Raw genomic sequence first — 110,584 nt, forward strand, 5'->3', positions numbered from 1 at the left:
GAGCGGCACGGGTACGGCCCCGTCGGCCGAGTCCGCCTGGGCCACCGAGGGCACCGGCACCGGCCGGGACGCGGTGTCACCCGCCGCCGAGGACGACGCGGACGTGCCCGCCCCCGGGGACCGCGCGGGAGCCGCCGACGCCCCCTCGGCCCCCCTCGCTCTGGACGCCGACCCCGACGGCGGCTCCGGCTGGCGGCTCACCGGCGAGAAGTGCTGGATCTCCAACGCGCCCGAGGCCGACTTCTACACCGTGTTCGCCCGCACCACACCCGGCGCCGGCGCCCGCGGAGTGACCGCCTTCCTCGTGCCCGCCGACCGGCCCGGCCTCTGTGGCAGCCCGCTCGACATGCTCTCGCCGCACCCCATCGGCGCCCTCGCCCTCGACGCCGTGCCCGTCACCGCGGACGACGTGCTCGGCGAGCCGGACCGTGGCTTCCGGGTCGCGATGGACACCCTCAACCTGTTCCGGCCCAGCGTCGGCGCCTTCGCCGTCGGCATGGCGCAGGCCGCCCTCGACGCCACCGTCGCGCACACCACCTCCCGCGACGCCTTCGGCGGCAAGCTGCGCGACCTCCAGACCGTCGCCCACCAGGTCGCCGAGATGTCCCTGCGCACCGAGGCCGCCCGCCTGATGGTCTACGCGGCGGCGACGGCGTACGACGAGGGCGCCCCGGACGTCCCGCGGCGCGCGGCGATGGCGAAACTCCTCGCCACCGAGACCGCCCAGTACGTCGTCGACCGGGCCGTCCAACTGCACGGCGCCCGCGCCCTGCGCCGCGGCCACCTCCTCGAACACCTCTACCGCGAGGTGCGCGCGCCCCGCGTCTACGAGGGCGCGAGCGAGGTGCAGCGCGGCATCATCGCCAAGGAGCTGTACCGCACGCACGACACGAAGACCGAGGAGGCCGGTGCATGACCGCCGAACGGGTGAACCCGCCCGAACTCTCCCCGCCCACCGGCTTCTCGCACGCCGTCGTCGCCACCGGCACCCGCGTCGTGTTCCTGGCCGGCCAGACCGCCCTGGACACCGACGGCAAGGTCACCGGCGACACCCTCCCCGCCCAGTTCGCACAGGCCCTCACCAACCTCCTGACCGCCCTGCGAGCCGCCGGCGGCACCCCCGCCGACCTCGCCCGCGTCACCGTCTACGCCACGGACGTCGCCGCCTACCGCACCCACGCCGCCGACCTCGGCCGCACCTGGCGCCGACTGGCCGGCCGCGACTACCCGGCGATGGCGGTCGTGGAGGTCGTACGCCTCTGGGACGAACGGGCGATGGTGGAACTCGACGGCTTCGCGGTACTGCCGTAGCGCCCACTGCCGCTAAGCGCCCGCCCGCCCTAGAGTTCCGGCATGCCGGACATCGAACTGAGCGCGGGGACCATCGAGTACGAGGACACCGGCGGGGACGGCCCGGTCGTCGTGCTCCTCCACGGTCTCGTCCACGACGCGACCGTCTGGCGCGGGGTCCTCGCCGACCTGCGCGCCGACCACCGGGTGATCGCGCCGACCCTGCCCTACGGCTCCCACCGCCGGCCGCTGACCCGGCCGCCCACGCCGGACCTCGTCAACGAACTGATCGCGGAGTTCATCGGCCGCCTCGACCTGACCGACGTGACCCTGGTCGAGAACGACTGCGGACGCGCCCAGACGGTGGCGGCCCGGCATCCGGAGCGGCTGGCACGGCTGGTGCTCGTCGCGTGCGAGGCGTTCGACAACTACCCGCCGGGACTGCCGGGAAAGCTGATCGGCGTCGCCTGCCGCCTGCCCGGCGGCGTGCCCCTGCTGGTCCGCACCCTGGGCCTGAAGCCGCTGCGCCGCCTCCCCGTCGGGATCGGCGCCCTCACCAAGCGGCCCGTGCCGGACGCGGTCGTCGACGGCTGGCTGCGCCCCCTGCGTACCGATCCGGCGATCCGCCGCGACTTCCGGCACTACAACACCCATGTCCGCGGTGACGAACTGCTGGAGGCCGCCCAGGGATTGCGGAGGTTCGATCGGCCCGCGCTCGTCGTCTGGGCGACCGAGGACCTGATGATGCCCCGCGCCCACGGCCGACGCCTGGCCGAACTGCTCCCGCAGGGCCGGTTGGTGGAGGTCGAGGACGCCCGGACGCTGATCCCCGAGGACCAGCCGGAGCTGCTCGCCTCCCTGCTGCGGGAGTTCATCGCCGAGAAGCGCTGAGCCGCGAGACCTGAGCCGACGAACGCCGAGCGGCGCCCGGCGGAGGACGCGCTCAGGCCGCCATCGCCAGGGGCCCGGCGGGCATCCGGCGCGGCGCGACCACCCGGCCGTCGGGCCGCAGCTCACCGGTGTCGTCGAAGACGATCGTGCCGTCGCACAGCAGGTTCCACCCCTGCTCCGGGTGGGCGGCGACGATGTGCGCGACCACGGAGCCGGCCGCGGGGGAGCCGGCCGCGGGGGAGTCGGCCGCGGGGCAGGAAGACCGGTGGGTACACATGGCGCACCTCCACGTCGGGAGACCGTCCCGTCGTCGGGACCGTCGCATGAACAGACCGTGCGCCCGCCGGGAACTCGTCGCCAAGCCCCGGGCGGCAAGCGTGACAACACCCGGACAACCCGGCGACGGTTCACGGACGGCGGCCGACGCGGACTCGCCACCGAAGGGGTGACGGTCACTGGCCCCGGCCCGTCCGCCCGGTACCAGTGGAACACCCCATTCCGACCGATCGGGAGGTCCCCCCCATGCCCGTACGATCCGCGGTTCTCGCCGCGGCAGCCGGCGCCGCCCTGTTCCTTCCTGCCGCCCCCGCCGCGACGGCGGCCCCCACCGACACCAAGACCGTCACGGAGTCCGTGACCGTCGACCGGACCGGCCGCGTCGCCGCCGACGGCACCGTCACCCTCACCGGCACCTACCGCTGCAGCCCCGCCGACGGTGCCGTCTTCGTCAGCTCCGTCGTGCGCCAGGGCGACGACTCGTCCGTCCGCCACGGCATCGGCGGCACCCGCGCGGTCTGCGACGGCAAGGAGCACCGCTGGACCAACAAGGGCACGCTCTCCACCGACGCGCTCAAGCCCGGCGCGGCCCACGTCGAGGCGACGCTGATGGAGCTGCGGATCACCAGCGGTCTGCCGCTGCCGAGCTTCCACGCGCGGAAGGACCAGGACGTGAAGCTGGTGGCGGGCTGAGCGGACGGCGCCCAATTCCTCCAGCACTTCCCGGAGAAGAGAATTACCCATTCGATCTCCGGGAAGTGGCGGGAAGGAATTGGGCGCCTTTCGCAAGTGCCCTTGGGTCCCCGTGATCAGTCACACAGAGTCATACTCGCTTCTTGGGTCCCGTGCCCGGCCGGGGTGCGCGCTGGACGCTCTGCCGCTGCTGCGGAAGGGACACCGGGTCCTGGCCGGCCGTGTCCGCCGCCTCGTCGCCCGACGCGGCCGCCGCACGCTGCCGGTGGCGCGGCACCGCCCGCCGGGGTGGCCGGGTGAGCGTGATCTGCCGGACGATCTGCTGGAAGCAGACCAGCGAGGCGAGACCCGGCAGGGCGGCGGCGGCCCCGTCGTTGACCGTGCGCGGCGCCTCCGCGATGCACAGCAGCATCGCGATGGCCGAGAACAGCAGGACGACGGCCCAGGAGTGGACCGCGCGGCGCTGGTGCAGGGCCGACCGCAGCACCGCCAGCGACGCCACCAGCCAGGGCCCGTAGACCAGCAGCGGCCACCAGGACACGACACTGCCGCGCGTACGCGTGACGGCGGCCAGCCGCAGCGGCTCGTAGGCCACCATGCCGCCGAACAGGCTGACGGAGGCCGCGATGACCGCGGCCAGCGCCGCCACGAACAGGCTCGCGGCGCGCAGCCGGCTCACCTTCGGACGGCGGACGCGGCGGTGACTGGTGGGCGCGTCTCTCAACGGGGGCAGTTCCGCGGTGATTTCCTGCAGATTGCTCAGCGGCGTGCCCGGCACCGGCGGGATCGCCGAGGTGTCCATGCCGTACGGGACGGCGGGCTGCTGCTCCACCGCGTCCTGGAGCAGAAACGCGAGTTCCTCGGCCGGGTCCCAGCCGGGTTCGGGCGGGACGAGGGCTTCCCCGAAGGCTTCCTGGGGCGCCCGGTGCCGCCCGGTGCCCCTGGTGCGGAACGAGCCTTCGCCGTAGGGCATGTGCGGGTAGATGTGTTCTTCGTGCACGACGCGCCGGTCACTCCGCCCGGGGGCACGTCAGGGAGGACTGCGCCCTGCCCCAGCGCTCGGCGAGGCCGGTCTCCAGTTCCGTCATGACGTCCAGGAAGCGTTGCAGGACCGGTTCGGTCACCCGGAGAGGAACGGGGTGCCCGCCTCTGGTCAGGGTTCCGTCACCAGGTGACGGAGAGTGATCATTGCCGGGCCTGTAGGTGTACGGGCCGAGCGCCGTCAATTCCCCTTGTTCCTCGGTCATATCCGAAGTAACGTCTGCCTACTCCGTCGGATGCGCGGCAGTCGAGTGAACGATTTCTGCGATACTTACCCAATCCCGAATTCACACCGGCTCGGTCCCGATCGGGTGTCAGCGGTCGCGGCGGGTGAGGCCGTCGAGGAGCAGGTCGAGCAGCCGCTCGGCCCGCACGCGCTGTCGGGCGTCGCCGGCCACGAGGGTGACGCCGGCCAGGGCCATGAGGATGTCGGTCGAGGTCATGTCCGCCCGGATCACCCCCTGCGCGACCCCGGCGAGACGGAACTCCTCCACCGCGCCCGTCAGTTGCTCGCGGGTCAGTGAACTCAGCCGCTCGTCGTCGCGCAGGAGGGTCCCCAGCGTGTCGGCCATGCCGTGCTTGGTGTCGAGGTAGTCCAGCACCTCGGACATCCACGCCCGCAGGGCCCGGTCGGCGGGCAGTTCGCCGAGGAGGTCCGCGGCGCGTGCGGAGAGCCGTGCCGTCTCGTAACGGTAGGTGGCGTCGACGAGCTGCTCGCGGGTCGGGAAGCGGCGGTACAGCGTGCCGATGCCGACGCCCGCGTCCATGGCGATCTGCTTCAGGGTCGCGGCGGCGCCGTCGCGGGCGAAGGCCAGGGCCGCCGCGGCGAGCAGCCGGTCCTCGTTGGCCCGCGCGTCGGCCCGGACCGGCCGGCCCGCCCGTCCGCGTGCGCCCTCTTCCTCTCGGCCCGCCACTTGTGACCTCCGCTTCCCGCTTGCCAACCGGAGTCGGCTCCGCTTACCTTCGCCGCAAGTAAGCGGAGTCGGCTCCGCTTGGTGGAAAGGTAGCAGGCTCCCGCCTGCCGCACCACGCCACGGCGACCACGAAGGGACGGCCGCGATCATGCGCTACCGCACGCTGGGCAGTACGGGGGTCCAGGTCAGCTCGCTGTGCCTGGGCGCCATGATGTTCGGGAAGTGGGGCAACCCCGACCACGACGACTCGGCCCGCGTCATCCGTCACGCGCTCGACGCGGGCGTCAACATCATCGACACCGCCGACGTGTACTCGGACGGCGAGTCCGAGCGGGTCGTCGGCAAGGCGATCGCCGGACGGCGCGACGACGTCGTCCTCGCCACCAAGGTGTCCAGCCCCATGGGGCCCGGCCGCAACGAGCGCGGTGCCTCGCGCCGCTGGATCGTCCGGGCCTGCGAGGCGAGCCTGCGCCGTCTGGGCACCGACCACATCGACCTCTACCAGGTGCACCGGCCCGACCCCGCCACCGACCTGGACGAGACCCTGGGCGCGCTCACCGACCTGGTCCGCGCCGGGAAGATCCGGTACGCGGGATCTTCCACCTTCACCCCGTCCGCGATCGTGCGGGCGCAGTGGACCGCCGAGCGTCGGCAGCGCGAGCGCTTCGTCTGCGAACAGCCGCCCTACTCCCTGCTGGTCCGGGGGATCGAGGCCGACGTGCTCCCCACCTGTGAGACGTACGGCATGGGAGTGCTCGCCTGGAGTCCGCTGGCCGAGGGCTGGCTGTCCGGCCGCTGGCACCGCGACGCCTCCGGCCCGTCCAGCCACCGCACCCGGACCATGCCCTTCCGTGCCACGCTCTCCCACTACGACCTGGACGTGCCCGGCAACCGGGCGAAGCTGGACGCGGCCACCGAACTCGCCGCCGTCGCCGAGGAGGCGGGCCTGACGCTGATCCAGCTCGCGCTGGCCTTCGTCACCACGCATCCGGCGGTCTCCGCGGCGATCATCGGTCCGCGCACCGCCGAGCACCTGCGCGACCAGCTCGGCGCGGCGGACATCGTCCTGGAGTCCGACCTCCTGGACCGCGTCGACCGCGTCGTGGCTCCGGGGACCGACCTCAACCCGGACGACGCCGGGTACGCCGCGGACGTCCTCGCCGACCCGGGCCGCCGCCGCGGCGCCGGCGCACGGTGAGCCGGGGTGCCGGTGGGGCACGCACTCGGCTCCTGCTGGGTCGGGGTCCGCATCGCCACGGCACTCCGGCGCGAAGCGTCCCCTGCGGCCGTGGCGGGACACGGCGCCGGAATGCCGGGCAGCGGTGACCACACCGGTCGAGGTCCGGGCCCTGAACGGCCCGTCCGCCGCCACTCCCCGGGGCCGGGACTGGGACCGGGGCCGGGACCCGGACCGGCTCTCGCTCTCGCCGAGTGCGGTGTCCGGGGCGAGGAGGAAACGATGCTGCACGACCTGCTCACAGACCTCGGTCCGCGGTCACGCTGAGCCGCGTCCCGAGGCGGGTGCGGAGTTCCACGAGTCTCGACCGACTCCCTCGTCCTGCACGTCCTCGTGCACCACCACGCCTGGTGCCGGGACACGGGCCGTCCCGCCGACCCCGGAGAGTGACTCTTCCGTTCCGTCGAGTGAGGCGCGCGCCTCCGCAGGGTGACGAGGGGGGTCCGCCGGGTGACCGGCTCTGTGAGGGCGCGCACAGGGCCCACGTCACACTGGGCCGGGGTTAGTAGACGCCCCGACGGCCGCTCGCCCGCGTGCTCGCAAGCCGTCCGGGCGGTCACGCGGCCCGTCTGCGAAGTGGCGTAGTAGGTCACACACTTGTCGCGGCGGCGGAACGTTCCGCAGTGTGTTCGGCGTACCGGGGAGCCGAGCGCCGGGACCGGACGGGAAGAGCCCGTCCGTGATCCAGACACCGGCCCTGATGACGCGAAGCCGCGTCCAACGCGGACACCGCGTCGCCGACCCCCCGTCGGCCTCCCCATCACGTTCCCGAATGGAGAGGTACACCCATGCACGCCATCCTGCGCCGTCCCAACATCCGCAAGTCCGCCGTGGCCTCCCTCGCCGCCGCGGGCGCCGCCGCCGTCACCCTCACCCTCGCCCCGAGCCCGGCGCACGCCGCCGAGCCGGCCAAGGTCTCCTCCGCGCAGACCCAGGCCCAGACCGACAAGATCAAGGCCATCGTCAAGGCCGGCGAGAAGAAGCACGGCGACGACCTGGACGGCTGGATCCGCACCGCCCTGGACGTCATGGACGCGAAGAACATCCCGGGCTCCTACGAGGGCCTGCACCGCAACATCATGCGCGAGTCGTCCGGCAACCCGCTCGCGCAGAACAACTGGGACGTCAACGCTCAGAACGGCATCCCCTCGAAGGGCCTGCTCCAGACGATCCAGCCCACCTTCGACGCCTACCACGTCAAGGGCACGAAGGACTCCATCACCGACCCGGTCGCCAACATCGTCGCCGCCTGCAACTACGCGGCCGACAAGTACGGCTCCATGGACAACGTCGACTCCGCCTACTGACCGGCGGACCCACAGACCGCCTGAGCCCCCGGGACAACCGGTCCCACGCGGAGGCCGGCGGGGCCCAGGCAGCACGGCGGGGCCGGAGGGACGACACGTCCCTCCGGCCCCGCCTGCGTCATGGGTGGTCCGGTGAGCCCACGAATCAGCCGCTGTCTCGAGACGCCCCCGCGGCATCCACAGCGGCAGCGACGAAGGAGGCGACCAGGCTGCGGCGGTCGTCCTGGGACCACGCGAGGACGATCTCACTGTTGGGGGCATCGATCACGGGCCGGTGGACAAGGCCGGGCCGCATGGGCTGGGCCGGCGAGCGCGGCAGGATCGCGACACGTCCTTCGACCATCAGGATTTCGTGGTCCAGGCCGGTCATGTCGCCGAACGGCACGTACAGCAGGGCGACATCGGCGCGGCCGTCGCGGACGTGGTCGGCGCGGTCGGTGGCTCCGCCGAAGAGGATGTCCACCTGCCGGGCGTCGGGCCGGCCGGCGTAAGCGGCCAGGATGCCGGACAGGAGGTTCGCGTCACCGCCGGGTTTAAGCACCAGGAGAAGACGGTCTTGCCAGCCATGGGCGCCGGGTTCTCGGTGGCGACGTCGAGGTCCTGGCTGGGGCGGTTGACGAGGTGGTGTGCTCGCACGGCGTACCCGCCGGTGAGGACCAGGGGATACGGCGAGCCGAGGGCGATCACATCCGCCAGGAGCCGAGCGTGCAGCTACGGCATGTCCGTCACGCGGCAGCCCGGGTGCGGGAGGCGAGTTGGGGGAAGGCGTCTTCCCATACGGTGCGCACGGTGCGACCGACGAGGGTGCGCAAGACCGGCCACAGCTGAAGGAGCAGGTCCCGGTCGAGATACCGGGGCAGGTCATCACGCAGGCCCTCGTGCAGGACGGTGCGGTACAGGCCCATGCGCTGACGAGGCTTGTTCATGTCGTACGACGTCATCCCCGACCAAGCCACGTGCAGCGGCACGATCCCCTGGGTCGGACCGTGCAACTCGTCCAGCGACTCCGGCAGACGCCGCCGGAACTTCTCCCGGTACAGCGCGAGGTCCTCGGCGGCCGCGTCCGAGAGGCCGCTCGGTGGGGGTGCGGGGTGATGCATGACTCCATTATGGCGGCTGGACAGGGGCTAAGGGCCAGGTGCAAGCAGTGGGAGCGGGGAGCCGGCCGCGGCAGTCCGTTCCGTCCGACGAGGGGACTGTTGCTTGTGACGCCCTTTGGTGCTCTGAGCACCCAGTGACGCGTCAGTTCAAGAGCGTGGCGACCGGAACCCTCGATACCGGTCGAATGTCCCAGAGAAGTCCCAGAGGCGCCGCCACCTCCTCTCCCGCTTCACCTTTACGCAGGTCAGCAGGGGTGTGGCGGCGCTTTTTCTGAAGCCGTTCAGATGTCCCGGAAGAGACCAGGCAACCCTGTGACCTGCTGCGTTAGTGGGCTGCGCCCCGCTGACCTGCGCGAATGACCTTTCGACTGTTGCACGCTCGTGCCGGTTGACGGAGCCGGAAGTCCCAGAGAAGTCCCAGAGGGCTCCCACCGCTCGTGGACGATCTTTCGGCTCTGTACGGCGGCATCGAGTCTTCGAAGCACCGGTCATCGATGAGGAGGCCGACACCTGGATGGTGAACGGTCGGCGCTCGGCCGGTGCCGAGCGGGACCGGGACGTCCACGATTCCGCGACGTCCGAGCCGGCTAGGGCTCCGTCCGAGTCGGCAGAAGCGTCCGGCATAATGCGGGCCGTACACATGAGCGACGGGAACCAGGAAGCCGGTGCGAATCCGGCGCGGTCCCGCCACTGTGACCGGGGAGCGAACCCCATGCGCCACGGCCGTATGGCCGGAAGGCGGGGAGAGCGGTGATCCGGCAGCCAGGAGACTGGCCCGTCGCTCCACCGACCGTCCGGGGCGTGGACTCCCCAGGAAGAGGTTCACGATGCGTGTCAGGGCCCGCCGCGCGGCCTGCGCAGTGCCTCCCTCCGGGACCCGTCCGGCGACCAGGGGAAGGCCCCGCACACCATGACACCCTCCTTCGCGCGCCGTCGCCTGCTCACCGGGGCGGGAGCCCTCGCCGCCGGAACCCTCCTGGCGGGGTGTTCCTCCGGTGGTGACGGCGGCTCGTCGGGCAGCCGCCGGCTGCGTGCCGCCTTCAGCGCGGGCGGCTCGCAGGAGACCCTCGACCCGCACATCGCGCCGCTCTTCGTCGACCAGGCCCGTTCCAAGGCGCTGTACGACAGCGTGCTGACGTACAAGGACGACATGTCCGTGCAGGCCCGGCTCGCCGAACGCTGGGAGAGCGACCGGTCCGGCAGCCGCTGGACGATACGGCTGCGCTCCGACGCCCGCTTCCACGATGGCAGCCCCGTCACCGCCGCCGACGTCCTGTGGAACTACCGGCGCATAGCCGACCCGGCCACCGGAGCCGCCGCCCAGCAGCTCTTCTCCGGCGTCGACTTCGAGGCGAGCACCGCCAAGGGCAGGGATCTCACTCTCGTTCTGGAGCGGCCGGACTTCGAGTTCCCGGCGGCCCTCGGCGCCCCCGGCACCGAGATCGTCCCGAAGGACACCAAGGACTTCGCGGAGCCCGTCGGCTCCGGTCCCTTCCGGTACGGCTCCTTCACACCCGGCGGCAAGGCCCTGTTCACCGCCTGGGCCGACCACTGGGACGGCGGACCGAGCATCGAGGAACTGGAGTTCGTGCCCGTCAACGACGAGCGGGCCCGCCTCAACGCCCTGCTGTCCGGCCAGGTCGACTACGCCCACGACCTGACGGCGGCCTCCGCGAGCCGCGTCGGCGACCGCGACGGGCTCGCGGTCCTGCGCAGCAGGCTCAGCACCATGCAGGCCGTCCTGCTGCGCCTGTCCCGCGCCCCCTTCGACGACGCCCGTCTCGTCCAGGCGTTCACCCTCGGACTCGACCGGGACCGGCTGGTCGAGGTCGCCCTGTCCGGCCACGGCACCGTGGGCAACGACCTCTTCGGTATGGGGCTGCGCGCCTACCCCGACGACCTGCCCCCGCGCGAACGCGACGTCGACCGCGCCCGTGCCCTCGTCAAGGCGGCCGGCGCCGAGGGCCTGACGGTCGCGCTGGAGACGAGCGACGCCGACCCCACCTGGCGCAACGCCTCCACCCTCATCGCCGACCAGCTCAAGGACATCGGCCTGAAGGTCACCCCGCACGTCCGTTCCGCCGCCACCTACTTCGGCGAGGTCAAGGACAAGGGCGTCGCCTTCCACAGCCGCACGGCCACCCTCCCCGTCGTCACCCACCTGCGGTCCCGGCTGCGCAGCGACGCCGCGAACAACCTCATGGGCTATGAGGACACCACCTTCGACCGTCTGCTCGCCCAGGCCACCGCCACCCGCGACGAGAAGACCCGCCTGGAACTCCTCGACCGCGCCCAGCGCCGTGCCCGGGACCGCGACGGCCAACTGGTGTGGGCCTTCAGCGACTGGAACATCGGCCACAGCGACGCCGTCACCGGACTGCGGGCCGCGCCGCCCAACTCCTGCGACTGGGCCCGGTTCGACCGCGTGAAGCTCGGCTGAGGGCGCGTCGTACGTGACGCGGTACCCGCCGCAGAAGTCGCCCGGAACTCCACCCGACGCCGGCCTGCGGTCCCCACGCGGACACCGCCGCCGGCTCTCGGGCACCGCCCGCTACACGCTGATCCGGACGGCGACGGCAATGCTCCAGGCAGCCTTCGTGCTGGTCGCCGTGTTCGTCCTCACCTCGCTGCTGCCGGGTGACAGCGTGGATGCCGTCCTGGGCGAACAGGGCACCCCCGAACAGCAGCGCCTGGCCCGCGCCGACCTCGGGCTGGACGAGCCCGCCTGGACCAGGTTCGTCCACTGGGTGTCCGACCTGGGTCACGCCGACCTGGGTCACTCCCTGGTCACCGGCCTGCCCGTCACGGACGAGATCGGCAGCAGGTTCGCGGCGACGGCGGTCCTCGCCGGCGCGGCGCTGGCGGTCCTCGTCCCGCTCGCCCTCGCGCTGGGCCTGCTGACCGGACTGCGCGAGGGCTCCCTGGCGGACCGGGCACTCAACGCCTCGACCCTCGCCCTGCACGCCGTACCTGAGTTCGTCCTCGGCCTGCTGCTGACCGCCTGGCTCAGCGTCGGCCTCGGGCTGCTGCCCGCCACCGCCGCCGGACTGCGCGGCACTGAGATCCTCACCGAACCGGCCGTCCTGATCCTGCCGGTCGGCGTCCTCGTCGCCCGGCAGCTGTGCGACCTCGCCCGGCAGATCCGCATCGGCGTGGCGGCGCAGACGGGCGGTCCCGTCGTCCGCCACCTGCGCCTGCTCGGCCTGCCCGAGCGCACGATCGTGCTCCGGCACGTCCTGCCCGGCTGCCTCGCCCCGTCCGTGCAGCAACTGGCACGCTGCGTCGACGGACTGCTCGGCGGCACCGTCGTCATCGAGTCGCTGTTTGCCGTCGGCGGCCTCGGCACCGGGTTCGTCGAGTCCGTGCAGGACCGCGACATCCCGGCCGTCCAGGGCTACGCCCTGCTGTTCGCGGCGACCGCGCTGACCGTCAACCTCCTCGCCGACCTGACCGTGGCCCGCCTGACCCCCCAACGGGAGGAACGCGCGTGACCGTCTCCCCGCCCGGCCCCCGTCCGCGCCGCCTCGGCGCCGCGTGCCTGGACGGACTCGCCCTCGTACTGCTGGGCGTACCGGTGCTGCTCGCCATCCTGGGACCCGGCCTCGCCGGTTCCACCGCACCCGACGCCGCACCGCTCCTGCCGCCCGGCGCGGGCCACGTCCTGGGCACGGACGTTCTCGGCCGGGACGTTCTCGCGCTCGTCCTCAGCGGCGGACGCTCCGTGCTGGCCATGACGCTGGCCGCGCTCCTGACCGCCGGCGCGGTGGGCCTGCCGCTCGGGCTCTTCGCGGCCGGGACCCGCCGCCGCTGGGCCGACGAGGCGGTCATGCGGGGCCTGGACGTGCTGCTGGCCTTCCCCGCCCTCCTGCTGGTGATGACGCTGGCGGCCTCGGGCCACCAGGACGCCATGACGCTGGTCGTCACCGCCGCGGCGGTACAGGTACCGGCCGTCACCCGCCTGGTGCGCGCCGCGGCCCTCGCCCCCGGGTGCCGTACGGCGGTGGAGGCGATGCGGATGCAGGGCGCGCCGTGGCACCACATCCAGGGGCGCTACGTCCTGCGGAGGGTGAGCGCACCGCTGATCACGGACGCGGGCAACCGCGGCACGATGATCCTCGCGCTGCTGGCCTCCGCCAACTTCCTCGGCCTCGGCCTGCCCACCGAAGCACCCGACTGGGCCGTCCTGGTCGAGCGCAACGCCGAGGCCCTGTTCCTCCAGCCGTACGCCGTCCTCGTCCCGGCCGTGCTGCTCACCGCCCTCGCCGTCGGCGGCAACCTCACCGCGGACCGTCTCCTGGGCCGGACCCGACGCGCCCAGATCCTCACCGGCACAGTTCCGAAGGCCGGCGGTGCCGACCCGGCCGCCACGGATCCCGCCTCGGCGACCACCCGTTCACAGACGGCCCGTGCGCTCCACCCCGGGGCCGCCCTCGGCAGCGGGTTCGCCCCCGGCGCCGTCCGTCCTGACCACGAGCTCGCGCAGGGGCCCGCAGCGGAGCCCCTGTTGGTCTGCCGAGGACTCACGGCCCGCACATCCGCCGGCGCCACGCTTCTCCATGACGTTTCTCTGGAACTGGGCCAAGGCCGCTGCCTCGCCCTCGTCGGCCCCTCGGGCAGTGGCAAGACCACCCTCGGCCTGGCTGTCCTCGCCCTCACCCACCCCGGCCTCGGCCTCACCGGCAGCGTCCGCCTGAACGGCACCGACCTCCTGGCCCTGTCACCGCGCGAGCTGCGAGCCGCCCGCGCCGGAACCGTCGCCCACCTGCCCCAGGACCCCGCCTCCGTCCTGGACCCGGCCCGACGCGTCGGAGCGGTCCTGCGGGAGCTCGCCGCGCTCCACCACAGCCGGGATGCGTCCCCCGCCGGTCCGGTGCGGCGCCGCCGCCGAGTTGCTGCCGCCGAAGACGTTCGGCGGGCCCTGCGCTCCGCCGGGCTCCCCGAGGACGGACCGCTCACCCGACGGCACCCGCACCGCCTCTCCGGTGGACAGCAGCAGCGCATGGCCCTGGCCACCGCCCTGGTCACGCGCCCCCGTCTGCTCGTCCTCGACGAACCCACCAGCGGCCTCGACGAGCACACGACCGCGCTCCTCACCCGTAGCCTGCGGGACCTCATGAGCGACGGCACGGCGCTGCTGCTCATCACCCACGACGCGCGCCTGGCCGGCGAACTGGCCGACGAGACGGTGGCGCTGCAAGACGGTCGAGTCTTCCGCCGCGAGACAACCGGACGGCCCCCGGTGCCGGCCGAGGGGGAGCGGGAACACTCCGGCCCCTGCGTTCCGCCACCGGCACCCGAACGGGCTTCGGACGGGGTACGCGCGCACCGGCTCACCGTCATCGGGGACGACCCGTCCCGCCCCCGACTCTCCCCGGTCGATCTGGTCTTTCCGCCCGGCAGTCACACCGTGGTCACCGGACTCTCCGGTGCGGGCAAGACCACCCTGGCCCGCGCCCTCGCAGGACTGACCCCGGCCACCGCGGGCCGAGTCGAGCACCGGGGGACGGTGCTTGCCGCCGTCGCGGAGCGCCGGGACCGCGCGGCGCTACGTGCGGTCCAGTACGTGCACCAGGACACGCGGGCCTCCTTCGACGAGTACCGCTCGGTCATCGACCAGCTCACCTGGACCGCACGGCTGCTGCGCGGCCTCACCTCCGCCGAGGCGCGCCAGGAGGCGGAATCACTCGCCCGACGGCTGGGCCTGGCCCCGGACAGCCTGGGCCGCCGCCCGACGGCTCTGTCCGGCGGTCAGCTCCAGCGCGCCGCCCTGATCCGCGCGCTGACGGCCCACCCCGCACTGCTGATCTGTGACGAGGTGACCTCCGCCCTCGATCCGCCCGTCGCCCGGGCAACGGTCGACCTCCTGGCCGCGGAGAGCGAACGGACCGGTGTCGCCGTCCTCTTCGTCACCCATGATCGTCCGCTCTTCGACTCCGTCGCCCACGCGTGGTTGCAGGTGACCGACGGACGGGTCGAGGTCCGCGGCGCGCGCCGCTGAGCCACCGGTGACGGGATGTCCCGTTCGTGCCGTGACTCCGGCCCACTCCTCAACGGGCTCGCCGTCGTCTTCGTTCCGGCCGATCATGCGGCGTCGGAGCTGCGCGCGGTGAGGGTGCGGACGGTGCGCTCGCCGGTGTGTCGGTCGCGGCCGTGCCAGCAGCGGTAGTTGTCGAGGACCAGGATGTCGCCCGCGTCGAGTCGGAAGCGGGGGAGGGATGGTTCGACTTCGTGCACCGCTTCGGTCAGGCGGGCGAGCTGCGTGCGGATGTGATCACTGTCGGGGTCGCGGTGGAGGGGCACGGCTCCGTCGGTGCGGCGTACGATCCGGCGTCCGGTACGGGTGAACTCGACATGGCGTCCGATCCCCTGGGTGGCCGGCAGCCCGCGCAGGTCTGCCCAGGCGCCGTACAGGTCGACGTCGGTGCTGGTGAGGAAGGTGTGCAGCACGGGGTCGCTGGTGGAGAGTTCGTCGACGAACGCGTACGCGTCCAGCGCGAAGGAGTCTCCTCCCTCGGGTGCAGGCCGAGCGCACTGGACGAGGACGTGGTCCTCGTCCGGGTGGCGCCTGCGGTGGGGGACTCCGCCGATGTCGACGAGGATGTCGAAGCTGTCGGCGTGCAGGTGGACGGGATCGCCCGGGTGCGAGGTGCGGACCCGCTGCGGGTACAGCTCGCGGAGTCGGTCGCCGACGATCTGGGCCGCGGCGACCACCAGGGCGTCGGGCGTGTTCTCGTGGCCGGTGAGGATCACGGCCCCGTCGCGGGCGAGCAGTTCCCGTGCCGTGCCGGGGTTCCCCTGCGCGACGCGGCCGGGGGCGATGCCCGGACCGGAGGTGGAGGGCGGGCGGTGGGTCTGTGCAGGTGTGTGCATGGCTCCAGGCTGCCCCGGCGGGGCGGTCCGTTGTGGACGTCAGAAGGTGTCGTCGCGCGTGCAACAGACAGCAACAACAGGACTGCCACCGGAAGTGCAGCAGCCACAGCACGGTGCGCGGCCACCCCCGTACCAGACGTTGGTCCCCTGCAGCAGGGTGTGCCACACGCTCAGCACGTACACGACGATCACGAACCGCCCCGACCTCGCGTTCCGGCGCCGGAGTTGCTGCCTCTACCACCGTGCGCCGAACGGCTCGAAGTGCGGGGACTGCGCTCTGGCCTCAGGTGTGCCCCCGCGAGGCCCCCGACGAGTCGCGTCAAGGGCCCGGAACGACCCCGCCGGGGTGCCCCGAGGTCAGGCCCGGAAGAGCAGAGCTGGGACGGAATCGAGAGTGCCCGGGAGCCGGTCGCTCGGGATCCCGCCGCCCTGGGCGAGTTCGGGGGAGCCGCCGCCTCTGCCGTCGAGCAGCCGCTTCACCAGCGCCGAGGCGTCCCGCCCTGCGCTCCGGGCCGCGCCGTTCACCGCGGCCACCAGCGTCGCCCGATCGCCGGCCGGTGAGCCGACGACCACCACACCCGGTCGGGTGGCGGGCAGGCGCTCCCGTACCGCGAGGGCGAGGGCCCGGGCGTCGCCGTCCGTGGTGGCGGTGACCACCAGGGTGCCGTCGACATCGGTGGCGTCGGCGGCGAGGTCGCCCGCACGGGCCCGGTCGGCCTGCTCGCGGAGGCGTTGGTTCTCCCGGTCGGCGGACTTGAGTCGGTCGAGCAACCCGGCGATGCGGTCCGGGAGTTCGGCGCGCGGTGCCTGGAGCTGCTCGGCGATGCGGCTTACCAGGTCGCGTTCGCGGGCCAGGTAGCCGAAGCCCTCGGCGCCGACCGCGGCCTCCAGCCGGCGCATGCCCGCCCCCACCGACGACTCGGAGGTGAGGGCGACGGTGCCGATCTGCGAGGCGTGTTCGACGTGGGTGCCGCCGCACAGCTCCCGCGACCAGGCGCCGCCGATCTCCACGACGCGGACCTTCTCGCCGTAGGTCTCGTCGAACAGGGCCAGCGCGCCCAGCTCCTTGGCCTCCGGCAGCGTCATCCAGCGCACGCCGACCGGCAGGTCACGGCGCAGCGCCTGGTTGGCCGCCGCCTCGATCTCGCTCCGAGCCGCGGCGGAGAGGGCGCCGCGCCAGGGGAAGTCCAGGCGGAGGTATCCGGGGCGGTTGTAGGAGCCGGACTGCAGGGCGTTCGGGCCGAGGATCTGGCGCAGGGCGGCGTGCAGGACGTGGGTGCCGGAGTGGGCCTGGCGGGCGCCGAGCCGCCACTCCGGGTCGACGGCCGCGTGCACCCGGTCCCCGGTGGCCAGTTCGCCGGACAGGACCCGCACCTGGTGCACGACGAGTCCGGGCAACGGGCGCTGTACGTCCAGTACCTCCGCCTCCACCGACGCACCCGAGAGGCGGCCGGCGTCGCTGTCCTGCCCGCCGGACTCGGCGTAGAACGGGGTGCGGTCGAGGACGACGGTGGCGATCTCGCCCTCACGGACCACCGGCGCCGGGCCCGTGACGCCCAGGACGGCCAGGACCCGCGCGTCGGTCGTCAGGGTGTCCCAGGCACGCCAGTCGGTCGGGCCGTGCTCGTCCAGTACGGGACGCAGGACGCCGAGGTCGGTGCCGCCGGCCTTGCGGGCGCGGGCGTCTGCCCTGGCCCGTTCCCGCTGCTCGCGCATGAGCGTGGTGAAGCCCTCGCGGTCGACCTCGACGCCCTGCTCGGCGGCCATCTCCAGGGTGAGGTCGATGGGGAAGCCGTAGGTGTCGTGCAGGAGGAACGCCTGGGCACCCGGCAGCGCACGGCCGCCCTCCGCCTTCACCTTGGCCACCGCCGTGTCCAGCACGGTCGTGCCCTGCCGCAGGGTGGAGCGGAAGGCTTCCTCCTCGCTCGCGGCCCGGTCGGCGATCCGCTCGTACGCCTCGGCCACCTCGGGGTAGCTGGGCGCCATGCAGTCCCGCGCGACCGCCAGCAGGTCCCCGAGGACCGGCTCGGTGTGGCCCAGTTGGCGCATGGAGCGGACCGCGCGGCGCAGGATGCGACGCAGGACGTAGCCGCGGCCCTCGTTGCCCGGGCTGGTGCCGTCGGCGAGCAGCATCAGGGCGGTGCGGACGTGGTCGGCGACCACGCGCAGCCGTACGTCGGCCTCCGCGTCCGCGCCGTAGCGCACCTCGGCCAGGGCGGCGGCCCGGTCCAGGACCGGGCGGGTCTCGTCGATCTCGTAGAGGTTGTCGACGCCCTGGAGGAGCGTGGCCATGCGTTCCAGGCCCATGCCGGTGTCGATGTTGCGGCGGGGGAGTTCGCCGAGGATCGGGTAGCCGGACTTGCCGGGGCCCTCGCCGCGCTCGTACTGCATGAAGACCAGGTTCCAGAACTCCATGTAGCGGTCCTCGTCGACCGCCGGGCCGCCCGCCCGGCCCAGAGCCGGGCCGCGGTCGTAGTACAGCTCGGAACACGGCCCGCAGGGGCCGGGTACGCCCATGGACCAGAAGTTGTCCTCGTCGCCGCGCGCCACGATCCGCTCGTCGGGCAGGCCGGCGATGCGCCGCCACAGCCCGCGGGACTCGTCGTCGCTGTGGTGGACGGTGACCCAGATGCGGTCCGGGTCCAGGCCGTAGCCGCCGCCTTCCACCGACGCGGTCGACAGCTCCCAGGCGAAGGCGATGGCCTCCTCCTTGAAGTAGTCGCCCAGGGAGAAGTTGCCGTTCATCTGGAAGAAGGAGCCGTGCCGGGTGGTGCGGCCCACCTCCTCGATGTCCAGGGTGCGCACGCACTTCTGCACGCTGGTCGCCCGCGGCCAGGGCGCCGGCACCTCGCCGGTCAGGTACGGCTTGAAGGGGACCATGCCGGCGTTGACGAACAGCAGGGTCGGATCGGGCGTCGGCAGCGGGGCGCTGGGGACGACGGTGTGGCCGCGCTCGGCGAAGAAGTCGAGGAAGCGGCGGCGGATCTCGGCGGTACGCAAGACGGGGCTCCGGGGCTTACAGGGGGAGAGGGGCGAGGGACCGGGCCGGGTGGCGCGGGCCGAGGAAGACCACGATGCCCTTGCCGTCGGGGGACGGGTGCGTGACCTGTGTCCAGCCCCGGCGGCGGTAGAAGGCCATGGCCCGCGCGTTCCGGACGGACGTCAGCAGCCACGCCCGCCCGTCGGGCGCGTGCGCGGTCACCGCGTCGAGGAGGTCACCGGCGAGGCCGGTGCCGCGGGCGGCACCGCGGACGGCGAGTTCGTCGATCTCCAGGGCACCGCACAGCCAGTCCGCGGTGTACGCGGCACCGAGCCCGGCGGCGGCCTGCGGGTGGCAGCGGTCGGTGGGGAAGGGCGCGGGGGTGATCCAGGCCGTGGCGAAGCCGATCACGTCCCCGTCGCGCACGGCGGTCGCGGCCGTGAAGCCCGGGCGGCCCGTGTTCGCCGGCAGCCGGTCCACGAACTCCGTCGCCCGCTCCTCGTCCTCGTTCCACGGCGGGGCGCAGAAGGCGTCGACGTACACCGAGCGCAGCGCGTCGGTGTGCGCGAGGAGTTCGGCGTCCGTGCGGACGCGGATGTCGGTGCTCATCAGGCGGCCACCGCCTGCCCGACGGCGACGGGGTGCAGGGCGGCGTACTCCAGCGGCGCCGATGGATCGATCGACACGTCCAACGGGGCCGGTTCGGCTCCGGCGCGCACGAGGAGGTCGCCGACGGCCGCGATCATCGCGCCGTTGTCGGTGCACAGCCGCAGCGGCGGCACCCGCAGCTCGACACCGGCCGCCCGGCAACGCTCCTCGGCCAGCGAGCGCACCCGCGAGTTCGCGGCGACCCCGCCGACCACGACCAGGGTGCCCACGCCGTGCTCCGTGCACGCGGCCACCGCCTTGCGGGTCAGTACGTCCGCGACGGCCTCCTGGAGCGAGGCCGCGCCGTCGGCCACCGGCAGCTCCCGGCCCGCGTGACCCTCGGCCCAGCGGGCCGCGGCGGTCTTCAGCCCGGAGAAGGAGAAGTCGTACGAGCCGGGCAACGGGCGCGGGAAGGGGACAGCGCGAGGATCCCCCGCTCGCGCTGTCCGGTCGATGGCCGGACCGCCGGGATACGGCAGTCCGAAGACCCGCGCCACCTTGTCGAAGCACTCCCCGGCGGCGTCGTCCAGCGTGTCCCCGAGGTGCGTGATCCGGTCCCGGGCGAGGTCGCGGACGAGGAGGAGTGACGTGTGACCGCCGGAGACGATGAGCACCATGCACGGGTCGGGCAGCGGGCCGTGCTCCAGCGTGTCGGCGGCGACGTGCCCGCCCAGGTGGTGCACCCCGTACAACGGGACGCCGAGGGAGTAGGCGATGCCCTTCGCGCCGGCCAGCCCCACCTGCAGGGCGCCCGACAGCCCGGGACCCGTGGTCACGGCGACGGCGCCGATGTCGGACAGCCGCAGCCCCGCCTCGTCCAGTGCCTGCCGGACGACCGGGCGCAGCGCGTGCAGGTGGGCGCGGGAGGCGATCTCGGGCACCACGCCGCCGAAGCGGGCGTGCTCGTCCATGCTCGACGCCACCGCGTGCCCCAGCAGCCGCCCGTCCCGGACCAGGCCCGCGCCCGTCTCGTCGCAGGACGACTCGATGCCCAGCACCACCGCAGATCCCATCGACCGACCTTTCCTGCACTGAATAAGTTGTTGCGAACAGTGTGCAATAAGATCGCTGCCGATGCGCACCCGAACGGTCCCGCGCAGGTGGCCGTCGCATGGAGCGCCCGATGGGCGTCCTCCCTGCCCCTTGGGTACCGAGCCCGTGACTGCCGACGGATCCGCACCGATCGCCTGGGGCGGGCCGTCGGAGGGCTGCCCCACGGGTGCTGCTCAGGGGCAGAGGGCGGTGTCTGTCGAGCAGGATGCGCACAGGCCGTAGAGAAGCAGCGACCCCGACGCCCCGGGCCGCAGCCCGGTCAGCTCCTCGACCCTGGCGACCGCGTCCGCCATGGGGGCGCTGGGCAGATCCGCGATGTGGCCGCACCGCTGACACGCGACATGGTGGTGCGGCTCGTCCGACATGCCGTACCGCGTCGGGCCCCGGCCCGGCACCGCGTGGAGTACGCCCACAGCCGTGAGAGCCTCGAGCGAGCGGTACACCGTCGTGTGGTGACGATCCGAGCCGCTCCGTGCGAGCCGGTCGCAGATCTCCGTCGCGGTGAGGTGCTGCTCCGAGGAGTGCAGCAGGGAGAGGATGCGCAGGCGTGCGGACGTGCACCGCAGGCCGTGGCGCCGCAGCAGTGTGTGTGGATCCCTTGGTGGCGCCGCCTCGTTGAGCGCTGCTCGGCTGTCTCCGTCCACCCCGCAGCCCTCTCGCCGCCCCAGACTTCTCGAAAGGTTATTGCCATCAGGCCGCAACAGCAAAAGATGTGCGACAGGGAGGTGGTTCGAGCGACACAGGTCCTAGGACCAATGCCTGACCACCGATCACCGTTGCTGCTGTTAGCGTGCAGTTGCACATCAGTGGCAATAACGTCGGAGGATGTTGGACATGGCGGTGTACTCGCTCCCGGAGCTTCCGTACGACTACTCGGAGCTCGAGCCGGTCATCAACCCGCAGATCATCGAGCTGCACCACGACAAGCACCACGCGGCGTACGTCAAGGGCGCCAACGACACGCTGGAGCAGCTCGCCGAGGCGCGGGACAAGGAGACGTGGGGCTCGATCAACGGCCTGGAGAAGAACCTGGCCTTCCACCTCTCCGGTCACATCCTGCACTCGATCTACTGGCACAACATGACCGGTGATGGCGGCGGCGAGCCCCTGGCCGCCGACGGCGTGGGCGAGCTGGCCGACGCGATCGCCGAGTCCTTCGGCTCCTTCGCCGGCTTCAAGGCGCAGCTCACCAAGGCCGCCGCGACCACCCAGGGCTCCGGCTGGGGTGTGCTGGCCTACGAGCCGCTGAGCGGGCGCCTGATCGTCGAGCAGGTCTACGACCACCAGGGCAACGTCGGCCAGGGCTCCACCCCGATCCTGGTCTTCGACGCCTGGGAGCACGCCTTCTACCTGCAGTACAAGAACCAGAAGGTCGACTTCATCGACGCCATGTGGGCGGTCGTCAACTGGCAGGACGTGGCCAAGCGCTACGAGGCCGCCAAGGCCCGCACCGACGTTCTCCTGCTGGCACCGTGACCGCGTAGGTCGTATCGGCGTCCTGCTCGTGATCGTCTTCTCAGCCTTCACCAGCAGGCCGTGCAAGGGGCCCTCCAGCCGGGACGACTCGGCCGGAGGGCCCTTCTGTATGCGGATCCGCTACGGACCAGACCGTGACGGCGGCGGCGCACGGGACTCCTTGCCCCCCAACTGACCCGAAAGGCTTTGTCGTCAGGTCAACGCACCCTAGACTGCGAGGACTTCGCATCCTGCACGACGGCAGATGTCAGTCGGGCGGATGCGGGACCGACAACTGCACAGGCGCGTTACTGGGGGAAGCCGGTGAGACTCCGGCACTGACCTGCAACCGTGTGCGGCCCTCTCGGCCGCGAGTCGGAATGCCCAGGGCGTGTGTCATTACCGCTTCCCACTGTCATGGTCTGCAGCGCGAAGCCGAGAGCCGTGCACGGCTGCTCCGGTGGCGGGCCGCGGACCCGTACCAGGAAGGTACAGCCTTGCAGCGCATATCCGCCCGACGCGGCATGGTCACCACCGTCGCCCTCGGACTCGCCCTCGCCACCGCCCCCGCCACCGTCCACGCGCAGGACGCCGCGAACACGAACGCCCCGGTCAAGGTGACCCTGACCGTTCAGGGGCCGGACGGCCAGCTGTTCAAGGGGAAGATCAAGACCAAGGGACACGACGTGACCACCGCCACCGGTGGCACCCACAGATGCGACGGCACCAACGGCGGCGCCCACCCCACCGCCGTTCCCACGCCGACGGCCGCTCTCGACGACGCCGCCCGTAAGCGGCACTTCACCTGGGACGGTACCTGGTACGCCTCGTTCGACGACTACTCGGTGGACACGATCAAGGATGTCAGCGGTGGCGGGGTGGCGTACTGGAACATCTCCGTCAACGGTACGTCCACCCCGGTCGGCGGCTGCCAGTTCAAGCTGAACGCGGGCGACAAGGTGACGTTCACCTGGACGGCGTTCTGACTGCCGCGGCTCACAGGCGGCGTGCCACGGCCGGCGTGACCGCTTCTCCGGCCCGTACCCCGTGCAGGACGTGAGCCAGCACCTCCGCTCCACGCACCACCCGGGGTCCTGGACGGTTGAAGTAGGCGGGGCCGTCCAGGACCCACACCCGATCGGCGCGCACGGCCGGCAGGTCCTGCCATCCGGGCAGGCCGGTGAGCAACTCCCGCTCCCGCAGAGTTCGTTCCGGTGGGAATCCGCATGGCAGGACCAACAGCGTGTCCGGGTGGGAGGCGCGTACCGCCTCCCACGTCATCGGCTTGGTGTGCTCCCCGGGTGCGGCGATGAGCGGCTCGCCGCCGGCCGCCGTGATCTGCTCGGGAACCCAGTGTCCTGCGGGCCACAGGGGGTCCAGCCATTCGATCGCCACCACCCGGGGGCGGTCACGGCCGGCGACCGCGGCGCGCACCCTGTCGAGGCGGGCGGAAAGCTCGGCCCGACGCTGCTCGGCGCGCTCTCGCACGCCGAGCAGCGTCCCGACCGTGACCAGGCAGTCCAGCACGTCGTCCAGCGTGCGGGGCTCCAGGCTCAGCACGCGGGTCTCAGCGTCCAGGAGGCGGACCGTCCGGCTGACGCTCTCGTAGGAGACGGCGCACACGTCGCACAGGTCCTGGGTGAGCACGACCTCGGGGCGCAGCGCCGCGAGTGCCTCGGTGTCCAGGGTATAGAGCGAGGATCCGGAGTGCGCCGATCCGCCGACGGCGTCGGAGATCTCCCGGCTGGTGAGCCGGTCCTGATCCAGGTCGGCTCCGGTGACCACGGGGACCGAGGCGACGTCCCTCGGTGGCCAGTCGCATTCGTGGGTGCGGCCGACGAGCTGTGCGGACAGGCCGAGCTCGGCGACGATGTCGGTCGCGGCAGGTAGCAGGGAGACGATGCGCATGCCGCGACCCTACGACTCGGGCAGCGGCGTCAGACGCCCCAGCGCACGGCGATCGTGTCGCCCACGCCCACGGTCGTGCCGCGGGTGGCGGTGGTGAAGGAGGAGCCGTCGAGGCTCACCTTCCAGGTGTTCGAGCCGCTGTTGGCCTTGCCGTTGAGGGAGGTGACGGTGCCCGTGCCGGAGGACGGGGTCACCGAGGTGACGCAGCCGGACGGTGTGGCCGAGGCGACGGCGGCGTCGAGGACGGCGCCGAGGGTGGTCGTCGAGGCGGTCGGGGTGAGGGAGACGGAGCACACCTTGAGGTTCCCCGCCCCGTCGTCCAAGGTCAGCGCGAGTTTCGCCGCCGTACCGGAGGTGAAGGTCCCCTGGCCCACCCACTGCGGGGCGCCGGGGGTGGTCGGCACGGGCGGTGCGGCGGTGAATCCGGCGCCGGCCACCGCGCGCAGCCCGTCGATGGAGGCGTAGGCGGACGGGCTGGTGTCACTGGGCAGGTACTTGAAGCCGCCGCCCGGGTTGAACTGCTGGGCGATCAGGAAGTCCAGCGGGGTCTTGCCCATGGAGGTGAGGAAGTCGCCGGTCTGGGGATTGATGCCGCAGGCGTTCAGGCCGGAGACCGCCCAGCCGTTGGAGTTGGTGTTGACGCCGAACATGGCGTTGAAGGCGCCGCTGTTCGCCACCAGCTTGCTCTTGAGGAATGCCTTCGCCTGGACGATGTCCGTGTCGGTGTTGGGCACGCCGGACACGCACAGGGCGGCCATCGCGGCGCCGGTCATGTCGATGTCGGAGGTCTTCGCGAGTTCGGTCGCGTTGCCCTCGGCCTTGCTGAAGTTCCAGCCGCCGTCGTTGTGCTGGTTGGCCCGTATCCGGGTGACCATCGTCTCGCGCAGCTTCTGCGGGACGCGTACCTGGCCGGACTGGGTCTTGGCGCCGTTCAGGGCGAGGGCGGCGAAGACGGTGCCGTTGAAGTTGGCGGACGGGCCGAAGTATCCGGGCTCGGCGGTCTGCCAGTAGCGGTAGATGTCGGCGATCAGGTTGCGGGAGGCGGAGACGCGGGCGGGGTCGATGCCGGCGGCGTACGCGTTGAGGGTGGCGCGCTCGTAGTCGGTGACGACCGGGGAGGCGGAGGGCCAGCCGCTGGTGGCCAGCAGGTTGCGGTAGACCGTTCTCGCGTTCTTGCTCGCGTCGCCGCCGGGTGTGACGTCCACGGCGGCGGTGCCGGCGGCGGCGAAGGCGCTGAACGCCCATTCGTTGGAGAGACCTGACCCGGCGTACGAGCCGTCGGTGGCCTGGAGCGTCTTGAGGTAGGCGACGCCGTTGGTCTTCGAGGTGGCGATCTGGGTGGGTGTCGCGGTCGCCGAGGCCGGCACGGCCGTCAGGGCGAAGGCGCCGGCCGCGGCCACCGCGGTCAGTGCGGAGCGGCGCAGGGACGGGGACACGGTACGGGGCATGGGCTGCTCCTGGGCTGGGGGACGCCGACCGGTCCCGTGCCGTCGCCGGGCCTCGTGATGCGCGGGCCGGAGCAGCGGGTGCGGCCGCCGTCCGGGACGCGTGGACCGGCTTCCGAGGTGCTGTGCCGCCTGGGCATTCGGGCTCGGGGCGGCCCCCTGCCGTCCCACACCGCTGCGCGTCAGCCCCGGACTCCCACCGGGTTCCCCCACTCGGCAGTCCGGGACGGTACCCGACGTGCGTACCGGCCGCCAGAGGTGCCCTCGGCATCTCAAGTGGCGGTTTAGTGCCCCGTCTTGACGCTTTCGGTGAACCGTGCTCAAATCCGCCTGATACGCCTTGAGTTCCAGGGGAAGCCGGTCGAAGTCCGGCGCTGACCCGCAACCGTGGGCCCGGCAGCTGCCGGGCGAGCCGGAATGCCTGGAGCGTTCATCAGCAACAGACGCCGTCGCGGACTACGGCGTGGTGCGACCGGCTTCCGTACGTGGGCTCCGTCCCCGCCGGAGGCCCTCACCCACGCCATCGTCTCGTGCCGGGCAGGCAACGAGGGGGCCGCGGTGGGGAGCGAGCAGCGAAGAGACGGACGGGTGGGAGCGAGCCCCGGTCCGTTGGCGGCACTGGTGACCGCCTTCCTGGTGCTGGCGGCCGTCTGCGTGACCTTCCTCACCACAACGTCCGCCGCCGCGGACCCGATCGGGGAGTGCACCGCCACGAAGGGCGCCGTCGTCGCGGTCGACTTCGGACCGTTCGGCGGTGACCTGGTGCGCGGCTGCGACCCGACGCCGACCACCGGTTACGAGCTGCTGCACGACGGCGGCTTCGGCACCACGGGCACCGGCCACGACGGTCCGGGCTTCATCTGCCGCATCGGCCACGGCTCCTTCGACGGCGGCACCCAGTACCCGACCCCGGACCGGGACGACTGCGTCCTCACCCCGCCGGCGACCGCGTACTGGTCCTACTGGGTCGCCTCGCCGGGCGAGGACGAGTGGTCCTACAGCCAGTACGGCGCCATGAGCCGGAATCTCAAGGACGGCGATGTCGACGCCTGGGTGTACGGCGGCACGGACATCGGCGGCGGCACGGGCGGGCCCGACTTCAGCCCCGACGACGTCCGCGCGGGCGAGACGGGTGGCACCCCGGACCCGGGAACACCGACGGGAGCGCCGGGGGAGGTCGACGCGACCGCCGCGGCAACCTGGCTGAAGGACCGTCTCACCGACGGTGAACGCGTCGTCGACGACGGCAGCGACGTACCCAACTACCTCCTGACCACGGAGACGGCCTACGCCCTCGCCGCCACCGAAGGCAAGAGCGCCGCTCTCGACAAGGTCACCGCCTTCCTCGCCGCCCACGCCGACGACTACGCCTACCCGAACGGCACCGGCGAGGCCCCCGACGCCACCGCCGCCGCCCGCTTGGCCCTGCTGGCCGAGAGCACCGAGGCGGATCCGCGGGCCGTCGGCGGACACGACCTTCTCGGCGACCTGGCGGCCCACGTGTGCGCGGCCGGCCCCGAATCCGGCGAACCCACTCCCGGCTGCACCGCCAAGGGCGACTTCCGCAACGCCGGTTACACCGAGGGGCAGGCCCTGTCCGTCCTCGCGCTCCTGCGCGCAGGTACGGCACCGGCGGCCGAGACGGTGGACCGGCTGACCCAGATGCAGTGCCGTGACGGCGGAGTCACCAGCGTCCTGATCCGCCCCGGCGAGAACTGCGACGGCGACCCGGCCACCACCGGTCTGGTGGCCCTGGTCCTCGACCAGGTCGGCGGCCATGACGAGGCCGTCACCAAGGCCCGCGGCTACCTGGCCAAGATCCAGCGCGATGACGGCGCCTTCCCCGGCTACACCGGCGCCACCGACGGCAGCGTCTATGCCACGGCCTATGCCGCGCAGGCCCTGCACGGACTGGGCGACACCGAACGCGCCGACGCTGCCGTCGGCTGGCTGTCCCGTCAGCAGCTCGACGGGGGAGGCTTCGGCTTCGAGGAGGGCGCCACCGACCCCGCCCCCTACCCGACCTCGGCCGCCGTCCTCGCGGGCACGCACACCAGCCTGGCCACCCTGACCACGAAGAAGGCCGAGCCGACCGACCCGCCGACCTCTGAGCCTCCCACCTCCGAGCCGCCCACTTCCCAGCCTCCGACCACGGAGCCCGGCACCCCGCCTCCGGGAGTGGGTCCCGACCTGAAGAAGGGCGTCGCCTATCTCACCGACGCCGCGCGGCTGAAGCAGGGCCACTACCACCTCTTCGACCCCAAGTCCCCCGAAGCCGACTTCGGCCTGACCATCGACACCGCCTACGCGCTCGCCGCCACCGGCCTGGACAACAACACGCTGCGCGGCATCGTCGACTTCATCGACGACGGCGGCAAGGACGGGGCGGGCAAGAGCATCCGCGACTACACCGGTGTCGGCACCGCCTACGCGCAGGGCGGCGCCATCGGCAAGACGGCGCTGCTCGCCCAGGCGGTCGGACGCGACGCCCGCGACTTCGCCGGCCTGGACCTCATCGCCGCTCTCGAAAAGGGCACCTGCGCCAAGAGCACCCTTCCGAAGAGAGGGTGTGCGGCCAAGGGCAACTACACCTACGCCGAGTCCGTCTTCAAGCAGTCGCTGGGCGTCATGGCGCAGCTGCGCGCGGGTGAGAAGGAGGCGGCCCAGGAACCGCTCGCCTACCTGGCGAGCCTCCAGCAGGACAACGGGGCCTGGCCCAGCCTGATCCCGTCCAGCGGTGATTCCGACGTCGACTCCACCGCCATCGCCGCCATGGCCCTGGACATGGCGGGCGGCGCGGAGGCCGAGCAGGCCGTCGACCGGGCGCTCGCCTGGCTGGCCTCGCGGCAGCTTCCCGGCGGTGGCTTCCCGGGCACGGTGGGTATCTCGGTCAACTCCACCGGCCTCGCGGTGCAGGGGCTGTCCCTCGACGCCTCCCGGTACGCCGACGAGATCGCCGGGGGGCGGAAGTTCCTGGCCGGCCAGCAGAATGCCGACGGCGGCTTCAACACCTCGGCGGACGGGCAGCGCGGCTCCGACCTGCGCGCGTCCGCCCAGGCGGTGAGCGGTGCCACCGGCATCTCCTTCGGTGAGCTGGAACGCAGTCTGGCCGGTACCTCACCGCAGCCCACCCCGGACCCGAGCGACGGCGTCCCGGACATCGTCACGCCGGGCGACACCTCGGGCGGATACGGCGCCTCCGGCGGGCAGGAGGCGTCCGGCGGCGGTGGCGCGCTCGCCTCCACCGGCGTCCAGGTCGGCCTCCTGGCCGCGATCGCCGCGCTCATGGTGCTGGCCGGGTGGCGCGTCGCGGTCACGGCACGGCGCAGGGCCACGGCGGAGGGCGGACGATGAGCCGCCCGCGCCTCGCCGGGGCGACGGCCCGGGCGACGGTGGCCCTGGGCGTGACCGCCGCCGCACTTGCCGTCACCGCACCCCCGGCCGCCGCCGACCCCCAGCCCATGGGCCGGTGCACGACCACGTCCGGCGTCGTCCTCGCGGTCGACTTCAGCGACTGGGGCGGCCCGCTGTTCCGGTCCTGCGGCACGACGCCCACCACCGGCTACGAACTGCTCAACCAGGGCGGCTGGCGCACCACGGGCACCGGACACGACGGTCCGGCGTTCATCTGCCGCATCGGCTACAGCGGGTATCAGAACGGCAAGCAGTTCCCGCCGCCCTCCCAGGACGACTGCGTGCTGACTCCTCCCGCGTCCGCGTACTGGTCGTACTGGCACGCGGACCGGGGCGAGAACACCTGGGAGTACAGCCAGCTCGGCGCCATGCTCTACAAGCCCAAGCCCGGCAGCGTCGACCTGTGGGTCTTCGGCGGCACCGACATCGGGGGCACCAAAGGCCGGCCCACCGTCACCCCGGACCAACTGCGCGCCCACAACACGAAGCCGAGCGGCGACGCGGGCAAGCCGGCCTCCAACGAGAAGGCTCCCGAGCTGCCCCCGGACGTCGACACCGGCCCGGCACCGGAACGGCGGAGCCCCGAACGTCCCGCACCCGCGCCCACCGCGTCCAAGAAGCCGGCACCCAGGAAGTCCGAGTCGAAGAAGCCCGAGCCGAGCGCAAGCGCCACACCCTCCCCTTCACCGTCCGCCACGCCCAGTTCCTCGGCCGTCGCGGCACCGCGCCCGAGCACCCGAGTGGTCGACGCGGCCCCTGCCGCCGACGCCCCGCACGACACCGGTTCCCTCGTGCCGGTGGTCACCGGTGTCTCGCTCGTCGTCCTGATCGGAGGCGCCGCGGCCTACGCGGCCCGCCGGCGCCGTCGTACCGAGTGAGCGGCGTGTCCCGTACGGCCGTGCAGGCCCTCGCCGCCCCGTCCGGCCCGCCGCCGGACCGGGGCGGCCGACGCCTGCCGCGCATCCTGCACCCGATGGCCTGGTGGGTGTGGGCGCTGGCGCTCGCCACCGCCGTCAGCCGCACCAACAACCCACTGCTGCTGTTCCTCGTCCTCGCCGTCCTCGGCTACGTCGTCACCGCCCGGCGCACCGAGGCACCGTGGGCCCGCGGCTTCAAGTACTACCTGTACCTGGCCCTGACCGTCGTGGCCATCCGGGTCGTCTTCCGCGCCGTCTTCGCCACCGGCATCACACCCCGCGACCACTTCCTGTTCTCTCTCCCGCACCTCCCCACCCCCGACTGGTACGCGGGCATCCAAATCGGTGGGCCGGTATCGCTGGAGGCGCTGCTGTCGGCGGCGACCGACGGGCTGCGCCTGGCGTGCATGCTGTGCTGCATCGGCGCCGCCAACACCCTCGCCAACCCCAAACGGGCCCTGCGCGTCCTGCCGGGCGCGCTGTACGAACTGGGCGTCGCCGTCACCGTCGCCATCAGCGTGGCCCCGCAGCTGGTACAGAGCGTGCAGCGCGTCGTACGGGCCCGGAAGCTGCGCGCCGGCGACACCAAGGGCATGCGGGCCCTGCGCGGCGTCGTCATCCCGGTGCTGGAGGACGCCCTGGAACGCTCCCTGCGCCTCGCCGCCGCGATGGACTCCCGAGGTTACGGCCGTGCGGGCCGGGCCACCCGCCGCTCCCGCCGGATCACCGGCGCTCTGATACTGCTCGGCATGTGCGGCCTGTGCGCAGGCGCCTACGGGCTGCTGGACGCCACCGCGCCCTCCTTCCTGGGCCTGCCCGCCATGGGGCTCGGCGCGCTGCTGTGCGTGGCCGGCCTGCGCCTGGGAGGCCGGCGGGTCACCCGCACCACCTACCGGCCCGACCCCTGGCGCCTGCCCGAGTGGGCGGTGGCCGGCAGCGGAGTCCTGTCGGCCGTCCTGCTCTTCGCCAACCTCGGCTACGACCCCGCCCAGCTCAACCCCACGTTCTACCCCCTCACCTGGCCCGACCTGCCCCTCGTACCGACGGCCGCGATCCTGCTCGCCGGCACGGCCGGTTTCCTCGCACCCCCGCCCAGCCCCGTCCGGAGAGCCGACGCCCCGTGATCACCTTCGAGCAGGTCACCATCCAGTACGACGACGCACCCGAACCGGCACTCCGGGACGTCGACCTGACGGTGGAAGAGGGCGAACTCTGCCTCGTCGTCGGGCACACGGGCGTCGGCAAGTCGACCCTCCTCGGCGCCGTCAACGGGCTCGTGCCGCACTTCACAGGTGGCACGCTCTACGGTCGCGTGACCGTCGACGGCCGGGACACGGCCCACCACCCGCCCCGCGAGCTGGCCGACATCGTCGGCGTGGTCGGCCAGGACCCCATCGACGGCTTCGTGACCGACACGGTCGAGGAGGAACTCGCCTACGCCATGGAGCAGTTGGCGATAGTGCCGGGCACCATGCGCAAACGCGTGGAGGAGACACTGGACCTGCTCGGCCTCGCCGACCTGCGCCACCGGGCCCTGTACGAACTCTCCGGCGGCCAGCAGCAACGTGTCGCCATCGGCTCGGTGCTCACCGCCCACCCCCGGGTCCTGGTCCTCGACGAACCGACCTCCGCGCTGGACCCGACGGCCGCCGAGGAGGTCCTCGCCGCGGTCACCCGCCTCGTCCACGACCTCGGGGTCACCGTCCTCATGGCCGAGCACCGGCTCGAACGCGTCGTCCAGTACGCCGACCGCGTCCTCCACCTGCCCGGTGACGGCCGCGCCCGCATCGGACCCGCCGCCGAGATCCTGCGCACGTCGACGATCGCCCCGCCGATCGTCGAACTGGGCCGGGCGGCCGACTGGTCACCCCTGCCGCTGTCGATCCGCGACGCCCGCCGTGCGGCCGCCCCCCTGCGCACCGAACTGGCCGACCGCCCCCCGGCCCCTGTCCGCCCGGCCACGGCCCAGGAGCGGCGCAAGCTTCTGACGGCGCGCGGCATCACCGTCGCCTACGGGGGCGTCCCCGCCGTACGGGAGGTCGACCTCGACCTGTACGCGGGTGAGGTGACCGCCCTCATGGGACGCAACGGCTGTGGCAAGTCCTCGCTCCTGTGGGCCTTGCAGGGGTCGGGCCCGCGCCGAGCCGGGACGGTGAAACCGGTCGACGGCCCCGATCCGCGCGACGTGCCCGCCGCGCGGTCCCGTCGACTCGTCGGACTGGTCCCGCAGACGCCCTCCGATCTGCTCTACCTGGAGAGCGTGAAGCAGGAGCTCGACCAGGCGGACACCGAGTCGGGCACCACCACCAAGGCTCGCACCGTACTCGACCGACTCGCTCCGGGCATCGACGACGCCACCCATCCCCGCGACCTGTCCGAGGGACAGAAGCTGGCCCTCGTCCTCGCCATCCAGCTCTCCGCCGCGCCCCGGGTCGTCCTGCTCGACGAGCCCACCCGCGGCCTGGACTACCGGGCCAAGACCGCACTGATCGGTGTCGTGAACGCCCTCGCGGCGGAAGGCAGGGCGGTCGTGATCTCCACCCACGACGTCGAGTTCGCCGCCCGCGCCGCCGACCGGGTCGTCGTCATGGCCGAGGGCGACGTCGTCGACGACGGGCCGACCGCCGACGTCATCGTCTCCTCGCCCGTCTTCGCGCCCCAGACGGCGAAGATCCTCGCGCCGCTGCCGTATCTGACCGTCGACCAGGTGAAGGCGGCCCGGTCATGACGACGACCGCCGCCATCCGGCTGACCCCACGCATCGCAGTCGTCATGGTGCTGTCGGCGTTCCTCGGGATGGTCGCCTTCTTCTGGCCGTTCGTTGTGGCACCCGGGAAGTTCGGCTCGAACTACGCGCCCCCGCTCATCTTCGGCGTGCTCCTGGTGCTCGTCCTGTGCGTGGTCCTCTCGGAGATCGCCGAGGGCGGCATCGACTCCAAGGCGCTGGCCATGCTGGGCGTCCTGTCCGCCGTGAACGCTGCCCTGCGACCCCTGGGCGCCGGAACCGCCGGCATCGAAACCGTCTTCTTCGTCCTGGTCCTGGCAGGCCGCGTCTACGGCCCCGGCTTCGGCTTCACCCTCGGCTGCACCTCCCTGTTCGCCTCCGCGCTCATCACCGGCGGGGTCGGGCCCTGGATGCCGTACCAGATGTTCGGCTGCGCCTTCGTCGGGATGCTCGCCGGATTCCTCCCCCGGGCCACTGGCCGCCGCGAGGTGCTGATGCTGGCCGTCTACGGTTCCCTGTCCGGGTATCTCTTCGGCTTCCTCCTCAACCTCTCCTTCTGGCCGTTCTCCCTGGACCCCAACAGCTCCATCGCCTACCTGCCCGGACTGCCCTTCACCGAGCAGTGGCAGCGCTACATCGCCTTCGACATCGCCACGTCCCTGGGCTGGGACACCGGCCGGGCGGTCACCAACTTCGTGTGCATCCTGCTGGCGGGGCCGGCGGTGCTGACGACCTTCCGGCGGGCCGCGCGCAAGGCCCGGTTCCGCGCTCCCGTGCGCTTCGCCGAACCCCGGACGGCCGATTCCGAACCCACCTGACCGGCCGGTTCCGGCGATACCGCCGAACGGTACTGGATTTACTAGGACGTCCAACTATATAGTCGCGAGTACAAGGCCCGCGGTGCAGGGAAGCCGGTGTGATTCCGGCACGGTCCCGCCACTGTGACCGGGGAGTACGCCGTCGAGCGGTACGCCACTGACGAGTTGGATGTCGGGAAGGCGGACGGCGCGCGCTGATCCGGGAGTCAGGATACCGGCCGCGGGATGTTCCGTGTTGTCCACGAGGATGGAGCTGACACGCATGGCACCGGTGTGTACCCACGACCCTGGTGAACCCCGCCTCTGACGGGACTCCGGCCATACGCGAGCCCGCGCCCCCCCCCCGCGTCCGTACGCGACCGCGTACGTGTGCGGGACCCGGCGCGCCATCCCCGGATCCCTCCTGACGAGAGCAGGCAGTCATGGTCCGAGAGCACGAACGCGCCTCCGTGCGCGAGTTGACGCACTTCGTCGGCGGCAAGCACACCCCGGGCACCTCGGGGTCCTTCGGCGAGGTGTACGACCCCAACACCGGCGACGTCCAGGCCCTGGTACCCCTCGCGAACCGCGCCGAGACCGAGGCGGCCATCGCCGACGCCGACCGCGCACAGCGCGAGTGGGGCGAATGGAACCCGCAACGCCGGGCCCGGGTCATGATGCGCTTTCTCCAGCTCGTCGAGCAGGAGAAGGACACGCTGGCCCGGCTGCTGTCCGCCGAGCACGGCAAGACCGTCGCCGACGCCCACGGCGACATCCAACGCGGCCTGGAGGTCGTCGAGTTCGCCGCCGGCATCCCGCACCTGCTCAAGGGCGAGTTCACCGACAACGCCGGCACCGGCATCGACGTCCACTCCCTGCGTTCCCCGCTCGGCGTGGTCGCCGGGATCACCCCCTTCAACTTCCCCGCGATGATCCCCCTGTGGAAGGCCGCCCCCGCGCTGGCCTGCGGCAACGCCTTCATCCTCAAGCCGTCGGAGCGGGACCCGTCCGTCCCGCTGCGGCTCGCCGAACTCTTCCTGGAGTCGGGCCTGCCGCCCGGCGTCCTCAACGTCGTCAACGGCGCCCGGGAAGCCGTCGACATCCTCCTGGAGGATCCCCGTGTGGCGGCCCTCGGCTTTGTCGGCTCCACCCCGGTCGCCGCGCACGTCTACGCGACCGCCGCCGCGCACGGAAAGCGCGCCCAGTGCTTCGGCGGTGCCAAGAACCACATGATCGTGATGCCGGACGCGGACCTCGAACAGGCCGTGGACGCCCTGGTCGGTGCCGGGTACGGCTCGGCGGGGGAGCGGTGCATGGCGATCTCGGTCGCCGTCCCGGTGGGCGAGGAGACCGCCGACGCGCTCGTGGCCCGGCTCAAGGAGCGCATCGCCGCGCTGCGGATCGGCCGCAGCGACGACCCCGAGGCCGACTTCGGCCCCCTGGTGGGCCGGGACGCCGTGGACCGGGTCCGCTCATACGTCGACCTCGGTGTCAAGGAGGGAGCCGAACTCGTCGTGGATGGACGGGGATTCACCCTCGACGGCCACGAGAACGGCTTCTTCGCCGGCGCCTCCCTCTTCGACCGGGTGACGCCCGCCATGCGCATCTACCAGGAGGAGATCTTCGGCCCCGTGCTGTCCGTCGTGCGCGCCGCCGACTACGAGGAGGCGCTGCGCCTGCCCAGCGAGCACACCTTCGGCAACGGCGTGGCGCTCTTCACCCGGGACGGCGACACCGCCCGCGACTTCACCCGCCGCGTGAACACCGGCATGGTCGGCGTCAACGTGCCCATCCCGGTACCGGTCGCCTACCACACCTTCGGCGGCTGGAAGCGCTCCGGCTTCGGCGACCTCAACCAGCACGGTCCGGACGCCGTCCGCTTCTACACCCGTACGAAGACGGTCACCTCGCGCTGGCCCGCCGGCCTGCGAGAAGGAGCGAGCTTCACGATCCCCACGATGAGCTGAGCGGCTATGACCATCACCGCGCTCACCGAGGACCAGCAGGCCCTCGTCGAGACCACGCTCGACTTCGCCCAGGACCACCTCGCCCCGCACGCCCTGGACTGGGACCGCGACAAGCACTTCCCCGTCGACGTGCTGCGCAAGGCGGCCGGACTCGGCCTCGGCGGTGTCTACGTCCGCGAGGAGTCCGGCGGCAGCGGCCTCACCCGCTCCGACGGCGTCCTCGTCTTCGAGACCCTCGCCTCCGGCTGCCCGGCCATCGCCGGGTACCTCTCCATCCACAACATGGTCGCCTGGATGATCGACCGCTATGGTGACGACGCCCAGCGCGAACGGTGGCTGCCGCGCCTGTGCGCCATGGAGGATCTCGCCAGCTACTGCCTGACCGAGCCGGGCGCGGGCTCGGACGCGGCCGCCCTGACGACCCGTGCCGTCCGGGACGGCGACGGCTGGGTGCTCACCGGCGTGAAGCAGTTCATCTCCGGTGCGGGCGCGTCCCAGTCGTACGTCGTCATGGCCCGTACCGGCGGCGGGGGCCCCGACGGGGTGTCCGCGTTCGTCGTCGACAAGGATGACGCGGGTGTCAGCTTCGGGCCGAACGAGCGGAAGATGGGCTGGAACGCCCAGCCCACCCGCCAGGTCGTCCTGGACGGCGTCCGCCTGCCCGCGGACCGGCTCCTCGGCCGCGAGGGCGAGGGCTTCCGCATCGCCATGAGCGGCCTCAACGGCGGCCGGCTCGGCATCGCCGCCTGTTCCCTGGGAGGCGCCCGCAGCGCGCTCGACCGGAGCCTGGCCCACCTCGCCGACCGCGAGGCGTTCGGGCAGCGGCTCCTGGACGCCCAGGCTCTGCGCTTCCGGCTCGCCGACATGGCGACCGAGCTGGCCGCAGCGCGCGCCCTGGTGGCGCAGGCCGCGCATGCGCTCGACCGCGGCGACCCGCAGGCGCCGTACCTGTGCGCGATGGCGAAGCGGTTCGCCACCGACACCGGCTACTCCGTCGCCGACCGCGCACTCCAGCTCCACGGCGGCTACGGCTACCTCAGCGAGTACGGCATCGAGAAGATCGTCCGCGACCTGCGCGTCCACCAGATCCTGGAAGGAACCAACGAGATCATGCGCGTCATCGTGGCACGCGGCCTGACGGAGGCGTTCGCATGAGCGACGTCCTGTTCCGCACGAGCGGCCGCGCCGCCCGCATCAGCCTCAACCGCCCGCGGGCTCTGAACTCCCTCACCCACGACATGGTGCTCCGCATCGACGCGAAGCTCAGCGAGTGGGAGCGTGATCCGGCCGTCGAGACCGTCGTCATCACCGGCGAGGGGGAGCGCGGCCTGTGCGCCGGCGGAGACATCCGCGCCATCCACGACGACGCCCGCGACGCCGACGGCCGGGCCTCCGCCGCCTTCTGGCGCGACGAGTACCGCCTCAACGCCCGCATCGCCCGCTACCCCAAGCCGTACGTCGCCGTCATGGACGGCATCGTCATGGGCGGCGGGGTCGGCGTCTCCGCGCACGGCAGCGTCCGTGTCGTCACCGAGCGGTCCAGGATCGCCATGCCGGAGACCGGCATCGGCTTCGTCCCCGACGTCGGCGGAACCTATCTGCTCGCCCTGGCACCGGGAGAGCTGGGCACCCACCTCGCCCTGACGGGCGCGCCGGTCGGTGCCGCGGACGCCTTGCTGTGCGGGCTCGCCGACCAGTACATGCCCTCGGCCTCGCTCCAGTCCTTCGTGGACGACCTGGCGGAACTGCCGGTACGTGTGGCCCTCGGGCGTCATGTCCAGGAGCCGCCGCCGGGAGAACTCGCCGGCCGCCGGGACTGGATCGACGCCTGCTTCCGCGCCGACACTGTCGAGGAGATCGTCCAGCGGCTCCTCGCGCAGGGCGACCCGGCTGCCAAGGAGACCGCCGAGACCCTCCTCCTTAAGTCCCCGACCGCGCTCAAGGTCACCCTGGCGGCGCTGCGCCGCGCCCGTAGGCTCGGGCCGCTCGAGAGGGTCCTCGACCAGGAGTACCGCGTCTCCTGCGCCTGCCTGCGCAGCCCCGACCTGGTGGAGGGCATCCGCGCCCAGGTCATCGACAAGGACCGCAGTCCCGCCTGGTCGCCGGCGACGCTCGTCGAGGTTACCGAGGCGGATGTCGAGCGCTTCTTCACGCACCTCGGCGAGCACGAACTCGGCCTCGCCGCCACATCCGACACCACCGAGGAGGTGGCCTGGTGAACCGGACCGTCGCGTTCGTCGGACTCGGACACATGGGCGGCCCGATGGCCGCAAACCTGACGAAGGCCGGTCACCGGGTGCTCGGCCACGACCTGGTCCCCGCTGCCGTCGAGACGGCCGCCGAGGCCGGTGTGGAGCCCGCCGGTTCCCTGACCGAGGCCGTATCCGTCGCCGATGTGGTCATCAGCATGCTGCCCGCCGGACGCCACGTCCTGGGCCTCTACGACGACATCCTCAACACCGCCCGCCCCGGCACCCTCTTCGTCGACTGCTCCACCATCGACGTCACCGACGCGCGCACGGCTCACGAACGCGCCCTCGCCGCAGGCATGCGCGCCCTGGACGCGCCCGTGTCCGGCGGCGTGGTCGGGGCCGAGGCCGCCACCCTGACCTTCATGGCCGGCGGAGGAGAGGACGAGTTCGCCGAAGCACGCCCCCTGCTGGAGGCCATGGGGAAGAAGGCCGTGCACTGCGGCGGGCCGGGAGCAGGGCAGGCCGCCAAGATCTGCAACAACATGATCCTCGGCGTGTCCATGATCGCCGTCAGTGAGGCGTTCGTCCTCGGCGAGAGCCTGGGCCTGTCCCACCAGGCACTTTACGACGTGGCCTCCACGGCATCCGGGCAGTGCTGGGCCCTCAGCGTCAACTGCCCCGTCCCCGGACCGGTGCCGACCAGTCCCGCCAACCGCGACTACCGGCCGGGCTTCGCCGCCTCCCTCATGGCCAAGGACCTGGGCCTGGCCGCCAACGCCGTCCGTCAGGGCGGCGTCCACGCCGAACTCGGGCTGCGCGCAGCCGAGCTGTACGCGGCCTTCGCCGAACGGGCCGGTGACTCCGAGGACTTCTCTGGCATCGTACGAACCATCAGGGACGGGAGCCGGGAGACCGCATGACGACCGACTACGAAACCATCCTGGTCGAGCGCAAGGGCCGCACCGCCCTCCTCACGCTCAACCGGCCGAAGGCCCTCAACGCCCTGAACCTCCAGGTGATGAACGAGGTCGTGGCAGCCACCGAGGCCCTCGACCGGGACCCGGACTGCGGCTGCATCGTCATCACCGGCTCGGCGAAGGCGTTCGCGGCCGGCGCCGACATCAAGGAGATGCAGCCCCAGGGGTACATGGACATGTACCTCACCGACTGGTTCGCCGCCTGGGACCGGCTCGGACAGCTGCGGACGCCGACGGTCGCGGCCGTGTCGGGCTACGCGCTCGGCGGCGGCTGCGAGCTGGCCATGCTGTGCGACATCCTGCTCGCAGCCGACGCCGCCGTCTTCGGCCAGCCCGAGATCAAACTCGGTGTGATCCCGGGCATCGGCGGCTCCCAGCGGCTGACCCGCGCCGTGGGCAAGGCCAAGGCCATGGAACTGTGCCTGACCGGACGCACCATGGACGCCGCCGAGGCAGAGAGGGCCGGGCTGGTCTCACGCGTCGTGCCGGCCGACGATCTGCTCGGGGAGGCGCTGGCGGTCGCCGAGACGGTGGCCGCCATGTCGCTGCCGGTGGCGATGATGGCGAAGGAGGCCGTCGGCCGTGCCTTCGAGACCACGCTCACCGAGGGCGTTCGCTTCGAACGGCGCCTCTTCCACGCGGTGTTCGCCACCGCCGACCAGAAGGAGGGCATGGCCGCCTTCGCCGACAAGCGCTCACCCGTCTTCCGGCACCGCTGACCGAGGCGGGACGCGAGGGGCCCCGGAACTGATCCGGGGTCCCTCGCGTTCGACGGTGTGACCACCAACGGGGAACGGAGGGCGTGATGCCCCGACGTCCACAGCCGTCACGCATCACCCTGGGAGGAGCGGAAGCGGTCGCCCTTCCCGTGGCGGAGTACGAGCAGCTCCTCGCCAGCCGAAGGCAGATGGGCGGTCAGAGCGCCCGTATCCGGGCTTTGAGCGAGCAGCTGCGCAGGACCGAGCAGCTGTTGAACGACCTGGAGGAACTGGTCACGGACCCGGCCTCCGTCCCCGGCACGGCGGCTGCGGAGGACGAGGCCGCCCGCCTGCGCCGAGCCGTCGCCGAGCTGGTGCGCCGTCACCGCGGGACGTCGCCCTGAGGTCCCGGCGTCCTCACGGCAGCGTGCTCTCCACCGGATACGGCACATAGGTCCGCCGGCCCGGATCGACGGCCAGCCGCCCGCCCGCCGGTGGCCGTGCACGCTGGGCGCAGTCACGGCGTTCGCAGATCCGGCAGCCGAGACCGATCGGGGTGGCGGCGCGCGGGTCGTCGAGCGCGATGCCCTCGGCGTAGACGAGGCGGTGGGCGTGGCGCAGTTCGCAGCCGAGCGCGACCGCGAACTCGGCGCGCGGCGCGTGGTGGCCGAAGCCTCCTCGGACGATGGTGCGGGCGACCCAGAAGTACCGCTTGCCGTCGGGCATCTCGGCCACCTGGGTGAGGATCCTGCCGGGCGAGGAGAACGCCCCGTACACGGTCCACAGCGGGCAGGTGCCGCCGAGCCGGGAGAAGTGGAAGTCCGTCGCGGACTGCCGCTTGGAGATGTTGCCTGCCCGGTCGACGCGCAGGAAGGCGAAGGGCACGCCGCGACGCCCCGTGCGCTGGAGGGTGCTCAGGCGGTGGCAGACCGTCTCGAAGCCAACTCCGAACCGGGCGGACAGCAGCTCGATGTCGTAGCGCACCTCCTCGGCCACGGTATGGAAGGCGCCGTACGGCATGAGCAGCGCTCCGGCGAAGTAGTTGGCCAGCCCGATCCGGGCCAGCGCCGCCGACTCCAGCGAGGTCAGCCCGGTGGCCCCCGCGACCAGCTGATCGAGGAGCGGCCCGTGCTCCAGCAGGGCGAGCTGCGTGGCGAGCTGGAAGGCTCGCTGGCCGTCGCTGAGCCAGGGGGACAGGAACAGCAGCCCGGTCTCGGGAGCGAAGCGCCGCGCGTCACCGGCCCGCCCCGGTGCGGCCTGGACGACGCGGACCCGGTGGCGCTCGGCCAGCAGCGCCGTGAGCGGGTCGGCCGCCTTGCCCGGACGCAGGCCGAGTGCCTCGGCAGTCCGCTCGGCCTCGGTGTCTAGGGGCTCGAAGTGGTTGTGGTGGGCGTAGAAGAAGTCCCGCACCTCGTCGTGCGGCTCGGCGGCAGGCAGCAGCACGTCCGTGCTTCCTGGAGCTCCGAGGGCGGCGGCCTGCTCGACCGTGTCGCGGTAGCGTCGATGCAGGGCGACCAGGGCCCGTGCCACGTCGGGATGGTCGCGCACGGCCTCGGCGATCTCTTCGGGCGCGAGCGGCGGCACCCCGCACGCCTCGTCGGCCACCGCGGCCCGCAGGTCGGTGGCGAGCCGGTCCTCGTCGGCGTCGGAGAAGAACTCCGCGTCGACCCCGAAGACCTCCGCGATCCGCAGCAGGACGGAGGCGGTGAGCGGGCGCTGGCTCTGCTCGATCTGGTTGGCGTAGCTGGTGGAGATGGACAGGGCACGGGCCATGTCGACCTGGTTCATGCCGTGCTCACGGCGCAGCCGGCGCAGCTTCGCGTGGGCGTAGACCTTGCGGTCGGCCGCTTCTCGAGGCATGGCGCACCTCCTTGTCGCAGGCCGGGAAGGGGGACATTCCAGCAGGGGCTTCTTGCGAACATAGCATTCGCCGTCTTCGCAGAATTCGCAGATTCGCAGCCCCGGTATGGAGGGATTCCGCAGATTGGAGAGGTGGCCGGGTCCCCTCGGAGCGGGCACTGTCGATCACGTCAGCACCGACCAGGACCGTCCGCACACCTTGAGGAGTCCCGTGATCGAGCACCACGTCCGAGTCCACCCCAGCGCCGACCGGCTTCCGCGCGAGGAGCAGCTCGCCTGGAAGCTGGCTGCCGTGGCCACCGGCACCGAGGACCTGGACACCGACAGCGCCGCCATGGCGGTCAACCGGGTGATCGACAACGCCTCGGTGGCCGTCGCGTCCCTGCTGCGCCGCCCGGTCGCCGTCGCCCGCGCCCAGGCTACCGCCCACCGCGCCACCATCCCCGGCGCCTCCGTCTTCGGTAGCCGCGCCAAGGTCTCCCCGGAGTGGGCCGCCTGGGCGAACGGCACCGCGGTGCGCGAGCTGGACTTCCACGACACCTACCTGGCCGCCGACTACTCCCACCCCGGTGACAACATCCCGCCCCTGCTCGCGGTGGCCCAGCACACCGGCCGCCCCGGCGCCGACCTGCTGCGCGGAGTGATCGCCGCGTACGAGCTCCACGTCGCCCTGGTCAAGGGCATCTGCCTGCACGAGCACCGCGTCGACCACGTGGCCCACCTCAGCGCCGCCACCGCGGGCGGCCTGGGAGCGATGCTGCGGCTGCCCACCGAGACCGTGTACCAGGCGATCCAGCAGGCCGTGCACACCACCACCGCCACCCGGCAGTCCCGCAAGGGCGAGATCTCCAGCTGGAAGGCGTACGCCCCCGCCTTCGCAGGCAAGGCCGCCATCGAGGCCGTCGACCGGGCGATGCGGGGCGAGACGTCCCCGTCGCCGATCTACGAGGGCGAGGACGGGTTCCTGGCCTGGATGCTGAACGGTCCGGAGTCGGACTACACAGTCCTGCTGCCCGAGCCCGGGGAGGCGCGTCGCGCCATCCTCGACACCTACACCAAGGAGCACTCCGCCGAGTACCAGGCGCAGGCGATCATCGATCTCGCCCGGCGGCTGCGGGAGAAGGCCGGCCCGCTGCGGAACGTGCGCTCGATCGTCCTGCACACCAGCCACCACACCCACCACGTGATCGGCTCGGGTGCGAACGATCCGCAGAAGTACGACCCCTTGGCCAGCCGGGAGACGCTCGACCACTCGGTGCCGTACATCTTCGCTGTCGCGCTGGAGGACGGTATCTGGCACCACGAGCGCTCCTACGCCCCCGAGCGCGCGCGGCGCCCGGAGACCGTCGAGCTGTGGCGGAAGATCACGACGGTCGAGGACCCGGAGTGGACCAGCCGCTATCACGACCCCGACCCGGACCGCCGTGCCTTCGGCGGGCGCGCGGTGATCACCCTCGACGACGGTTCGGTGATCGAGGACGAACTCGCTGTCGCCGACGCCCACCCGGCCGGCGCCCGGCCCTTCGACCGCACCGGCTACGTCGGCAAGTTCCGCACCCTCGCCGAGGGCGTCGTCACCGAGTCCGCGCAGAAGGCGTTCCTGGACACCGCCGCCCGCCTCGCGGAGCTGTCGGCGGCCGATCTGGACGGCCTCTTCCCGGCCGTCGACGCCGACGCCGTCGCCGCGTACGACGCGAGCCTGCCGAAGGGACTGTTCTGATGGCGCTGCACACCCGGACCACACCCGCCGAGCGCCGCCGGACCTTCCGCGAGCAACTGGCCTCGGGCCGGCTGCTGCGTATGCCGGGCGCCATCAATCCGCTGTCCGCCCGCCTGATCCAGGACACCGGCTTCGACGCCGTCTACCTGTCCGGCGCGGTGCTGGCCGCCGACCTAGGTCTGCCCGACATCGGCCTGACCACCTCCACCGAGATCGCGGCCCGTGCCCAGCAGACGACCCGCGTCACCGACCTGCCCGTCCTCATCGACGCCGACACCGGCTTCGGCGAACCCATGAACGCCGCCCGCACCGTCCAGCTCCTGGAGGACGCCGGCCTGGCCGGGCTGCACCTGGAGGACCAGGTCAACCCCAAGCGCTGCGGCCACCTGGACGGCAAGACGATCACGCCCCGGGAGGAGATGGTCCGCCGGATCCGGGGCGCCGTCGACGCCCGCCGGGACCCGGACTTCCTGCTGATGGCCCGCACCGACGCCCGCTCGGTCGAGGGTCTGGACGCCGCGATCGACCGGGCCAGGGCGTACGTCGACGCCGGCGCGGACGCGATCTTCCCCGAAGCCTTGGCGGACGTCGCCGAGTACGAGGCGTTCCGCAAGGCGGTCGACGTGCCGCTGCTCGCCAACCTCACCGAGTTCGGCAAGACGCCTCTCCTCGACACGTCCACCCTGGAGAGCCTCGGCTACAACATCGCCCTGTATCCCGTCACCCTGCTGCGCCTCGCGATGGGCGCGGTCGAGGACGGGCTGCGCACCATCGCCGCAGAGGGCACCCAGGAGTCCCTGCTGCCGCGCATGCAGACCCGCTCCCGTCTGTACGAACTCCTTGGCTACGAGGAGTACTCGGCCTTCGACTCGGCCGTCTTCGACTTCACCCTCCCGCCGGGCAACTGACCCGGCACCTGACCCACGAAGGCAGGCACCCATGACCACCACCGCGCCCGGGATCCACCGCGGTCTCGCCGGTGTCGTCGTCGACACCACCGAGATCTCCACGGTCATCCAGGACACCAACTCCCTCACCTACCGCGGCTATCCCGTCCAGGACCTCGCGGCCCGCCGCTCCTTCGAGGAAGTCGCCCACCTGCTCTGGTACGGCGAACTCCCCGACCAGGGGCAGCTCCGCGATTTCCAGGCCCGTGAACGCGCCCTGCGTCCCCTCGACCGCACCACACTGGAACTGCTCGCCCGGCTGCCCGAGACGTGCCACCCCATGGACGTCCTGCGCACCGCCGTCAGCTTCTTCGGCGCGGAGGACCCCACCGAGGACGACGGCAGCCTCGCCGCCAACCGCGCCAAGTCCCTCACCCTGCTCGCGAAGCTGCCCACGGTCGTGGCCGCCGACCAGCGGCGCCGCCGGGGCTTCGCCCCGATCCCGCCCGACCCGTCCCTCGGGTACGCCGAGAACTTCTTCCACATGTGCTTCGGCAGCGTGCCCGACCCGGACGTGGTCCGCTGCTTCGAGATCTCCCTGACCTTGTACGCCGAACACAGCTTCAACGCCTCGACGTTCACCGCCCGCGTCGTCACCTCCACCCTCTCGGATCTCTACAGCGCGGTCACCGCCGCGATCGGCGCCCTCAAGGGACCGCTGCACGGCGGTGCCAACGAGGCCGTGATGCACATGCTGCTGGAGATCGGCGATCCGCAGCGGGCCGAGACGTGGCTGGACGAGGCGCTGGCGACCAAGCGGAAGATCATGGGGTTTGGCCACCGTGTCTACAAGCACGGCGACTCCCGCGTCCCGGTCATGCAGGACGCCCTGGACCGGCTGGTCGCCCGCGCCGCCGACCCCGAGGTGACCCGGCTCGCCACCCTCCACGCCGCCCTGCGGCACGCCATGGTCGACCGCAAGGGCATCCACCCGAACCTGGACTACCCGGCCGGCCTCGCCTACCACCTCATGGGCTTCGACATCCCGGTCTTCACGCCGATCTTCGTGATGAGCCGCATCACCGGCTGGACGGCGCACATCACCGAGCAGCTCGCCCACAACGCGCTGATCCGCCCGCTGGCCTCGTACGACGGCCCGGGCCAGCGGGCGGTGCCGGGCGCGGCGTGAACACCGTCAGACGGAGGCCGCGCAGCCGCCGTCCGCGGCGGCTGGCACCTCCTCGGCGTCCGTCCCCGGACGCAGCACCTGAGCGGCGTCCAGAAGCGTCTCGACCACCTCGTCCAGGTCGAGACGCTTCTCGACGGAGTACAGCTGCGGCAGCCCGGCGCGGGTGCTGACCCGCGGAGGTGCGAGCAGGCTGCAGCAGTCCTCGTCGGGCAGGACCGAGATCCCGGCGGTGCCGATGGACACGGCCTCGTCGATGATCTCCTGCTTGTCCCAGCCGATCAGAGGCCGCAGCACGGGCAGAGCCGCCGCCTCGTCCACCGCGGCCAGGTTGGCCAGCGTCTGACTGGCCACCTGGCCCAGGCTGTCGCCCGTCACCAGGGCCTCGGCGCTGGTACGTGCGGCCAGTGCCGACGCGGTGCGCACCATCAGCCGGCGCTGCGCCACCACCTGGAGCCGCCCCGCCCCGGCCACGGCGAGCTGCTTCTGGGCCTTGCCGAGGGCGATGACGTGCAGCCGGCCGGGTGGCTGGTAGCGGTTCAGCTCTCGGGCCAGGGCGTACGCCTTGTACACCGACGACGGATTGGTGTACGGGGCGCCGTTGAAGTGCACGAAGTCGCAGGCCAGTCCGCGCCTCATGGCACGGTGTGCGGCCACCGGTGAGTCGTAGCCGCCGGACAGCAGGACCAGGGCACGGCCGCTGGAGCCGACGGGCAGCCCGGTCAGGCCCGGGAGGCGTTCGCGGGACAGGTACGTCTCCTTGCGGTCGATCTCCACCGTCAGTACGACATCGGGCCGGGCCAGGTTCACGCGCAGGCCGGGAACCCGGGCCAGGACCCTGGCCCCGACGTGGGCGTCCACCTGGGACGAGGTCAGCGGGAACTGCTTGTCCCGCCGTCTGGTCCGCACGGCGAATGTGGCGCCGTGCGGGGTGTCGGCCAGCGCGTCCACGGCCGCCGCGGTGATGGTGTCCAGCTCGCTGGGCACCCGCACGGCCGGCTCCACCGAGTTGAAGCCGATCACCCTGCGCGCCCGCTCCAGCAGAGCCTCCTGGGGCACCTGCCCGCCCAGTACGGTCACGTTCTGGGCGGTCTTGATCCACGTCGAACCGCCGATTCCGCGCAGTGCGAGCCGCAGGTTGTCGTGCAGCCGCTCGGTGAAGAGGTGGCGGTTGCGGCCCTTGAGGAAGATCTCGCCGTGCTTGAGCAGCACGCACGAGCCGTGACGGTCGGGCGCGCCACGGGGAGCGGGCACACGGGGTGTGTCGGACACGGCAACCTCTCAGAAGTCCCAGTCGTCGTCGGCGGTGTCCTCCGCCTTGCCCATGACATACGAGGAGCCCGACCCGGAGAAGAAGTCGTGGTTCTCGTCCGCGCCGGGCGAGAGCGCCGCGAGGATCTCCGGGTTCACCTCGGTCTCCTCCGCGTCGAACCGGGCCGGGTAACCGAGGTTCATCAGCGCCTTGTTGGCGTTGTACCGGACGAAGACCGCCACGTCGTCCATGAGTCCGAGCGGCTCGTACAGCTCGCCCGAGTACTGGAGCTCCAGCTGGTACAGCTCCTCCAGCAGGTCGTACGTGAACGTCCGCATCTCCTCCTGCCCGGCGGCGTCGAGCTTCTCCAGGCCGCGCTGGTACTTGTAGCCGGAGTAGTAGCCGTGCACGGCCTTGTCGCGCAGGATCAGCCGGATCATGTCGGCGGTGTTGGTGAGCAGGGCGTGGGTGGAGAAGTGCAGCGGGAGGTAGAAGCCCGCGTACAGCAGCAGCGAGGACAGGAGGGTGGAGGCGACCTTCCGCTTCAGCGGGTCGTCGCCGTAGTAGTACTCCAGGACCGTCTTGCAGCGCTGCTGCAGGACGTCGTTGTCCACGGCCCAGCGGTAGGCATCGTCGATCTCCGGGGTGGTGGAGAGCGTCGAGAACACCGAGGAGTAGCTGCGGGCGTGCACGGCCTGCATGAAGGCGATGTTGGTGTACACGGCCTCCTCGTGCTCGGTGCGGGCGTCCTGGATCTGGACGATTTCGCCGACCGTGGCCTGCACGGTGTCGAGCATGGTCAGGCCGGTGAACACGCGCATGGTGAGCGTGCGCTCCTCGGCGGTGAGCTTCTGCTGCCAGTCCTTGAGGTCGTTGGACAGTGGGACCTTCTCGGGCAGCCAGAAGTTGGCGGTGAGCCGGTTCCAGACCTCCAGGTCCTTCTCGTCGGTGACGCGGTTCCAGTTGACCGGCCGGAGCCGGGCGGCCGGGTCGTGGCGGTAGGAGGGCGGCGTGACCGACAGCTCGGTCGGTGCAGGGGGAGTCGTGGTCATGGTGCGTGCTTCCAGAAGATGGGGGAGGGCGGGGTCACAGGGTGCAGGACAGGCAGTTCTCGATCTCGGTGCCTTCGAGGGCCTCTTGGCGCAGCCGGATGTAATAGAGGGTCTTGATGCCCTTGCGCCAGGCGTGGATCTGCGCCTTGTTCAGATCGCGGGTGGTGGCGGTGTCCCGGAAGAAGAGGGTGCAGCTCAGGCCCTGGTCGACGTGCTGGGTGGCCGCCGCGTAGGTGTCGATGATCTTCTCGTAGCCGATCTCGTACGCGTCCTGGAAGTACTCCAGGTTGTCGTTGTCCATGTGCGGCGCCGGGTAGTAGACGCGGCCGAGCTTGCCCTCCTTGCGGATCTCCACCTTGGAGGCGATCGGGTGGATGGAGGCGGTCGAGTCGTTGATGTAGCTGATGGAGCCGGTGGGCGGTACGGCCTGGAGGTACTGGTTGTAGATGCCGTGCTCCATGACGGACCGCTTCAGCTCGCGCCAGTCGCCCTGCGTGGGCAGGGCGATCCCCGCGTCGGCGAACAGCTTCCGCACCCGCTCGGTGGCCGGCTCCCAGACCCGCTCGGTGTACTTGTCGAAGTACGAGCCGTCCGCGTACGCCGTGTTCTCGAAGCCGTCGAAGGCGGTGCCGCGCTCGATCGCGATCCGGTTCGACGCGCGCAGGGCGTGGAAGGCGACCGCGTAGAAGTACATGCCGGTGAAGTCGACGCCCTCCTCGCTGCCGTAGTGGATGCGCTGCGAGGCGAGGTAGCCGTGCAGGTTCATCTGGCCGAGGCCGATGGAGTGGGACAGGTCGTTGCCGTGCGCCACGGACGGCACCGCGTCGATGTTCGACTGGTCGGAGACGGAGGTGAGTCCGCGCACCGCCGTCTCGACCGTCGCGCCGAGGTCGGGGGAGGCCATCGCGGCGGCGATGTTCAGTGAGCCGAGGTTGCAGGAGATGTCCCGGCCGACCGTCTCGTAGCCGAGCGAGGCGTCGTAGGTGCTGGGGGTGTTGACCTGGAGGATCTCCGAGCACAGGTTGGACATGTTGATCCAGCCCGGGATCGGGTTGGCCCGGTTCACCGTGTCCTCGAACAGCAGGTACGGGTAGCCGGACTCGAACTGCAGCTCCGCGACGGTCTTGAAGAACTCGCGGGCACTGAGCGTGGACTTGCGGATGCGCGGGTTGGCGACCATCTCGTCGTAGTGCTCGCTCACCGACAGGTCGGCCAGCGGCCTGCCGTACTCGCGCTCCACGTCGTAGGGCGAGAACAGGTGCATGTCCTCGTTGCGCTTGGCGAGCTCGAAGGTGATGTCCGGGACGACCACGCCCAGCGACAGGGTCTTGATGCGGATCTTCTCGTCCGCGTTCTCCCGCTTGGTGTCCAGGAACCGCATGATGTCCGGGTGGTGGGCGTGCAGGTACACCGCGCCCGCACCCTGCCGCGCACCGAGCTGGTTGGCGTAGGAGAAGGAGTCCTCCAGGAGCTTCATCACCGGGACGACACCGGAGGACTGGTTCTCGATCTTCTTGATCGGCGCCCCCTGCTCGCGCAGGTTCGTCAGCAGAAGCGCCACGCCGCCGCCGCGCTTGGAGAGCTGGAGCGCCGAGTTGATGCCGCGCCCGATGGACTCCAGGTTGTCCTCGACACGCAGCAGGAAGCAGGAGACCAGTTCGCCGCGCTGGGCCTTGCCCGCGTTGAGGAAGGTCGGGGTGGCCGGCTGGAAACGGCCGGTCATCATCTCGTCGACCAGCCGGGAGGCCAGCGTCTCGTCGCCGGCGCCCAGGAACAGGGCGGTGGCGACGACTCGGTCCTCGTAGCGTTCCAGGTATCGGGAACCGTCGAAGGTCTTGAGCGTGTACGACGTGTAGTACTTGAACGCCCCGAGGAAGGTGCGGAAGCGGTGCTCGTGCGCGTACGCCTGCCGGTAGAGATCCTCCAGGAACTCCCAGCGGTAGCGCCGGATCGGGGCTTCCTCGTAGTAGTCGTTCGCGATCAGGTAGTCGATCTTCTCCTTGAGCGACCCGAACTCCACGGTGTGCGGGTTCACATGCTGGAGGAAGTACTGCCGTACGGCTTCCCGGTCCTGGCCGAACTGGATGTTGCCGTCGCAGTCGTACATGTTCAGCATGGCGTTCAGCGCGTGGTAGTCCTTGCGGGTGCCGACCGACTCGCGCTGCGCCGCGGGAACCGTGACCGCCGTGGTGAGGGTGCTCATGCCGCCTGCCGCTCCGCCGTCCGCCTGGTTGACGAGTGTCGTGTCCAAAATTCCTGCAGCCCTTCCCTCACGGCGCGGACGTCGCGGTCCGTGCCCAGCAGTTCGAATCGGTACAGCTCCGGCACCCGGCACTTCGCCGAGATCACCCGGCCGGCCAGGCAGTAGTCGACGCCGAAGTTGGTGTTGCCGGAGGCGATGACTCCGCGCAGCAGCAGCCGGTTGGTCTCGACGTTCAGAAAGCGGATCACCTGTTTCGGCACCGCGCCCGCGCGTTCACCGCCGCCGTAGGTCGGCGTGATCAGCACATACGGCTCGGTCACCTGTGGCATGCCCTCGCGACGCGGGTGCAGGGGGATGCGCGTGGCCGGCAGGGCCAGCTTCTCCACGAAGCGTCTGGTGTTCTCCGAGACGCTGGAGAAATACACGAGACCGCTCATCGGCCGCCGTCTCCTCTCGCTCGTTCCCGTCCGTGCCCGAGGACCGGGAGGGGAGGAGCGGCGCGGGACGTGCGGCGGGACACCGGGTGGCGGAGTAAACCTGTGCGCCTCGCCCGGAGCCGTGCGTCTGCCACCTGGCCCTCCCTCGGGGCCTCGGAGCGCGCACACCGCTGTCCGGCGTGCGCACCGGTGGCAGGTCTTCGGACTCGCGGGCGTGTCTCGTGTCGTACGAGACTCCTACTGGCCGTCGCTTCCCGGGCCCGGCATCCGGACCCAGTGCCTGTGACGGCGGTCGTTCCCACTCACCGCTGCGGGGCAGTCCCGGTCTTTCACCGGGTTCCCTCTTGCGACGCCGAACACAGCGGTGCCCGGCGAACCACCAGTATCGCCAACACTACATCTAGAAGCGGGTGGGTGTGCACACCCCAGATGTTGTGTCGTGATGAGACATTAGGTATACCTAAGTTCGGGTATGGTCGGACGAGTGCCGACCTTTCGGAGCCCGCCCCGACCCGGTGACGCCGCGTGCGTGCCGGGCCCGTCGGCGCATCTCCGCGATCAGGGGTGACGAGGTCTCGCGTGACCCGTCCGTGTCGGCGGTGCCGAGTGCCTCGGCCACGGTGTCCAGGAACTCGCTCAGGTCGGTCAGGGTGTCGCGCAGCATGCGCAGCTTGGCGGTCTGGCTGCCGAGCTGTCTGCGCATGGCCATTAGGTTTTCGAACTGCTTCTCGGGCATGGCGATCATGGGTTTGCCGTCCACGACGACTTGCCGCGGTTTGCCGGGCACTGAGGGTCCGCCTTCCTGTCCTCGGTTGTGGCGGTGCTCTCGGACGGGCCGGGACGCTCGTGGCGTCCCGGCCCCATTGCCGTCGTCGGTCAGGAGGTTGGCAGCTCACCGCGGACGGTGCGGGCGGCAGCGACCAGGTTCTCCAGCGAGGCCCGGGTCTCGGGCCAGGCGCGGGTCTTCAGTCCGCAGTCGGGGTTGACCCAGAGCCGTTCGGCGGGGATGGCCTTCAATCCCGTGCGCAGCAGGTCCGCGGCCTCCTCGACGCTCGGGACGCGCGGGGAGTGGATGTCGTAGACACCGGGGCCGGCCTCGCGGGGGTAGCCGTGGGCGGCCAGTTCCCGGGCGACCTGCATGTGGGAGCGGGCGGCCTCCAGGCTGATGACGTCGGCGTCGAGGTCGTCGATGGCCTGCACGATGTCGCCGAACTCGGCGTAGCACATGTGGGTGTGGATCTGGGTGTCCGGCCGCACCCCGCTCGTGCTGAGCCGGAACGCCTCGGTGGCCCATGCCAGGTAGGCGTCCCGGTCGGCGGCCCGCAGCGGCAGCGTCTCGCGCAGCGCGGGCTCGTCGACCTGGATGACCGAGGTGCCGGCCGCCTCCAGGTCGGTCACCTCGTCGCGCAGGGCGAGGGCCACTTGGCGGGCGGTGTCGCCGAGGGGCTGGTCGTCGCGGACGAAGGACCAGGCCAGCATGGTGACCGGCCCGGTCAGCATGCCCTTGACGGGCCGGTCGCTCAGCGACTGGGCGTACGAGGTCCAGCGCACGGTCATCGGCTCGGGGCGGGAGATGTCGCCGGCCAGGATCGGCGGGCGGACGTAGCGGGTGCCGTAGGACTGGACCCAGCCGTGCTGGGTGGCGAGGTAGCCGGTGAGCTGTTCGGCGAAGTACTGGACCATGTCGTTGCGTTCGGGCTCGCCGTGCACGAGGACGTCGATGCCGGTCTTCTCCTGGAAGGAGACGACTTCCTGGATCTCCGCCTTGATGCGCTCCTCGTACCCGGCGGTGTCGATGCGGCCGGCACGCAGGTCGGCGCGGGCGGTGCGCAGTTCGCCGGTCTGCGGGAAGGAGCCGATGGTGGTCGTGGGCAGCAGGGGCAGCCTGAGGTGGGCCCGCTGGGCGGCGGTCCGTTCGGCGTACGGCTGGGAGCGGCGGGCGTCGGCATCCGTCACGGCCGCGGCGCGGGCCCGCACCGCGGGGTCGCGGGTGATCGGCGAACTCGCGCGGGAGGCGAGGTCGGTGCGGTTGGCGGCGAGTTCCCCGGTGATGGTGTCGGTGCCCTGGGCGAGGCCCTTGGCGAGCGTGACGACCTCGGCGGTCTTCTGCTGAGCGAAGGCCAGCCAGCGCAGGATCTGCGGATCGACGTCCTTCTCCGCGGACGCGTCCAGGGGGACGTGCAGGAGCGAGCAGGAGGCGGCGACGTCGACGCGGTCGGCGAGACCGAGGAGGGTGCCGAGGGTGGACAGCGACTGCTGCAGGTCGTTGATCCAGATGTTGCGGCCGTTGACCACGCCGGCGATCAGCCGCTTGCCGGGCAGTCCGCCGACGGCGGCCAGCGCGTCCAGGTTGGCGGCGGCGGCCTCGGTGAAGTCCAGGGCGAGGCCCTCGACGGGTGCCTTGGCCAGCACCGGCAGTGCGTCGCCGAGCCGATCGAAGTAGGAGGCCACGAGCAGCTTCGACCGGTCGGTGAGGGCGCCGAGGTCGCGGTAGGCGCGCTCGGCGGCGTTCAGCTCGGCAGGGGCACGGTCCTGCACCAGGGCGGGCTCGTCGAGCTGCACCCACTCGGCGCCGGCCGCGCGCAGGTCGGCGAGCACTTCCGCGTACACGGGCAGCAGCCGGTCCAGGAGACTCAGCGGCTCGAAGTCGGCGGGCACCCCGGGGGCGGGCTTGGCGAGCAGGAGATACGTGACGGGGCCGACCAGGACGGGCCGGGCGGTCAGGCTCTGGGCGAGGGCTTCCTTCAGCTCGCCGACCTGCTTGGTGGAGTCGGCCGTGAAGACGGTGTCGGGGCCCAGCTCGGGGACCAGGTAGTGGTAGTTGGTGTCGAACCACTTGGTCATCTCCAGCGGAGCGACCTCCTGGGTACCGCGCGCCATGGCGAAGTAGCCGTCCGTCGCGTCGGCCTCGACGGCGGTGCGGTGCCGCTCGGGGATCGCGCCGACCATGACGGTGGTGTCCAGGACGTGGTCGTAGTACGAGAAGTCACCGGTGGGCACCTCGTGGACGCCGGCGTCGGCGAGCTGCTGCCGGTTTTCCCGGCGGAGTCCGGCGGCGGTGGCATGGAGGGCGTCGGCGGTGACACGGCCCTTCCAGTAACCCTCGATCGCCTTCTTCAGTTCCCGGTTCGGGCCCTGGCGGGGGTAGCCGTACACGGTGGCCCGTGCTGCCGCGGCTGCGGACTTGGCTGTCACGGAGATCTCCTTCGCGAGACGAATCCCTGAGATCCCGGAGACGGGACGAGAGCGCGAAGGGTGTGACGAACCGGACGGACCCGACCTCACCCGGCACAAGCGCGGTCATTCCGTCTGGTGTGTTCGCCGACCCGCCCTCGAGGTCACCGGGATGTCCGCGCACGGATCGGTCCGCACGTGGGCAGTTGGCAGGTCTTCGGACTCGCGGGCACGTCCTTCGTCGTAAAGGACACCTACTGGCCGTCGCTTCCCGGGTCCGGTACGTCGGACCCAGTGCGTATGACGGCGGTCGTTCCCGCTCACCGCTGCGGGGCAGTCCCGGATTCCCACCGGGTTCCCTCTTGCGACACCCCGCCTGGCGGACGGGGCGAACCAGCTGCTGCGGTCACCCTACGGGGTGGCGCCGCGAAAGGAAGAGTGCCGTCCATCATGCGGAAGGCGGGTCGGGCGTCCCGGCGGGTGGCAGCGGTGAGGGGCGGCGAACGCCGCACTCGCGCTCACCGCCCCTTCCCGCCGTGCCGCAGGGACCCTCACCCCTGTGGCGCCGCGGGCCCCTCGGCCCGCGTCGTACCAGGCCCTCAGCCCTGGCCGTAGCTGTGGAACCCCCGGCCGGACTTCCGGCCCAGCAGTCCCGCCTCCACCATCCGCTGGAGCAGCGGAGGAGGAGCGTAAAGAGACTCGCGGAACTCGTCGTAGAGGGACTCCGCGATGGACACCACGGTGTCCAGGCCGATGAGGTCGGCCAGTTTCAGCGGTCCCATCGGGTGGGCGCAGCCCAGTTCCATGCCCGCGTCGATGTCGGCGGCGGTGGCGAACCCGGACTCCGCCATCCGCACGGCCGAGAGCAGGTAGGGGATGAGCAACGCGTTGACGACGAAGCCGGCCCGGTCCTTGGAGCGGACAACCGTCTTGCCGAGCGTCCGGGACGCGAAGTCCTCCACCAGGACGGTCGTCCCGGCCGACGTGTGCAGCGAGGTGACCACCTCGACCAGCGGCAGGACGGGAACGGGGTTGAAGAAGTGCAGGCCGACGACCCGGTCCGCCCGGGAGGTGGCCATGCCGAGCCGCATCACGGGCAGGGAGGAGGTGTTGGTGGCGAGGACGGCTGCGGGGTCTTCGACGATCTTGTCCAGGGCGGCGAAGACCTCGGTCTTGGCGTTCGGATTCTCGATGACGGCCTCGATGATGAGCTGCCGGTCGGCGAGATCGTCCAGGCTGCCGGTGAAGACGAGCCGGGTACGGGCGTCGGCGGCGGCCTCGCGGCTCAGCTTGCCGCGTCGTACGGCTCGGTCCAGGGAGCCGGCGATCCGGTCCCGCGCGGCGCGTGCGGCGACCGCGTCCACCTCGCAGACCACGGTGTCCAGTCCGGCCCGCGCACAGACCTCGGCGATCCCCGCGCCCATCTGCCCGCCGCCGACCACGCCGACGCGGGTGACGCCGGCGCTCACACCTGCACCTGCGATCGGCGCACGAGGTGGCGGGTGTAGGCGTCGGGGGTGAAGAACAGCGGCAACTCACCCGCCAGCGCGGTCTGCTCGAAGAGGGGGCGGATGTTTTCGGCCGAGGCCCACGGGTATTCGGCGCCGAGCGCCGCGATCTCGTCGGCGAGCAGTTCGAGCACCGTCTCGCGGTCGATCACCCGATGCCGCAGCCACTGCCAGATCTGCACGCGGGCGATCTCGGCGGTGGCCGCGTCCTCCATCAGCCCGTCGAGGGCGACCGCGCCCTGGCCGCGCAGCCAGGCGGCGTAGTACCGCAGTGTGACGGAGATATTGGTGCGCACCCCGTCAGCGGTGGGCGGCCCGCTGATCCGGCGCACGGACAGCAGGTCGGCCGGGGCGACCTCGACGTCGTCGCGGGTGCGGTCGAGCTGGTGGGGCCGCTCACCGAGAACGCCGTCGAACACGTCGCGGCAGACGCGGACGAGTGCCGGATGGGCGACCCAGGAGCCGTCGAAGCCGTCTTCGGCCTCCCGCTCCTTGTCGAGGCGGACCTTGGTGAAAGCGGCCTCGTTCGCGGCCGGGTCCTTGCCCGGCACCTGGGCGGCCATGCCGCCGATGGCGTGCGCGCCGCGCCGGTGGCAGGTGCGCACGAGGAGTTCGGTGTACGCCCGCATGAAGGGGGCGGTCATCGTGACCTTCGCCCGGTCCGGGAGGAGGAAGTCGGTGCGGTGGCCGAAGGTCTTGATGATGCTGAAGAGGTAGTCCCATCGGCCGGCGTTCAGTCCCGCGCTGTGTTCGCGCAGTTCGTGGAGGATCTCCTCCATCTCGAACGCGGCGGTGATCGTCTCGATGAGGACGGTGGCGCGGATCGTGCCGCGCGGGATGCCCAGCAGCTCCTGGGCGAGCAGGAAGACGTCGTTCCACAGCCGGGCCTCGTACCTGTTCTCCAGCTTGGGGAGGTAGAAGTAGGGGCCGTACCCGGCGTCGATCTGCCGCTGGGCGCAGTGGAAGAAGTACAGGCCGAAGTCGACGAACGCGGCGGGCACCGGACGGCCGTCGTACTCCAGGTGCTCCTCGTCGAGGTGCCAGCCGCGCGGCCGGACCATGATGGTGGCGAGCCGGTCCCCCAGCCGGTACTCCTTGCCCTCGGGCGTGGTGAAGTCGATCCGGCGCTCGATGGCGTCCAGGAGGGTGAGTTGCCCGCCGACGACGTTGTCCCACAGCGGGGCGGTGGCGTCCTCGAAGTCCGCCATCCACACCTTGGCACCGCTGTTGAGGGCGTTGACGGCCATGCGGCGCTCCGGCGGCCCGGTGATCTCCACCCGGCGGTCGGTCAGACCGGGCGCGGGCGGCGCCACGCGCCAGTCGGCGTCGGCCCGGACGCGGGCGGTGACCATGGGGAAGTCGAGAGGCGAGCCGGACGCCAGTCGCAGTACCTGCCGGCGGCGTTCCTTCATCAAGTCCCGCCGACGCGACGCGAACGCCTCGACGAGCTTGCCGACGAAGGCGAGAGCGGCCGGGGTGAGGATCTCGTCGTGCCGGTGACCGGGCGCGGCGAGGACACGGAGCTGCTGGTGGGTGGGTGCGGTGGTGGTCATCGGGCTCTCCTGGGAGGTGGGAGCGGAGGGGGACGGAGACGGTTCGTCCCCCTCCGTCGGCGGGGCCGGCCGTACGCGGGGCGTCCGGCTCGGCGGCCTAGTGGAACTGCTCTTCCTCCGTGGACCCGGCCAGCGCGGTCGTGGAGGAGGCCGGGTTGACGGCCGTGGAGACGAGATCGAAGTAGCCGGTGCCGACCTCGCGCTGGTGCTTGACGGCGGTGAAGCCCTGCGCCTGCGCGGCGAACTCCTTCTCCTGGAGATCCACGTAGGCGGTCATGCCGTGCTCGGCGTAGCCACGGGCCAGGTCGAACATGCCGTGGTTGAGGGAGTGGAACCCGGCCAGGGTGATGAACTGGAACTTGTAGCCCATGGCGCCCAGCTCGCGCTGGAACTTGGCGATCTGGTCGTCGTCCAGCGCGGCCTTCCAGTTGAAGGACGGGGAGCAGTTGTAGGCCAGCATCTGGTCCGGGTACCGCGCGTGGATCGCCTCGGCGAACTCGCGGGCCTGCGCCAGGTCCGGGGTGCCGGTCTCCACCCAGATCAGGTCGGCGTACGGGGCGTAGGCCAGACCGCGGGCGATGACCGGGGCCATCCCGTTCCGTACTCGGTAGAAGCCCTCCGCCGTGCGCTCGCCGGTGACGAACTCGGCGTCGCGCTCGTCGACGTCGCTGGTGAGCAGGTTGGCGGCGAGGGCGTCGGTGCGGGCGATGACGACGGTCGGGGTGTCGGCGATGTCGGCGGCCAGGCGGGCCGCGTTCAGGGTGCGGATGTGCTGCGAGGTGGGGACAAGGACCTTGCCACCGAGGTGCCCGCACTTCTTCTCCGAGGCGAGCTGGTCCTCGTAGTGGATGCCGGCCGCACCCGCCGCGATCATCGCCTTGGTCAGCTCGAAGGCGTTCAGCGGGCCGCCGAACCCGGCCTCGGCGTCGGCCACGATGGGCGCGAGCCAGTCGGTGGTGTCGCCGGCGTTCTCGGCGGTGGCGATCTGGTCGGCGCGCAGCAGCGCGTTGTTGATCCGACGCACCACCTGCGGCACCGAGTTGGCGGGGTAGAGACTCTGGTCGGGGTAGGTGTGGCCGGCCTGGTTGGCGTCGGCGGCGACCTGCCAGCCGGACAGGTAGATCGCCTGGAGCCCGGCCTTCACCTGCTGCACCGCCTGGCCGCCGGTCAGGGCGCCGAGCGCGTGGACGTAGTCGAGCTCGTGCAGCTGCCGCCACAGCCGTTCGGCGCCGCGCCGGGCCAGGGTGGCCTCCTCGCGGACGCTGCCGGACAGCCGGACCACGTCCTCGGCGCTGTAGGTGCGCTCGATGCCCCGCCAGCGCGGGTCGGTGGCCCAGCGCCGGGCCAGTTCCTCGGCCGCCTGCGTGCTCGTCCTCGCGTCCGCCATGACTGTCTCCGTCTCCTCGGTCTGTACTGGCTGCCAATCCCACCGTCCGGATGAACGGAGGTGGCACTACGTGTCGTCGTACGGGGATGCGGCCCGCCGTCACCTGGGAGGTGGAGCTGAGCAGTGTTGCCGGCGCAGATACCCGCCGCTGCCGGGATCTCCGACGTCAGGGCAGAAATCGTGCCCCGGTTCCGGGCTGTACCTGCCGGGTCCGGCGGGCCGCACTACGACTCTGGCACTGGCACTGAGTGCCATCAAGCGGGGACGTCTGTCAATCCTTGCGAATCTTCTCGCCGCTTTTTGCCAATGTTGCGAAGGCTCGGAGGGGGGATGTCTCCCTTACGCTGAACCGCGACGGAGGCCCAGCTGCCGAGGGAGCGGTTCGGTGAGCAAGACGTACGCGGGTGCGCGGCTGCGACGACTGCGCGAGGAGCGCCGGATGAGCCAGGCGGACCTCGCCCGCGTGCTCGCCATCTCCCCGAGCTACCTCAACCAGATGGAGCACGACTCCCGCCCCCTCACCGTGCCCGTCCTGCTGCGGTTGACCGAGGCGTTCGGCGTGGACCCGGGCTTCTTCTCCGAGCGGGACACCACGCGCCTGCTGGCCGACCTCCGTGAAGCCCTCGCCGGCGAGATCGCCGAGTCCAAGGTGTCCGCGGCCGATCTCGGTGACCTGGCCGCCCGGCTGCCCGGCGTCGCCAAGGCCCTGCTCGACCTCGGCCGCCGCAACCAGGAGCTGTCCGAACGCCTGGCCGGGGCGGCGGACGGCCGGGACCGGGACCGGGGAACCACCTCCACGCCGCACGAGCAGGTCCGCGACTTCTTCTACCGCCGCCAGAACTACCTTCACGACACCGACCTGGCGGCCGAACGCCTCGCCGCGGAGATCGGAGTACGGCCGGGAGAGGTGATCGGTCCTCACCGCGAGACTCACCGAGGAACACGGCGTCCACCTGGCCGCCGCGCCCGGCGCGCGGCTGCACCGCTACGACGACAGAAGCCGCACCCTCCACCTGTCCACGCGGCTCCGGCCGGGTCAACGCGCCTTCCGCATGGCGACCCAGCTGGCACTGCTCGAACAGGGTGAGGACCTCGACCGGCTGGCCACCGAGGACTTCCCGCCCGGATCAACCACCCACGCGCTCGCCCGCATCGGCATCGCCAACTACTTCGCGGCCGCACTGATCCTGCCCTACGCCGCCTTTCACGCGGTGGCAGAGGAAGCCCGCTACGACATCGAGCGTCTGACCGACCACTTCGGTCTCGGCTACGAGACCATCTGCCATCGGCTCAGCACCCTCCAGCGTCCCAGGCTCCGCGGGGTGCCGTTCTCCTTCGTCCGCGTCGACCGGGCGGGAAACCTCTCCAAACGACAGTCGGCGACCGGCTTCCACTTCTCCCGAGCCGGCGGCACCTGCCCCCTGTGGAACGTCTACGAGGCGTTCGCCGCCCCGGGACGCGTCCACATCCAGATGGCCGAAATGCCCGACGGGCAGCGCTATCTGTGGACCGCACGGGCAGTCACCCGCCACCGCGGGGGCTGGGGCGAACCCGGCAGGACCTACGCCGTCGGCCTCGGATGCGAGATCCGCCACGCCCACCGCCTCGTCTACTCCGACGGCCTCGACCTCACCAGCGCCTCCGCCGCCACCCCCATCGGCATGGGCTGCCGCGTCTGCGAACGCCTCGACTGCTCCCAGCGGGCCGCACCACCACTCGGCCGCCCACTCCTGATCGACCAGAACAGCAGCACCTTCGTGCCCTACCCGGTCGAGGACATCCAGACTGTCGACTGACGACAGCAGTGGCCCTTCGGCCGAGCGCACGAGTGAGCCGATCGAGAAATCGGGCGACTCCGGGCCTGGCCCGGAAGTCCCAGAAGAGTCCCAGGGCTACTCGGCGACCCCTTCCTGTCTTACGTTTACGCAGGTCAGGAGGGGGTTCGCGTTACTTCTTCTTAGTGGGCGGTTCGTAAGGTGATGTCCGTTTCTGATTGAGGTTGGGGCAAGGTCGCTGGTGGAGGGTCGGTCGGCTATTGCTTCCTGGCGAAGTTGCCGGTGTCGGCCTCGGTGAGGATCCCGAGTTTGACCAGGCGTTTCAGCTTGGCGCGGGTGCCTTCGACGTTCTTCGGCAGCGGTTCGTGGCCGAGGGCTTCGCAGACGTCCTTGGCCCGTAGCGGTCCGGTCGCGTGGTTGAAGGCGGCGAGGATGCGGGGGTAGTCCGGGTGCTCGGGCAGGTTCGGTGCGACGGCCGGGAGCCGGTCGGTGAGGCCGGTGACGGTCGTGCGGGTGATCGCGAGGTGTTCCAGGTGGGTCTCGGCCTCCCGCAGCCGGGTCTGCAGGTCGTCGATCTGTGCGCGGAGGTCTTCGGCCAGGGCCCGGGCGGCATCTTCCTGGAGGTCCAGGGCGTCGAGCAGGGGCTGGATGTTCACGCCGCCGCCTGCTCCGCGCGCCAGGTGGGGGCGTTCGCGCCGGTGAGGCGTCGGGTCATGACGTGGGTCATCGCCCAGTAGACGCGGGAGACGGAGGAGGAGGGGCGGTGCTCGTAGTCGCGGACCAGGCGCCGGTGCAGTATCAGGATCCCGTAGGTCTGCTCGACCCTCCACCGCTTCGGCTGCGGCACGAACCCCTTGGCCTGCGGGTTGCGTGCGACGATCTCGACGTCGATGCCCAGGCCGGCGCCGTGCATGACGACCTGGTTCTTGAAGCCCTGGTCGACCAGGGCTTTGCGGACGGTGCCGCCGGCGTGCTCGGCGACCTGGTCCAGCAGGACGATGCCCGCGGCGTTGTCGTGGGTGTTCGCGGCAAGGACGACGGCCGCGATGACCAGGCCGAGGACGTCCACAGCCAGTCCGCGCTTGCGGCCGGGCACCCGCTTGGCCGGATCGTGGCCGCTCGTGGAGGCGGGGACCCCGGCGGCCACGTGGACACTCTGGGTGTCCAGCACCACCAGGGTCGGGTCCTCTAATCGGCGGGCGCGCTCGCGGACCTGGCAGCGCAGGAGTTCATGAATGACCTGGTCGGTCCCGTCGTCCCGCCAGGCCGCGAAGTAGTAGTACGTCGCACTCTTCTGCGGCAGATCGTGCGGGAGATAGGCCCACTGACAGCCGGTCCGCCCCTGGTAGAGGATCGAGTTGACGATCTCCCGCATGTCGTAGGCGCCCTGGTGGCCGCTGACCGAGCGGTGCCGGTCTTTCCACGCGGTGATCACCGGCTCGATCAACGACCACTGCTCGTCCGATAAGTCACTCGGGTACGGCTTGCGTTCAGTCACCCGGTCACATCACCAGATCAACAGCCGCGGACCGGCAGATTCCGCCCCGCCGCCACACCATCAGGCGACAGCAAAACCACTCAAAGACTCACGAACCGCCCACTTAGAGCTTTCAAATGTCCCGGAAGATATCGATCTGCGCCCCGATCGAGTTCAGCCGCTCCGCCAGGTCCTCGTAACCGCGGTTGATGACGTACACGTTGCGCAGCACCGAGGTGCCCTCCGCCGCCATCATCGCCAGCAGGACGACCACCGCCGGGCGCAGGGCCGGCGGGCACATCATCTCGGCGGCGCGCCAGCGGGTGGGGCCCTCGACCAGGACGCGGTGGGGGTCCAGGAGCTGGAGGCGGCCGCCGAGGCGGTTGAGGTCGGTGAGGTAGATGGCGCGGTTGTCGTAGACCCAGTCGTGGATGAGGGTCTGGCCCTGCGCGGAGGCCGCGATGGCCGCGAAGAACGGGACGTTGTCGATGTTCAGGCCGGGGAAGGGCATGGGGTGGATCTTGTCGATCGGCGCCTCCAGTTTGGAGGGCCGGACGGTGAGGTCCACCAGCCGTGTGCGGCCGTTGTCCGCGAAGTACTCCGGCGTGCGGTCGTGGTCGAGGCCCATCTCCTCCAGGACCGCCAGCTCGATCTCCAGGAACTCGATGGGGACGCGGCGGACCGTCAGCTCCGACTCCGTCACCACGGCCGCGGCCAGCAGGCTCATCGCCTCGACCGGGTCCTCGGAGGGGCAGTAGTCCACGTCGGCGTCGATGACGGGCATGCCGTGCACCGTGAGGGTGGTGGTGCCGATGCCCTCGACCCGGACGCCCAGGGCCTCCAGGAAGAAGCAGAGGTCCTGGACCATGTAGTTCGAGGAGGCGTTGCGGATGACCGTGACGCCGTCGTGGCGGGCGGCCGCGAGCAGCGCGTTCTCGGTGACCGTGTCGCCCCGCTCGGTCAGCACGATCGGGCGGTCCGGGCGCACCTGACGGTCCACCACCGCGTGGTAGTGGCCCTCGGTCGCCGCGACCTCCAGGCCGAACCGGCGCAGCGCGATCATGTGCGGTTCGATGGTCCGGGTGCCCAGGTCGCAGCCGCCGGCGTAGGGCAGCCGGAAGCGGTCCATGCGGTGCAGCAGCGGGCCGAGGAACATGATGATCGAGCGGGTGCGCACCGCCGCCTCGGCGTCGATGGCCTCCATGTCCAGCTCGCCCGGCGGCACGATCTCCAGGTCGGTGCCGTCGTTGATCCAGCGGGTGCGTACGCCGATGGAGTTGAGCACCTCCAGGAGGCGGTAGACCTCCTCGATGCGGGCGACCCGGCGCAGCACCGTGCGGCCCTTGTTGAGCAGCGAGGCGCACAGCAGGGCCACGCACGCGTTCTTGCTCGTCTTGACGTCGATGGCGCCCGAGAGGCGACGGCCGCCGACCACGCGCAGGTGCATCGGACCCGCGTAGCCCAGGGAGACGATCTCGCTGTCCAGCGCTTCGCCGATACGGGCGATCATCTCAAGGCTGATGTTCTGGTTGCCGCGCTCGATGCGGTTGACGGCGCTCTGACTGGTGTTGAGCGCCTCCGCAAGCTGTGACTGGGTCCAGCCGCGGTGCTGCCGGGCGTCACGGATGAGCTTGCCGATGCGTACGAGGTAGTCGTCTGCCATGAGGTTGAGGCTATCTCAGATATGAGATGGCGCCTCTCGGGGGGTCCGTTCGGGTGACGCGACGTCAAGCGCGCCTCAGCGGCGCTTGCTCGTCGTGGTGCGGCGCCATCCGAAGGGCCCGGGCAAATCCATCGATGTCGTACGACGTCCGGTGCTGCTGCGGGTGTGGCGCGGGCCGTTCTTGCCGCCGGTGGTGATGGACCACGAACGCTTGTTGATGTTCAGGCGCACTCCGGGAAGGATTCGGAAACTCTTGCGGAATGTGAGCGGCATCGTGCCTCCGTCCGAGTAGTGCCGGGGCTGTCCGGCACGCATCGGATACCCCCGTTCGGCGTAGTGATGGCCGCACGGGTCACCCGGGAGGCAGGGCGGTGGGGCGCACGCCACACAGTGCCCGGGCATGACCAGACCGCCCCCATGTACTAGAGTTATCTCGACATCGAGATATCTGCTGAGGCGCACCGCAGCCGCAGCCGCCGTCGGGTCCAGCGGTAAGGCTTACCTAACTTAGCCATACCTTAGCGGAATGGCCAGGGCGGCGTGGCGGCAGGATGCGGTGGTACGCGCACATGAATGAAGGAGACTGTCGTGTCGGCGAACAGCTTCGACGCCCGCAGCACGCTGCAGGTGGGCGACGAGTCGTACGAGATCTTCCGGCTGGACAAGGTCGAGGGCTCCGCGCGCCTTCCCTACAGCCTGAAGGTGCTGCTGGAGAACCTCCTCCGCACCGAGGACGGCGCGAACATCACCGCCGACCACATCCGCGCCCTCGGCGGCTGGGACTCGCAGGCCCAGCCGTCGCAGGAGATCCAGTTCACGCCGGCTCGCGTGATCATGCAGGACTTCACCGGCGTGCCCTGTGTCGTGGACCTCGCCACCATGCGCGAGGCCGTCAAGGAGCTGGGCGGTGACGCGGCGAAGATCAACCCGCTGGCCCCGGCCGAGCTGGTCATCGACCACTCCGTGATCGCCGACAAGTTCGGCACCAACGACGCCTTCAAGCAGAACGTCGACCTGGAGTACGGCCGCAACAAGGAGCGCTACCAGTTCCTGCGCTGGGGCCAGACCGCCTTCGACGAGTTCAAGGTCGTCCCGCCCGGCACCGGCATCGTCCACCAGGTGAACATCGAGCACCTGGCCCGCGTCGTCATGACCCGCGACGGCAAGGCCTACCCCGACACCCTGGTCGGCACCGACTCGCACACCACCATGGTCAACGGCCTCGGTGTCCTCGGCTGGGGCGTCGGCGGCATCGAGGCCGAGGCCGCGATGCTCGGCCAGCCCGTCTCGATGCTGATCCCGCGCGTCGTCGGCTTCAAGCTCACCGGTGAGCTGCAGCCGGGCACCACCGCCACGGACCTCGTGCTGACCATCACCGAGATGCTCCGCAAGCACGGCGTCGTCGGCAAGTTCGTCGAGTTCTACGGCGAGGGTGTCGCGGCCACGAGCCTCGCCAACCGCGCCACCATCGGCAACATGTCGCCGGAGTTCGGCTCCACCGCCGCGATCTTCCCGATCGACGACGAGACCCTGAACTACATGCGCCTGACCGGCCGCAGCGACCAGCAGGTCGCCCTGGTCGAGGCCTACGCCAAGGAGCAGGGCCTCTGGCTGGACCCGAAGGCCGAGCCGGACTTCTCCGAGAAGCTCGAGCTGGACCTCGCCACGGTCGTCCCCTCCATCGCCGGCCCGAAGCGCCCGCAGGACCGCATCGTCCTCGCGAACGCCGCCGAGCAGTTCAAGCAGGACGTTCGCAACTACGTGGACAGCGTGGACGAGGCCGGCCAGGAGTCCTTCCCGGCCTCCGACGCCCCGGCCGTCGCCAACGGCGTCCCGTCCAACCCGGTCCCGGTCACCGCCCCCGACGGCACGACCTACGAGCTGGACCACGGTGCCGTGACGGTGGCCGCCATCACCTCCTGCACCAACACCTCCAACCCGTACGTCATGGTCGCCGCCGCCCTGGTGGCCAAGAAGGCGGTCGAGAAGGGCCTGACCCGCAAGCCGTGGGTCAAGACCACCCTCGCCCCGGGCTCCAAGGTCGTCACCGACTACTTCGAGAAGTCGGGCCTCACCCCGTACCTCGACAAGGTCGGCTTCAACCTGGTCGGCTACGGCTGCACCACCTGCATCGGCAACTCCGGCCCGCTGCCGGACGAGGTCTCCAAGGCCGTCAACGACCACGACCTGGCCGTCACCTCGGTGCTCTCCGGCAACCGCAACTTCGAGGGCCGGATCAACCCCGACGTCAAGATGAACTACCTGGCGTCCCCGCCGCTGGTCGTCGCCTACGCCCTCGCCGGCTCCATGAAGGTCGACATCACCAAGGACGCCCTGGGCGCCGACCAGGACGGCAATCCGGTCTTCCTGAAGGACATCTGGCCGACCGAGGCCGAGGTCAACGACGTCGTCGCCAACGCCATCGGCGAGGACATGTTCTCCAAGTCCTACAGCGACGTCTTCGCGGGCGACGCCCAGTGGCAGGCGCTGCCGATCCCGACCGGCGACACCTTCGAGTGGGACACCGAGTCCACCTACGTGCGCAAGCCCCCGTACTTCGAGGGCATGGGCATGGAGCCGGCCCCGGTCGAGGACATCTCCGGTGCCCGCGTGCTGGCCAAGCTGGGCGACTCGGTCACCACCGACCACATCTCCCCGGCCGGTGCCATCAAGGCCGACACCCCGGCCGGCAAGTACCTGACGGAGCACGGCGTCGAGCGCCGCGACTTCAACAGCTACGGCTCGCGCCGCGGCAACCACGAGATCATGATCCGCGGCACCTTCGCCAACATCCGCCTGCGCAACCAGATCGCGCCGGGCACCGAGGGCGGCTACACCCGCGACTTCACCCAGGCTGACGGGCCGGTGTCGTTCATCTACGACGCCTCCCGCAACTACATCGAGCAGAACATCCCGCTCGTCGTCCTGGCCGGCAAGGAGTACGGCTCCGGCTCGTCCCGCGACTGGGCCGCCAAGGGCACCGCGCTCCTCGGCGTCAAGGCCGTGATCGCCGAGTCGTACGAGCGCATCCACCGCTCGAACCTCATCGGCATGGGCGTCCTGCCGCTCCAGTTCCCGGAGGGCCAGACCGCGTCCTCCCTCGGCCTGACCGGCGAGGAGTCCTTCTCCGTCACCGGTGTCACCGAGCTGAACGACGGCACCACCCCGCGCACGGTGAAGGTCACCACCGACACCGGCGTCGAGTTCGACGCGGTCGTCCGCATCGACACCCCGGGTGAGGCGGACTACTACCGCAACGGCGGCATCCTGCAGTACGTGCTGCGGAGCCTGATCCGCAAGTAGGCGGCTGCGCCACGGGTCGTGCCCGGTCCTTCCGGGCACGACCCGTGGCGTGCAGCCCGGCTGATTCCCGTATGTTCATCGCCGATCGACGTCACCTAAGCTGGTCATTCGATGACTTTCAGTGATGGAATCGGTGACGGCGGAATGCCGCGGGGGTTTCCCGGGAGGGGATTCGGGGACTCGCCTGCGACAGTGCACACCCGTCCACTAACATGATGGGGCGCTATCCAGGCATGTGGGGGAAGCAGGGGGCTGGGGCAGTGCATGAGGGGCAACCCTTGTGGCGCAAAAGCAGCATGTGTGGCAACGAGAGCGAGTGCGTGGAGGTTGCCGTGCGCGAAGGCCAGGTGCTGGCGCGCGACTCCAAGGCGCTCGGACGAACGCCACTGGGCTTCACCGCCTCCGTCTGGACCGAGTTCCTGCATGCCGTGGCACAAGGAGAGTTGAACGGTCTGTGACGTTCTTATCCAGCCATCGGCAGGCGGTAGGGGGCCATATGAATGCCGAGGCATCCCCAGTGGGGCGGTCGGCCGGCAAGCGGAGCGCCGTCGTGGTGGGTGGCGTCCTCACCTTCACCATGAGTGTGGGAGCGGTCGCGACGCTGGCGGCCGCAGTGGCGTCCATGTTCGTCGACGGCGTCCTGGCCAAGAGAATCCTGTGGGTGACCGTGGCAGTCGTCGTGGCCGTCGGAGCGGGCGTGTGGCGCGCCGGCAATGGTGCTATCCCGTCCCTACTTGGTTCTGATCACCCTCGTTACGACTCTCGGGCGGGTTCTGCGGAGTAGCTGCGCCGCGTGCCGCCAGCTTGCGCCTGACCCACCAGCCCAGTCCGGTCAGGACCGTGCCCATCAGGAACGTGCCCAGCACGGAACCGACGTCGGACCAGGGGAGTTCGAGGCCACGGGCCTTCTTCATGATGAAAGGCGCCGCCTTCGCCATGATGATGATCAGCGCCGCCAGACCGAGCACCCCGAGCAGTGCCGTGTACTTCCGTTTGTCGCGTGCCCGCGATGTCTCGATGGCTATGAGACGCTCTGTCTGCTCAGGGTCCTGGATGGCCTGAGCCTTCAGCTCCTCGTCGTTCATGCCGGAGCCGAAGGCTATTCGCAGCACGTCCAGTAGAGCATCGATCGTCGACCTGGAGACCACGCCGGTCCTCCCCCTGCCTCTGTCAGCCCTGTTCCGCGGGTCCAGCGGGCCTAGAGGCTCTGCTTGACGCGATTGATCAAGTCGAGGGACGCGTTCTCGTCCAACGCCCGCTCCATGAGCGTCTGGAAGCACTCCTGGTAGTGGGCCAGCAGTTCCAAGTCCTCGCCGCCGGTCATGCTGCCGGCGGCGTGTTCCAGATACAGAAGGTCGTCGTCGTCCGAGAATCGCAGCAGGACAAAGCTGCCCAGTGTGCTGTAGTGCGCTCCCGCGTCGAACGGCAGTACGCGGACGGTGACCTCGTCCCGTCCGGCGAAGTCGAGGACCTGTTCCAACTGTGCGCGGAACGCGCCGCGACCGCCGATCTGCCGCCGTACCGCCGCCTCGTCCAGGACGAACGTGGCCGTCGGACGGCCCGGTCCCCCGAACATGCGCTGCTGGCGTTCCATCCTCAGGTCGACGACCCGGCGCACCCGTTCGGCGGCCAGTCCGCGTTCGGCGAGCAGGGCCTCCGCGTAGGCGCGGGTCTGCAGATGCCCAGGGACGACGATGGGGTGGTAGGTGTCCACGGCCCGCGCGGCGCCCTCGTACCCGAGGTACTGGGCGAACTGCGGGGAGACGACGTCGTGGTAGCTCGACCACCAGCTGGCCCCCTTGCTGCCCCGGGCCGCCTCCTCCAACTCGTGCACGGTGTCGGGCTCGGCGACGCCGTACAGCGCCAGGAGGGCGCGCAGATCACTGACGGACACACTCACCGTCCCGGTCTCCACACGGATGAGCTTCGACTGCGACCACTCCACCCGCTCGGCGGCCTCACGCTGGCTGAGCCCGGAACGCTCCCGCGCCTTGCGCAGGGCGATCCGGAGCTTGCGCCGGTTGAGGCTGGGGTCCACAGGGGGTGTCATCGCCGCTCCTTCGACCGTGCACGTACCCTGAACCAGAATGGCCATGCACAGACAGTTCCTAGCTTTTCGCTCCAACCATTATGCCTCTGGCTTTCTGCATAGAGCCAAAACCTCTCCGCGACATGCACAGGGCCCGCCCAGAAACTGGACGGGCCCTGGTCAGCGAGGTGTTGCTAGGCGAGCAGCTCGACCTCGGACAACACCGAGGTGCCGGTGAAGACCAGCCGGTACTTCGCATACGTCCCCGGTGACTTCACCGAGAACGCCCGGGTCTGCCTGTCCCAGGCGAAGGACTCCCCGGAGCGCTGGTCCAGCGTCCGCCAGGTCGTGCCGTCGGCCGAGCCCTGGAGCTTCCAGCCTGCCGGTGCCTTCGTGTGGTCCGCCGGCGAAGTCAGCGTGTACTGAGCCGCCTTCACACCCTTGCCGGAGACCGGCAGGTCCACCGACGTCACGCTCGCGTCCGTCGCCGAGGTGTCGTCGAACAGGGCGCCCGCACCGGTGACGGCGTCCGCGCGCGGGGTCGGCACCTCGTCGTCCTGGGTGACCGACGGCGGGGCCGCGTCCTTGCCGGTGCCCCACGAGGAGGGCTTCGCGCCCATGTCGAACTCCAGGACGCCGCCCCTGGCGATCAGCGAGTGGGGGAGCGAAGTGGAGTTCCAGCGCTTGCCGTTGACCTTCAGCCCCTGCACGTAGATGTTCTTGGTGCTGTTCTTCGGGGCCTTGACGACCAGCTTGCGGCCGTTCTCCAGGTGGACCGTCGCCTTGGTGAACTGCGGGGAGCCGATGGCGTATTCGCCGCTGCCCATGACCAGTGGGTAGAAGCCGAGGGAGGAGAAGAGGAACCAGGCCGACTGCTCGCCGTTGTCCTCGTCACCGTGGTAGCCCTGGCCGATCTCGCTGCCCGTGTACAGGCGCTGGAGCACCTCGCGGACGTTCTTCTGCGTCTTGTACGGCTGCCCGGCCGCGTCGTACATGTACAGCGCGTGGTGGGCGACCTGGTTGGAGTGCCCGTACATGCCCATCCGGACGTCCCGCGCCTCGGTCATCTCGTGGATGACACCGCCGTAGGAGCCCTTGAACTCCGGGGAGGCCGTCTCGGGGGTGGCGAGGTACTCGTCGAGCTTGTCGCCGAGACCCTTGCGGCCGCCGTAGAGGTTGGCGAGGCCGCGGCTGTCCTGCGGGGCGGTGAAGGCGTAGCCCCAGCCGTTGGTCTCCGTGTAGTCGTAGCCCCACACGCGCGGGTCGTACTTCTCGGAGTCCACCCGCCAGCCGCCCTTGGCGTCCTTGCCCTGGAAGAAGCCGGCCTTGCTGTCGAAGAGGTTCACGTAGTCCTGCGCGCGGTTGAGGAAGTACGCCGACTCCTCCTTGTACCGCTTCTCGCCGGTCTCCTTGTAGAGCTTCTCGCCCATCTTCGCGATGCCGTAGTCGTTGAGGTAGCCCTCCAGCGCCCACGACAGGCCCTCGTGCGTCTCGGAGCTGGTGTAGCCGAGGAACGGCGAGGTCTCCATGCCCTTGCGGCCCACGCCCGAGGACGGGGGCACCACGGTGGCGTTCTTGACGGCCGCGTCGTAGGCCGCCTTCGCGTCGAAGTCGACGCCCTTGACGTAGGCGTCCGCGAAGGCCACGTCGGAGGAGGTGCCGGTCATCAGGTCCGCGTAGCCGGGCGAGGACCAGCGGGAGGTCCAGCCGCCGTCCTTGTAGTGCTGCACGAAGCCGTCGACCAGCTCACCGGCCTTGGACGGGGTGAGGAAGGAGTACGCGGGCCAGGTGGTCCGGTACGTGTCCCAGAAGCCGTTGTTGACGTAGACCTTGCCGTCGACGATCTTGGCGCCGGTCTCCGTCGGGGTGTCCTCCTTGACCGCCTTGGAGAAGGGGGAGGCGTACTTGTACGTGCCGTCGACCTTCTCGTGGCCGGCGTTCGGGTACAGGTACAGCCGGTAGAGGCTGGAGTACAGCGTGGTCAGCTGGTCCTGCGTGGCGCCCTCGACCTCGACCTTGCCGAGGACCTCGTCCCACTGCTTCTGGGCGTCGCGCTTGACCTTGTCGAAGGAGGCGCGCGCGGGGATCTCCTGGCGCAGGTTGTCCTTCGCCTGCTCGACGCTGATCAGCGAGGTGGCGATGCGCAGCGTCACGGCGCGGTCCTTGCCCGCGTCGAAGCGCAGGTGGCCCTTGACGCCGCTGGAGTCGCCGCCGGTGACCTTGCTGTCGAACTCGCCGTACACGAAGAGGCGGGTGGCACCGGTGGACAGCCCGGACTTGACGTCCGAGTAGCCGGAGAAGGTGCCGTTCTCCTTGTCCAGGGTGAGGCCGGCCTGGTCGGTGACGTTGTCGAAGATCACGCTCGCGTCGTCACCGGGGTAGGTGAAGCGCATCATCGCCGCGTGGTCGGTCGGCGTCATCTCGGCCCTGAGGCCGTTCTCGAACCGCACGCCGTAGTAGTACGGCCGGGCGGTCTCGTTCTCGTGCCGGAAGGCCAGCTCGCGGGCGTCGCGGCCGGTGTCCGGGGTGCCGGACGCGGCCGAGGGCATCACCTGGAAGGTCTGCCGGTCGCCCATCCAGGGGCTCGGCTCGTGGCTCGCGCTGAACGCCTGGAGGGTGGGCAGGTTGTCCGCGTTGTTGCCGCGCGCGTACTCGTACAGCCAGCTGAGCGATCCGGCGTTGGTCACCGGCGTCCAGAAGTTGAAGCCGTGCGGTACCGCGGTCGCCGGGAAGTTGTTGCCGCGCGAGAAGCTGCCGCTGGAGTTGGTGCCGCGGGTGGTGAGCGCGTGGTCGGAGAGGTGGGCCTTCGGGCGCTCGTACGCGGCCCGCTCGATCTTCACGTCGTCCAGCCAGCCGCGGAACTTCGCCGGGCCCTTGGGGGAGTCGTACGCCACCAGGATCCGGTCGACGGTCTTGCCGGCCGCGACCGAGCCGATGCCCGACTCGACGCTGTTCCACTGGTTGACGTAGAGGATCTTCGCGTCGCCCTGACCGCGCGGCGTCAGCGGGAACCCGTGCTGGTCGGTGGCCTTGAGGTCGCTCAGGTAGGTGCCGTCGGTGAAGGCGAGGTCGACGGAGACGTTCGTGGCGTCGTAGTCGAGGTCGCCGTCGGCCATGGAGGGGAAGATCTTGTACGACAGCTCGCTGCGGCGGTCGACCTTCACGTCGACGTCGAAGACCTTGTTGTACGAGTAGCCCCGGCCGTCCGCGGTGTGGCGGCCCGCGTAGCGCAGGGCGTGCGTGCCGGTGAAGCCCGCGCCCGACTTCGCGGTCGGCGAGCCGGTCGGGCCGCGGTCGACCAGGGAGAGCATGTCCTCGGGGGCCGGGGTGTCGCCGCCGCCGGTGGACAGCTGGAAGTCGGCGAGCTGGAGGGCGTCGCCCGCCCCGTTGTTCTTGGTGACCTCCAGCCGGAAGTGCTGGTACTCGGCGGCCTCGGCGAGGTCGTACGTCTTGGTCTGGAAGCGCTCCCCGAAGGATTCCCCGGAGCGGGTGTCCAGCGTCTGCCAGGTCTCGCCGTCCGCCGAGCCCTTCAGCGTCCAGTCCACCGGGTCGCGTTCGTCGTGGTCGTTGGCCGAGGTGAGGGCGTATTTGGCGATCTTGGTCGACTCGTCCAGGTCGAACTCGACCCAGCCCGTCTTCTCGAAGGTCAGCCACTTGGTGCCCGGCTCGCCGTCGACGAGGTTCTCCTTGACCTCGCCGCCGTTCGTGTTCTCGGCGCTGGCCCGCACGCCGGTCACGTGGTCGGTGACGTTGCCCGGTATGCCGGTGGTGTACCCGCCGTCCACACCCGAGGACCGCTTGCCGCCGTCCGCGCCCGTGTCCACGGTGTTGAGCCAGTCCGGAGCCGGGTCGTCCGCCTCGAACGAGGACGCGAACTCCCGGTCGGCCCCGGCCGGAGCCTGCGGCAACGCGACCGCCGCCCCCTGCGAACCCACCGCCAAAGCGAAGGCGGTCGTCAGTACGACCGCCGGACCCCATCTGTGCCGAACTCTGTATTCCATGTCCTGGCCACCCTCCCTGCGCGTGGGACAACGTTGTCAAATCTGCTGCGCAAGGACCAGTAGGGGTCAAGTGGCATGTGATGTCAAGGGTGTTGGATGTGGCGTTCGGGGCTTATGCCAGGGATTCTTACGGCATGGCGTGCACAGGCCACTCATATTTCCGGGAGGTCTCAACTCGGAAAAGACGTACCGCCAACCTTGCTTTCGATCTTGATCCGCTGGCGGGAAGTGGACTATACCTGTCGCCCACCGGGGGATACGGGGGGAACCGCGAAGGGGAACCGCCCAAGCGCCCGAGCAGCACTTTTCAGAAGAGCAGTACCAGCGTTTCCCGCACGAACCAGCGTGACCCGATCGCGGTGCCGGGGAGGATCCGGTTCACCGCCTGAGTCCTGTAGAAGGCGAGGACTTGAGCATGGGATCCACTTCCGCCGAGAACAACGGTACGGGCGTCGGCCGCCGCGATCTGATCAAGCGGTCCGCCGCGCTCGGCCTGATCTCCGTACCGACCATGGGCTTCCTCTCCGCCTGCGCGAGCGGCGGCGGGGACGACCAGGAGAAGGCCAAGGCGGGCGAGAAGTCCGCGAAGAACCCTCTCGCGGTCAACGACAGCGCCCAGATGGAATTCGTCCTCTTCGACGGCGGTTTCGGCAAGGAGTACGCCGAGGACGCCGTGAAGCTGTACGAGAAGGCCTTCCCGAAGGCCAAGGTGAAGTTCTCCGCCACCCAGAAGATCCAGTCGACCCTCCAGCCGCGCTTCAACGGCGGCAACCCGCCGGACCTCGTCGACAACTCCGGCGCCGAGCAGATGGACATGGGCGTTCTGGTCGGCAAGAAGCAGCTCGCCGACCTCACCCCGCTCCTCGACGCCCCGTCCTACGACGACCCGAACAAGAAGGTCCGCGACACGCTGCGCCCCGGCATCGTGGAGATGGGCCAGTTCGACGGCGACCCGGTCTGGATCCTGTACTACGCGTACACGGTCTACGGGAACTGGTACTCGCAGAAGGCGCTCGACTCGCTGGACGCGGAGTACCCGAAGACCTGGGACGAGATGCTCGCGGTCTGCGAGAAGGCCAAGAAGAAGGGCATGGCCGGCTGGACGTACGCGGGCAAGTACCCGTACTACATCCCCTTCTCGATGTCCCCGATGATCGCCAAGGTCGGCGGTGTCGAGGTGCTGGACGCCATCGACAACCTGGAGCCGAACGCCTGGAAGCACCCGGCGGTCAAGACGGTCTTCGAGGCCTGGTACGAGCTGTACAAGAAGGGCTACATCCTCAAGGGCACCCCCGGCCTGGACCACATCCAGTCGCAGACCGCCTGGGCCAAGGGCAAGGCCCTGTTCATCCCCAACGGCTCCTGGGTGGAGAACGAGTCGGCCAAGGTCATCCCCGCCGACTTCGACCTCGCGGTGTCCGCCCCGCCCGGCATCGACGACAGCGACAAGATGCCCTTCGGCACGATGTGGGCCTCCGGCGGCGAGCCCTTCATCGTCCCGGCCAAGGCGGCCAACGGCGCCGGCGGCATGGAGCAACTGCGCGTCATGCTCAGCGAGGCGTCCTCGAAGAACTTCACCAGCAAGGTGAAGTCGCTCAGCGCCTACAACGGCGGCACCGACGGCATCGAGCTGACCCCGGGCCTCAAGTCCGGCGTGGCGGCGCTGGAGCTGGCCGGCAGCAACGTGGTGAACCCGCGGATGCAGGACTGGTACGTGCAGCTCCAGAAGGAGAAGATCGGTGTCGGCTGCCTGGGCGAGATGATGGCGGGCCGGATGACTCCGGCCGAGACCATCAAGAAGATCCAGGGCTTCGCCGACGACGCCGCCAAGGACTCGTCGATCAAGCACTACAAGCACCAGTGAGGAAGCGTCACCAGGGCCTGTCCGGTGCCGGCGCGCCGGACGGGCCCTGGCGGCGCCACCCGCGCTCAGATCGGGGTCGGTAGCAATGCAGCACGGCAAGTACCGGTTCATCGTGGGGTTCCTCGCGGTACCCCTGGGGCTGTACACGCTCTTCGTGGTCTGGCCGTTCATCCAGTCCATCTACTACTCGTTCACGGACTGGACCGGGCTGAGTCCCGAGTTCAAGATGGTCGGCTTCGACAACTACTCGCGGATGCTCGACGACGACATCTTCTGGAAGTCGTTGTGGCACAGCGTGTTGTTCGCCCTGCTGGTGCCGCTGGTGACGCTCGGCCTGGCGCTCTTCTTCTCCTTCATGATCAACGTGGGCGGGCGGAAGCGGAAGGGCGGCCCGGTGATCACCGGGGTCCGCGGTTCCGGCTTCTACAAGATCGTCTACTTCTTCCCGCAGGTGCTGTCCATCGCGATCGTCGCCCTGCTGTTCCAGTTCGCCTACAACCCGGACAGCGGCGCGGTCAACTCCCTGCTGCGCGGGATCGGCCTGGACTCCGTCCAGCCGCTGTGGCTCGGCGACCCGAACCTCGCGCTGTGGTGCGTGATGGCGGTGCTCGTCTGGTCCACCGTCGGCTTCTTCGTGGTCCTCTTCTCGGCGGGCATGGCCTCCATCCCGGCGGAGCTGTACGAGGCCGCGCTGCTGGACGGGGCGAACCGCTTCACGACCTTCTTCAAGGTCACCCTGCCGCTGCTGTGGGACACCGTGCAGTCCGGCTGGGTCTACATGGGCATCCTCGCCCTCGGCGCCGAGTCCTTCGCGGTCGTGCAGATCATGACGACCGGGCCCGGCGGACCCGACTACTCGACCACCGTGACGGTCCTGTACGTGTACCAGAAGGCGTTCCGGGACGGTCAGGCCGCCTACGCCACCACCATCGGCGTCGCCCTGCTCCTCGTCACGCTGGCCTTCGCGGCCCTCGTGATGAAGCTGGGCCGGCGCGAGCGGCTGGAGTACTGAGCAATGAAGACGACCGAGACCCCCGCCCCCGTGCCGGCCGAGTCCGGCGCGCCCGTCCTGAAGACCGAGGCCGCGCCCGGCGGACTCCGCAAGGGGAAGAAGGAGGGCACCGCCCTCAACGTCTTCTCCCACGGCGTCCTGGTCATCTGGGCGATCATGGTCGGCATGCCGCTGGTGTGGGCGGTGATGACGTCCTTCAAGGACGACGCCTCCATCTTCGGCTCGCCCTGGTCGCTGCCCACCAAGCTGAACTTCGACAACTGGTCGCGGGCCTGGTCCCAGGCGCACATGAGCGACTACTTCCTCAACACCATCCTGGTGGTGGGCGGTTCGCTCGTCGGCACCCTGGTGCTGGGTTCCATGGCGGCCTACGTGCTGGCCCGGTTCGACTTCCCGGGCAATCGGTTCATCTATTACTTGTTCATCGGCGGCATGAGCTTCCCGATCATGCTCGCGCTGGTCCCGCTGTTCTACGTCGTGGACAACATGGGGCTGCTGAACACCATCCACGGGCTGATCCTGGTCTACATCGCCTACTCACTGCCCTTCACCGTGTTCTTCCTGACCGCGTTCTTCCGGACCCTGCCCAGCTCGGTGGCGGAGGCCGCGTTCGTGGACGGGGCCTCGCACACCCGGACGTTCTTCCAGGTCATGCTGCCGATGGCCAAACCCGGCCTGATCAGTGTGGGGATCTTCAACTTCCTGGGGCAGTGGAACCAGTACATGCTGCCGACCGTGCTCAACACGGACCCGGACAAGCACGTCCTCACCCAGGGCCTGGTGCAGCTGGCGGTCAGCCAGGGGTACAAGGGCGACTGGTCGGGCCTGTTCGCGGGCCTGGTGATGGCCATGCTGCCGGTGCTGGCGGCCTACATCATCTTCCAGCGCCAAGTGGTCCAGGGACTCACCGCGGGCGCCCTGAAGTAGCGCCCCGGCGCTCGCCGGCGTGCTCGCGCGTGCCGCTCCCGGTCTCCGGGGGCGGCACGCGCGTGTGTGCGGCCACGCACCCGTGGGGGGCCCTGATGCGGTTCAACCTCTTGACGGGAGGCGACCCGAACGGCTCAGCTTAGAGTTCACTAGTTGGACATGGACGGGGCCTCATCGAAGCGGCCCCGCGCGCAGGAGGTCGTCGTGGAGACTCCGGGGTCGCAGTCGTCGCTGCACCGAGCCAACCTGGAACGGGTCGTACGAGCGGTACGGCTCGCCGGTTCGCTCACGCAGGCGGAGATCGCGAGGACGACGGGCCTGTCCGCGGCGACCGTCTCGAACATCGTCCGGGAGCTGAAGGAGGGCGGGACCGTCGAGGTCACGCCCACGTCGGCGGGCGGCAGGCGGGCCCGCAGCGTCTCGCTGAGCGGGGACGCCGGCATCGTCATCGGCGTGGACTTCGGCCACACCCACCTGCGCGTCGCGATCGGGAACCTGGCCCATCAGGTCCTCGCCGAGGAGTCCGAGCCGCTGGACGTGGACGCCTCCTCGGACCAGGGCTTCGACCGGGCGGAACAGCTGGTCAGCCGATTGGTCGCGGCCACCGGCGTCGACCGCTCCAAGATCGCCGGAGTGGGCCTCGGCGTGCCCGGCCCGATCGACGTGGAGTCCGGGACGCTGGGCTCGACCGCCATCCTGCCCGGCTGGGGCGGCACCCGGCCCGCAGAGGAGCTGCGGGGGCGGCTCGGCGTGCCGGTGCACGTGGACAACGACGCCAACCTCGGCGCCCTGGGGGAGCTGGTCTGGGGGAGCGGCCGGGGGGTGCGGGACCTGGCGTACATCAAGGTCGCCAGCGGTGTCGGCGCGGGCCTGGTGATCAACGGGAAGATCTATCGGGGACCGGGCGGCACAGCGGGAGAAATCGGTCATATCACCCTCGATGAGGCGGGCCCCGTCTGCCGTTGCGGAAACCGGGGTTGCCTGGAGACCTTCGCGGCAGCACGCTATGTGCTTCCGCTCCTCCAGCCCAGCCACGGCACCGATCTGACGATGGAGGGCGTCGTACGGCTGGCACGGGACGGTGACCCGGGCTGCCGTCGGGTGATCGCCGACGTCGGCCGCCACATCGGCAGTGGAGTCGCCAACCTCTGCAACCTGCTCAACCCGAGCCGGGTCGTCCTCGGCGGCGATCTCGCCGAGGCCGGTGAGCTGGTGCTCGGCCCGATAAGGGAATCCGTCGGGCGGTACGCCATCCCCAGCGCGGCGCGTCAACTCTCCGTGCTTCCCGGGGCACTTGGCGGCCGTGCGGAGGTGCTCGGGGCGCTCGCGCTCGCCCTCAGCGAAATGGGTGATTCGACCCTTTTGGATGGAAGTATGACCGGCGCCCTGCCGGCGGCCACGCCTGCCTTCACTTAGAGCACGGATGGCACCGTTGTCATCTCGTTAAGGATTTACTTCTTGACGCCGTACGCGCGGCCGAGTTGACTTCCAGCCACCTCGGCCGCAACGACGCGGCCTCGTCAGGGAGGTTTGTGAAGTGAACACGCGTATGCGTCGTGCCGCCTTTGCCGTCGCCGCCGGTGCCATGGTCGTCTCGCTTGCTGCCTGTGGCAGCGCCAAGGAGTCCGGCGACAACGACTCGTCCGACTCGGCGGCCAAGAAGGGCGACGACATCAAGGTCGGTCTCCTGCTTCCGGAGAACCAGACCGCTCGCTACGAGAAGTTCGACAAGCCCATGATCGAGAAGAAGGTCAAGGAGCTGACGAACAACAAGGGCGAGGTCGTCTACGCCAACGCCAAGCAGGACGCCAGCCTGCAGAACCAGCAGGTCGACACGATGGTGACCAACAAGGTCGACGTGCTGATCCTGGACGCGGTGGACTACAAGGCCATCGCCGGCTCGGTGAAGAAGGCCAAGGACGCCGGCATCAAGGTCGTCGCCTTCGACCGCCTGGCCGAGGGCCCGATCGACGCCTACACCTCGTTCGACAACGTCACCGTCGGCAAGACGCAGGGCGAGGCGCTGCTCAAGGCGCTGGGCGACAAGGCCAAGGACAGCCAGGTCGTCATGATGAACGGCTCGTCCACCGACCCGAACGCCGCCCAGTTCAAGGAAGGCGCCCACGCCGCCCTCGACGGCAAGGTGAAGGTCGGCCGCGAGTACGACACCAAGGAGTGGAAGCCGGAGAACGCCAACGCCAACATGGAGGGCGCCATCTCCGCCCTCGGCAAGGACAAGATCGCCGGCGTCTACTCCGCCAACGACGGCATGGCGGGCGGCATCATCACCGCCCTCAAGGCCGCCGGCATCGCCGACATCCCGGTCACCGGCCAGGACGCCGAACTCGCGGGTGTGCAGCGCATCGTCACCGGTGAGCAGTACATGAGCGTCTTCAAGTCCTACCCGAAGGAGGCCGAGGTCGCGGCCGAGATGGCCGTGAAGCTGGCCAAGGGCGAGTCGCTCGACTCCATCGCCAACGACAAGGTCGACAGCGAGTCCGCCAAGGGCGTCCCCGCGGTCATCGTCCCGGTCGTCTCGCTGACCAAGGACAACATCAAGGACACCGTCATCAAGGACGGCTTCTACACGATCGACGAGATCTGCGCGGGCAAGTACAAGGCCGCCTGCGACAAGATCGGTCTGAAGTAAGCGGAACCCGCGTCCCGAGCTGACTGAGCCGCCCGGGACCGGCCGCCCCAGCTCCTCCGGCGCCCCGCACTCATCAGCCCCGCAAGCTACGCGGGGCGCCGGACGGACCCTCCCCCCAACCTTTCTGCACAACCTCCCGCCGGGTCAGGCGGCGAAGGAGATGGTTCACGTGTCCGCTACGCCCGTGCTGGCGTTGCGCGGGGTCTCCAAGCGATTCGGTGCCGTCCAGGCGCTCACCGACGTAGAGCTTGAGGTCCACGCCGGTGAGGTGGTCGCCCTGGTGGGCGACAACGGCGCCGGAAAGTCCACGCTGGTCAAGACGATCGCCGGCGTGCACCCCATCGATGAGGGCGCCATCGAGTGGGACGGCAGGTCCGTCTCGATCAACAGGCCGCACGACGCCCAGAACCTCGGCATCGCGACCGTCTACCAGGACCTCGCGCTGTGCGACAACATCGACGTCGTCGGCAACCTCTACCTGGGCCGGGAGCTGCGCAAGCGCGGCGTCCTGGACGAGGTGGAGATGGAGCGCCGCTCGCGCGAGCTCCTCGACACGCTGTCCATCCGCATCCCGAGCGTGCGCATCCCGATCGCCTCGCTCTCCGGCGGCCAGCGCCAGGTCGTGGCGATCGCCCGCTCCATGCTCGGCGAGCCGAAGCTGGTCATCCTGGACGAGCCCACCGCCGCCCTCGGCGTCGAGCAGACCGCCCAGGTCCTCGACCTCGTCGAGCGGCTGCGCGAGCGCGGCCACGCGGTCATCCTCATCAGCCACAACATGGCCGACGTCAAGGCGGTGGCCGACAAGGTCGCCGTCCTGCGCCTCGGGCGCAACAACGGCATCTTCGAGGTCAAGTCGACCTCCCAGGAAGAGATCATCTCCGCCATCACGGGCGCCACGGAGAACGCCGTGACCCGTCGTGCGGCGCGCACCAATGGGGAGATCAAGAAGTGAGCATCGACAAGACCTCCACGGCAGCCGAGGAGAGCTCGGTGGAGAACACCGCCGCGGCCCCCGCCGCGGTCGCCGCGGTCGACCCCCGGCTGCTGGTGCGCGAGCAGGGCTTCGCCGGCTACCTCGGCGAGTTCAAGCGGAAGATGAAGGCCGGTGACCTCGGGTCCATCCCGGTCGTCGTGGGCCTGCTGGTCATCTGGGCCATCTTCACCAGCCTGAACTCCAACTTCCTCACCGCCGGCAACTTCTCCGACATGTCGGTCGCCATGGTCGGCACCGGCATGATCGCCGTCGGCATCGTCTTCGTCCTGCTGCTCGGCGAGATCGACCTGTCGGTCGGCTCGGTCAGCGGTGTCGCGGGCGCCACCTTCGCGGTGCTCAGCGTCACGCACGGGATGAACGAGATACTCGCCCTGGTGCTGGCGATCCTCACCGGAACCGCGGCCGGCGCCATCCACGGCTTCGTCTTCGCCCGCATCGGCGTCCCGGCCTTCGCCGTCACCCTGGCAGGCCTGCTGTTCTGGCAGGGCTTCATGCTGCAGATCCTGGGCGACAACGGCACGATCAACCTCGACTCCGACGGCGTGGTCGTCAAGCTGACCAGCTACTACTTCAGCGACGTGGCCGCCGCCTACGGCCTGGCGATCGTCGTCACCGCCGGGTACTTCCTCAGCGCGTTCTTCGACAACCGCCGCCGTGAGTCCGTCGGAGTGCCGTCCCGGCCGCTGAACGAGATCATCGTGCGCACGGTGCTGCTCGCCGTGCTGGCCTTCGCCGTGGCGATCGTCTTCAACCAGTACAAGGGCCTGCCGCTGGCCGTCGTGATCTTCCTGGCCTTCCTGCTGCTCACGGACTTCGTCCTGCGCCGCACCGCCTACGGCCGGAAGATCTTCGCGCTCGGCGGCAGCGTCGAGGCGTCCCGCCGGGCCGGCATCAACGTCGAGCTGGTGCGGATCTCGGTGTTCGCGATCGCGGGCACCTTCGCCGCGATCGGCGGCCTCTTCGTCGCCTCGAAGATCGCCTCCGCCAACCAGGGCGCGGGCACCGGTGAGTTCCTGATGAACGTCATCGCCGCGGCCGTCATCGGCGGCACGTCCCTCTTCGGCGGCCGCGGCCGCACCTGGGACGCGCTGCTCGGTGTGATGGTCATCATCTCGATCCAGTACGGCCTCGCCCTGGAGGGCATCGCCTCGCCGGTCCAGTACATGATCACCGGTGGCGTGCTGCTGGCGACCGTCGTCATCGACGCGGTCACCCGCAAGACCCAGAAGACGGCGGGCCGCGCGTAGCGGCTCCACCGAAGCCCCTGGCGCGGCCAGTACGGCCGACGTCCGCCCGCCCGCCCGGCTGAGCCCCGGGAGGGCGGGCGGACCGTTGTGCCGTGGCGTTCGGGGGACGGTGCGCGTCGGCCGTCGTCGGCGGGGCAGTCGTAGAACGGTCCGCCGCTGGGTAAGGCCGAACGCGTGACGTACGACGCACCGCCCGGACACGTTCCGCCACGGCGGAACATTAGACTCGGGCAGGCCCGGCAACAGCTCTACTGCAAGGAGGCACGGGTGCCGCTGCTGACCCGCATCACGGGACCGCGCGATCTGGACCGGCTCAGCCTGGAAGAGCTGGGCGGCCTGGCAGAGGAGATCCGCACCTTCCTGGTCGACGCCGTGTCCAAGACCGGCGGCCACCTCGGCCCCAACCTCGGCGTGGTGGAGCTCACCCTCGCCCTGCACCGCGTCTTCGACTCCCCGAAGGACAAGGTGCTCTGGGACACGGGCCACCAGTCCTACGTGCACAAGCTGCTCACCGGCCGCCAGGACTTCTCCAGGCTGAAGATGAAGGGCGGCCTGTCCGGCTACCCCGCGCAGGCCGAGTCCGAGCACGACGTCATCGAGAACAGCCACGCCTCCACGGTCCTCGGCTGGGCCGACGGCATCGCCAAGGCCAACCAGGTCCTCGACCGCGACGACCACGTGGTCGCCGTCATCGGCGACGGCGCGCTCACCGGCGGCATGGCCTGGGAGGCGCTGAACAACATCGCCGCCGCCAAGGACCGCCCGCTCGTCATCGTCGTCAACGACAACGAGCGCTCCTACGCGCCCACCATCGGCGGCCTCGCCAACCACCTGGCGACCCTGCGCACCACCGACGGCTACGAGCGCTTCCTGGCCCGCACCAAGGAGGTCCTGGAGCGCACCCCGGTCGTCGGCCGCCCGCTCTACGACACCCTGCACGGCGCCAAGAAGGGCCTGAAGGACTTCATCGCCCCGCAGGGCATGTTCGAGGACCTCGGCCTGAAGTACGTCGGCCCGATCGACGGCCACGACCTGGAGGCCCTGGAGTCCGCGCTCACCCGCGCCAAGCGCTTCGGCGGTCCGGTCATCGTGCACTGCCTCACCGAGAAGGGCCGCGGCTACCAGCCCGCCCTCCAGGACGAGGCCGACCGCTTCCACGCCGTCGGCAAGATCCACCCCGACACCGGCCTGCCCATCTCCACCTCCGGCGCCGACTGGACCAGCGTCTTCGGTGAGGAGATGGTGAAGATCGGCGAGGAGCGGGAGGACGTGGTCGCCATCACGGCCGCCATGCTCCAGCCGGTCGGCCTCGACAAGTTCGCCAAGGCCTTCCCCGACCGCGTCTACGACGTCGGCATCGCCGAGCAGCACGGCGCGGTCTCCGCGGCCGGCCTCGCCCACGGCGGGGTGCACCCGGTCTTCGCGGTGTACGCCACCTTCCTCAACCGCGCCTTCGACCAGGTGCTGATGGACGTGGCCCTGCACAAGTGCGGCGTCACCTTCGTGCTGGACCGCGCCGGTGTCACCGGCACCGACGGCGCCTCCCACAACGGCATGTGGGACATGTCGATCCTCCAGGTCGTCCCCGGCCTGCGCCTGGCCGCCCCGCGCGACGCCGACCAGGTCCGCGCCCAGCTGCGCGAGGCCGTCGAGGTCGACGACGCACCGACCGTGGTCCGCTTCTCCAAGGGCGCCGTCGGACCCGCGGTACCCGCCGTCGGCCGCGTCGGCGGCATGGACGTGCTGCGCGCCCCCGGCACCGACACCCCGGACGTCCTGCTGGTCTCCGTCGGCGCGCTCGCGCCGATGTGCCTGGAGGTGGCGGACCTGCTGGACAAGCAGGGCATCTCCACCACCGTGGTCGACCCGCGCTGGGTCAAGCCCGTCGACGAGGCCATGGCCCCGCTCGCCGAGCGCCACCGCGTGGTCGTCACCGTCGAGGACAACTCGCGCGTCGGCGGTGTCGGCTCCGCCGTCGCCCAGGCGCTGCGCGACGCGGGGGTGGACGTGCCGCTGCGCGACTTCGGCATCCCGCCGCGCTTCCTCGACCACGCCTCCCGCGCCGAGGTCCTGGCCGAGATCGGGCTCACCGCGCCCGACATCGCCCGCCAGGTCACCGGCCTGGTGGCCAAGCTCGACGGCCGCTACGACCGCACGGGCGCCGACGCCGACGCCGTGCAGGCGGCCCGCGACTGACGGGACGCCTGCGCTGTTGCGCCGATGGGCCGGTATCTCCACCCGTTGCGGTGGTGAAACCGGCCCATCCGCGTGAATCGGCTCACGCCAGGGCATACGCAGTAGGCCCCCCTCTCGATCATGTCGGGGACGACAAGCGTCGGAGGTACGCGTGAGCAACAGCAGTCTTTTCAGGACCAAGAAGATCGAGCAGTCGATCCGGGACACGGAGGAACCGGAGCACGCGCTCAAGAAATCCCTGTCCGCGCTGGACCTGACCGTCTTCGGCGTCGGTGTCATCATCGGCACCGGCATCTTCGTACTCACCGGCACGGTCGCCAAGAACAACGCCGGGCCCTCCGTGGCCCTGGCCTTCGTGGTCGCCGGTGTGGTGTGCGGGCTCGCCGCACTCTGCTACGCCGAGTTCGCCTCCACCGTCCCGGTGGCGGGTTCCGCCTACACCTTCTCCTACGCCTCGCTCGGCGAACTGCCCGCCTGGATCATCGGCTGGGACCTGGTCCTGGAGTTCGCGCTGGGCACGGCGGTGGTGGCCGTCGGCTGGTCGGGGTACATCCGTTCGTTCTTCGACAACGCCGGCGTGACGTTCCCCGAGACCCTGGGCGGCCGGGACGGGGCCGACGGCTTCGGCTTCGACATCCTCGCCGCCGCCCTGGTGCTGGTACTCACCGGGATCCTCGTCCTCGGCATGAAGCTCTCGGCACGGATCACCTCGCTCGTCGTCGCCATCAAGGTGACCGTCGTCCTCATCGTGATCATCGCGGGTGCCTTCTTCGTCAAGGGCTCCAACTACGACCCCTTCGTCCCCAAGTCGCAGCCGGTGGATGCCGGGGCGGGGCTCGACTCGCCACTGATCCAGCTGATGTTCGGCTGGGCACCGGCGAACTTCGGCGTCATGGGCATCTTCACCGCGGCCTCGGTCGTCTTCTTCGCCTTCATCGGCTTCGACATCGTCGCCACGGCCGCCGAGGAGACCCGCAACCCGCAGCGCGACATGCCCCGCGGCATCCTCGGCTCGCTGTTCATCTGCACCGCCCTCTACGTCGCCGTCTCGATCGTCGTCACCGGCATGCAGCACTACAGCGAACTGTCCGTCGACGCCCCGCTCGCCGACGCCTTCAAGTCCACCGGGCACCCGTTCTTCGCCGGCGTGATCAGCTTCGGCGCCGCCGTCGGCCTGACCACGGTGTGCATGATCCTGCTGCTCGGCCAGACCCGGGTGTTCTTCGCGATGAGCCGCGACGGACTGCTGCCCCGCTTCTTCTCCCGCGTCCACCCGAAGTTCCGGACGCCGTACCGGCCGACCATCCTGCTCGGCGTGATCATCGCGATCGTGGCCGGCTTCACCAGCCTGAGCGAGCTGGCCGAGCTGGTGAACATCGGCACGCTGTTCGCGTTCGTCATCGTGGCGATCAGCGTGATCATCCTGCGCCGCACCCGCCCGGACCTGCCGCGCGCCTTCCGCACCCCGCTGGTTCCGGTGCTGCCGATCGTGTCGGTGGCCGCGTCGCTCTGGCTCATGCTGAACCTGCCCGCCGAGACCTGGGTCCGGTTCGGCATCTGGATGGTCATCGGCGTCGTCGTGTACTTCCTCTACAGCCGCACCCACAGCCGCCTGGCCCGCGGCGAGGACACCACCCCGCCGCCCCCGGCCGGCCAGTAGCCGGACGAAGGCGGCGCCCGGTCCCGGAGGTGTTGCTCCGGGACCGGGCGCCCGCCGTCACCGGGGTCGTACGGTCCGAGGCCCCGTCACCTCCGCGCCCAGTTCCGCCACCCGGCGGCGCAGCTCGCGGTCGGCCGTCACCACCAGGACGGGGCGCCGGCCGGCGGCCCGTTCGACCAGGGCGACCATGTGGTCGTCCCCGCTGCCGGGTGCCGACTCGACCCGTACGCCGTCGACGGACTCCACCCCGCGGGCCGCGCCCTCCACCACCAGCACGACCTCCACCGGCCCGGTGTGCCCCGGCACTCCGTCCGCCGCCAGGCGGTCCCGCAGACGCTCCGCGGCCCCGCGCCGGTCGCGCCACCAGCCGTCGGGCACCGAGCCGACGACGTTCGCGGCGTCGACGATCACGAGCAGGGATGCGTTGTCGTCCATGCGGTCAGGGTCGCACGCCCCCGCCATGCACACTTCCGTGCGCGGCAGCGTAAAATGATCAGGTGAACGGTGAGTGGCTCATACGCGGCCGGGACGGCCGCCTCAGCGTCTACCTGATGACCCAGGACGCTGTCCTGTGCCGCGCGGAGCAGGTGCCGGGCGGTGCCTGGGACACACCCCGCAGGCTGGGCGGAGACCAGCGGCTGCACTCCGCACCGGCACTCGGCCAGGGCGCCGACGGCTACGCGCACTTGGTGGCGTGGTCGCCCACCGCGTCCGGCGCCGTGGAGCTGGTCCACTCCACCCACTTCAGGCCCCTGCTCGCCGCTCTCGACTGGGACCCGGTCGGCCGCCCCGACGACAAGGGCCGCTCCGCCCCCGGCCCCGGCGTCGCGGTCGACCACCAGGGCCGCGCGCACATCTTCGTACGGAATGACGCCGGCCGACTCGGCATGCGTGCCCAGAAGCAGAAGGGCGGCTGGGGCCCGTGGCGCGACCTCAAGGGCGCCGGTCTGCGGGACGCGCCGGTCGCGGTGGCCGGCAAGGCCGGACGCATCGAGGTGTACGCGGCCAGTGAGGGCGCGATCCTGTACTGGCGTCAGGAGGCCCCTGCCACCGGGTTCGAACTGGTGGAGACCATGGAGGCCGAGGCTCGCCCCGGCACCCTGCGAGCCCTGGCGACCTCGGACGAGAACACCACCCTGTTCTTCGCCGACACCTCCGGCAGCCTGACCGCCTGGCGCCCGGGCGGCAGGCCGACACCCCTGGTGTCCGCCGCCGGGCCCGGCCCGGTCTCCGCCGTCCGCTGCGTGATAGACGGTCACGACTGCACGGTGGTCGCCCAGCGCTCGGCGGGCAGCGGCCGGGTCGCCTTCGCCGCCTACCCCTCGGAACTGGAGGAGATGGGCGCGGCCTGGACCGAGTCGGGCCCCGCGCTGCCGGCCGACGCGGAGGTCTCCCTGGCGCTGGACGCCGACGGCCGTCTGGTGGCCGCCACGCTCTCCCCGTCCACCGGGCAGCTCCACCTCACCCGGCGGAAGGACGAGGCGGGGCTGGCGCTGGGGGCGTGGCAGGCCGTCTGACGCCGCCCGGTGGTCCGGTGACGGACACATGGGGAACTGGTGAACGAACGGCATATGATGTTCCGCGTTCGGCGGTCCCTGTCCGTGACACGGCGGGCTTCAGGAAGGTGCAGCAGGCCATGCGGAGAAAGTCGGCGGCCCCGGTCGGCGCCGCCAGCCGGGTCGGTCCCGGCGCCGCGGAGCGCGGGCACGGGGGCGCGGCCGGACCGCCGCACGGCGACTGGCTCACCCTCGGCAGGGACGGCCGCCTCAGCCTCTACCTGTCCGCGGAGGGCGGCCTGGTGCGCTGGACGGAGACCGCCGTGGGCGGCCCCGAATGGAGCGGGCCCCACTTCGTGCCCGTCGCGGGGCTGACCGACCTGACGGTGGTGCAGGGGGCGGACAGCTACGTCCACTTCCTGGGCCGCCGGGAGCGCGAGCGGTCCGACGGCGCGCCGGGCGTGGACGTCGTGCACGCCATCCAGTACCAGACCGGACTGGCCTTCACCGAATGGCGCTCGCTGGGCAATCCGCACCGCGACCGCGCCGAGGGCCGGGGACTCGGGGTCCCGGTGGGGGCGGTCGCGTCCGACGGCACGGTGCACGTCTTCGTACCCAACGCGAACGGCGGCCTGTCGCTGCGCCGCGAGGCGCCGAACGGCACGTGGCGCGCCTGGGAGGACCTGCACGGCAACGGAATCGACGGACCGCCCGCGCCGGTCGCGCTGTCCGGCGGCCGGCTGGAGGTCTGCGCCGTCTCCGCGTCGGGTGTCCTGCTGTGGCGCCAGGCCGAACCGGGCGGCGACTTCGCCGGCCCCCAGGGCCTCGCCCTGCGCCCGGTGCCGGGCACGGTCACCGCGGTGGAGACCGGGCCGGACCGGCCCACGTACTTCTGGACCGACGCCGAGAGCGGCGGCGCGGCCGCGTGGCGGGAGGGCGACTGGCCCGCCGCGCTGGGCGGATCGCCGGCCGAACGGCCTTACGCCTCCCTGCGCACGGCCGTGGACGGCTACGACTGCGTCGTCCTCGCCCACCGGACCCGGGACGGCTCCGCGCTGTTCGGCATGGGCGCCACGGAGAACGAGACCGGCGGATTCTGGTGGTACGCCCCGGCCGAGTCGTGCCAGGGCTCACCGGCCCTGGCACGCGACGGACACGGGCGCGTGGTGATGGCGCTGATCGGGGCCGACGGCGCCCCGAAGGTGGCCCGCCAGGACGACGGCACCGGCCTCGCCCTCACCCGCTGGCGTAGCCTCGGGGCCTGAGCGACCGCCTGAGCGGCCGGCGCCCCGCAGCGTCCCGCAGGGGTCCCGTGCGGACATCCTGGCGGGGGATCAGCCGCCCGTCGCGGGCGACTTCTTGGCGGACTCGGGGATCTCGGAGTCCGACCGGACGGCCTTCCACAACTCGGTGGCCTGGGGTTCGGCGGCCACGACCCGGTTCGGGTCGGTCTTGTCGTACGCCACCGGAAGCATGATCGTTTCCATGGTGGCCGGGTCGACGCCGTTCATGCTGCGCGCGAAGTCCGCCAGGCTGGTCAGCGAGGCGAGTTCCGAGTCGGTGGTGAGCGCGGTGGTGAGGCTGTCGGCGATCTTGTAGGTCTTGGTGGGACTCCCCAGCAGGTCCTGCTTCTTGACCTCGCTGAGCAGGGCGATCAGGAACTGCTGCTGGAGCCCGATGCGGCCCAGGTCGCTGCCGTCGCCCACGCCGTGCCGGGTGCGGACGAAGGCGAGGGACTCGGTGCCGTCGAGGGTGTGGGTGCCGGCGCTGAGGTCCAGGCCGCTCTCGGCGTCCTTGATGGGCTCCTCGACGGTGACGGGCACCCCGCCTATGGCGTCGACCAGGCCCTTGAACCCGGCGAAGTCGATCTCCATGTAGTGGTCCATGCGGACGCCGGACATCTTCTCCACGGTCTTGACCACACAGGCCGGTCCGGCCTGCGAGTACACGGAGTTGAACATGACGCGCTCCGCCTCCGGCAGGGCGGAGCCGTCGGACTTCTCGCACTCGGGGCGGGTGACCAGGGTGTCGCGCGGGATGCTCACGGCTACGGCCTGCTTGCGGCCCTCGGGTATGTGCACCACCAGGGCGGTGTCCGAACGGGCCCCGGCGACCTTGCCGGTGCCGAGCGAGGCGTTGTCGCCGGCGCGCGAGTCCGAGCCGAGGACCAGCAGGTTCTGTCCCGACGTCGGCAGCTTCTCCGGACGGTCGGTGCCGAGGGCCTTGTCCAGGTCGACCCCGTCGATGTTCCCGTTCAGGCCGCTGTAGAGCCAGTAGCCGGTACCGCCGAGGGCGAGCAGGAGCACGACGAGCGACAGCAGGACGATCCGCCCCCAGCGTCTGCGGCGACGTGGCGCGCGGCGACCGCCGTCCGGCGCGGCCCGGCGGGCACGCCGAGGCTCCGTGGTGGCGCTGTGCGTCATGGTGGTGGGTTCCTCTCCTCACGGGCTCCGCGGTGGCGGAGTCGCAGGGCCCGGGTGGGGGGAGGCCGGCCCGCTGGGCGGTCGTGTCAGTGCGAGCACTATATGTGCTCACGCCCAGTCATTTTACGAGCGGGGAACTATAGCGGGTAACAGCGATGTACGCCACATTAACTCCCCTTGACCAGCCTTAAGGGTGACATAAGATGTGGCGAACCTGTGACGGCTGTGAAGGGGGGCTTTCCGGCTGTCAGGGGTTTCCGGTGTGGCCGATCACGGTGGGGGCCGTGGCCGCGTCGGACAGGGGAGGGGCGTCCAGTGCGGACTGTTCGGCAGCCCGCTGGGCGAAATGTCTTGGTAGGAGTACGAGTTGGTGGATCACCCGCGTCTGAGCATCGTCGTGCCCTTTCAGGACGTCGAGACCTATCTCGCCGAATGCCTGGAGTCGATCGCGCGGCAGTCGTTCCGCGACTTCGAGGTGATCCTCGTCGACGACGGCTCCACCGACGGCTCCTCGCGGATCGCGGCCGACTTCTGCGCCGCCGACCCGCGCTTCCGGATGATCCGCCAGGAGGCGCAGGGGCCCGGGCACGCCCGCAACACCGGCCTGCGCGCCATGCACCCGAAGGGCGAGTTCCTCGCCTTCGTCGACGGGGACGACGTCATCCCCGAGTACGCCTACGGCCTGCTGGTCCGCACCCTGGAGGGGTCCGAGTCGGACTTCGTCTCGGGCAACGTGCAGATGATGAACTCCACCAAGAAGTGGCAGTCACCGCTGCACAAGGGTCCGATGCAGAAGAACCGGCGGGGCACGCACATCACCCGGTTCGAGGCGCTGATCTACGACCGAACCGTCTGGAACAAGATGTTCCGGCGGTCCTTCTGGGACTACCACTACATCGCGTTCCCCGAGGGCGTCATGTACGAGGACTCCTGGGTCAACATGTACGCCCACTTCCGCGCCGCCAAGGTCGACGTCGTCACCGACATCGTGTACTTCTGGCGCCGACGCGAGGGCGGGGCCGCGCCCTCGATCACCCAGCGCCACACCGAGCTGTCGAACCTGCGCGACCGGGTCGCGGCGGTCCAGTCGGTCAGCCGCTTCCTGGCCGACCGCCGTTCGCGCCAGTACGAGGAGAGCAAGCGCAAGTACGACCTCGCCTGCCTGAAGTCCGACCTGATGCTGCACCTCAAGGTGCTGCCGGACGCGGACGAGGAGTACCGGCAGTCGTTCATGCGGTGGGCCAACGAGTTCCTCGACGAGACCGACCTCACCATCATCGACGAGCTGCCCGCGGACGCCCGGGTCAAGTGGCTGCTGGTGCGCGAGTGGCGGCTGGCCGAGTTGCTGGAGGTCATCGAGTTCGAGCGCCGCGGCGGCCCGATGCCGGTCCAGCGCCGCTTCCGGCGCTACCTGAAGTACCCCTACCTCGGGGACCGCGGGGTCGGCCTGGACAAGAAGGCGTTCCGGCTCGACAAGGAACTCTCCCTGCACGGCTCGCTCGGCGGGGCCCGCTGGAGCACCAACGGCCATCTACTGACCCTCACCGGGAGCGCTTACGTGCGCTTCATCAACGTGCACAAGCGGCACATGTCGGTGAAGGCGATCGCCCTGCGGAACAAGAAGCAGGGGCGGATGGTGATCACCCCGGCGAGGACCACCTACGCGCCCCAGGCCACCGAGCACTCCAACCAGAACCGCTACTGCTACGACTGGGCCGGCTTCGAGGCCCGGATCGACACGACCCGGCTGAAGCGCAAGGGCCAGTGGGTCGAGGGGACCTGGGACGTGGCCGCCGGTGTCCTCAGCCGCGGGCTGTTCCGCTATCGGGGCATCGACCGCGGCGGTGCGGGAAGCTCCGCCAACCCACCGTACCGCTATGTCGACAAGAACACCCGCATCCTCCCGGTCTTCCTCCAGGGCAAGCTGAAGCTCCGGGTCGAGATCGTCCGCTGCCGGATCACCGGCCACCGCGTGACCGGCGACCATCTGGAGGTGCGCGGGGTCTACCTCGGGCCGCGTGTGCCGGAGTGGGGCAAGCTGCGCGTCACCAGTCTCAGCGGCGCGGGCCAGCACGACGGCCGCGTGTACTTCACGGCGGGCGGCGAGGGCTGGTGCACCTTCTCGGCCAGGCTCCCCCTGCGCTCGCTGGTGCCGGCCTTCCGGGCCGACGCCCAGGCGGACGCGGACATCCCGGAGTCCTGGAGCATGGGCAGCAACGGCTGGAAGACCACCCTCCACGTGGCGGGCCGCAAGGGCGCCCTCTACCCGGTGATGGCGGAGGAGACGCCCGACGGCCACTACCGGATGCCCGGCTCGCTGCAGACCCGGGAGGGCGACCGCGAGGTCGTGGTGCACCGCAACGGCTCGGGCTACCTCGTCCTCTTCGAGCGCGCCACCCTGCCGACGGTGAATCGATTCTCCTGGCATGAGGACGGCTCGCTGGAGATCCACGGCCGCTACCTGGCCGCGGACCGGCTCTCGTCGCGCGAGTACCGGGACGCCCACCTGGTGGTCCGCTCCCGTGCGCACGGCGCGGAGCGCGAGGTCCCCGTCGAGTGGGACGGCAACGCGTTCCGGTGCCTGGTCAGCCCGGCCGCCATGCGGACGCTGGCCGGCGACATCCCGCTCGCGGCCGGCCGCTGGGACTTCTTCCTGCGCCGGCAGGACCTCTCGGCGGTGGCCCGCGAGGACCGCCTCGAAGACCTGATGATGAAGATCGAACAGGATCTCGTCGCCGCCTTCCCCGAGGAGTACGAGGAGAACGAGCGCCGCTACGAACTCCAGGCCGAGGCGTACGACCGGCTCTCCCTGCTCGTCCACTCAGCCATGCCCGACTACGCCCGCGGCCCCTACCGCCAGAAGCTGCTGCGCACCAAGGCGTACCAGGCGGCCCGCCGGCAACGGGTGCGCCCCGCCGTCCTCTTCGACGCCTTCAAGGGCACCCAGTACTCGGACAGCCCCCGCGCCCTGCACGAGGAACTGCTCCGGCGCGGCACCGACCTCGAACAGCTGTGGGTGGTGCGCGACGACCAGGTGGAGGTGCCGCCCAGCGCGATCCCGATCCGCATGTGGTCGCCCGAGTGGTACGAGGCCCTGGCCACCAGCCGGTACGTCGTCGCCAACAACCACCTCCCCGACTGGTTCCAGCGGCGCGACGGCCAGATCGTCGTGCAGACCTGGCACGGCACCCCGCTGAAGAAGATCGGCCACGACATCGAGTCCATCCACTTCGCCGACCAGCGCTACCTGGAGCGGGTCGAGAAGGAGGTGCGGAACTGGGACATGCTGGTCTCGCCCAACAGCTTCTCCACGCCGATCCTCCAGCGCGCCTTCGGCTTCCCCGGGGAGATGGTCGAGTCGGGCTACCCCCGCAACGACCTCCTCCGGCTGCCCGGCACCGAGGAGCGGGAGCGCGAGATCCGCCGCCGCATCGGCCTGCCCGAGGGCAAGCGGGTCGTGATGTACGCGCCCACCTGGCGCGACGACCAGTTCTACGCGCCCGGCAAGTACAAGCTGGACTTCCGCATCGACCTCGCGGACGCCCGCGCCCGGCTGGGCGACGACCACGTCCTCCTGGTCCGCCGCCACCCCAACGTCGTGGACCCGGTGCCCGGCGCCGGCGACGGCTTCGTCTTCGACGTCTCCGACTACCCGGACATGGCCGAACTCTCCCTGATCACCGACATCATGATCACGGACTACTCCTCCCTGATGTTCGACTACGTCAACACCGGGCGGCCCATCCTCTTCTTCACCTACGACCTGGACCACTACCGGGACACCCTGCGCGGCTTCTACTTCGACTTCGCGAGCAGCGCCCCCGGTCCCCTCCTGCACACCTCCGAGGCGCTGGTGACGGCCGTCGAGCGGATCGACCGGATCGAGGAGGCCTACGCCGACCGGTACCGCTGGTTCCAGCGCGAGTTCTGCGACCTGGACGACGGTTACGCCTCCGCGCGGCTCGCCGACCGGATGCTCGTGGCCGGCGGCGACCTCGCTCCCGGGCAGGCGCAGGCACCGGCCGTGGGCACCGTCGACACCCGGCAGGCGGGGCGGCCCATGACGCCGGTCCAGGGCCGTGCCGGGAGCTGGTTCACCGCGCCGCGCCGGACGGTGCAACCGGGGCCCGTCGCCGCGCCCGTGGTCGGTGCGGTGCCCGCGCAGCCCGGGCCGGAGGTCGCCGGCCCTCCGCAGCTCATGCCCGGCGGGCGGACCTTCGAGGGCGCGGTCGTATGACGCCGGCACTCGGCGGGCCCTCAGCCGGTGTCCACCCGGACCAGCAGCGCGCGGTGGTCGGAGACGCCGGTGTCACGCACCGTGCAGCCGGACCTGGGCAGGCCGGTGAACAGACAGTCCAGCTTGTGACCGGACTCGTGCGTCGGGCGCCCGGAGCGGTCGGCGGCGAACTCCTGGTCGCGCTCCCGGTAGAACACCCCGCACATGTTCCAGGACGCCACGGTCAGGACGCGCTCCGCCGGGAGGGACCGCACCGTCCCCCTCGCGGTCAGCACCGGCACCAGCGTGACCAGGAGCGCCGACAGCGCGAGCACCGAGGCCGCGGCGACCAGGCGGCGACGCCGGCGCGGGCCGGTGCGGAGCGGGAAGTCCGGCAGGGGCATCCCGACATCATGTCCGATCGACCGAACCGGCCTACGGGGGCGGTCATGAGAGTGGAGTTCCGTACATGTCCAAGGCGCCCGCGCGGAAGATGTTCAACGGGATCGAGGCGTCCGGCCCGTTTCCCGTCGAGTACCGGTTCTCCCACGCCAAGAGCGGCAACCGTCACCTCGTCGTGGTGTTCGCCAACTTCTCCGCGCCCGAGGACTACGGCTGGTGCAACGGCGTCTTCGACAACGTACGCGCCAACATCCTCTGGATCCGCGACCGCTTCGACGGGATGAACGCCTACTACCTGTGCCGGAACATGGACTTCGGCCTGGCGGACTCGGTGCAGACCCTCATCGCGAACGTCACGCGGTCGCTGGGGCTGACGGCGGACCAGGTCACCCTGTGGGGCGGCTCCAAGGGCGGCAGCGCCGCGCTGTACTTCGGGCTCCGGTACGGGTACCGGAACATCGTGGCCATCGTGCCTCAGTTCCTCGTCGGCGACGCCCTGGAGCGGCGGCACCCGAAGGTCTCCGCCTACATGCTGGGCGAAGGCGCCCCGGCGCACAACGCCCGGTTCCTCGACGCCCTCCTCCCCGACCTGGTGCGGGCCCGCGCGAACAGCGCCGCCAACATCTACGTGCTCTCCTCACCCCAGGACGAGCACTACGCGGTGCAGGTGGAGCCCTTCCTCGGCATGTTCCAGGGGTACGACAACTTCAACTTCCTGTACAGCGAGTCGCCGACGATCACCGGCCACGCCACGGTCACCCGGCGGAACGTCCCGGCACTCGTCGGTCTGCTGAACCTGCTCGCCGACGGCTACGCTCCGCGCCTCGGGTTCGTGCGCCACGCCGCCGAGGAGTTCGACCGGGAGACGTCGGACATCGATGCCTACCTCTCCGCCACTTCGAAGGTGCAGGGTGCCGACGCGTTCGCGCCGCCCGTGGTGACGGCCCCGGACTACAACGGCGAGGCCCCCGCCACCGGCCTCCGCTTCGCCGGGACGGCCCGCGGGGCGGTGCGGGTCAGCATGTGGGAGAACGGCAAGTTCGTGGCGTCGCCGGAGGTCGCGGCCGACGGCTCCTGGTCCTGGGCGCCGGCCAAGCCGTGGGCGACCGGCAAGCACCTGGTCAAGATCTTCGCGGTCGACCCGGCCGGGTTCCACTCCAGCCGGGTCGAGGTGCCCTTCACGGTGGTCGACCGTCCCGCCCCTGCGGGACCGACCCCACCGGTCGTCGACGTACCGGTGCCCGGGCAGCAGGTCGGACCGTCGGTCGCCCTCCACGGCAACGCGCCGGGCGCCGTACAGGTGGGCTTCCGCGAGAACGGAGTGCCCCTCGGCGCGGTGGCGGTCGCGCAGGACGGCGGCTGGGGCTGGGACCCGGGCTGGGCGTGGCCGGAGGGGCCGCATCTGGTCGAGGTGGTCGCGGTGGACGCGGTCGGCGGCCGGTCCGCGCCGGCGACGGCCGCCTTCACCGTCATGTACGTCCAGGAACCCGCCGGGCACCTCGCGCCGGGCTACTGACCGCACGTCCGCCGACCGGACCAACTCACCAGAGGAAGCCGCAGATGCCCAGAGCGACGTCGAACGGGCGCCAGATCATCACCGGGATCGACACGTCAGGTGCGCGCCCGGTGGAGTACAGATTCGCCCACGCCAAGAAGGGGAACCGCCACCTGACCGTCGTCTTCGCCAACCTGGCGGCCCCGGACGACTACGGATGGTCCACCGGAGTCCTGGACGACCTGCGGTCCAACATCCTGTGGATCCGCGACCGCTTCGACGGTGGGCTCACCTACTACCTCTGCCGGGAGATGGACTTCTCCGTCGAGAGTTCGGTCGCCGGCCTCATCGCGAGGGTGGTGCGGGCCCTCGGCCTGACCCCGGACGACGTGACGCTCTGGGGCAGTTCGAAGGGGGCCAGCGCGGCCCTGTACTACGGGCTGCGCTACGGCTTCCGCAACATCGTGGCGTGCGTGCCGCAGCTCCGCATCGGCACCTTCGTCCGGGAGACGTATCCCAAGGTCGGCCGGTCCATGCTGGGCGAGGGGCTGCCCGAGGAGAACGCCCGGGTCCTGGACTCGATCCTGCCGGACCTGCTGGCCGCGGGCGCCGGGCGCGAAGCCAACATCTACCTGGTGTCGTCCCCGCAGGACGAGCAGTACCCCACCCAGATCGAGCCCTACCTGGAGATGCTGCGCCACTACCCGAACTTCAACTACCTCCACAGCGAGTCCCCGTTCGTGCGGGAGCACAACCAGGTGACCGTGCGGAACGTACCGCCGCTCCTCGGGATCGCCTACCTGCTGGTCGAAGGGATCGCGCCCCGGCTCGGACTGACCCGCCACGGCTACGAGGAGCCCGACCGGGACACCTCCGCCATCGACCGGTTCCTCGGCGAGACCGCCCGGGTCAAGGCCGAGGGGGCCTTCGCCGCCCCGGTGGTGGTCCGGCCGGCGCAGGGCGGCCAACTGCCCCGCACGGGCTGGCGGGTCACCGGGTCCGCGGCCGGCGCGGTACGGGTGAGCCTGTGGGAGAAGGGCAAGTTTCTCGGGTCCCCGCCGGTGGCGGCCGACGGCACCTGGTCCTGGGAGCCGGCCAAACCCTGGGCCACGGGGGAGCACCGCGTCAAGATCTTCGCCGTGGACCCGGCGGGGGCCCACTCCGTCACGACGGAGGTCGCGTTCGCCGTCGCGGAGGGCGCGGCGCCGACCGGCCCGGCACCTGCCGATGACGTTCCCACCGGCGCACTCGCGGCCCCCGTCGTACGGTCCCCGATGGCGTACGAGCGTATCGCCGGCGGAGCCGTGCGCTTCACCGGCCTCGCCCCGGGCGCCGCGCAGGTGGGGTTCAGGGCGGGGGGCACCCTGCTGGGCGGGAGTCCGGTCGCCGTCGACGGGCGGTGGGCCTGGGACTCCGGCTGGCCGTGGCAGGAGGGGCGGCACACGGTCGAGGTGTTCGCCGTCGACGCGGCGGGCAACGAGTCCTCCCCGACGCCGGTCCTCTTCGCCGTCGCGCACGTCACCGCGGGCACGACGCCGTACGGGTACTGACCGGTCCCCACCACGTCACGCGAGTGGGCCCCCGCCGTGCGGCGGGGGCCCACTCGTCGTCGTACGGGAGGCTACGCCGGCACGCTCGCCACGCCCGCCTCCAGGAACGGCTTCCCGTTCACGCGCTGCGAGACGCCCTCGCGGTCCAGGTACGGCGTGATGCCGCCCAGGTGGAAGGGCCAGCCGGCACCGGTGATCAGGCAGAGGTCGATGTCCTGGGCCTCGGCGACGACGCCCTCGTCGAGCATCAGGCCGATCTCCTGGGCGACCGCGTCGAGCACCCGCGCCCGCACCTGCTCCTCGGTCAGGACGGTGTCGCCCTGCTTGAGGAGCGCGGCGACCTCCGGGTCCAGCTCGGGCTTCCCGCTGTCGTAGACGTAGAAGCCGCGCTTGCCGGCCTCGACGACCGCCTTGAGGTTCGGGGAGACCGTGAAGCGCTCGGGGAAGGCCCCGTTGAGGGTCTCCGAGACGTGCAGGCCGATCGCCGGGCCGACCAGCTCCAGCAGGACCAGCGGGGACATCGGCAGGCCGAGCGGCTCCACCGCCTTCTCCGCGACGTCCACCGGCGTGCCCTCGTCGATGACGTTCTGGATCTCGCCCATGAAGCGGGTCAGGATGCGGTTGACGACGAACGCCGGGGCGTCCTTGACGAGGACCGCGGTCTTCTTCAGCTTCTTCGCGACGCCGAACGCCGTGGCCAGCGAGGCCTCGTCGGTCTGCTCGCCGCGGACGATCTCCAGCAGCGGCAGGATCGCGACCGGGTTGAAGAAGTGGAAGCCGACGACCCGCTCGGGGTGCTTCAGCTTCGACGCCATCTCCGAGACGGAGAGGGAGGAGGTGTTGGTGGCGAGGATCGCGTGCGCCGGGGCGACCGCCTCGACCTCCGCGAACACCTTCTGCTTGACGCCCATCTCCTCGAAGACCGCTTCGATGACGAAGTCGGCGTCCGCGAAGCCCTCGGCCTTGTCCAGGACGCCGGAGACCAGGGCCTTCAGCCGGTTCGCCTTGTCCTGGTTGATCCGGCCCTTGCCGAGCAGCTTGTCGATCTCGGCGTGGACGTAGCCCACGCCCTTGTCGACGCGCTCCTGGTCGATGTCGGTGAGGACGACCGGGACCTCCAGGCGGCGCAGGAAGAGCAGCGCGAGCTGGGAGGCCATCAGGCCGGCGCCGACCACGCCGACCTTGGTGACCGGGCGGGCCAGCGACTTGTCCGGGGCGCCCGCGGGGCGCTTGCCGCGCTTCTGCACCAGGTTGAAGGCGTAGATGCCGGACCGCAGTTCGCCGCCCATGATCAGGTCGGCGAGCGCCTGGTCCTCGGCGTCGAAGCCCTGCTGGAGGTCGCCGTTCTTGGCGGCGGCGATGATGTCCAGGGCGCGGTAGGCGGCCGGGGCGGCGCCGTGCACCTTGCCGTCCGCGATGAAGCGGCCCTTCGCGACGGCCTGGTCCCAGGCGTCGCCGCGGTCGATCACCGGGCGCTCGACGGCGATCTCGCCCTTGAGGACGGACGCCGTCCAGATCAGCGACTGCTCCAGGAAGTCCGCGCCCTCGAACAGCGCGTCCGCGATGCCGAGTTCGTAGACCTGCTTGCCCTTGAGCTGCTTGTTCTGGTTCAGGCTGTTCTCGATGATCACCGAGACGGCCTTGTCCGCGCCGATCAGGTTCGGCAGCAGGGTGCAGCCGCCCCAGCCGGGGACCAGGCCGAGGAAGACCTCGGGGAGCGAGAACGCCGGGAGGGCCGCGGAGACCGTCCGGTAGGAGCAGTGCAGGCCGATCTCCACGCCGCCGCCCATGGAGGCGCCGTTGTAGTACGCGAAGGACGGCACGGCCAGCTTCGACAGCCGCTTGAGGACGTCGTGGCCGCCCTTGCCGATGGCCAGCGCGTCCTCGTGCCGCTTCAGCAGCTCGACGCCCTTGAGGTCGGCGCCGACGGCGAAGATGAACGGCTTGCCGGTGACGCCGACGCCGACGATGTCGCCGTCCGCGGCCTCCTTCTCGACCTGGTCGATCGCGGCGTCGATGTTCGCCAGCGACTGCGGGCCGAGTGTGGTCGGCTTGGTGTGGTCGTGGCCGTTGTCCAGGGTGATCAGGGCGAAGCGCCCGGCACCGAGGGGAAGGTCGAAGTGGCGTACGTGCGCCTGGGTGACGACCTCGCCGGGGAACAGCTCGGCCGCACCCTTCAGCAGCTCTGCGGTGGTGCTCACTTGTCCCCCTCGAAGTGCGGGTTCTCCCAGATGACGGTCGCGCCCATGCCGAAGCCGACGCACATGGTGGTCAGGCCGTAGCGGACGTGCGGCTGCTCCTCGAACTGGCGGGCCAGCTGCGTCATCAGACGCACGCCGGAGGAGGCCAGCGGGTGGCCGAAGGCGATGGCGCCGCCGTACTGGTTGACGCGCGCGTCGTCGTCGGCGATGCCGTAGTGCTCCAGGAAGGCGAGGACCTGGACGGCGAACGCCTCGTTGATCTCGAACAGGCCGATGTCGTCGATGGACAGGCCGGCCTGGGCCAGCGCCTTCTCCGTCGCCGGGATCGGTCCGTAGCCCATGACCTCCGGCTCGACACCCGCGAAGGAGTACGAGACCAGGCGCATCTTGACGGGCAGGTCGTGCTCGCGGGCGAAGTCCTCGCTCGCGATGATCGAGGCGGTGGCGCCGTCGTTCAGACCGGCCGCGTTGCCCGCGGTGACCCGGCCGTGCACGCGGAACGGCGTCTTCAGGCCGGAGAGGTTCTCCAGCGTGGTGCCCGGACGCATCGGCTCGTCGGCGGTGACCAGGCCCCAGCCCGTCTCGCCCGCCTCTTCGTTGGTGCGGCGCACCGAGACCGGCACCAGGTCGGCCTGGATCTGGCCGTTGGCGTACGCCTTGGCGGCCTTCTCCTGCGAGCGCACGGCGTACTCGTCGGCGCGCCGCTTGGTGATGCTCGGGTAGCGGTCGTGCAGGTTCTCCGCGGTCATGCCCATGAACAGGGCGGACTCGTCGACCAGCTTCTCGGAGACGAACCGCGGGTTGGGGTCGGCGCCCTCGCCCATCGGGTGGCGGCCCATGTGCTCGACACCGCCCGCGATGGCGACGTCGTACGCGCCGAAGGCGACCGAGCCGGCCACGGTGGTGACGGCGGTCAGCGCGCCCGCGCACATGCGGTCGATCGCGTAGCCGGGCACCGACTGGGGCAGACCGGCCAGGATGCCGGCCATCCGGCCGATGGTCAGGCCCTGGTCGCCGACCTGCGTGGTGGCGGCGACGGCGACCTCGTCGACCTTCTTCGGGTCGAGACCGGGGTTGCGGCGCAGCAGCTCCCGGATCGCCTTCACGACCAGGTCGTCGGCGCGGGTCTCGTGGTAGACGCCCTTCGGGCCCGCCTTGCCGAACGGGGTGCGGACGCCGTCTACGAAGACGACGTCCCTGACGGTACGAGGCACGATGGCTCTCCTCCAGGGTGCGGGGTGGCACTGCTGCGGCACGCATGCACTGAGCGCGCGCTCAGTCCCCATGCTACTTATGAGTAACGTAGCTGCCCAGTCCCCCCGGCGGGAGCGGCGAACGTCACACCGTCGGGGCACGCGGAGGCTCGGCGCGGGTCCGCCGGATGGCTCAGCGCGGGTCCGCCGCGGAGGTCAGCGCGGTGACCAGCACCGGCGTCACCTGCTCCACCTGCCAGGGCCGGGCCCCGTGGCCGGCCAGGGCGGCCGCCACCGAGCCGGCGTCGACCGCGGCCGGCGGCTCCCAGCAGACCCGGCGCACCGTGTCCGGCGTGATCAGGTTCTCCTGCGGCATGGCGAGCTGCTCGGCGAGCGCCGTCACCGCCGCGCGCGCCGCGGACAGCCGGGCCGCCGCGGCCGGGTCCTTGTCGGCCCAGGCCCGCGGCGGCGGGGGACCGGTCACCGGCTGGCCGGGCTGCGGCAGCTGCGACTCGGAGAGCGCCTTGGCCCGGTCGACCGACACCTGCCACTGCTCCAGCTGCCGGCGGCTGACCCGCCCGAAGCCGTTCAGCGCGGCCAGCGCCTGCGCGTCGGCCGGCAGCGCGAGCGCCGCCTCGACGATGGCCGCGTCTCCGAGCACCTTGCCGGGGGAGACGTCCCGGCGCTGCGCGATCCGGTCCCGGGCCTGCCACAGCTCCCGCACGACGGCCAGCTGCCGGCGCCGGCGCACCTTGTGCATGCCGGACGTGCGCCGCCACGGGTCCTTGCGCGGCTCGGGCGGCGGGGCGGACGCGATCGCGTCGAACTCCTGCCGGGCCCACTCCAGCTTGCCCTGCCGGTCCAGCTCCTTCTCCAGCGCGTCCCGCAGGTCGACGAGCAGCTCCACGTCGAGCGCGGCGTAGCGCAGCCAGGGCTCGGGCAGCGGGCGGGTGGACCAGTCGACGGCCGAGTGGCCCTTCTCCAGGACGAAGCCCAGGACGTTCTCCACCATCGCGCCGAGGCCGACCCGCGGGAACCCGGCGAGCCGCCCGGCCAGCTCGGTGTCGAAGATGCGGGTGGGGACCATCCCTATTTCGCGCAGGCACGGCAGGTCCTGGGTGGCGGCGTGCAGCACCCACTCCACGTCGGCGATGGCCGCGCCGAGTCCGGACAGGTCGGGGCAGGCCACCGGGTCGATCAGCGCGCTCCCGGCGCCCTCCCGGCGCAGCTGCACCAGGTAGGCCCGCTGCCCGTAGCGGTACCCGGAGGCACGCTCGGCGTCCACGGCGACGGGGCCGTGGCCGGCGGCGAAGGCGGCGGTCACTTCGGCGAGGGCGGCCGCGTCGGCGATCACCGGAGGAATGCCCTCGCGCGGTTCGAGCAAGGGGGTCGGCGCCTGACTCACAGAAGATCCGGCGTCGTCCGGAGGGGCGCCTCCGGTGGTTCGCAGTGGGCGGTCTGCTGCGGTTTCGTGGGCGTCGGTCACCTGTCAAGACTATCGGTGGATCGACGGCGCCCGCCGACGGAACGTTCCGTCGGCGGGCGCCGGGGGGTCGTAAACCAGTCAGGTCGGTGAACGGGGTCAGTGAATGATGCCGGTGCGCAGGGCCACCGCGACCATCCCGGCGCGGTCGCCCGTGCCGAGCTTGCGGGCGATGCGGGCCAGGTGGCTCTTGACGGTCAGGGCGGACAGGCCCATGGAGACACCGATCGCCTTGTTCGACTGGCCCTCCGCGACCAGTCGCAGCACCTCCACCTCGCGGCCGGAGAGCTCGCGGTAGCCGCCCGGGTGGCTCGGGGCACCCGGGGGGCGGCGGTGCAGGCGGGCGGCGGCGGCACCGATGGGGGCGGCGCCCGGCCGGGTGGGGAGCCCGACGTTGGTGCGGGTGCCGGTGACGACGTAGCCCTTGACGCCGCCGGCGAGGGCGTTGCGCACGGCGCCGATGTCGTCGGCGGCGGACAGGGCGAGACCGTTGGGCCAGCCCGCGGCGCGGGTCTCCGACAGCAGGGTCAGGCCGGAGCCGTCGGGGAGGTGGACTTCGGCGACGCAGATGTCGCGGGGGTTGCCGATGCGGGGACGAGCCTCCGCGACGGACGAGGCCTCGATGACGTCGCGCACACCGAGCGCCCACAGGTGGCGGGTGACGGTGGAACGGACGCGCTGGTCGGCCACGACCACCATGGCGGTCGGCTTGTTCGGGCGGTAGGCGACCAGGCTTGCAGGCTGCTCGAGGAGAACGGACACCAGGCCTCCTGGGGGGCGGGGACGGGGCCGGCTCGTGGGGTGAAGGCGGGACGAACCGTGCTTTCAAGGTCACAGTCGTCTTCGGCACCGAACCCGTTCGCCTTTAGAGAATGATCACGATCTGGTGAGTAACAATCCGAGCAATTCGGACACGCGGTCGATCATTCGAAGATCGAACGGTTTCACACTTTGTCGATACGCGGCCGAAAGTGGCCGTGTCGACAAAGTGACGGAACGTTTCCCAGCCGTGCGGAAGCCACCTGGTGGAGAAGGCGGAAGCCCTCTGGTGGAGAAGAAGGAAAGGAAGAGCGGGTCAGCGCGACTGCGGGCCGCGGCGCTGCGGCAGCGTGACGATCGACGCGTCGCCGGGCCCGGCCGGCGGCAGGCCCGCGACCTGCGCCAGCAGGTCGCACCACGAGGCGAGGTGCGCCGCGGTGTCCGGGACGCCGCCCAGACCCTCCCGCGGCGTCCAGGACGCCCGGATCTCGATCTGCGAGGCCGCGGGGCGCGCCGAGAGCCCCCCGAAGTAGTGGGAGCTCGCGCGCGTGACGGTGCCGCTCGGCTCCCCGTACGTGAGCCCGCGGGCCTGGAGCGCGCCGGTCAGCCAGGACCAGCACACGTCGGGCAGCAGTGGATCCGCGGCCATCTCCGGCTCCAGTTCGGCCCGGACCAGGGTCACCAGCCGGAAGGTCCCCCGCCAGGCGTCGTGCCCGGCCGGGTCGTGCAGCAGCACCAGCCGGCCGTCCGCCAGGTCCTCGTCGCCGTCGACGACCGCGGCCTCCAGCGCGTACGTGTGCGGGGCGAGCCGCTGGGGCGCGCGCGTCGGCTCCACCTCGATCTGCGGCCGCAGCCGCGCGGCCCGCAGGGCCTCGACGGCGGCCGTGAAGGCCGGCGGTGCCGTACTCCCCTTGTGCCGGGCCTCCTCCTCGGTTCCCTTCGCCTCGTCCATTCCGCCAGCGCCGTCCGACAGTCGTCCCTGAGCCGCAGCCATGCGGGGAACACTAAGCGGAACGGCGGCCCGGCGCAGGGAGGGACACCCGCGTGCGGACGCGATGTCCGGATCCCGCGGTACCCCGAGGGCGCGCGGGAGCCGCCCCACCCGCGGTCCGGGACCGTCCGCGCGCCGTGCGAGACTTGCCGGTGTGAGTGCCAACCAGAGCCCCGCGGGCCAGCCGCCGACCGCCACGTACGACTCCGCGTTCCTCAGGGCCTGCAGGCGCGAGCCGGTGCAGCACACCCCGGTGTGGTTCATGCGGCAGGCCGGGCGCTCGCTGCCGGAGTACCTCAAGGTGCGCGAGGGCATCCCGATGCTCGAGTCCTGCATGCGGCCGGAACTGGTCACCGAGATCACCCTCCAGCCGGTCCGCCGGCACGGCGTGGACGCCGCCATCTACTTCAGCGACATCGTGGTCCCGCTCAAGGCCATCGGCATCGACCTCGACATCAAGCCGGGCGTCGGCCCGGTCGTCGAGAACCCGATCCGCACCCGCGCGGACCTGGACCGGCTCCGCGAGCTGACCCCCGACGACGTCACCTACGTCAGCGAGGCCATCGGCCTGCTCACCCGCGAGCTGGGCGCCACCCCGCTGATCGGCTTCGCCGGGGCGCCGTTCACCCTCGCCAGCTACCTCGTGGAGGGCGGGCCGTCCCGCAACCACGAGCACACCAAGGCGCTCATGTACGGCGACCCGCAGCTGTGGGCCGACCTCCTGGACCGGCTCGCCGGCATCACCGCGGCCTTCCTGCAGGTGCAGATCGAGGCGGGCGCGAGCGCCGTCCAGCTCTTCGACTCCTGGGTCGGCGCCCTGTCGCCCGCGGACTACCGCGCCTCGGTGCTGCCCGCCTCCCGCAAGGTCTTCGAGGCCGTCGCCGGATACGGCGTGCCGCGCATCCACTTCGGCGTCGGCACCGGCGAACTCCTCGGCCTGATGGGCGAGGCCGGCGCGGACGTCGTCGGCGTCGACTGGCGCGTCCCGATGGACGAGGCGGCCCGCCGGGTCGGCCCCGGCAAGGCGCTCCAGGGCAACCTGGACCCCGCCGTCCTCTTCTCCACCCCGCAGGCCGTCGAGACCAAGGCCGGCGAGGTCCTGGACGCGGCGGCGGGACTGGAGGGCCACGTCTTCAACCTCGGCCACGGCGTCCTGCCCACCACCGAACCGGACGCGCTGACCCGCCTCGTGGAGTACGTCCACACCCGCACCGCCCGCTGAGCCCCGCGCACCCGTCGCGGGGCGACCCGCGGCGGGCGGGCGCACCTCACGAGCCGTGCCCCGCCGCCTCCGCGTCCGCCGCGCCCCCCAGCACGGCCGCCGCCACCAGCGGGTACAGCAGCTCGCCCACGGCCGCCAGCCAACGCACCGGCACGACCCTGCGCAGCGCCCCCGGCGCCAGCGTGGCCAGCGCCTCCCGGGCCGCCGGACGGCCGAGGTCGGGGAAGCCGCCGAGGTCCCGGGTCACCACGCCCAGCGCGTAGGCGGTGGTCCACACCTCGGCGAGCAGGACGTCGCTGACCCGGTCGTGGATCAAAGCCCGGTGCGGGACGCTCTCCAGCGCCGTTCGCAGCGACGCCACGACCCGCTCCCGCCCGATGCCCCGCTGCAGCAGCGCCTCCTCGGCCGGCACCCGGCGCCAGCCGTCCGGACTCGCCGGGTCGCGCAGGTAGACCACGGCCAGCTGCTCCCACCAGCAGAAGTACGGCACCGCGCGCATCGCGGGCAGCACGGAGCCCTCCGGGTCGCCGGCGGGGGCGAGGCAGGCGGCGCTGCGCGGGCCCATCACGTCGTTGCCGACGAGGCTCGGCGGGTTGGCATGGTCGACCGGGCCGGCCACCGGGACGACCCGGCCGACGTCACGCAGGTAGTCGAGCAGGGTGACGTCGTCGGGCGCGTCGGGCGCGGCCTTCACGGCGGCGTACTCCTCGAACCCCCGGGCCAGTCCGGCGGGCAGCACCAGCGCGACCGACGGGAGGTAGTCGTCCACCACGGGCGCCCAGGCGTGGCCGAGCAGCGCCGCGGCACGGACCGCGTTGGCGGTGCGCGAACCCCACTCGGTGAACAGGCTGACGGAGTCCCGCGGGCGGGCGGCGGCCAGCGCGGCGACGGTGTCCGCGAAGTCCGGGCAGAGCACGGCGTCGTCCTGGAGCACCAGGTGGTGCGTGGCGTCGGCGGACACGGACCGCCAGGCCAGGCGCGCGGTGCGCAGGGCCGACGGCGGACCCTGCGGCTCCGGGTCGGTGACGACCCGCGCGGCGAGCGCGGGGTGCGCCTCGCCCAGAGCCTGTGCCGCGGCCCGCCGCCGCGGGTGGGCCATGATCACGGTGGACAGGCGCGGCTGGGAACGGTGCGGTGTCATCCTCGGGTCTCTCTCTCGGGGGCCGAGGCCGCAGCCCCGCCCCTCTTGGTCCGGGTCATCGGGCCCCATGTGTCAGTCCGTCCCCGCCAGGACCTCCGCCGCCGCCACCCCCGACGCCGCGCTCGCGCCGTGCGTGAAGATCTGGGCATGTGCCACCGTGATCGTGCCCGGCAGGCCCATCTCCACCACGATCGCGTCGGGGCGGGCCGTGGTCAGGCCGGTCACCGCGCGGCTCATCCACGGGTGGCGGGCCGCGTCGCGGGCCACGACGACCAGGGGGCGTCCCGCGGCCGGTTCGAGGGCGCAGCTCGTCAACTCCACCGTTCCCTCGCGCAGTTCCTCGTCGTGCACCCGCACCGAGGTCGTGCCGGGCAGCCGCTCGCGCAGCGGGTCGGCGACGCCCCACGGCGTCTCCTTGCCGATCGCCATGTTCGTCACCGGTGCCAGCTCGACCACGTGCGGCGCGGTGGTCAGCGGCAGCGCCTCGCGCGCGGCCCCGGTGAGCCGGACGGCGCGGCGGGCGGCGAGGTGTCCGATCCCGTCGCCGGCCGTCTCCCCGGCGTCCCCGGCCGACGCCCGCAGCGCGGCGGACCAGCCGGCGAACTCCCGTACCCGGCCCGCCGCCTCGGCCAGCCGTTCCTCCGGCAGCTCACCGGCGGCGACCGCGGCGGTCAGCGCCTTGACCAGCAGCTCGGTCGTGGCCTCCTCGGCGCTCTCGCCGCCGACGCAGATCGCGTCCACCCCGGCGGCGACGGCCTTCACCGTGGCGCCGTCGATGCCGTACCGGCGGGTTACGGCGCCCATCTCGATGGCGTCGCTGACCACCAGCCCGTCGAAACGCAGTTCGCCGCGGAGCAGGTCCCGCAGGATGCGCCGGCTGAGCGTGGCCGGCAGGTCGGGGTCGTAGGCGGGGACGAGCAGGTGGCCGCTCATCACCGCGCGCACCCCGGCCGCGAGGGCCGCCCGGAACGGGGGCAGGGCCTGGGCCGCGATCTCGTCCCGCCCGGCACCGTAGGCCGGCAGGGCGTGGTGCGAGTCGACGGCGACGTCCCCGTGGCCGGGGAAGTGCTTGGCGCAGGCGGCGACGCCGGACGACTGGAGGCCCTGGACCCACGCGGCGGTGTGCCGGGAGACCACGTCGGGGTCCGAGCCGAAGGAGCGTACGCCGATGATGGGGTTGTCGGGGTTGGAGTTGACGTCCGCGCTCGGCGCGTAGTCGAGGCTCACCCCGGCGGTGCGCAGCTGCCGGCCCAGGTCGGCGGCGACGGCCACGGTCAGTTCCGTGTCGTCGACCGTGCCGAGCGCGAAGTTGCCCGGCCGGGACGATCCGGTGGCCGACTCGATCCGGGTGACGTCGCCGGCCTCCTCGTCGATGGCGACGATCAACTCCGGGTTCTCCGACCGCAGTTGCGCGGTCAGCCGGGCCACCTGCTCGGTGGAGACGATGTTGCGGGAGAAGAGCACCACGGAGGCCAGGCCGTCGCCGATGTCGCGCAGGACCCAGTCGGGCGCCTCGGTGCCGACGAATCCCGGCTGGAGGACGGAGAGGGCGAGCCGGCGCAGCTCGCCGTTGTGCTTGCTGGAGGCCATCGGGCGCGCCTTTCGGTGACGATTCTTGGTATAGACCAAGAGGGTGCGCGTTCAGGTTAACCACGCCTGTCAAGAGGGGTGTCGCCGAACTCGGAAGTAACAACTCTCCTCGTCGGGGCGGGTGTTGACACCCTCCCTTGGTCTAGTCCATTGTGAGGCGCACGTTCGGCGAGGGACACATGGGACACCAGTCACCGCGCCGGGCACCTGCCGCGGCCGGGCTGCGAAGACCGCTCGCGACGCCTTCCGTACGACCACTTCCGTGACGACCACCCCGGACGAGACGACCATTCCGGACGAGAGCGCGGACCGGGCGAGCCCCTGAACCGGGAGAGCCCCGTCCGTCCGAGCCGCCCTCGTCGCCCCGCTCCGCCCCCGGACGCGAGCGGGCCCCGCTGCCCCCACCGACCTGATGTGTGACGGCCCGACCTCCGTCGCACACACCGCCGTTGCCGCACGGTGCGACGGCGAGGATCTGGAGCACCACATGGCGACGCCCGATTCCTACCTCCACCGAGCCCCGTCGGACATCCCCTACTTCAGCGCGGACGCCGACACCTACCTGGCCCGCACCCAGCTGCGCGACCTGGACAAGACCCGCCCGCTGCGGGTGCTGTCCGAGGAGGACTTCGCGCACTGGCAGACGTACGGCTACGTCGTGGTCAAGGAGGCGATACCCGCCTCCTCCGCGCGCCGGCTGCTCGACTTCGCCTGGGAGTTCCAGGGCCTCGACCCGGACCGCCCCGACACCTGGTACCAGGACCGCGAGTACCGCTCCGACCTCGACCGGGAACTGCACATCTACGGCTTCGTCGAGGCGTACCAGCACCAGCTCATCTGGGACAGCCGGCAGACCCGGCGCGTGTACGACGCCTTCGTCGACGTGTGGGACTGCGAGGAGCTGTGGGTCACCCTGGACCGGCTCAACCTCAACCCGCCCAACGTCGGCAACCGCGACCGCGCCCTCATCGACAAGCCCGAGCGCGGCTTCGACATCGACCTGCACTGGGACGTCGACACCACGCTCGGCGTACTGCCCCAGCGCGTCCAGGGCATCATCGCCCTCAACGACACCAAGCCCGACCACGGCGGCTTCCAGTGCTGCCCCGAGCTGTTCCGCCGCTTCGACCGGTGGAAGGCGCTCCAGCCCGACGGCCGTGACCCGATCCGGCCCGCGATCGACCGCGAGGACATGCCCGTCGTACGGCCCGACCTGGAGGCCGGCGACCTGCTCATCTGGAACGGCCTGCTGGCCCACGGAGTGGCGCCCAACGTCTCCGGCGAGGGCGTGCGCGCCGTCCAGTACCTGTCGATGATGCCCGCCCTGGAGAGCCACCGGCGGCTGCGCGACTCCCGCGTCGACTCCTGGCGCAACCTCACCACGCCCGACTGGAACGGCACGCTCCTCGGCGACGCCCACCGCCACGAGTCCGAGCGCTACGGCCCGGCCGAACTGAACGAACTGGGCGCCAGGCTGCTGGGCCTGACGTCCTGGCACGAGGACGCCGGCACCGGCACGGACGAGGCGACCGACGAGGCCACCGGGGACGCCGCATGCGCAGTATCTGCCTGACCCTGCCCACCAACCGGCACTGCCCGGACACCATCACGGCACTCGGCGAGGAAGCGGCCCACGCGGCCGCCCACTTCGACGTCGAGGTCCACCTGCTGGTCCTCGACTCCTGCCCGCCCGAGGACCACGCCGCCCACGCCGAGGCGCTGCGGCGGCTGCCCCCGCACCCCCGGATCACGGCGCACCACCTGGACGAGAGCGCCCAGCGCGACTTCCTGGAGCGGGTCACGGCACGCTCCGGCAGCGCCAAGCCCGAGCTGCTCCTCGACCTGATGCTGCCCGACGGCGTGTCCTACGGCGCCTGCACCAACCGCGCCTTCCTGATCGCGGCGGCGCTCGGCTGCGAGTCCGTGCACCGCCGGGACTCCGACAGCCGCTACCAGAGCGTGGACGGCCGCACCGTCTTCCCCGTCCACCACGAACTGCTCTCCCTCGGCAGGCCCGCCGCCGACGCCCTGCCCGGCGTCACCGAGTCCGACCTCGCCGACGGTCTGCTGGGACGGCGGGTCGCCATGGTGGGCAGCTCCTTCGTGGGCGAACTCTCCGTGGACATCGCGCGGATACGCGACGCCGACCCCGGCGTCTACCACGACGTGGTCTCCCTGTGGGCGCCCGAGGACTGGACCCCCGAGCAGAAACGGGACCTGGTCGAGGAGTCCTTCGCCGGCGCCGGCACCGACCCCTTCACGGCGGACCACTCGCTGCTCACGGTGGTCGACCCGATGCGGGTCGACATGTGCAACATCGCCTTTCACGGGGAGACGGTCAGCGAACGCGTACCGCTGCCGCCCGCCCGCGACACCATCGGCAGCGACTACTTCCTCATCCACCTGGTGCACGACGCCCGGCTGCCCGGCGTGCTGCACAACCGCAACATCGTCAACTACTACACCGGCGAACGACGGACCGGCCCCGGCTTCCTCGCCTACCAGACCCGCTTCGCCAAGTTCCTGCTGTCGATGCTCTACTTCCACTTCGTCTACGACCGCATGGCCGAGGCGGGCGACACCCTCCTGGACGAGCACGGCCGGGCCCGCCCCGCCGCGGTCGCCGCCCTGGCCCGCGAGAGCACCGGCCTGGCCACCGCGGAGAACGTCCGCAGGCTCGACGCCCTCGACAGCGCCTACCGGCGCCTCGGCGGCCCGTACGCCGACTTCGCCGACCTGCTGGCCGGCCGGCGCGAGCGGCTCCTCGACGAGGCGCGCGGCGACATGGCCGACTTCGCCCTGCTGACCGAGGCGTGGCAGGGGCTGGTCGCCGCCGCCAAGGCCACGCCCCCGGTCCGGCCGCCGGTGGCGCCGCGGTGAGCGCGGTGACGGGCCCGGCGCCGGGCGCGGTCCTCGGCGAGCCCCTGGCCGCCGCCCTCGCCGCCGCCACCGAGGACCGCATCGTCTACGACCTGGCCGGCATCGAGCAGCGGTACGACACCCTGCGCCGGGAACTGCCCGGCGTCGAGGTGCGGTTCGCGATGAAGGCCTGCCCGGTCGACGAGGTCCTCACCACCCTGGCCCGACGCGGCGCCGGCGCCGACGCGGCCAGCCCCGGCGAGATCGGACAGGCGCTGCGCGCCGGAGTGCCGGCCGGGCGCGTGCACTACGGCAACACCGTCAAGTCCGACCGGAACATCGCCGGGGCGTACCGGCTCGGCATCCGCACCTTCGCCACCGACAGCGTCCAGGACGTCGCCGCCCTCGCCCGCCACGCCCCCGGCGCCCGCGTCTTCTGCCGGGTGGCGACCGGCGGGGCGGGCGCCGTGTGGGGTCTCAGCAACAAGTTCGGCTGCTCGCCCGGCGACGCCGTCCGCGTCATGGAACGGGCCCGGGACGCCGGTCTGGTCCCGGCCGGCCTGTCCGTGCACGTCGGCTCCCAGCAGATGACCGGCGAGGCGTGGCACGCCGCCGTCGAGGACCTCGGCGGGGTGCTGCGCGCGCTGGACCGGCGCGGCATCCGCGTCGACCACGTCAACCTCGGCGGCGGCCTGCCCGCGCTCGGCTACCGCGACCGGCGCGGCACCCCTCTCGACCCACCGCTGGACAAGATCTTCGCGGTGATCCGGGAGGGCACGGACGACCTCCGCCGGATCCACGGCGGACCGCTGGACTTCGTCATCGAACCCGGCCGGCACCTCGTCGCCGACCACGGCGCGATCCGCGCCCACGTCGCCCGCCTCACCGAACGCCGGGACGCCGACGGCGAACGCCGGCACTGGCTCTACCTGAGCTGCGGCAAGTTCAACGGCCTGTACGAGATGGACGCCCTCCAGTACCGGCTGGTCTTCCCGACCCACCCCGGCGGGCCCACCGTCCCGGCCGTCGTCGCCGGACCCACCTGCGACAGCGACGACGCCTACTCCCACGAGGAGGCACTGGTGCCCGTACCGCGGGCACTGGCCTCGGGCGACCCGGTCTGGGTGCTGTCCTCGGGCGCCTACGCGACCAGCTACACGACCCTGGGCTTCAACGGCTTCGCCCCGCTCCCGTACGCCTGGGCGGAGCGCCCCGAGGGGACCGGCGCCGATGACTGACACCGTGCGCGTCCGGGCCCTCGCCGACCGGGACTGGGACGCCGTCGTGGCGCTGGAGCGGGACGCCTACACCGGCCTCGGGCTGTCGGAGGGCCGGGCGGCGCTGGAGTCCCGCGCGGCCGCCTCGCCGGACACCTGCTTCGTCGTGGACGTCGGCGCCCGCACCGCCGGATACCTGCTGGCCCTCCCTTACCCGCCGCACCGCTACCCGGACCTGACGCGGGCGGAGGAGGCCGCGACGGCGTTCCCGCCCGGCAACCTCCACCTGCACGACATCGTCGTGGCGCCCGGCCTGCGCCGCAGAGGGCTGGCGCGGCACCTGCTGCACCACCTGACCGGCACCGCCCGGACGCGCGGGGACGAGCGGATCTCGCTGGTCGCCGTGGGCGGCACCGAGCGGTTCTGGGCGGGGCGCGGCTTCGTGGCCGAGCCGGGGGTGGTGCCCGACGGCGCCTACGGCGGTGAAGCCGTCTACATGTCCAAGCCGGTCCCGGCCCATCCGTCCCTCTCCCC

The 110,584-nt window shown here is 71.2% G+C and carries 84 protein-coding genes, 3 pseudogenes and 7 riboswitches; of the genes and pseudogenes, 48 read left to right on the forward strand and 39 right to left on the reverse strand.

The annotated features are described in order from the left end of the window. The 3 genes from DMH12_RS03195 to DMH12_RS03205 all read left to right on the forward strand — a co-directional run. Window positions 1-916: acyl-CoA dehydrogenase family protein (locus DMH12_RS03195; RefSeq protein ID WP_260473999.1), on the forward strand; the 916-nt coding region annotated here is incomplete at its 5' end. Next, window positions 913-1,311: a RidA family protein gene (locus tag DMH12_RS03200; RefSeq protein ID WP_125490001.1), complete on the forward strand. Its 399-nt coding sequence runs from the start codon at window positions 913-915 to the stop codon at window positions 1,309-1,311. The genes DMH12_RS03195 and DMH12_RS03200, both read left to right, overlap by 4 nt. A gap of 42 nt (window positions 1,312-1,353) precedes the next feature. Then, a complete protein-coding gene (locus tag DMH12_RS03205) occupies window positions 1,354-2,181 on the forward strand; it encodes an alpha/beta fold hydrolase (protein WP_125490002.1) in 828 nt (275 codons plus the stop codon). A gap of 52 nt (window positions 2,182-2,233) precedes the next feature. Here DMH12_RS03205 and DMH12_RS03210 read toward each other — a convergent pair whose 3' ends face one another. Further along, window positions 2,234-2,458 carry a DUF5999 family protein gene (locus DMH12_RS03210; RefSeq protein ID WP_125490003.1) on the reverse strand — a complete coding sequence of 75 codons (225 nt, stop codon included), beginning with the start codon at window positions 2,456-2,458 and terminating at the stop codon, window positions 2,234-2,236. A gap of 245 nt (window positions 2,459-2,703) precedes the next feature. On the opposite strand from DMH12_RS03210, the gene DMH12_RS03215 reads away from it, so the two are divergent. Further along, complete coding sequence (locus DMH12_RS03215) at window positions 2,704-3,150, forward strand: DUF6299 family protein (RefSeq protein WP_125490004.1); 447 nt, start codon at window positions 2,704-2,706, stop codon at window positions 3,148-3,150. A 130-nt stretch (window positions 3,151-3,280) separates the two neighbouring features. On the opposite strand, the gene DMH12_RS03220 is transcribed toward DMH12_RS03215, so the two are convergent. Further along, window positions 3,281-4,123: a hypothetical protein gene (locus DMH12_RS03220; protein WP_125490069.1), complete on the reverse strand. Its 843-nt coding sequence runs from the start codon at window positions 4,121-4,123 to the stop codon at window positions 3,281-3,283. Window positions 4,124-4,505: 382 nt separating this feature from the next. After that, on the reverse strand, window positions 4,506-5,105 hold the full coding sequence (locus DMH12_RS03230) for a TetR/AcrR family transcriptional regulator (RefSeq protein WP_125490006.1): 600 nt from the start codon (window positions 5,103-5,105) through the stop codon (window positions 4,506-4,508). Window positions 5,106-5,253: 148 nt separating this feature from the next. Between DMH12_RS03230 and DMH12_RS03235 the strand changes: the two genes are divergently transcribed. Both DMH12_RS03235 and DMH12_RS03240 read left to right on the forward strand, forming a co-directional pair. Beyond that, window positions 5,254-6,303 (forward strand): aldo/keto reductase, encoded by a 1,050-nt coding sequence (locus DMH12_RS03235; protein WP_125490007.1) that lies wholly within the window; start codon window positions 5,254-5,256, stop codon window positions 6,301-6,303. Window positions 6,304-7,130: 827 nt separating this feature from the next. After that, complete coding sequence (locus DMH12_RS03240) at window positions 7,131-7,649, forward strand: transglycosylase SLT domain-containing protein (RefSeq protein WP_125490008.1); 519 nt, start codon at window positions 7,131-7,133, stop codon at window positions 7,647-7,649. 145 nt (window positions 7,650-7,794) lie between these two features. On the opposite strand, the pseudogene DMH12_RS03245 reads toward DMH12_RS03240, so the two are convergent. Both DMH12_RS03245 and DMH12_RS03250 read right to left on the reverse strand, forming a co-directional pair. After that, window positions 7,795-8,208: pseudogene (locus DMH12_RS03245) on the reverse strand (LysR family transcriptional regulator); the annotation flags it as partial. Between the two features lie 166 nt (window positions 8,209-8,374). Then, complete coding sequence (locus DMH12_RS03250) at window positions 8,375-8,749, reverse strand: hypothetical protein (protein ID WP_125490009.1); 375 nt, start codon at window positions 8,747-8,749, stop codon at window positions 8,375-8,377. 612 nt (window positions 8,750-9,361) lie between these two features. Continuing rightward, window positions 9,362-9,543, forward strand: a riboswitch (cobalamin riboswitch). 116 nt (window positions 9,544-9,659) lie between these two features. Between DMH12_RS03250 and DMH12_RS03255 the strand changes: the two genes are divergently transcribed. From DMH12_RS03255 to DMH12_RS39435, 3 genes are all read left to right on the forward strand, one after another. Continuing rightward, window positions 9,660-11,189 carry an ABC transporter substrate-binding protein gene (locus DMH12_RS03255; RefSeq protein WP_185832124.1) on the forward strand — a complete coding sequence of 510 codons (1,530 nt, stop codon included), beginning with the start codon at window positions 9,660-9,662 and terminating at the stop codon, window positions 11,187-11,189. A 121-nt stretch (window positions 11,190-11,310) separates the two neighbouring features. Further along, complete coding sequence (locus DMH12_RS03260; protein ID WP_260474021.1) at window positions 11,311-12,240, forward strand: ABC transporter permease; 930 nt, start codon at window positions 11,311-11,313, stop codon at window positions 12,238-12,240. After that, complete coding sequence (locus DMH12_RS39435) at window positions 12,237-14,747, forward strand: ATP-binding cassette domain-containing protein (RefSeq protein ID WP_221763105.1); 2,511 nt, start codon at window positions 12,237-12,239, stop codon at window positions 14,745-14,747. Before DMH12_RS03260 ends, DMH12_RS39435 begins: the two co-directional genes overlap by 4 nt. A gap of 83 nt (window positions 14,748-14,830) precedes the next feature. Here the strand turns inward: DMH12_RS39435 and DMH12_RS03275 are convergent, their stop codons facing one another. Then, window positions 14,831-15,619 (reverse strand): TauD/TfdA family dioxygenase, encoded by a 789-nt coding sequence (locus tag DMH12_RS03275; protein WP_125490011.1) that lies wholly within the window; start codon window positions 15,617-15,619, stop codon window positions 14,831-14,833. Between the two features lie 196 nt (window positions 15,620-15,815). Here DMH12_RS03275 and DMH12_RS03280 point away from each other — a divergent pair. Next, window positions 15,816-15,920: pseudogene (locus DMH12_RS03280) on the forward strand ((2Fe-2S)-binding protein); the annotation flags it as partial. A gap of 56 nt (window positions 15,921-15,976) precedes the next feature. Here the strand turns inward: DMH12_RS03280 and alaS are convergent. The 4 genes from alaS to DMH12_RS03300 form a co-directional block, all read right to left on the reverse strand. Beyond that, the gene (gene alaS, locus DMH12_RS03285) at window positions 15,977-18,619 is read right to left on the reverse strand and encodes an alanine--tRNA ligase (protein WP_125490012.1); all 2,643 of its coding nucleotides are present in this window, start codon (window positions 18,617-18,619) and stop codon (window positions 15,977-15,979) included. Between the two features lie 16 nt (window positions 18,620-18,635). Next, window positions 18,636-19,208, reverse strand: coding sequence for a GNAT family N-acetyltransferase (locus DMH12_RS03290; protein WP_125490013.1), 573 nt, complete (start codon window positions 19,206-19,208; stop codon window positions 18,636-18,638). Then, window positions 19,208-20,260 carry a tRNA (adenosine(37)-N6)-threonylcarbamoyltransferase complex transferase subunit TsaD gene (gene tsaD / locus DMH12_RS03295; protein ID WP_125490014.1) on the reverse strand — a complete coding sequence of 351 codons (1,053 nt, stop codon included), beginning with the start codon at window positions 20,258-20,260 and terminating at the stop codon, window positions 19,208-19,210. The genes DMH12_RS03290 and tsaD overlap by 1 nt, the downstream gene beginning before the upstream one ends. 213 nt (window positions 20,261-20,473) lie before the next feature. Next, window positions 20,474-20,944: a Fur family transcriptional regulator gene (locus DMH12_RS03300; protein ID WP_260474002.1), complete on the reverse strand. Its 471-nt coding sequence runs from the start codon at window positions 20,942-20,944 to the stop codon at window positions 20,474-20,476. Window positions 20,945-21,134: 190 nt separating this feature from the next. Here DMH12_RS03300 and DMH12_RS03305 point away from each other — a divergent pair, with 190 nt between their 5' ends. Continuing rightward, the gene (locus DMH12_RS03305; protein ID WP_125490072.1) at window positions 21,135-21,776 is read left to right on the forward strand and encodes a superoxide dismutase; all 642 of its coding nucleotides are present in this window, start codon (window positions 21,135-21,137) and stop codon (window positions 21,774-21,776) included. Window positions 21,777-22,069: 293 nt separating this feature from the next. After that, window positions 22,070-22,141: riboswitch (cobalamin riboswitch) on the forward strand. Between the two features lie 138 nt (window positions 22,142-22,279). Continuing rightward, on the forward strand, window positions 22,280-22,741 hold the full coding sequence (locus DMH12_RS03310) for a DUF4430 domain-containing protein (RefSeq protein ID WP_399186544.1): 462 nt from the start codon (window positions 22,280-22,282) through the stop codon (window positions 22,739-22,741). A gap of 10 nt (window positions 22,742-22,751) precedes the next feature. Here the strand turns inward: DMH12_RS03310 and DMH12_RS03315 are convergent, their stop codons facing one another. Both DMH12_RS03315 and DMH12_RS03320 read right to left on the reverse strand, forming a co-directional pair. Next, window positions 22,752-23,663: a cobalamin-binding protein gene (locus tag DMH12_RS03315; RefSeq protein WP_125490016.1), complete on the reverse strand. Its 912-nt coding sequence runs from the start codon at window positions 23,661-23,663 to the stop codon at window positions 22,752-22,754. Between the two features lie 29 nt (window positions 23,664-23,692). Then, window positions 23,693-25,111 carry a terpene cyclase/mutase family protein gene (locus DMH12_RS03320; protein ID WP_125490017.1) on the reverse strand — a complete coding sequence of 473 codons (1,419 nt, stop codon included), beginning with the start codon at window positions 25,109-25,111 and terminating at the stop codon, window positions 23,693-23,695. A 131-nt stretch (window positions 25,112-25,242) separates the two neighbouring features. Continuing rightward, window positions 25,243-25,318: riboswitch (cobalamin riboswitch) on the reverse strand. A 95-nt stretch (window positions 25,319-25,413) separates the two neighbouring features. Then, window positions 25,414-25,549, forward strand: a riboswitch (cobalamin riboswitch). 168 nt (window positions 25,550-25,717) lie between these two features. Here DMH12_RS03320 and DMH12_RS03325 point away from each other — a divergent pair. The 11 genes from DMH12_RS03325 (at window position 25,718) to DMH12_RS03375 (ending at window position 39,199) form a co-directional block, all read left to right on the forward strand. Beyond that, window positions 25,718-28,462, forward strand: a complete 2,745-nt coding sequence (locus tag DMH12_RS03325; RefSeq protein ID WP_399186522.1) for a prenyltransferase/squalene oxidase repeat-containing protein — start codon at window positions 25,718-25,720, stop codon at window positions 28,460-28,462. Beyond that, window positions 28,459-29,400, forward strand: coding sequence for a hypothetical protein (locus DMH12_RS03330; protein WP_125490019.1), 942 nt, complete (start codon window positions 28,459-28,461; stop codon window positions 29,398-29,400). The genes DMH12_RS03325 and DMH12_RS03330 overlap by 4 nt, the downstream gene beginning before the upstream one ends. A gap of 5 nt (window positions 29,401-29,405) precedes the next feature. Next, a complete protein-coding gene (locus tag DMH12_RS03335; RefSeq protein ID WP_371874270.1) occupies window positions 29,406-30,563 on the forward strand; it encodes an energy-coupling factor transporter transmembrane component T in 1,158 nt (385 codons plus the stop codon). After that, a complete protein-coding gene (locus DMH12_RS03340; protein ID WP_125490021.1) occupies window positions 30,560-32,167 on the forward strand; it encodes an ABC transporter ATP-binding protein in 1,608 nt (535 codons plus the stop codon). Before DMH12_RS03335 ends, DMH12_RS03340 begins: the two co-directional genes overlap by 4 nt. Next, a complete protein-coding gene (locus tag DMH12_RS03345) occupies window positions 32,164-32,982 on the forward strand; it encodes an ECF transporter S component (RefSeq protein WP_125490022.1) in 819 nt (272 codons plus the stop codon). The genes DMH12_RS03340 and DMH12_RS03345 overlap by 4 nt, the downstream gene beginning before the upstream one ends. A gap of 56 nt (window positions 32,983-33,038) precedes the next feature. After that, window positions 33,039-33,220, forward strand: a riboswitch (cobalamin riboswitch). A gap of 184 nt (window positions 33,221-33,404) precedes the next feature. Then, window positions 33,405-34,928, forward strand: coding sequence for a CoA-acylating methylmalonate-semialdehyde dehydrogenase (locus DMH12_RS03350; protein WP_125490023.1), 1,524 nt, complete (start codon window positions 33,405-33,407; stop codon window positions 34,926-34,928). A gap of 6 nt (window positions 34,929-34,934) precedes the next feature. Further along, the gene (locus DMH12_RS03355; protein ID WP_125490024.1) at window positions 34,935-36,083 is read left to right on the forward strand and encodes an acyl-CoA dehydrogenase family protein; all 1,149 of its coding nucleotides are present in this window, start codon (window positions 34,935-34,937) and stop codon (window positions 36,081-36,083) included. Continuing rightward, window positions 36,080-37,147, forward strand: a complete 1,068-nt coding sequence (locus DMH12_RS03360) for an enoyl-CoA hydratase/isomerase family protein (protein WP_125490025.1) — start codon at window positions 36,080-36,082, stop codon at window positions 37,145-37,147. Before DMH12_RS03355 ends, DMH12_RS03360 begins: the two co-directional genes overlap by 4 nt. Continuing rightward, entirely contained in the window at window positions 37,144-38,040 is an 897-nt protein-coding gene (gene mmsB, locus DMH12_RS03365; protein WP_260474004.1) for a 3-hydroxyisobutyrate dehydrogenase, read from the forward strand. The genes DMH12_RS03360 and mmsB overlap by 4 nt, the downstream gene beginning before the upstream one ends. Further along, window positions 38,037-38,816: an enoyl-CoA hydratase gene (locus DMH12_RS03370; RefSeq protein ID WP_125490027.1), complete on the forward strand. Its 780-nt coding sequence runs from the start codon at window positions 38,037-38,039 to the stop codon at window positions 38,814-38,816. The genes mmsB and DMH12_RS03370 overlap by 4 nt, the downstream gene beginning before the upstream one ends. Before the next feature lie 86 nt (window positions 38,817-38,902). Further along, window positions 38,903-39,199 carry a hypothetical protein gene (locus DMH12_RS03375; RefSeq protein ID WP_125490028.1) on the forward strand — a complete coding sequence of 99 codons (297 nt, stop codon included), beginning with the start codon at window positions 38,903-38,905 and terminating at the stop codon, window positions 39,197-39,199. A 13-nt stretch (window positions 39,200-39,212) separates the two neighbouring features. Here DMH12_RS03375 and DMH12_RS03380 read toward each other — a convergent pair whose 3' ends face one another. Further along, window positions 39,213-40,655 carry a short-chain fatty acyl-CoA regulator family protein gene (locus DMH12_RS03380; RefSeq protein ID WP_125490029.1) on the reverse strand — a complete coding sequence of 481 codons (1,443 nt, stop codon included), beginning with the start codon at window positions 40,653-40,655 and terminating at the stop codon, window positions 39,213-39,215. 211 nt (window positions 40,656-40,866) lie between these two features. Between DMH12_RS03380 and DMH12_RS03385 the strand changes: the two genes are divergently transcribed. The 3 genes from DMH12_RS03385 to DMH12_RS03395 are packed head-to-tail and all read left to right on the forward strand — an operon-like array spanning window position 40,867 to window position 44,451. Next, a complete protein-coding gene (locus DMH12_RS03385) occupies window positions 40,867-42,375 on the forward strand; it encodes an MmgE/PrpD family protein (protein WP_125490030.1) in 1,509 nt (502 codons plus the stop codon). Then, complete coding sequence (prpB, locus tag DMH12_RS03390) at window positions 42,375-43,283, forward strand: methylisocitrate lyase (RefSeq protein WP_125490031.1); 909 nt, start codon at window positions 42,375-42,377, stop codon at window positions 43,281-43,283. Before DMH12_RS03385 ends, prpB begins: the two co-directional genes overlap by 1 nt. 31 nt (window positions 43,284-43,314) lie before the next feature. Next, window positions 43,315-44,451, forward strand: coding sequence for a bifunctional 2-methylcitrate synthase/citrate synthase (locus tag DMH12_RS03395; RefSeq protein ID WP_125490032.1), 1,137 nt, complete (start codon window positions 43,315-43,317; stop codon window positions 44,449-44,451). 6 nt (window positions 44,452-44,457) lie between these two features. Here DMH12_RS03395 and thiI read toward each other — a convergent pair whose 3' ends face one another. The 9 genes from thiI to aceA form a co-directional block, all read right to left on the reverse strand. Next, complete coding sequence (thiI, locus tag DMH12_RS03400) at window positions 44,458-45,702, reverse strand: tRNA uracil 4-sulfurtransferase ThiI (protein ID WP_260474008.1); 1,245 nt, start codon at window positions 45,700-45,702, stop codon at window positions 44,458-44,460. Between the two features lie 27 nt (window positions 45,703-45,729). Then, the gene (gene nrdF / locus DMH12_RS03405) at window positions 45,730-46,752 is read right to left on the reverse strand and encodes a class 1b ribonucleoside-diphosphate reductase subunit beta (protein WP_125490034.1); all 1,023 of its coding nucleotides are present in this window, start codon (window positions 46,750-46,752) and stop codon (window positions 45,730-45,732) included. A gap of 34 nt (window positions 46,753-46,786) precedes the next feature. Continuing rightward, window positions 46,787-48,955, reverse strand: a complete 2,169-nt coding sequence (nrdE, locus tag DMH12_RS03410) for a class 1b ribonucleoside-diphosphate reductase subunit alpha (protein WP_125490035.1) — start codon at window positions 48,953-48,955, stop codon at window positions 46,787-46,789. Then, window positions 48,952-49,392, reverse strand: coding sequence for a class Ib ribonucleoside-diphosphate reductase assembly flavoprotein NrdI (nrdI, locus tag DMH12_RS03415; RefSeq protein ID WP_125490036.1), 441 nt, complete (start codon window positions 49,390-49,392; stop codon window positions 48,952-48,954). The genes nrdE and nrdI overlap by 4 nt, the downstream gene beginning before the upstream one ends. Window positions 49,393-49,565: 173 nt before the next feature. Beyond that, a riboswitch (cobalamin riboswitch) is annotated at window positions 49,566-49,788 on the reverse strand. A 64-nt stretch (window positions 49,789-49,852) separates the two neighbouring features. Beyond that, window positions 49,853-50,137, reverse strand: a complete 285-nt coding sequence (locus tag DMH12_RS03420) for a hypothetical protein (RefSeq protein WP_125490037.1) — start codon at window positions 50,135-50,137, stop codon at window positions 49,853-49,855. Window positions 50,138-50,268: 131 nt separating this feature from the next. Continuing rightward, entirely contained in the window at window positions 50,269-52,587 is a 2,319-nt protein-coding gene (metE, locus tag DMH12_RS03425; protein WP_125490038.1) for a 5-methyltetrahydropteroyltriglutamate--homocysteine S-methyltransferase, read from the reverse strand. 169 nt (window positions 52,588-52,756) lie between these two features. Beyond that, window positions 52,757-52,979: riboswitch (cobalamin riboswitch) on the reverse strand. A gap of 186 nt (window positions 52,980-53,165) precedes the next feature. Next, a complete protein-coding gene (locus tag DMH12_RS03430; protein ID WP_125490039.1) occupies window positions 53,166-54,035 on the reverse strand; it encodes a 3-hydroxybutyryl-CoA dehydrogenase in 870 nt (289 codons plus the stop codon). After that, window positions 54,032-55,627 carry a malate synthase A gene (gene aceB / locus DMH12_RS03435; protein ID WP_125490040.1) on the reverse strand — a complete coding sequence of 532 codons (1,596 nt, stop codon included), beginning with the start codon at window positions 55,625-55,627 and terminating at the stop codon, window positions 54,032-54,034. The genes DMH12_RS03430 and aceB overlap by 4 nt, the downstream gene beginning before the upstream one ends. A 97-nt stretch (window positions 55,628-55,724) precedes the next feature. Further along, window positions 55,725-57,014, reverse strand: coding sequence for an isocitrate lyase (aceA, locus tag DMH12_RS03440; protein WP_125490041.1), 1,290 nt, complete (start codon window positions 57,012-57,014; stop codon window positions 55,725-55,727). Between the two features lie 385 nt (window positions 57,015-57,399). Between aceA and DMH12_RS03445 the strand changes: the two are divergent. Next, window positions 57,400-58,810, forward strand: a pseudogene (locus tag DMH12_RS03445) (short-chain fatty acyl-CoA regulator family protein). A gap of 236 nt (window positions 58,811-59,046) precedes the next feature. Here the strand turns inward: DMH12_RS03445 and DMH12_RS03450 are convergent. The 4 genes from DMH12_RS03450 to DMH12_RS03465 form a co-directional block, all read right to left on the reverse strand. Further along, window positions 59,047-59,445 (reverse strand): hypothetical protein, encoded by a 399-nt coding sequence (locus tag DMH12_RS03450; protein ID WP_125490042.1) that lies wholly within the window; start codon window positions 59,443-59,445, stop codon window positions 59,047-59,049. Next, on the reverse strand, window positions 59,442-60,287 hold the full coding sequence (locus DMH12_RS03455) for an IS5 family transposase (protein WP_125490043.1): 846 nt from the start codon (window positions 60,285-60,287) through the stop codon (window positions 59,442-59,444). Before DMH12_RS03455 ends, DMH12_RS03450 begins: the two co-directional genes overlap by 4 nt. 112 nt (window positions 60,288-60,399) lie before the next feature. Next, complete coding sequence (locus DMH12_RS03460; protein WP_125490044.1) at window positions 60,400-61,929, reverse strand: UDP-N-acetylglucosamine 1-carboxyvinyltransferase; 1,530 nt, start codon at window positions 61,927-61,929, stop codon at window positions 60,400-60,402. A 75-nt stretch (window positions 61,930-62,004) separates the two neighbouring features. After that, a complete protein-coding gene (locus tag DMH12_RS03465; protein WP_079030465.1) occupies window positions 62,005-62,202 on the reverse strand; it encodes a DUF4236 domain-containing protein in 198 nt (65 codons plus the stop codon). A gap of 315 nt (window positions 62,203-62,517) precedes the next feature. Between DMH12_RS03465 and acnA the strand changes: the two genes are divergently transcribed. Then, a complete protein-coding gene (gene acnA, locus DMH12_RS03470; protein ID WP_125490045.1) occupies window positions 62,518-65,232 on the forward strand; it encodes an aconitate hydratase AcnA in 2,715 nt (904 codons plus the stop codon). A 233-nt stretch (window positions 65,233-65,465) separates the two neighbouring features. Continuing rightward, window positions 65,466-65,690, forward strand: coding sequence for a DUF397 domain-containing protein (locus DMH12_RS03475; protein ID WP_312023896.1), 225 nt, complete (start codon window positions 65,466-65,468; stop codon window positions 65,688-65,690). Between the two features lie 261 nt (window positions 65,691-65,951). On the opposite strand, the gene DMH12_RS03485 is transcribed toward DMH12_RS03475, so the two are convergent. The 3 genes from DMH12_RS03485 to DMH12_RS03495 form a co-directional block, all read right to left on the reverse strand. Next, complete coding sequence (locus DMH12_RS03485) at window positions 65,952-66,380, reverse strand: hypothetical protein (RefSeq protein ID WP_125490048.1); 429 nt, start codon at window positions 66,378-66,380, stop codon at window positions 65,952-65,954. 50 nt (window positions 66,381-66,430) lie between these two features. Next, window positions 66,431-67,282 carry a helix-turn-helix transcriptional regulator gene (locus tag DMH12_RS03490; RefSeq protein WP_125490049.1) on the reverse strand — a complete coding sequence of 284 codons (852 nt, stop codon included), beginning with the start codon at window positions 67,280-67,282 and terminating at the stop codon, window positions 66,431-66,433. 173 nt (window positions 67,283-67,455) lie between these two features. Continuing rightward, entirely contained in the window at window positions 67,456-71,262 is a 3,807-nt protein-coding gene (locus DMH12_RS03495) for a GH92 family glycosyl hydrolase (RefSeq protein ID WP_185832127.1), read from the reverse strand. 415 nt (window positions 71,263-71,677) lie between these two features. On the opposite strand from DMH12_RS03495, the gene ngcE reads away from it, so the two are divergent. The 9 genes from ngcE (at window position 71,678) to DMH12_RS03540 (ending at window position 83,812) form a co-directional block, all read left to right on the forward strand. After that, on the forward strand, window positions 71,678-73,126 hold the full coding sequence (ngcE, locus tag DMH12_RS03500; RefSeq protein WP_125490050.1) for an N-acetylglucosamine/diacetylchitobiose ABC transporter substrate-binding protein: 1,449 nt from the start codon (window positions 71,678-71,680) through the stop codon (window positions 73,124-73,126). An 85-nt stretch (window positions 73,127-73,211) separates the two neighbouring features. Further along, window positions 73,212-74,138, forward strand: a complete 927-nt coding sequence (locus DMH12_RS03505; protein WP_064730309.1) for a carbohydrate ABC transporter permease — start codon at window positions 73,212-73,214, stop codon at window positions 74,136-74,138. A gap of 3 nt (window positions 74,139-74,141) precedes the next feature. Then, window positions 74,142-75,065, forward strand: coding sequence for a carbohydrate ABC transporter permease (locus DMH12_RS03510; RefSeq protein ID WP_122618356.1), 924 nt, complete (start codon window positions 74,142-74,144; stop codon window positions 75,063-75,065). Between the two features lie 204 nt (window positions 75,066-75,269). Next, window positions 75,270-76,481, forward strand: a complete 1,212-nt coding sequence (locus tag DMH12_RS03515) for an ROK family transcriptional regulator (protein ID WP_125490051.1) — start codon at window positions 75,270-75,272, stop codon at window positions 76,479-76,481. A gap of 133 nt (window positions 76,482-76,614) precedes the next feature. Further along, window positions 76,615-77,715, forward strand: coding sequence for a sugar ABC transporter substrate-binding protein (locus DMH12_RS03520; protein ID WP_185832131.1), 1,101 nt, complete (start codon window positions 76,615-76,617; stop codon window positions 77,713-77,715). Window positions 77,716-77,875: 160 nt separating this feature from the next. Beyond that, complete coding sequence (locus DMH12_RS03525) at window positions 77,876-78,667, forward strand: ATP-binding cassette domain-containing protein (RefSeq protein ID WP_064730313.1); 792 nt, start codon at window positions 77,876-77,878, stop codon at window positions 78,665-78,667. Further along, window positions 78,664-79,956, forward strand: coding sequence for a sugar ABC transporter permease (locus DMH12_RS03530; protein ID WP_125490053.1), 1,293 nt, complete (start codon window positions 78,664-78,666; stop codon window positions 79,954-79,956). The genes DMH12_RS03525 and DMH12_RS03530 overlap by 4 nt, the downstream gene beginning before the upstream one ends. 267 nt (window positions 79,957-80,223) lie before the next feature. Further along, window positions 80,224-82,152, forward strand: a complete 1,929-nt coding sequence (gene dxs / locus DMH12_RS03535) for a 1-deoxy-D-xylulose-5-phosphate synthase (RefSeq protein WP_122618352.1) — start codon at window positions 80,224-80,226, stop codon at window positions 82,150-82,152. 151 nt (window positions 82,153-82,303) lie between these two features. Continuing rightward, window positions 82,304-83,812, forward strand: a complete 1,509-nt coding sequence (locus tag DMH12_RS03540; protein WP_125490054.1) for an amino acid permease — start codon at window positions 82,304-82,306, stop codon at window positions 83,810-83,812. A 57-nt stretch (window positions 83,813-83,869) separates the two neighbouring features. Here DMH12_RS03540 and DMH12_RS03545 read toward each other — a convergent pair whose 3' ends face one another. Then, on the reverse strand, window positions 83,870-84,247 hold the full coding sequence (locus DMH12_RS03545; protein WP_125490055.1) for an NTP pyrophosphohydrolase: 378 nt from the start codon (window positions 84,245-84,247) through the stop codon (window positions 83,870-83,872). A 62-nt stretch (window positions 84,248-84,309) separates the two neighbouring features. Between DMH12_RS03545 and DMH12_RS03550 the strand changes: the two genes are divergently transcribed. Both DMH12_RS03550 and DMH12_RS03555 read left to right on the forward strand, forming a co-directional pair. Next, window positions 84,310-85,329, forward strand: coding sequence for a hypothetical protein (locus DMH12_RS03550; RefSeq protein ID WP_125490056.1), 1,020 nt, complete (start codon window positions 84,310-84,312; stop codon window positions 85,327-85,329). 119 nt (window positions 85,330-85,448) lie between these two features. Next, complete coding sequence (locus DMH12_RS03555) at window positions 85,449-86,573, forward strand: hypothetical protein (protein WP_125490057.1); 1,125 nt, start codon at window positions 85,449-85,451, stop codon at window positions 86,571-86,573. A 69-nt stretch (window positions 86,574-86,642) separates the two neighbouring features. On the opposite strand, the gene DMH12_RS03560 is transcribed toward DMH12_RS03555, so the two are convergent. After that, the gene (locus DMH12_RS03560) at window positions 86,643-87,731 is read right to left on the reverse strand and encodes an LCP family protein (protein ID WP_125490058.1); all 1,089 of its coding nucleotides are present in this window, start codon (window positions 87,729-87,731) and stop codon (window positions 86,643-86,645) included. 367 nt (window positions 87,732-88,098) lie between these two features. Between DMH12_RS03560 and DMH12_RS03565 the strand changes: the two genes are divergently transcribed. After that, the gene (locus DMH12_RS03565; RefSeq protein WP_399186537.1) at window positions 88,099-91,968 is read left to right on the forward strand and encodes a CDP-glycerol glycerophosphotransferase family protein; all 3,870 of its coding nucleotides are present in this window, start codon (window positions 88,099-88,101) and stop codon (window positions 91,966-91,968) included. 20 nt (window positions 91,969-91,988) lie between these two features. Here DMH12_RS03565 and DMH12_RS38915 read toward each other — a convergent pair whose 3' ends face one another. Then, window positions 91,989-92,351 carry a hypothetical protein gene (locus DMH12_RS38915; protein ID WP_185832128.1) on the reverse strand — a complete coding sequence of 121 codons (363 nt, stop codon included), beginning with the start codon at window positions 92,349-92,351 and terminating at the stop codon, window positions 91,989-91,991. A gap of 65 nt (window positions 92,352-92,416) precedes the next feature. Here DMH12_RS38915 and DMH12_RS03575 point away from each other — a divergent pair, with 65 nt between their 5' ends. Next, a complete protein-coding gene (locus DMH12_RS03575) occupies window positions 92,417-93,865 on the forward strand; it encodes a hypothetical protein (protein ID WP_125490059.1) in 1,449 nt (482 codons plus the stop codon). Between the two features lie 44 nt (window positions 93,866-93,909). Continuing rightward, the gene (locus DMH12_RS03580; protein ID WP_125490060.1) at window positions 93,910-95,394 is read left to right on the forward strand and encodes a hypothetical protein; all 1,485 of its coding nucleotides are present in this window, start codon (window positions 93,910-93,912) and stop codon (window positions 95,392-95,394) included. A 71-nt stretch (window positions 95,395-95,465) separates the two neighbouring features. Here the strand turns inward: DMH12_RS03580 and DMH12_RS03585 are convergent, their stop codons facing one another. From DMH12_RS03585 to DMH12_RS03605, 5 genes are all read right to left on the reverse strand, one after another. Further along, window positions 95,466-97,595: a 3-hydroxyacyl-CoA dehydrogenase NAD-binding domain-containing protein gene (locus tag DMH12_RS03585; RefSeq protein ID WP_125490061.1), complete on the reverse strand. Its 2,130-nt coding sequence runs from the start codon at window positions 97,593-97,595 to the stop codon at window positions 95,466-95,468. Continuing rightward, entirely contained in the window at window positions 97,592-98,809 is a 1,218-nt protein-coding gene (locus tag DMH12_RS03590; protein WP_125490062.1) for an acetyl-CoA C-acyltransferase, read from the reverse strand. Before DMH12_RS03590 ends, DMH12_RS03585 begins: the two co-directional genes overlap by 4 nt. Before the next feature lie 172 nt (window positions 98,810-98,981). Continuing rightward, complete coding sequence (locus DMH12_RS03595) at window positions 98,982-100,274, reverse strand: ribonuclease D (protein ID WP_185832129.1); 1,293 nt, start codon at window positions 100,272-100,274, stop codon at window positions 98,982-98,984. A gap of 96 nt (window positions 100,275-100,370) precedes the next feature. Beyond that, window positions 100,371-101,033, reverse strand: coding sequence for a response regulator transcription factor (locus DMH12_RS03600; protein ID WP_059298226.1), 663 nt, complete (start codon window positions 101,031-101,033; stop codon window positions 100,371-100,373). Window positions 101,034-101,346: 313 nt separating this feature from the next. Then, the gene (locus tag DMH12_RS03605; protein WP_122618341.1) at window positions 101,347-102,024 is read right to left on the reverse strand and encodes a DUF3000 domain-containing protein; all 678 of its coding nucleotides are present in this window, start codon (window positions 102,022-102,024) and stop codon (window positions 101,347-101,349) included. Window positions 102,025-102,175: 151 nt separating this feature from the next. On the opposite strand from DMH12_RS03605, the gene hemE reads away from it, so the two are divergent. Beyond that, a complete protein-coding gene (hemE, locus tag DMH12_RS03610; RefSeq protein WP_125490064.1) occupies window positions 102,176-103,243 on the forward strand; it encodes a uroporphyrinogen decarboxylase in 1,068 nt (355 codons plus the stop codon). A 46-nt stretch (window positions 103,244-103,289) separates the two neighbouring features. Here the strand turns inward: hemE and DMH12_RS03615 are convergent, their stop codons facing one another. Together DMH12_RS03615 and DMH12_RS03620 are read right to left on the reverse strand one after the other, a co-directional pair. Further along, a complete protein-coding gene (locus DMH12_RS03615) occupies window positions 103,290-104,384 on the reverse strand; it encodes a hypothetical protein (RefSeq protein ID WP_125490065.1) in 1,095 nt (364 codons plus the stop codon). Window positions 104,385-104,456: 72 nt separating this feature from the next. Further along, window positions 104,457-105,974: a glycoside hydrolase family 3 protein gene (locus DMH12_RS03620; protein ID WP_125490066.1), complete on the reverse strand. Its 1,518-nt coding sequence runs from the start codon at window positions 105,972-105,974 to the stop codon at window positions 104,457-104,459. Between the two features lie 487 nt (window positions 105,975-106,461). Between DMH12_RS03620 and DMH12_RS03625 the strand changes: the two genes are divergently transcribed. The 4 genes from DMH12_RS03625 to DMH12_RS03640 form a co-directional block, all read left to right on the forward strand. After that, window positions 106,462-107,547 carry a YbiU family protein gene (locus tag DMH12_RS03625; protein WP_125490067.1) on the forward strand — a complete coding sequence of 362 codons (1,086 nt, stop codon included), beginning with the start codon at window positions 106,462-106,464 and terminating at the stop codon, window positions 107,545-107,547. Further along, a complete protein-coding gene (locus DMH12_RS03630; RefSeq protein WP_125490068.1) occupies window positions 107,529-108,854 on the forward strand; it encodes a DUF6271 family protein in 1,326 nt (441 codons plus the stop codon). The genes DMH12_RS03625 and DMH12_RS03630 overlap by 19 nt, the downstream gene beginning before the upstream one ends. A 5-nt stretch (window positions 108,855-108,859) precedes the next feature. Continuing rightward, entirely contained in the window at window positions 108,860-110,071 is a 1,212-nt protein-coding gene (locus DMH12_RS03635) for a type III PLP-dependent enzyme (protein ID WP_125490074.1), read from the forward strand. Further along, on the forward strand, window positions 110,064-110,584 hold a 521-nt coding region (locus tag DMH12_RS03640), incomplete at its 3' end, for a GNAT family N-acetyltransferase (protein ID WP_148107517.1). The genes DMH12_RS03635 and DMH12_RS03640, both read left to right, overlap by 8 nt.

This window comes from Streptomyces sp. WAC 04229 (assembly GCF_003947455.1).
Taxonomy (GTDB): Bacteria; Actinomycetota; Actinomycetes; order Streptomycetales; family Streptomycetaceae; genus Streptomyces.

Coding starts and splice junctions, on each gene's coding strand:
- DMH12_RS03370 (WP_125490027.1), top strand. CDS start 38,037: ATGACGACCGACTACGAAACCATCCTGGTCGAGCGCAAGGGCCGCACC.
- DMH12_RS03560 (WP_125490058.1), bottom strand. CDS start 87,731: ATGACGCACAGCGCCACCACGGAGCCTCGGCGTGCCCGCCGGGCCGCG.
- tsaD (WP_125490014.1), bottom strand. CDS start 20,260: ATGGGATCTGCGGTGGTGCTGGGCATCGAGTCGTCCTGCGACGAGACG.
- prpB (WP_125490031.1), top strand. CDS start 42,375: ATGGCGCTGCACACCCGGACCACACCCGCCGAGCGCCGCCGGACCTTC.
- DMH12_RS03220 (WP_125490069.1), bottom strand. CDS start 4,123: ATGCCCTACGGCGAAGGCTCGTTCCGCACCAGGGGCACCGGGCGGCAC.
- DMH12_RS03240 (WP_125490008.1), top strand. CDS start 7,131: ATGCACGCCATCCTGCGCCGTCCCAACATCCGCAAGTCCGCCGTGGCC.
- DMH12_RS03490 (WP_125490049.1), bottom strand. CDS start 67,282: ATGACACCCCCTGTGGACCCCAGCCTCAACCGGCGCAAGCTCCGGATC.
- DMH12_RS03375 (WP_125490028.1), top strand. CDS start 38,903: ATGCCCCGACGTCCACAGCCGTCACGCATCACCCTGGGAGGAGCGGAA.
- DMH12_RS03355 (WP_125490024.1), top strand. CDS start 34,935: ATGACCATCACCGCGCTCACCGAGGACCAGCAGGCCCTCGTCGAGACC.
- aceB (WP_125490040.1), bottom strand. CDS start 55,627: ATGACCACCACCGCACCCACCCACCAGCAGCTCCGTGTCCTCGCCGCG.
- DMH12_RS03620 (WP_125490066.1), bottom strand. CDS start 105,974: ATGGCCTCCAGCAAGCACAACGGCGAGCTGCGCCGGCTCGCCCTCTCC.
- DMH12_RS03380 (WP_125490029.1), bottom strand. CDS start 40,655: ATGCCTCGAGAAGCGGCCGACCGCAAGGTCTACGCCCACGCGAAGCTG.
- DMH12_RS03250 (WP_125490009.1), bottom strand. CDS start 8,749: ATGCATCACCCCGCACCCCCACCGAGCGGCCTCTCGGACGCGGCCGCC.
- DMH12_RS03305 (WP_125490072.1), top strand. CDS start 21,135: ATGGCGGTGTACTCGCTCCCGGAGCTTCCGTACGACTACTCGGAGCTC.
- DMH12_RS03495 (WP_185832127.1), bottom strand. CDS start 71,262: ATGGAATACAGAGTTCGGCACAGATGGGGTCCGGCGGTCGTACTGACG.
- DMH12_RS03350 (WP_125490023.1), top strand. CDS start 33,405: ATGGTCCGAGAGCACGAACGCGCCTCCGTGCGCGAGTTGACGCACTTC.
- DMH12_RS03275 (WP_125490011.1), bottom strand. CDS start 15,619: ATGCACACACCTGCACAGACCCACCGCCCGCCCTCCACCTCCGGTCCG.
- DMH12_RS03235 (WP_125490007.1), top strand. CDS start 5,254: ATGCGCTACCGCACGCTGGGCAGTACGGGGGTCCAGGTCAGCTCGCTG.
- DMH12_RS03555 (WP_125490057.1), top strand. CDS start 85,449: ATGCGGAGAAAGTCGGCGGCCCCGGTCGGCGCCGCCAGCCGGGTCGGT.
- DMH12_RS03255 (WP_185832124.1), top strand. CDS start 9,660: ATGACACCCTCCTTCGCGCGCCGTCGCCTGCTCACCGGGGCGGGAGCC.
- DMH12_RS03630 (WP_125490068.1), top strand. CDS start 107,529: ATGCGCAGTATCTGCCTGACCCTGCCCACCAACCGGCACTGCCCGGAC.
- DMH12_RS03575 (WP_125490059.1), top strand. CDS start 92,417: ATGTCCAAGGCGCCCGCGCGGAAGATGTTCAACGGGATCGAGGCGTCC.
- DMH12_RS03615 (WP_125490065.1), bottom strand. CDS start 104,384: ATGACACCGCACCGTTCCCAGCCGCGCCTGTCCACCGTGATCATGGCC.
- DMH12_RS03625 (WP_125490067.1), top strand. CDS start 106,462: ATGGCGACGCCCGATTCCTACCTCCACCGAGCCCCGTCGGACATCCCC.
- DMH12_RS03465 (WP_079030465.1), bottom strand. CDS start 62,202: ATGCCGCTCACATTCCGCAAGAGTTTCCGAATCCTTCCCGGAGTGCGC.
- DMH12_RS03580 (WP_125490060.1), top strand. CDS start 93,910: ATGCCCAGAGCGACGTCGAACGGGCGCCAGATCATCACCGGGATCGAC.
- DMH12_RS03525 (WP_064730313.1), top strand. CDS start 77,876: ATGGTTCACGTGTCCGCTACGCCCGTGCTGGCGTTGCGCGGGGTCTCC.
- DMH12_RS03360 (WP_125490025.1), top strand. CDS start 36,080: ATGAGCGACGTCCTGTTCCGCACGAGCGGCCGCGCCGCCCGCATCAGC.
- nrdE (WP_125490035.1), bottom strand. CDS start 48,955: ATGAGCACCCTCACCACGGCGGTCACGGTTCCCGCGGCGCAGCGCGAG.
- DMH12_RS03215 (WP_125490004.1), top strand. CDS start 2,704: ATGCCCGTACGATCCGCGGTTCTCGCCGCGGCAGCCGGCGCCGCCCTG.
- DMH12_RS03330 (WP_125490019.1), top strand. CDS start 28,459: ATGAGCCGCCCGCGCCTCGCCGGGGCGACGGCCCGGGCGACGGTGGCC.
- DMH12_RS38915 (WP_185832128.1), bottom strand. CDS start 92,351: ATGCCCCTGCCGGACTTCCCGCTCCGCACCGGCCCGCGCCGGCGTCGC.
- DMH12_RS03505 (WP_064730309.1), top strand. CDS start 73,212: ATGCAGCACGGCAAGTACCGGTTCATCGTGGGGTTCCTCGCGGTACCC.
- DMH12_RS03200 (WP_125490001.1), top strand. CDS start 913: ATGACCGCCGAACGGGTGAACCCGCCCGAACTCTCCCCGCCCACCGGC.
- DMH12_RS03310 (WP_399186544.1), top strand. CDS start 22,280: ATGGTCACCACCGTCGCCCTCGGACTCGCCCTCGCCACCGCCCCCGCC.
- DMH12_RS03290 (WP_125490013.1), bottom strand. CDS start 19,208: ATGAGCACCGACATCCGCGTCCGCACGGACGCCGAACTCCTCGCGCAC.
- DMH12_RS03420 (WP_125490037.1), bottom strand. CDS start 50,137: ATGATCGCCATGCCCGAGAAGCAGTTCGAAAACCTAATGGCCATGCGC.
- DMH12_RS03475 (WP_312023896.1), top strand. CDS start 65,466: ATGTGGGGGAAGCAGGGGGCTGGGGCAGTGCATGAGGGGCAACCCTTG.
- DMH12_RS03315 (WP_125490016.1), bottom strand. CDS start 23,663: ATGCGCATCGTCTCCCTGCTACCTGCCGCGACCGACATCGTCGCCGAG.
- DMH12_RS03210 (WP_125490003.1), bottom strand. CDS start 2,458: ATGTGTACCCACCGGTCTTCCTGCCCCGCGGCCGACTCCCCCGCGGCC.
- DMH12_RS03605 (WP_122618341.1), bottom strand. CDS start 102,024: ATGGCTGCGGCTCAGGGACGACTGTCGGACGGCGCTGGCGGAATGGAC.
- DMH12_RS03545 (WP_125490055.1), bottom strand. CDS start 84,247: ATGGACGACAACGCATCCCTGCTCGTGATCGTCGACGCCGCGAACGTC.
- DMH12_RS03460 (WP_125490044.1), bottom strand. CDS start 61,929: ATGGCAGACGACTACCTCGTACGCATCGGCAAGCTCATCCGTGACGCC.
- nrdF (WP_125490034.1), bottom strand. CDS start 46,752: ATGACCACGACTCCCCCTGCACCGACCGAGCTGTCGGTCACGCCGCCC.
- DMH12_RS03395 (WP_125490032.1), top strand. CDS start 43,315: ATGACCACCACCGCGCCCGGGATCCACCGCGGTCTCGCCGGTGTCGTC.
- DMH12_RS03510 (WP_122618356.1), top strand. CDS start 74,142: ATGAAGACGACCGAGACCCCCGCCCCCGTGCCGGCCGAGTCCGGCGCG.
- DMH12_RS03320 (WP_125490017.1), bottom strand. CDS start 25,111: ATGCCCCGTACCGTGTCCCCGTCCCTGCGCCGCTCCGCACTGACCGCG.
- DMH12_RS03205 (WP_125490002.1), top strand. CDS start 1,354: ATGCCGGACATCGAACTGAGCGCGGGGACCATCGAGTACGAGGACACC.
- ngcE (WP_125490050.1), top strand. CDS start 71,678: ATGGGATCCACTTCCGCCGAGAACAACGGTACGGGCGTCGGCCGCCGC.
- DMH12_RS03345 (WP_125490022.1), top strand. CDS start 32,164: ATGACGACGACCGCCGCCATCCGGCTGACCCCACGCATCGCAGTCGTC.
- aceA (WP_125490041.1), bottom strand. CDS start 57,014: ATGGCGGACGCGAGGACGAGCACGCAGGCGGCCGAGGAACTGGCCCGG.
- DMH12_RS03520 (WP_185832131.1), top strand. CDS start 76,615: ATGCGTCGTGCCGCCTTTGCCGTCGCCGCCGGTGCCATGGTCGTCTCG.
- nrdI (WP_125490036.1), bottom strand. CDS start 49,392: ATGAGCGGTCTCGTGTATTTCTCCAGCGTCTCGGAGAACACCAGACGC.